The following is a 115,343-nucleotide window of genomic DNA, read 5'->3' as shown; positions in this document are numbered from 1 at the left end:
CCGGTCTTCAATGTAATCATTTTGCTTAATTTTTTCCGTAACTTGCCTAAGGAACTCGAGGATGCATCTTTTGTTGATGGTGCCGGACATTGGACCATACTGTGGAAAATTTTTGTGCCCTTGTCGAAACCGGCTTTGGCTACCCTGACCTTGTTTTGTATCGTTAATCACTGGAATGAATGGTTTCACGGACTGATTTTCATGAACTCTCCTAGAAATTATCCTCTGCAAAGTTATTTGCGAACTGTTGTAATCGAACCGAATTTTGAATTAATGGGCGAAGCCGATCTGTCCAAATTGCAAGAAATGTCCGATCGCACATACAAGGCCGCTCAAATCTTTTTAGGGGCTCTCCCCGTCTTGATGGTATATCCTTTTCTTCAACGTTATTTTGTAAAAGGAATCGTTTTGGGCAGCGTAAAAGAATGATTTAGAGGCCAAGGGAGTGAACCGATGATTAATTCGCAAAAGGACTGGTGGCTAAAGCCGCTGCGCATCATCCAAAGTCGCTTGTTTTCGAAAGGAAAAGTATATCATCTTGAATTTAATTAATGGCCTAGGCCGCCGACCATTAGCTGTAAACATGCCGATTCATGATATTAAGCTTGAATTGACACTTCAATCTAGTGAAGACGTTTGGAAGTTCGGCAACTTATTTCAGATCGAACATCACCTTTTGAACGGAAAGGGAATATCTTGTACATTTCGGTTAATAAACTCGAAGTATGGGAATCGCTGCTTATTAAACTTAGTTAACTATAATTCAAACGGAGGAATGTTCAAATGAATGAATCATGCCTACAGTACGTATTGACTGAAGAAGAACGCAGAACCTTTGACGAAACGGGATATTTGATCCTGGAGAACGTATTGTCTCCTGGGCAGGTCACAGCGTTGACCAAGGAAGTCGACCGCATCTTCGACGAAAAAGTTAGGCTTGGACACGAAATTAAGAAAGCATTGTTCCATCCTAATTTTATTCCCGATCACAATCTTTTCCTCGATCTGGTGGATTACGAGAAAGTACTGCCTAAAGTATGGGGGATATTGGGCTGGAACATTTACCTTTATCACGCTCATATGATTGTTACGCCTCCAACCGGGTTGCAAAAAGACGATAAGACACTCGGTTGGCATCAGGACAGCGGCCGAATGAATGTGGAGATGGAGTCGGATCCTCGTCCGAGAATGTCTCTTAAGGTTGCCTATTTCTTATCAGATCTTTCAGAGCAGGGACGTGGAAACTTCTGGATCGTTCCTAATAGTCATCTTCAGAATACGATCGAACGTCCCGAGGGCGGTTACGGCCAACCCGTAGGAGCGATTCCTGTCTGCGTTAAACCGGGAACGGCCGTGATTTTTGACCGGCGTTTATGGCATTCGGCCAGTCCGAATTGGTCGGACATTACCCGCAAGGTTCTCTTCTATGGTTACGGGTACCGGTGGATCAGGACGAAAGACGATATGACGGTCCAGGATTTATGGGATCAATCCGAGCCGGTCCGACGTCAATTGCTGGGTGCTGGGATCAACTGCAACGGATATTACTCTCCGACCGCCGAGGAAGTTCCGTTAAGGGGATGGCTGGAGGAGCACGCTCCTGTTCAGGTGAGAAAATAATGGTGATATGAAAGAGATAAGCTAATCGGATGAATTAAATGCTGGTACCTTAGTTGTTTCGAGTGGTAAAAGAATGAGCGCAGCACATAAAATCGTCAAGCAGTCCTGAACGAATCAGTAGATATCAAAACCGACGTTTATCAATCAAAACTTAAAGCAATAGCCTTTTGGATTCCCGAAATCTACGTTTCGAAAATTATGCTAAGGTATTTGAAATTATCCCTAAGGAGGTTGGAAGCATGAAGATTACCAACATGACCAGCTATCTTCTCCCTTGGGGAAGCATATTTATTAAATTGGACACCGACGAAGGTATTAGCGGATGGGGTGAATGTTCCCCTATGGGAGGGCATGTGCTTCAAGCAATGGCCATGCATTCACTAAAACCTTTGATTATCGGCGGTGATCCATTCGATGTTGAAGTTCTTTGGGAGAACATGTTTATTAAACGCCATAAACTCGGACCATCGGGCGCGCTTCTGGAAACCATGTCGGGAATCGATATTGCATTGTGGGATATTCTCGGAAAAGTTACAAATAAACCGATATGCCAGTTGATTGGCGGACGTTTCAGGGACCGGGTCAATATCTACTACAGTTTTGGTTGGGACGGAAAAGCAACAGTGGATGAAGTAGTTAAGATCATTGCATCCAATGTAGAAAAAGGCTATGGTGTCGCTAAGTTACGAATGAATTACGGACCGTTAAAAGGCGAAACACTTAATGACCCGGCAATTGCCATGATGAAAGCCATCCGTAAGGCTGTTGGCGATGAAGTAAAATTAGCTTTTGATGCAAACAACGGATATACTGCACATAAAGCGATACAGATAGGGCGTTATCTTGAAGAACACATTGGTCTTGCTTGGTTTGAGGAGCCGACCCCCCAATATGATTACTTGGCGATGGCGCAAGTGTCCGACGCATTAGATACCCCGATAAGCGCTGGCGAACATGAATATACGCTCTGGCAATTCAGAGACCTGCTGTTGCAAGGCAAACCTGATATTTTGCAGCCGGATTTGGTAAAGTGCGGCGGAATGACGGAAGCCAAGAAAATTGCCGCACTTGCAGAGGCATGGAGTAAGCCTATAGTTGTCCATAACACTCAACCCACAATCGGCACTGCAGCAAGTTTACATTTCTGTGCGTCTGTCTCCAATGCGATGTATCATCAAGAATTTACCGGTCATCGTGACGAACTGTTGGCGCTGTTTAAAAATCAATTGGAATTCAAAGACGGATATTTATTTGTTCCTCAAGGCCATGGGTTGGGATTAGAGGTGGATGAGAAGAAAGTACTGGAAACTGCCATTTCGGTTATGTAAGTCCTTAAGTACTAGATGATAAATGTAGGAACGTATGAAAGCATGCATGGAGGGGGGGACCGTCGTGATGTGATTCAGGCTGTAGTTTTAGCGACGGAATGTCGGCAGAAGTAGATAAGAACCAAGCTTTTCCGGTGGCTATAGAAAATCTAAAAAATAATAATAAACTGCCACATGAAACACAGATAAGACAGACGAAGTATCTCCATAACATCTTAAAACAGGATCATCGTTTCATCAAAAAACGAACGAACCCAATACTTGGTTTTAAATCATTTCTAACAGCAGAGCAAACGAATACAAGGAATTGAAGCGATGCATATGATCAAAAAGGGGCAAGTCGAATGTAATCATTCGTCGCCCCTTTTTGTCGTTCAACTCATCCATCAGCTTTCGGATTTCGGTCACTAGTGAGAAATTTTATATGTTGTAAACTACTTTACAGAATAATTAATAAATAATTTATAAAATGAGTGCATATCAAAATTAATTGTGATTGGTTCCTAAAGAAATCAAGCGCGTCTTGTCTTCAATTACGTACTTGCCGTTTTGTTTTGAAATGACGCCACTTCGTTCCAAGTTTTTTAAAGTGTTTGCCGTTGTCACTCTTGATGTGCTCACTAGATTGGCTAATTCTTGGTGTGTAAAGCTGATTCCAATGATTTCCTTTTCACCTTTTCTAAACCCATACGTATCAACTAACTGTAAGAGTGTATGACTAATTCGCTGGATGGCGGAATAAGAGCTTAGCTGCAATAATTGGGATGACATAATTCTCATTTTTAAGTTTACCAAAAGCAAAATTTGTCGCGTAAGCTCAAAATTGCTTTTCAAAGTTTCTTCGAGTTTTTTTCGATCAACTCTAATTAAAGTAGCCTTACTAGCAGTAATAGCGCTATGGTTGTACGATGTATCGTTATCAAAGATGCCATTTTCACCAATCATCCCGTTTTTTCCAATGATCGCGATTGTTTTCTCCACGCCATTAAGAGAGGTAATGTATAATCGAATACGTCCGTTCAGAACTAGATAGACAAAGTCATTAGGTTGATTTTCCAAGAAGATAAAATCATGCTTTTTTAAAACCAGTTTTTGTCCAAGTTGAGGGAGTGGATGCCAATGAAAAGGCAAGCTTTCCAGCCATGATGTTACCGAAGAATTGTTAGCGCTTTCTATCTTGGTCATTTTAGATCTCCTCAAAAAAAAATTGAAAGCGAGAGATGTTTGTGGAATATCCTTTTGTTAAGGAAAGAGAATATTTTCCAATTTTGAAAAACAAGATTCAGCTGTCTAGTTGTTCACAAAGCGCGATGAGCCTTCAAGTGGAAGCGGCCATAAAAGAGTATACCGACGGTTGGCTAGCTGAAGGCATGGACTGGATGGGCTGGATGAATCGTGTAGCGATGGCTAAACAATCCTTTGCCACATTAATAAATGCGTCACCTGATGAAATTGCGGTGCTTCCCTCTCTTTCTTTAGCGGCATCAGCAGTTGCATCTGCGTTGCAAATTACAACAAGTAGGAATAAAATCGTGACCACCGAAATGGATTTTCCTTCGATCGGGCATGTCTGGTTGGCTCAAAAATCTCGGGGAGCCCAAATCTCATTTGTTCCAAGTGAAAACAACGAGATTCCTATTGAATTTTATGATCAATATGTGGATGAACAAACTTTGATTGTCTCCATGTCACATGTTGCTTATTATAATGGACTTAAACAAGATTTAAAACAAATTTCCTCCATCGTGCACGATAAAGGGGCTCGGCTATTTGTTGATGCGTATCAGTCAGCAGGTTGTGTTGCTATAGATGTTAAGCAGATGGATGTTGATTTTCTTGCAGCAGGAGCTCAGAAGTTTTTGCTAGGGATACCGGGAATCGCATTCCTATATGTTAAGAAAGAACTTGCCAATGAATTGCAACCTTCCATTACCGGTTGGTTCGGCCGAATAAACCCTTTTTCGTTTGATGTTAAGTCACTGGATTATGCGGAAGGAACAAGGCGATTTGATACGGGGACTCCTCCAATGATCAACGCATATGCCGCAAATGCAGCAATGGAACTGATTAATCAGATGGGTATTAATCGAATTGAGTCTTATCTTAACGAATTATCAAGCTTTGCCATTTCTTATGGACAAGAAAAGGAACTAACCATCGCAAGTCCACTAGATCTCAATCGAAAAGCAGCTAACACGGCATTTCAATGCTCGAACGCGTCAATGATCGAAATGAAAATGAGGGAGAAAGGAGTTATTGTGTCAGCGCGCAATGATGTCATTCGGATTGCACCTCATTTTTACAATACAAAAGAAGAAGTCGCCATTGCAATTGATATGCTGGTTGAGCTGAAATCCAAATTTGAAGTCGTCTAAAATCTGAACAATGGAGGAGGTGATGCTAACTGAAAAAGATGGTATTTGAGATTCTGTTGATTGTTGCAGGAACAGCTTTAACGGCCTATGCCTACTATTTATTTATGAAACCGAATGACATCATTGCTCCCGGTCTTGGGGGAATCGTCATTATTATTGGACACTTTGTACCGATCTCTTTAGGATTCATATATTTATTGTTTAATATTCCTTTGTTTTTATTAGGATATCGGTATGTAGGGATAAAGTTTATCATCTATAGCACTATCGGAATGCTTTCGATGTCACTATTCTTAACATTATTCTCTTCTGTTGTAGGGTTTTCGCAGCCTTTGCTCGGTTGTATTTGCGGAGGAATCTTTAGCGGTATTCCCATAGCTTTCGTACTACTTGCAGGTGGCTCAACAGGTGGAACGGATATTGCCTGTGTGGTCATTAATAAAATTTGGCCTAGATGGACAATAGGAAAAATAATGTTCTTACTAAATGCTGTCATTGTCCTGTCTACCGGTTACCTTTATGGGTTTTTGAAATTACTGCTAACTATAGTGGCGATCTATCTTGCAGGTAAATCGGTAGATATTGGCTTAACTTTAGGAAAACGAATGAAAATAAACATCAGCGAAACTAGCTGATTAAAAACAAAGTTATTCATTTCAGAATTGTATACGCTTACTTATGTCGAAGCCACATCATTTAGGGGGAAAATGTATGAAGAAAGATGAGTTAATGGAACGTGAATCAGGACTTCACAGAAAATTGACAAAAGGGCAATTGACAATGATCGGGTTAGGTGGAGCAATAGGGACGGGCCTATTTATGGGAAGTGCTATTGCCATCAATTATGCGGGTCCAGCGGTAATTTTTAGCTATGTAATTGCAGCTATAATAGCCGTAATTATGATGTACAGTCTTTCAGAAATGGCAGTTGCTCATCCTACAGCAGGGTCATTTGGGGTCTATGCAGAAAAATATATTAGTCCGTGGGCAGGATTTACTACTCGCTGGACCTATTGGGCAGCACAAGTAATTGCCATAGGAGGAGAAGCGGTAGCTGTAGGTATTTATATGCAGTATTGGTTCCCTGGCATACCAGTGTGGGTTTGGACCTTAGGTTTCGGTGCCGTTCTCATCTTTGTAAATTCGCGGTCAGTTTCAAACTTCGGATCTATTGAGTACTGGTTTGCCATGATCAAAGTTGTTGCCATCGTAGCCTTTATTATTTTTGGGATAGCGGCCGTTCTTGGTATAGGAACTCCTGCAGTTGGATTTGCCAACTTTACAAATCATAACGGTTTTATGCCGCACGGGTTTAGCGGTGTTTGGATGGCGGTTTTGATGGCGATCTTTAGCTTTGTGGGAGTGGAGGTAGTTGCTGTTACTGCTGGGGAAGCACAAGACCCTAATAAGGCGGTTCCTCGTGCGATGAAAACAATGGTTTTCCGCTTAATCGCATTTTACTTTTTAGCCATCAGTATCATGTTGGCCGTTGTTCCGTGGATTAATGCAGGGGCGAAGGAAATTACTCAAAGTCCATTCGTTCAGGTTTTTGATCATTTTGGTTTTGCCTATGCAGCAGGAATTATGAATTTTGTCGTTTTGACTGCCGCACTTTCCAGCATGAATACAAATTTATATTTAACGACGCGGATGATATTTTCACTATCTCGAGGTAATTATGCGCCTGCATCTCTGGGCAAGCTCAACAAAAGCGGTACGCCAGTGAATGCCTTGTGGTTATCAAGTCTAGGTGTTATTATAGCCGGAATTATTGCGAAGTTCAGTCCATTGGCGTATAACTATTTATTCGGCATCGCTTTATTCGGAGCCCTTTATGTATGGCTGATCACATTAATTAGCCATCTCAATTTCAGGAAGCAATGGGCAAAGCATGGAGAGGAGCTGCCGGTAAAAGCTCCATTCTTCCCTTACTTACAAATTATCGGCATCATTTTAATTGCGGCGGTATTAATCACCATGGGATTAGACAAAGATTTTTGGGATATTTCGTGGATTGTTGGAGTACCTTGGCTTGGTTTTTTAACGATAATTTACTTTGCCAAGTATAAGAAAATGCAAATCATCCGCAGCAATGAAATAGGAGAGATCCATAAATAATTATCGGTGTAATAGAGCACCCTGTTGAAAGCTGGCGTTTGTAACATACAGACGTCAGCTTTTAGCTTTTTTGATGTTAAGCATAATATTGACGACATCACCTATTTTAAGTAAGATTAGCTGCCGAAATCAATAGATCGGCAGCCTTCTCAGCTAACGGGCTGTTAGACTTCGTACAGAAGGCGGTTCCTATTGGAGCTGTCTTTTTCTTTTTTTTGTGAGCGCACAATAGTTTTTGCAGTGAGAGCTGTTAGGTCTACTGCCGGTGAAGTCTTATGAACGCCCGAGACAAAGACACCGGAAGTGTATGAAGGGACTTGCGACGGGAACATTAGTGAGTGAGGAAACAGATTTTCGTAAGTAATATAATGGCATTTCAACTTTTCCCAGAAAGGAATGATCAGGATGATGCATTGCAGAATGAACTGGTGGAAGCTCGGTTTGGCGTTCTCCTTGATCTTCTCGCTGCCGCTTCCTGTTTCGTCCTTCGGCAAGACGGACGAATCGATTCAAACGTTCTATCAGAGCTCCAAATCAGGTAAGCTCATCAACTTCGTCGGCGATAGTACGACAGAAGCGGCGCAGGGACTATATCAACAGCTGGCAGAGATCTATGGGGCTCCCGGAGGCGTTCTGGAAGGGGCACGAATCCGCAACCGCGGCTCCAGCGGCAATACGCTGCATCATTTTGTTAACCAAATCGCTACCCACGGCAATACTCTCGACAATGTGATTCAAGACCAGGCAGACTTGTATGTCGTTTCTTATGGGATCAACGACATTCGGGAAAGCAGCCCTACGCAGATTAAAGCCGATCTGAAGCTCGTCGTGGACAGGCTCTTGAAGGAAACGCACGGTGGGGTGTTGCTACGCATACCGAATCCATTCTTGTCAGTAAATCGCTGGAGCTATATTCATCTAGATATTGAGAACGCGCAGCTTTACTCCGATCAACTTTGGGACGTGTATCATAGCTTCCGAGACTATGATCCACGTGTCGATATTCTCGATATCCCCAGCCTCGTATTTGGACGTGAGGTTCGGAAGGAGCATCCTTTCATGCAGGATACAATCCATCCGAATGAAGCAGGCTACCGGGCGATCGCCGATGCAATCGCTCAGAAAATATCCGGCCAGCTGGTCAAGCCTAATTCAGAGGCTATAAAACTAAATTGACCGTTTCGCTAACGGAAAACTGTAGTTGAACATTAGCGAAATAATTATAACTGGAGCAGGCGCTATGGCGACTGCTTCAGATCGTTGAAGGGCAGTTATCTTTAGTTCGCCAAATAGCAACCGGCTTGGTATATAATGGGTTTGTGGTTCCATTAGGGGAGGTATTACTATGTCTTTTCCCTTTGACTGTATTAGCGATTTTATGTTTTTCGAATCGGAGTTAGGTCATTCAGATGTTATTTTAATTCCAGGTGCAAGTCACCCGCAATTAATGGAAAGAGCGGCAATGTTATATCATCAAGACATCGCTCCGTTTATCCTACCCTCTGGCGGGGCCACCCCACATGTAGAAACAACTGAATGGGAATTTCTGTGAAATAACCTTCGTAATGAATGAGCTTGAAAAGGTAGGGAAATATTTTAGGCGCGCTATATATCAAATTGGTTCAAACAATAATTCGTAACACTAACGGCGACGATAGTACTTAGGCAAATGCGTCACAATTAATTGTCAAAAGGGTTTGATTCCTGCCAGATGACTTATGAAAGAAAAGAGAGTTGGGCAGAAGAAATAGCGGCTCATCTTAAAGAGCGGTTCGGACTGTATGTAAGGGATGCGGTGCTAGTCGATAAGGGATGGCTCAACGTAAAGTGGAAGATGGAAACGGATCAGGGGCTGATATTTGTAAAATATTATCACCCGGAACGATATAAGCTTCATACGCACCCTGATAGAAGAAGAGCGGTCGAGAAGACGCTCCAGTTGCAATATGGGCTGAACAAAGCCGGAATACCGTACCCAAGTCCTATTCATGATAATTTGAAGTTTATTCACGAGACTCGATCAGGGTTGCTTTTAACAGTCCAGAACTGGGTTGATGGGCTAGAGGATCGTGGAGTAGAGGTTGGTGAAATTGGAGGATTTACAGTCGAGGGATGTCAATCTTCCACTTTTATGATTTAGACGGTAATTATTTTTATGTAAGTTGTTTTGTATAAAACATCCTTTTCAACCATTCTGTGCCTACCCGAGATATTAAATCCATCGGGTTTATCGTCATCCAATTAATGGTAAATTACCCCGGGAAGAACGCGGATCGGAACGAATTTTCGCTGTATTCGTTAAAAAAACAAGCGATTCTGAAAAATAGAGTTAACAAATTCGGGGGATTGGTTTACAATTATTGTACAAACCAGATAAAGATGGAAAGGAGATAAATAACGCGAAACTGCAAATTATTCTGAAAACGATTTCATTATACATTTGTAACAAGGAGGATCCAGAACATGTTGAAACGTAAAATTTCAGCTACAATGGCCATTGCGCTTGTCTGTTCGACGATGGCGGGTTTAGTGCCCGTGGCGACCGCTGCCGCACCTTCTAAATCAGCACTTCATCCCTACTATGACGCTTCCCTCCCGGTTGAAACCCGCATAGCCGACCTGCTGTCCAGGATGACGCTGGAGGAAAAAGTCGGGCAAATGGTGCAGGCGGAGAGGGCATCAGTTACGCCGGAAGACGTACATACGTACAAGCTCGGCTCCGTTCTGAGCGGAGGCGGTTCTTTCCCGAACGGTAAACAGGCAGACAGCACAAGGGAAAAGTGGGCGGATTTGGTGGATTCCTATCAAGCCGCTGCACTATCCACGAATTTGGGGATCCCCATTCTGTACGGCGTCGACGCCGTTCATGGGAACAACAACCTGATCGGGGCGACCTTGTTCCCTCATAATATCGGGCTAGGCGCGACGAGGGATCCGGAGCTGGTCCGGCAAATCGGGGCAGCGTCAGCGAAGGAAGTCAAGGCAGCCGGCACGAACTGGGCTTTCGCCCCTACGATCGCGGACCCACAGGATGTCCGTTGGGGCCGTTCTTATGAAGGTTTCGGCGATAACCAGTCTCTGGCGGCACAAATGGGCAGCGCTTACATCCAAGGGCTTCAAGGCCAAACGCGCGAAGATCTGAAAAGCAGCGATAAGGTGGTCGCCACCGCGAAGCATTTTCTCGGGGAAGGTCTGACGGACAATGGGGCCAACCAGGGCAATGTATCGATGATGACGGAACAGGAGGTTCTGAACTTGGATCTTCCGATGTACAAAGCGGCGATCGACGCCGGCGCCAGAACCGTCATGGTCTCCTACAGCAGCATCCAAGGGCTCAAAATGCATGCCAACAAACGGATCCTGACGGACGCCCTTAAAGGAACCGGATCCGGGCAGCTGGGCTTTACCGGTTTTGTCATCACGGATTACAACGGGGTGCAACAGATTACGAAAGACTGGGATAGCAACCCCGTGAGCGGTCTGAAGGATCAAATTCGCGTTGCGGTCAACGCGGGCGTGGACATGCTGATGGAACCGAGTGACTGGAAAATCAGCATTACTTACCTGAAACAGCTGGCGGATGAAGGCAAGATCGCGTTGTCCCGTATCGATGACGCGGTGACGCGGATCCTCCGCGTCAAATTCGAATCGGGCGTGTTCGAGCATCCGATGACCGACGAGAATTTGGCGACCGCGTTCGGCTCGGATGCGAACCGTTCGTTGGCCCGCCGGGCGGTACGGGAATCGCTTGTTCTCTTGAAGAACGATAGAGTGAACGGCCAGCCGATCCTTTCTCAATTGAAGAACATGAACAAGATTCTGGTCGCCGGTAAAAGCGCCGACAATATCGGTCTTCAGTCGGGCGGCTGGTCGATCACTTGGCAGGGCAAGTCTGGCAGCATCACGCCGGGAACGACTATTTTGGAGGGCATCAAGAATGCGGTCGGCGGCACGAAAACCGTGACCTACAACAAGCACGGCCGCGGAGCCGCGGGTCACGACGCGGCCATCGTTGTGATCGGCGAGACGCCGTATGCGGAAGGGAACGGCGATAATCTGGGCGCGCTGAAGCTGGACGAGGAGGATCTGGCGACGCTGAAGAACGTCCGGGATGCCGGAGTTCCAGCGGTTGTCGTGCTCGTATCCGGGAGGCCGATGATCATCAATGATCAGCTTACGGATATGGCCGGACTTGTGGAAGCATGGCTTCCGGGCACGGAAGGCCAAGGCGTGGCCGACGTGCTGTTCGGCAGCTACGATTTTACGGGCAAACTGCCGGTCCGCTGGCCGATCTACACCGAAGCTTATACGGTGCCGAAGGCCGGGCAACGCAATTTGGATCCGAAATACATCCTGTTCGACTACGGTTACGGGTTGACCAAAATCAAGGAAACGCCAGCCCTTCCGGCCCTTCCGGAAAAGCCGGGCAAGCCGCCGTACGTGAAAGTGGAGGCGGAAAATTTCATTACCCAGCAAGGCATCCAAACCGAGACCACGACGGATGTCGGCGGCGGGAAAGACGTCGGATGGACGGATCCGGGCGACTGGATGGAGTATTTGATTAACGTCCCCGTCTCCGGCTCGTTCGATATCGATTTCCGCCATGCGGGTTTAGGTGACAATACCGGTTTCAATATCCTGAACGCTTCCGGAACTAAAATCGGAGAATTGACCGTTAACAACACCGGAGGATGGCAGAACTGGCAGACGACGACGGTGAAGAACGTCCCGCTAACGCAGGGCGTGCAAAAAATCAAGCTCGTGCTTAAAGCGGGAGGCATAAATGTAAACTGGTTCGGTTCCGTCAGCTTCTCCCCTGCGGCCTTGCCGATTAGCGGAGGCGAAGCCATTTCGTTACAGCCGGTCGTGTCCGCCGGCGCCGTGGAAAACTGGGTGACCGCAGAACGCGATTCGAAGAGCAAGAAATGGTACTACGCCCCCCGTTGGCAAGAAGGCGACAAGAGGCTGGAACAGCAGGCCAATCTGAATATCACGGCCGTAGGAAACGATCCCGGCGCCACGACGATTAACATTAATCCTCGCAAGCAATATCAGTCGGTGATGGGATTCGGAACGTCGATGGAAGAATCCACGGTTTACAACCTGGTCAAGATGTCGCCTGCCAAGCAGGAGGAATGGCTGAAGAAGCTGGCCAGCAAGACGGAAGGTATCGGTATGAGCATGATGCGCGTCACGATCGGAACGCCCGATTTTACGGCACAGAAGTTCTATACGTATGACGACATGCCCCCGGGCCAGACCGACCCGACGCTGGAGCATTTTTCGATTCAGAAGGACATCGATTATGGCATTGTCGGTGCGTTGAAGAAGATGAAGGCCATCAATCCGGACATGAAGATTTTCGCTTCTCCCTGGAGTCCTCCGGGTTGGATGAAGACGACGGACAGTATGATCCTCGGCCAGGTTAAGGACGAATATTTGCCGGTCTTGGCCGATTATTTCGTCAAATACATCCAGGCTTATAAAGCCCAAGGGATCGACATCGATGCGATGACGCTGCAGAACGAACCGCTGCTGGAAATCGATTATCCCAGTACGAGGATGCCGTGGCAGCAGGAAGGCGAACTGACCAAGCTGCTGAAGATGAAGCTGGCAGCTGAGGGTCTGAACGTGAAGCTGTGGATCTTCGACCATAATCCGGGAGATACGATGAGCTATCCTGCCCCGCTGCTCGCTGTGCCGGAGTACCGGGACGCGGTCGACGGAACGGCGTTCCACGACTATGGCGGAGACATTGCGATGATGTCCCAATTGCACGACCTGTACCCCGACAAGAACGTGTATATGACGGAACGCGCAGTATGGGGAACGGAAGGTACGGACCGGATCGCCCAATATTTCCGCAACTGGGCCAGAAGCTATAATTCATGGGTCGCAATGCTCGACAGCGACATTGCCACGCATCAGTGGGTCGGCACGCCGGACCCGACGTTGCTCATCCAGGATTCGTCCGACCGCAACAACTACTGGATGACGCCGGAATATTACTTCCTGGGCCACTTCACCAAATTTGTGGAGCCTGGGTATATCCGGATCAACAGCGATTACGGCTCAAAAGACAAGGTCACGAACATTTCCTTCCTGAGTCCGGACAAGAAAAGGATCGTCACGGTCGTGATCAATCAGACGAATGTCGAGCAGACGTTCAAGCTGGTGAGCGACGGCACGCAGATCGCGGCGAAGTTGCCGGCGAAATCGGTCGCTACGTATCGTTGGAATCGATTGGTCGATCCGTCCGTTCCGGACAAAACTCCGGTGCTGACGGCGGAACCGGAAACGCTGGATTACGGCGTGGACGGCAAAACCGTCCTGTTGAAGCTTGCGGGCGGAACCTTCGTTCCGGACCAGTTGGGCCGGATTACGATTATGGGGGAAGCGGCCGCCAAGGGCATCACCGTGACTGGCGTGACGTACGGTAACCCGACCGTGACCGACTTGACGTACGGGAATCCGAATCAGGTTGCCGTCAAGCTGGCTTGGAACGGGACGCCTTATTACGGAAACTTGAGGCTCACGCTTAACGTACCGCCTTCCTCTTATTCCGATTCGACCGGCGGTGAGACGCTGTCGGCGAGCGTGAATTTGCAAGGAACCGTCTACAAGACGAATCCTAAGTCGCTTCCGGGCACCATCACCTCCGACGATTATTACCAGCTGACAGGTGTAACCGCGGGAGCAGGCAGCATCGTCGGCTTCGGTCCGGGCGACTGGGCGGATTTCAAGATCAACGTTCCGGTAGAAGGCAAATATGCTTTCACGGTCAAGGCCAAGTCGCCGAACGGAAGCAGCTTCCGGATTTCCCCGGAAGGCGTGTCTCCCGTCACCGTCACCATCCCGTCCCTTTCCGGATCGAGTGCCTGGATCGGGGCTCGCACGACGGTTGATTTGAAAGCCGGAGTCCAGACGCTCCAGATCGCCGGCAGCGTCGGCGCATTCGACCTGCAGGAGATAGACGTTCAAGCGGTGCTACCGCAAATGGCGGGAATGGACGGTATCCTGAAGGTAGAGGCTGAGAGCTTTACCCAAGCTGGTCAGAATGTGATCCAGTATGGGGGAGAGGTCAACAACCTCGGATATACTGTAGCGGGAACCTACATGGATTACTTGATTACCGTGCCCGAAACCGGTTATTATGCGGTAAAATACCGCTATGCGACGGCACAAAGCGGAGTGTCCATGTCCCTCGCTTCCGGCGGACAAATGAAAGCGAAGACAGGACTGCCGGGCACCGGCGGCTGGGGGAACTATACGCAAGTCACGGATATCGTGCAGTTGAACGGCGGCACACAGACGATCCGACTCACGATTCTCGGGGACGGCACCAACTTGGACTGGTTCCAGTTGGAAAAAACAAATGCGGTTCCGATTACAGGCAAAGTCGCCGCTCCCGTCATCGACGGAGATAGCGGACATCAGGGCAAGCCGCATGCGATCAAGCTGTCGACGACTATCGCCGGAGCCGTCATTCATTACACGACGGATGGCTCACTGCCGACCAAGGACAGCGAGATCTATGCAAGGCCCATTAACGTGAAACAAGGCGACGTCGTTCGTGCGATCGCCGTCAAAGAAGGAATGGCGGACAGCTACGCGGTCATCTATTCCAACAATGAAATCCTCTACTCGGCCGATATCCCGGGACGGACATCCGAACGTTAAATCCAAAGAAAAAAAGTTAAAGGAATTAGTTATCGAATGGTGTGAAGCGAAGATCTTGTAATAGATGAATGAAGCAAAACTGGTGTTATTGAAAAACAAGAGCAGTGGTACGAGATGAATATTGCAAAAGGCTGACTGAGTGAACAGTCAGCTTTTTTTCTTGGCTATTCTGCTGAAGGGCAGGTTTGCGTGATGGAGCATGTGTCCAGAACATCTTCGGTGATATAGATCTAGAACTTGAAACAATCACATGTGATGATTTAGGTTATAAAAGACTAAATTTTATAACGTCGGGAATCTTTCATCTATATGGTTTCTTAAAGGTTGATAATGAGCAACTAGCATAAGAAATTGAAAAAAACTTGAGTTCCCTCGATCACTTACCACGTGTGCTGGCACATCAAGATTTGAGTCAAATGAATATTCTACTAGACAAGAATTATTTACAGAACGGTCGAATAAGAAGCGTCTGGGAAGTACCCCAGTTTTTTTCGCAAACACCTCAATTAGAATGTTACCCAATAAACTCAAATTTCAAGATAGAATTTCTCGGCTAGAACGAATAATCAATATTCATATGGAAATGGCTTTTGAAGCTGATGCATTAAAGGTACTTGTAACATAATCCTCAAAAATAGATGATTCAACTCCCTCGGTATGATTTGATATTCTCACGCAAGCTAGTAAGACTTATGATTGAACCCGAGAGTGTGTTTGGAGATTTGAAGAACAACCGAGGATTTCGACGATTCCTGCTCAGGGGCTTGCACAAAGTAAGTCTGAGGTCGGGTTTAAAGAAAAAGAGGGCTGTCCTTAAGTAGATTTATCTACTTTTTTGGGACAGCCTCTTAATTAATGATTTTTCCGTTAAAGAATGGGAGAGTAATAGCCCCCAGTTTATTGAATGGACACCTCATTGATCATCATAATCCCTGAAGGATGCATCCAAAATCCTTTAACATTTTTGCCAGAGGCTACTAAATACTGATTATTTCTGAGTAGTATCATCGAAGCATCTTCCATTTCAATTTCTTGGGCTTTCGCATAGATTTCTTTACGTTTCGCTGGATCCGATTCTCTCCGACCAGCATCGATCAGCTTATCTATTTCAGGATTGCTATAAAAGTGACGGTTGCCAACGTTTCCAAACGCTTTGGTATGGAAAAGGAAATATTGGTTGTAGTCTGCATCTCCTGTCAAATTCGACCAACCCAAAACATACATATCATGTTCACCTTTTGCAGTTGCTTCCAGATAAGCGCCCCACTCAAGCACCTTGATTTCCGCATTGATACCAATTCCTTTGAGCTGGGATTGGATTACTTCAGCCACTTTTACTCGAGTTTTATTATCGTTAGTCCAGATGGTGGTTTTGAATCCATTTGAATACCCTGCTTCTTTTAGAAGTTCTTTAGCCTTATTGACATCGTACGGGTAACCTTTAAGGTTCGGATTAAACCCCCATACTTTCGGTCCCATAGGGGATGTAGCCTTGCTGCCTACATTATTATAAACGCCACTTAGAATCGCTTCTGTGTCTACTGCAAGGTTGATCGCTTTACGGACTCGAACATCGTCAAATGGCTTTTTCTTTAAATTAAAGCCAACGTAATCAACACCTAACGCATCACTGCGAACCAAAGTCATAGAAGAAGATTTGCTGACCCGTTCCACATCGGTAACCGGTACAGGTTCGGCCAACTGGGCTTCACCTGTTTCCACTAACGCAATACGGGTGGAGTCTTCCGGAATAACTCGAAACGTAACTTTTTCAACCTTAGCTTTTTCTCCCCAATACTCATTATTTTTAGATAGTTTAATTTCTTGTCCGGGTGTCCAGGATTCAAATTTGAAAGGTCCCGTTCCGGATGGATTCTGTCCTAATTTATCGCCTTGCTCATCGATTGCCTTTGGACTAATAATCCCCCCTGCGTAATGTGCAAGATTAGCAAGCAGTGGTGCAAATGGGTAGGAAGTGATCAGTTGTATAGTATAATCGTCAATAATTTTGACTTCGGTGATCATTTCAAACAGATCTTTTCGTGAAGAAGCTGTCTTTTTATCAAGAACGCGGTCTATTGTTTTTTTCACAGCTGCTGCATTAAACGGAGTTCCATCATGGAACTTAACCCCCTGGCGAAGTTTAAATTCCCATGTAGTTTCGTTTACTTTTTTCCACTCTGTAGCCAAAGAGGGCTGAATCTCCATGTTTTTATCCTGTTTGACGAGCCCTTCGTAGATTTTGCCGTGATAAACATTAGCAGATGGGATATCAGTACCTTTGTGAGGATCAAGCTTAGTAGCATCGGACAATTCTGCGATTACAAGAGTGCCTCCTGTTTTAGGAGCACCACTTGATCCTTCGTTTCCTGAAGAAGTGGGAGTGCTGCATCCGGTTAATGCGACACCGGCAAATAGGAAACCAGCAAGAAGTGAAGTAACAAGTTTCATTTTTCTCACTTATCTAAACCTCCAAATTGATCGATTTTATATAGGAATAATTTGCAATTCTTTTGTCGATTGTGTTAAATTGACAAATCCTTCTTCTGTTATTACAACCAAGTCTTCAATTCGAACCCCGCCGAAGCCAGGTATATAAATTCCCGGTTCGACAGTGATTACCATACCTGGTTGAAGAATAGTATGATCGGTTGATCGCATACCTGGTTTTTCGTGAACCGACAGCCCGATCGAATGTCCCAAACTGTGGCCAAAGCAATCTCCGTAACCTGCATTTCGAATGATCGAGCGGGCTGCTTCGTCGACCTCAGAACAAATTTTTCCAGGACCAATAACTGATAATGCGGTATATTGAGCCTCTTTTACAATATTGTAAATCTCTCGTTGTTTGTCTGACGGTTCCCCAAGTACAACGGTTCTAGTGAAATCGGAATAATATCCATTTACCCTTGCACCAATATCCATCTTTAAGAAATCACCTTTTTCCACAATTCGTTCGGTAGCTTGTCCGTGAGGTAAAGAGGAACGTTGCCCGGAAGCGATTACATGATTGCTTTTAATTCCCTCAGCTCCGGCCTTTCGCATGAAGAATTCAAGTTCAAGCCCGATTTCCTTCTCAGAAATACCAGGTCGAAGGTATCCGAGAATGTGATTGAATGCCTCGTCGCACAAAGAGATTCCCTGCCTGATAAACTCGATTTCATCTTGATCCTTAAACATGCGAATTTCCGATACGATTGGCTCGATGTTCGAAAGCATCAAAGAGGGAAGGCAGCTTTTTATTTCGTTATACTGGGTCAAAGACATGGTTCCCATCTCTATTCCCACTTGTGAAATAGAAAGATTCTTCAAATAGTCGCAAATCATTTCAATCATGCTTTGTCCATGTTGAACTGTTTCAAAAAGCGGTGAGTCGACTTCAGCTTGTTTCGAGTATCTAAAATCTGTGAACAAGTAACATCTGTCCATTGTAATGAGTAGGGCGCCGCTAGAACCACGGAAGTTCGAAAAGTAATATCTGTTTTCAGGAGAAAGGATCAATGAGGCTTCAATCTTTTGTGAGAACATGTTGCTTCTTAACTTTTCAATTCTTTGTCTACGCATAAATACCCCCCATAATTTAATATCTCAGCGATGTTATTTAAATAGGTGTATTTTAATTATAAAAAAATTCAAAATATTTTATTTTCAATTTAATGACTAAAATTTTCAATATTTTTACTAACTTTTTATAAAATATTTACTATTTAGTTATTTCTGATAATTTAGTAGTACAAGTTACAAGGAGGGCTGACTATGAATTCAGAGGTTGTTCAGGCTAAAAAGATAGGTACTATTACAACCATTTCACCAAGATTAAAAAGATGGAAATCGTTTTATAAAAAATTACGTAAAAACAAATTGGCTATGGTTGGTGGGGGAATCATTCTATTTTATCTATTGATTGCTTTATTTGCGCCTTTGCTCACCCCGTACGATCCAACGGCGATTAATCTGAAGGAAAAGTTACTGACGCCTTCCATGTCTCATTGGATGGGGACTGACGATAAAGGCAGAGACATCTTAAGTCGTTTGATATCTGGTTCACAATTATCACTCACTGTTGGGATTGTATCGGTCAGTATAGGTGCAATTTTCGGAATCCCCTTAGGACTTGTTTCAGGTTACTACGGGAAGTGGATTGAAACAGTCATCATGCGAATAATTGATGTATTGCTTGCCTTCCCCGGCATGCTGCTGGCTTTGGCAATTGTAAGCGCATTAGGTCCAAGCTTGTTTAATGTCATGATTGCGGTAGGCATCTTCTCAATACCTACTTTTGCTCGCATTGTCAGGGGATCAACATTAAGCGTCAAAAAGTTGGAATATATCGATGCGATTCGTTCACTAGGGGCAAGTGACTTCCAAATTTTGTTCGTACACATCCTACCAAATATTCTTTCGCCAGTTATCGTCCAAGGAACATTGCGTTTGGCTACAGCCATTTTAACGGCGGCCGGTCTCTCTTTTCTGGGTATGGGGGCACAACCCCCGTCCCCTGAGTGGGGAGCAATGCTGAGTAATGGACGTGACTTCCTTTGGACAGCGCCTCATATTGCAACATTCCCAGGGCTGGCAATTGCAACCTTGGTACTTGGCTTTAATCTGTTTGGCGACGGACTGCGTGATGCACTGGATCCAAGAATGAAACAATAGGGGGAGAACTATGTTTGTGTTCATCATAAGACGTATTTTACAAATGATTCCGGTTCTGTTGGGAGTTACATTTGTTGTATTCCTGATCATACAGTTAGTTCCGGGAGATCCAGCCGTTTTGTTGGCGGGGGAAAATGCTTCGGCAGAGCAAGTAGCGCAGCTTCGCCACCAATTAGGCTTAGATCAACCCATTATCATTCAATACCTTTCTTATGTGGCAGATGTTTTTAGAGGGGACTTAGGTGAATCCATTCGGACAAGCCGTCCTGTCCTGAATGAAATCTTAATAAGGATGCCAACTACAATCGAGCTGGCCTTTGCCAGTATTGTGGTTACGATTGTATTAGGTTTACTCGCAGGCATCATTTCGGCAACGAAACAATATTCTCTTTCAGATATTACCATTATGATCGTAGCTTTATTAGGAGTATCCATGCCTAGTTTCTGGTTGGCGTTAATGTTAATCCTTTATTTTTCCGTTAAAATTCATATTTTTCCTGTTGCTGGTTGGGGTACCTTTATGCACGTAGTTCTTCCGGCCCTTACATTGGGAACTGGCGGAGCTGCCATTGTTGCTCGAATGACCCGTTCAAGTATGCTCGAAGTGATTCGCCAAGACTATATCCGTACGGCAAGAGCTAAAGGGGTCAAAGAAAGGATCATTATTTATAAGCATGCTTTGAAAAATGCCCTAATTCCGGTCATTACTGTAGTGGGGTTGCAGTTCGGAGCGCTGCTTGGCGGAACTGTAATCACTGAATCTGTGTTCGCCATTAACGGAATGGGACGTTTAATTATTGACGCGATTCGGATGAGGGATTTTCCCGTAGTACAGGGAACGGTGCTTGTAGTTTCCGTAATTTTTGTGATGGTAAACATGCTAGTTGATATCTTATATCGCTATCTCAATAAGCGGATTGATCTGAATTAGGAGGTGTGAAGAGCATGTATAACAGCCGAGGAACAGCTCTGGAAGTAAGTAATTTGCAAACATACTTTTATATGGAAGATGGAATAGTCAAAGCTGTAGACGGAGTGGATTTCACAATCGAACGAGGTGAAACACTAGGGATTGTCGGAGAATCCGGATGTGGAAAAAGCATCACCTCACTCTCCCTTATGCGTTTGATATCAAGCCCTGGCAAGATAATAGATGGGAAGATTCGGTTTAATGGTGAAGATCTTTTAGAAAAGACAGAAGAAGAAATGCAGAGAATTCGGGGTAACCAGATTTCTATGATCTTTCAGGAACCGATGACTTCCTTAAATCCTGTTTACTCAGTTGGTGAACAGATTGCGGAAGTACTGCGTATTCACCGAAAAATGGGGAAAAGAGAAGCATGGGAAAAAGCGGTAGAAATGTTAAAGATGGTGGGAATCCCATCACCTGAAAAAAGAGCCAAACAAGAACCGCATGAACTAAGCGGAGGCATGCGGCAAAGGGTAATGATTGCAATCGCATTGGCCTGCAATCCGGAGCTGCTGATTGCTGACGAACCAACTACAGCTCTAGATGTAACGATCCAAGCCCAAATACTGGATTTATTAAAACAGCTTCAAAAGAAGTTGGGAACCGCTGTTATCATGATAACTCACGATTTGGGAGTTGTAGCGGAAACATGTGACAAAGTGGTTGTGATGTATGCTGGGAAAGTCGTTGAGTACACGGATGTTGATTCTCTATTTGAAAATCCCAAGCATCCTTATACTGTAGGACTCCTGAAGTCTTTGCCCCGACCGGATGGCGTTCAAGAAACTTTGGAGGCAATTAAGGGAAGCGTACCCAGTCCCTTTCACATGCCAAAAGGCTGCAGTTTTGAACCTCGCTGTCTACATGCCAGGAAAATATGTACTGAATCATTACCGAACTTGACGGATATCACTGATTCCTGCCAGGTGAGGTGTTGGATGTATACAAAAGAGTGGGATGATTCAGTGAAGGTGGAGGTGGCGGGTGATGGATTACGCTTCTGATAGTAAAAATCCATTGTTGGAAGTAAAGAATTTGAAACAATACTTTCCAATTAAAGGCGGCATTTTAGGTAGAACCATAAATTATGTGAAGGCAGTCGATGAAATCAGTTTCTGGATACATGAAGGAGAGACGGTTAGTATTGTTGGAGAGTCAGGGTGTGGAAAATCTACGACAGGTCGTGCGATTCTCCGCTTAAATGAACCTACTTCAGGCGAAGTAAGATTCAACAACGCTGATCTGCTGCGACTAAATCGCAAAGACATGAGAAAAATGCGCAAGGATCTTCAAATAATATTTCAAGATCCGTATGCCTCTCTCAATCCAAGGCAAACAGTAGGAAAAATTCTGGAAGAGGCAATGGCCACATTGAATGTTGTTCCTAAATCACAACGACGCATACGTGCGATTGAACTTTTGGAAAATGTCGGGCTGCGTTCAGAACATTTGGATCGTTTTCCGCATGAGTTTAGTGGCGGACAGCGCCAGCGTATAGGGATCGCAAGGGCCCTAGCCGTTGAGCCGAAATTGATTATTTGCGACGAAGCAGTCTCAGCCCTTGACGTATCGGTTCAGGCACAAGTGTTAAACTTATTGCAGGAGCTGCAACGAAAGTATAAATTGACTTATTTATTTATTTCTCACGATCTAGGAGTTGTCCGATACATTTCTGACCGAGTCATCGTTATGTACTTAGGCAAGGTTGTAGAAATTGCAGATAAGAATGATCTCTTTCAAAATCCTAAGCATCCCTATACAAAAGCATTACTCTCCGCAATACCTGTACCAGATCGAAAGCAAAGAAAAGAGCGAGTGATTCTGAAAGGAGACGTACCCTCCCCCATTGATCCTCCAACTGGCTGCCGATTTCATACTCGCTGTCCTTACGCGATAGAGAAATGCAAGACTAGGAATCCGGAGCTAAGGATGGTTGAATCTGGCCATTTCGTAGCTTGTGACGTTGTATAATAACAGAGAAATTTTTGATAGAATATAAAAATAGACTATAGAAAAATTGAAAGAAAAGGGATAGTATGATAAGTTACGAGTGGTTTACCATACTGGTTATTATTTTCATTTTAGCTCCTGTAATAGGAGCTATTACTTTATTATGGCTACTTGTTTTTGAACGGGAATTCGCCCTGCTGAAAAGTCAAAACACAAAGTTGGCAATGGAAAAAGAATTACATCAAATGGAATACATGCAGCTGAATCAGCAAATACAGCCACATTTTTTATTTAATACTTTGAACCTATTATTGAGTTTGGCACGTTTAAAAAAAATTGATGAATTAGTTAAGTCTTTGGAGCACCTTTCATTATTCTTCCGGTTTAAATATCAGATCAAAGAGCAGCTCATCCCAATTTCCAAAGAGGTTGAATATACCAGACATTATCTAGAAATACAAAATTTGCGGTTTGGTCAAAGGTTGAAAACCACGGTAGATTGCGATGAGGAATTGAAGAATGCTCTGGTACTTCCCTATATGCTCCAGACTTTGGTGGAAAACTCATTTAAGCATGGACTTGAGAAAAAAATCGGGGAAGCGTTATTGGATATTAAGATTATTTCGATAAACGAGAAGGTGATTCTCGAGGTAAGAGATAATGGGCCCGGGGAATCGAATAAAGACTTTACGCAAACAACACACAGCGGGCAAGGATTAAAAAATATATCAAGGCGTTTAAATTTGCTCTTTAAAGATAAAGCAACCTTAAGTTTGACGCATTTGCAAGGTAATGGAATGCAGGTTATTGTAAGTTGGCCTCTTATTTATCAAGATGATGTGGATGTGAAATCATGAATGTTTTGTTGGTGGATGATGAGCCTTTGGAGCTGGAACAACTAGAATTTTTGATAAAGCCTCTGTGTCCTCATTGGAATTTATACATGGCTATTGACGGCAGTCAAGCAATCGCATTGAGCAAACAAGTGAATTTTGAATTGGCTTTTCTAGATATTAATCTTCCCGGAAGATCAGGACTTGAAGTTGGGGAAGAGATGAAGAAACAAAATGAGAAAGTAAATCTTGTAATAGTCACAGCCTTTCAGGATTTTCAGTATGCCAAGCAGTCGATTAAACTTGGTGTTGTCGATTATTTAACCAAACCTATTATCGAGAGCGAATTAAAAGAAATTGTCGGTAAATTTGGTCGTCATGAAAGATATCCAGCCTATTCACAAATAGTGCTTGAGACGTTGAAGGTTGTAAATGAAAAATATAGTGAAAAATTAAATTTAACAGACATCGCCAGTGAGATTCATGTAAACCCCTCTTATTTAAGCAGACGTTTCAGTGAGGAAGTTGGATACTCGTTCTCGGAGTATCTTATAAATTATCGAGTAGAAATTGCAAAGAAGCTACTAATTACTCAATTTGATTTAAGTATATCTCAAGTAGCGGAAATTACCGGTTTTAACAGTCAGCACTATTTCAGTACTCTTTTTCGAAAAATGGTGGGAATTACACCAAGAGACTACCGCGAAGTGGGGAAATAAGTTGTCAGATAGATCCTTGTTCCAAAAAGTTTTTAATTCAGCTGAGATCGGATTTAGCTTGCGAGCCATTTCAATCATTGACAGAGGGATAACAGGGAGTGCAATTCTTCTCGGACTGGAAGCGATTATCACCTTTGGGATATTTGGGGGAGTTGGATATGCTTTAGCGGGGACATTAGCCATGATAATCCTTGCCCCGTTGGCGAAAAAAATAAAGAGTGATTTACCTAATGGACAGACCATTAGTGATTATTTCCAATTAAAACTGCCCGATTTAGGATACTGGGTTATGATTTTTTATTTGATCATGACAACCGTAAGCATTTTATGCATGCAAATTGTGGCAGGAGGAATGATGGTATATGCAATCTTTGACATACCCTCTTCAATTGGAATGTTTCTTACTTATATATTCTGCATTTTGCTTTCCTGCCTTCGTAGAAGTGAATTACTTACAAAACTTACATTAGCACGTGTTTTTTTCATTTTTACGGTAGCATTCATACTTCCGCTCTATTTCTTTCTTCGAGAAGGGGCAGAGCATATCTATAAGGGAATCAGATTATATCATCCTTACCTTCTTGTAACAGATAATAAAGATGTTTTATATTTTTTTGTTTTGTCTTTTTTAATAGTCCTCGGGAAAGCGATTATGGACAGTAAACTCTGGCAGTATATTTTAGTTCTGGATAAGAGGGAGTCCTCTCACACATTTGTATTATCCGGAGTAATTTGGGGAACGCTGCCTTTATCCTTTTCCTCTTTGGTATTGATCGTTATTTTTACAGGTGGATTTCAAAACATAAATACAATCTATTATGACTTGCTTCATGGATTCGATTCTACTTTTTTATTAAGCTTGTTTGTGATCGGGGCATTTAGTGCCATTAGTTCTACGTTCGTAATCGAATTCGACACGCTAACTAAATTATGGAAAATGAATCTAGTACCCCGGCTATCAGGATATGCTGAACAGAAGATGAGTAAAGCCGGGAATTATATTGCTGTTTTCATCAGCGGGATTGCCTTATGTCTTTCCATTTATTTGAATCTTTCATTGCTTAATGCCTTTTTTTACTTTGGGATTTTATTCGTGTCCGTTTTGCTGCCGATGATCGTGATCATCTGTAGTAAAGAAAAGGTAAGCAATTTGATTACGTTGAGTGTTTTGGTCTGTACAACGCTAGGTTTTATCCTTCTACAAAATTTCGGTTATATGAAGGGCCTCTTTATTTGCGCTCTGACTTCGACATTGTTGAACTTCTCGATTTTAGTTTCTACATCCCTTCTAAAAAATCGGAAAGAAAAATACAAATGAGTTTTTCTTAGATTTAAGTACAAGGCTGGGTTCGATACATAATGGAAGTCCAGGTTTTCCAGTTTAAATAGCAATCCAGTTGATACTAACATTACATACATATAATTAATAATATTAATGTTAGTAACTCAACTTTCGCAGCTTAAATCTATGAACAAACCCTTGATGTAGCTGGGTAAACCGAAGATCCACTCGCGGAGTTGACAAAATACATTGGACTTCTCCTGTTTTGTCTTGGCTCCGGCTATCTGCAGGAACAACGTCATCAGTTGCTGCAATGCAGTTTGGTAATCCAAGTCTCTTACCTCATCAGCAAAAAGGAAAAATAGACCCCCCAGCGACTTGGCATCGTTCTCTTGCCGACGCTCAAACTCCATGACTAGATAACGGCTGAATACCACAGTCGTATGGCTAATGAGCATGTCAAAAGAGCGGCCCTGAAACTCAGTGCCCAGCTTAAGATAGCTTTTGGTGAATTTGAAAAAGGTCTCGATGCTCCAGCGCATTCCGTAGACTCGAACGACCTCGTCTGCACTTACCGTCAGGTCGGTACTGAGAATCGCCAGCCATTCCCGGCGTTTGTTACGGTTTTGAACGAAAACCAACTTAACGGGTAACCCACTGGATGTTTCGGCGATGACAGAACCTAAGATTTCGTTACTCTTGTTCTTAGGAAGAGTGGCGTACAGTTCTTTCAAGGTCATCAACTTGCCATTCAAGCGGTAGCGCTCTTTCATCTCTTTGATCAGTGGAGTATGCGTGCAGAAGTATAGCATTTGGAGAAATGTTCCACACGTTTCTTCTGTTCCCGCATATCCAAAAATGGAACGACGGTGTCTAACAAGCTTACTTTCTGGAGTACAGCTATTATACAAGGCGACGAAATCCTGCGAATGAGTGAGTAAATGTGAGATAAACCCTTAAAACCGAGGGACGGGCAGTATAGCGTGGTTGCACACCTTATTTCCAAAAGAAGGAAAATGGAGTTTTTCAAGGAACATATACATTTGAAATGAAATTTTCCTTAAAGGAAGTGTGAAAGTGGAATCAAATATCTCAAACAATGATTGGAATGATTTTAATAATGATACTTCTTGGTTCATTAAGCCAAGTGATAAAGTTACCTTGTCTGAGACCTTCCAAGGCAAGGACTTCTTTAATTTTTCTGACTCATTCACAAACCTTTACCCAGTTTTGAGTAATTTATTAGTTAAGGCACGTGTTACTAACGTTCAGGTTAACAATGAATCCTACCAATTATTAGGATGGTCTGATGATGAAGGAAATTCTTTCGGTTGGTTAGTTAAACCTCCTGCAGTTGATATTAATAAGCCATTATGCGACGAACATAAGATACTTTTACAATATTTTGGAGGAATTAAAGAAAGATGGAACGAAACTGAAATAAGTTGGCTTTTAAATTTGGATTCAGCATTGACTCTTGAAGATGCAGAGTTAGGCATTCATCAAGGGTGGGAAAATTATCTCGCAGATGTGAATAAGGATGAGAAGTTCGTAAGTTATATTAATCCCAGCGATTACATAGCATTCGCCTTTGAGGCTAACGGTAATATTACCCTATACCATAAGCATAACTCATCTATAATTATGCTTGCTCATGACCATTGTTTTGAGCATATAACACCTCTTGATGGTTATCCGGAATTTACGTTTTACAGAATAAATGAATGTCCAAACTTTGTTTCTTGGGTTGAAGAAGTAGCCAATCAAGAAATAAGGAGAATAATAGGATAACTCAAAAATTTGAGCTAACGAAGAACCATAGTTGAGGGGCATGCTATGCGGCAGCTCCTCTTTTGTTTATTAAACTAAATGGCAGTTATGCTCCAATAAACATTTACATAATCTACACTCAGATGACCCTGAGCTTATTTTAGATAATAAATGTATTCTATGGGATCAAATTTGTATTTCATTTTGAAACATTCATTTTATCCATAGCTTGACGGAGTCTTGTCTTGTTGCTAAGTTGATTGCATCGCCATTGTAAATCCACACCCCCCACCGATTCCAACCATTGCAGCAACAAGAGCAACCCATAACCTTATTCCTTGCAGAGGCAATTTGAAGCACTCCTTTACTTTCAACTTGAGACAATTATTTTACCCCTAATGTTTCCAACTCTTATGGAGGTGTTATTTTGGATACGCATCATCACCATTTTCACAAGGAACGGAAGCAGGTTATCAACCGATTAGCAAGGATCGAAGGTCATGTACGAGCAATAAAAGACATGGCTCAGAGTGAAAGGGATTGTCCTGAGTTACTGCTACAAATCGCTGCGGTGAGAAAGGCACTGGATGGAGTTGCCAAAGTTATTTTGAAAGATCACATAGAGGAGTGTGTCGTGTCTTCTTTTGGTCATGATAACCAGGAACAGGTCTTGAAGGACTTACACAACGCATTAGACCACTTCATTCGTTGATAGGGGGCATATAAACTTGAAACAACGTGTATTGGCTGGCTATGGGGCGGCGTTAGGTTCAGCAGCCTTAGTCGGACTTTTTACTGTCCTGAACAAGTGGCTACTTAAAGAAGCTGTTCCCGCATTAACAGCAGGTGCTTGGACTTACTTTGCGGCAGGACTTGCGTTGTTACCTTGGGCTTTGCGCGCGAAAGGATTCGTATTCAAGAAACCGCTCGTTACCATTGGGTGGCTTTTAGCAGGTTCTGTGTTTGGTCCGAGTTTGTACTTTATCGGTTTACGGTTGACATCTGGAGTAGAAGGCGTATTACTGATAAACACGGAAGCCGTCTTTACCGCTCTCTTAGCGTTTATGTTCTTCAAAGAGAAATTGACGGCCAGAACACTTTGGGCGAGTATTGCTATCGTAGCAGGTGCGATCTGGTTGTCTTGGTCAGGAAATGGTCTATTTTCAACGAACGCTATGGGAAATTTGTTAATCGCACTCGGTTACGTAGGGTGGGCTACTGAAAATAATCTCGGACGTGTACTTGGTGAAGATATTCCCGCTGTCACATTGGTCTCTGTGAAGGCACTTGTGGCTGGTGTTGTGATGGGTGTACTTGCACTCGTCTTTGATGAACCAATAACCGTTTCATGGCACGTCGTCCCTGGAATTGTGGCAAGTGGTGCGATCTCACTTGGACTGTCCTTGGCATTGTTTTACATTGCCATGCAACACATTGGAGCTGGTCGGACAGGTCTAATTTCGTCCACCTCAACACTTTGGGGTGTTGTTGGTGCTCTGCTTTTACTGAACGAATCTTTAACGGTTCAAGTCATCGGCGGAGGACTTCTTATGTTGATTGGCGTTTCTGGTATGACATTTGAGCAAAAGTGATCATTTATTGAATAAACAACACAGTCAGGCTACGTAAATCGAATGACAGAATTTTGCTCAACTAACGGGACACGTTAGTTAAATACCGAGGGCTGAACGGATAATTCAACAGGCGATGGTGTCGGTGTGCAACCTCTTTGGAATCGAAGTTTAGGGAGATTAAAGGAATCACTATTCTGATACTGATGTTCAACGTAAGTTGGCAGAAGGCGTTGGGCGCTTGTTCAGTAACGTCGGCGAAGCGTTGAAGCTGCTCGAACAAAGAAAGGAATATTCATAAAAACAAGGGTATTTCTCTGTCCATTAACACCGAATAAAGTGACTTGATAAAGGGTATCTTAATGGAAATCATTAACAGGGGGGTGTACCCTTGTATCATTTGTATACTCATAATGATCTAGATGGAGTAGGTTGCGGTATAATAGCTCGATTAGCATTTGGTGAAAAGGTAGAAATCCGTTATAACTCTGTAGGAGGTTTGAATCTACAAGTAAAACGCTTTTTAGAAAAATCAAGAAAAAAGAGCTATTTGTTTATCACCGACTTATCCGTGGATGAAACGAATGAACATGGACTTAACGAGTTTGTGAAATCGGGTGGAAAAGTAAAACTTATTGATCATCATAAAACCTCGCTTCATTTAAACAAATATCCATGGGGAATGGTTCAGATCGCGTATGAAAATGGAAAACTTGCAGCTGCAACTTCTCTATTTTATGAGTATCTGATCCAGAACGGATTGATGAAGCCAATGAAGGGATTAGATGAATTCGTCGAATTGGTCCGTCAGTATGATACATGGGAATGGGAAAAGAATGAATACCTCGTGGCCAAACGATTAAACGATCTCTTTTATCTAATTTCCATCGAAGAATTCGAGGAAAAAATGGTGGCTCGCATTAAGCAAAGCGAGCACTTTGCGTTCGATCCCTTTGAAGAAAAAATTTTGGATATGGAAGAAGAAAAAATCGAACGCTACGTGCTCAGAAAAAAGAGAGAAATCATCCACTCCCGTATTGATGATCATCATGTTGGCATCGTTCATGCGGAATCCTATCATTCTGAACTTGGAAACGAATTGGGCAAAGAAAATCCTCATTTGGATTACATCGCAATTATGAATATGGGCAGTAAAAAGATAAGTTTTAGAACGATTCACGAGCACATCGACGTCTCGGAAATTGCGGGTCTTTATGGAGGAGGAGGCCATGCTAAAGCTTCCGGTTGCTCTATGACAGACGAAGCCTATCAATGGTATGTAGCGAAGCCATTTCCAATGGAACCCATTCGCGCGGATGCGAATAAAAATACATTTAACACGAAAAATTCTGTTTATGGATCACTTTATGAGAATAGAAATGAACAACAAGTGTTCATTTTTCCTTCGGGAGGCAGATGGGTAGTCGACGTGGACGAGGTCGAATCCAACCAACACTTTTCTACTTTCGAAGAGGCAGAGCGTTACGTCAAAAGGGAATATGCAGCATGGTTAGTTCGAGACGAAACGTATGTTACATTTCTAATGGAGCATATGGCCGCGCGAAAAGCAAAAACCCTAGAGAATGTGTAAGTAAGATAAGCAAAGTTAAGGTAGTTTCAGTTGCATTGGCTTTGCTTTTTTTTGTTACAACAGGATATAGTGTGTCTGATGAAACAAACATATGAGTAATCAGAACCCCGTAAATGAGAATTTTTATTTTTAAGTTCAAGGGACTAAGCTACGAAGAGGGGTCGAGAAAGACGTTCTTCAGGAAGACGGTACTCACATTTCGGTGGAGGATACGGCGGACTTTATGTATGAGGAAATGCCATTGCCGAGTTCCATCGTGTGTTAAACAGAGCAAAGTTTGATATAATAACGAAAATTCTTGTTCGACGACCAACCTTGTTCCGCATTAGTTTAATGAGGAGTATGAATCATGCAGTTTGATGAGCGGGTTCAAAAATTTGAATATAAGCTGAATGATACTGACGATCAAATCATTGAATACCTGTTAAAGAATAAAAAAGATTCGATCAATATGTCGATTCAAGCACTTGCGGCCCACTTGTACACGGTTCCGAATACAATTACTCGATTGTCCAAAAAGCTGGGGTATGATGGATTTTCTCAACTGAAAAACAGTCTCAAAGATGAACTAATGCGTAATGAAGAGCCTGAGGTGGTAACGAAGGGTACTCCTAAAGACAATCTATATTACAATATCCGACAAACACTTAATTTATTGGATCCGGAAAAGATGGAAATAGCGTCCAAAATGCTGCAGCAGGCGGAGCGTGTACTATTTTTTGGCGTAGGTAACAGTATCCCTTTTTGCGAGATGATGGTGAAGAATTTAAAGATAACTGGAACAATAGCCGAATTTTTCATTCATCGCCATGAGATGATTCACGAAATCAATCATCTAAAAGAACAGGCACTTGTTTTTTTTATCAGCTTATCCGGAGAAACTCCACAGGTTTTAGAGATTGCCGAATTATGCAAGAGTAAAGGCATCCAAATGATTTCTCTTACCCATTTCAACCGTAACTCGCTTCAGCGGCTCGCCGATGTCAATCTCTATTGTCATTCTCCTAAGAAGATGCTGAATGAATATAATATTACCGACAAAACCCCATTGATGATTGTCATCAGGGTGTTTTCCGAGTATTACTGGAATATGAACGAGCATGATAAATAATGTGTATAAATACACATAAAGTCAAAACATAATAAATGTAATGTGTAAAAGTAAGAAGAACGATTCTTCTTATTTTTTTTTATGCTACGATTGGCACTAATGAAACATAAGTGCATCAAGGGAGGCCAATTAAAATGAATCTGCAACAAGCTACAACACCTGCGCTGATTAGCGTGCGCCAATCATACAAATCGAAAGACGAAGCTATTCGTGCCCTTGTTAATAAGCTCGGGGAAGCCGGAAAACTCATCTCCGAGGAACAATTTTATGAAGCCGTAATCGCCCGAGAAGGATTGTCTCCTACCGGCCTGGGGGGCGGGCTCGCTATTCCTCACGGCAAATCGGAAGCTGTAAAAGAAGCGGCATTCGCCGTGGCAACTGTTACGAATCCGATCAAAGATTGGGAAAGTGTCACACCGAACAATCAAGTTGAACTCATCGTACTCTTGGCAATTCCCCAGGAGCAAGCAGGCAAAGGTCACCTTTCCCTTCTATCTGAACTGATGAAAAGACTTTCAAAGCCTGAGTACAAAAATCGTCTGCTCCAATCCGCTTCGAGTGAGGAATTGTTCGCCAATCTAGATTTACCACTAGAAACGGTATCGACAGCCACTACGCCGAAGGCTACCAATAAAACCGTTATAGCAGTTACCGCATGCGCGGCCGGAATCGCTCATACTTACATGGCCGCCGAAGCTTTGTTAAAGGCTGGAAAAGAGCTCGGAATCGACGTATTTGTCGAAAAGCAAGGAGCCAACGGCATTGAAGACCGCCACACGGGCGAGCTTCTTCGTAAAGCAGATGTGGCTATTTTGGCAGTCGATGTTGCCGTTAAAGACGAAAACCGGTTTGATCACCTGCCCAAAGTAAAGACGTCAGTGGCAGCACCCCTGAGGGATGCAAAAGCGATTCTATCCCAAGCTTTGGCAAAGGCGGAAAACACTCCGAAAAAAGAATATTCGGGTGATTCGGCACCTAACGGTTCTTCCAAGGAACAAGATACCAATAACAAGCCGTTTAGGTCCGAAGTGAAGGACTCGCTTCTCACCGGTATTTCTTATATTATTCCGGTTATTGTAGCTGGCGGTATGACTTTGGCCGCTGCAGTTCTTATTTCGCAGATTTTCGGTCTGCAGCAACTTTATAATGCCAATAACTCTTGGCTTTGGCTGATTCGCCAGCTTGGCGGAAACCTGCTGGGTACCTTGATGATACCGATCTTGTCAGCTTATATGGCTTATTCGATCGCAGACAAACCGGCTCTCGGGCCGGGCTTTGCGGCTGGTGTTGCGGCTAATTTGATCGGCAGCGGTTTTTTGGGCGGTATGCTGGGAGGGCTTCTCGCCGGGTACGTATTGAAATACATGAAAAGAGCCATTAAACCAAAGGGCACCTTCGCTGGATTTGTAAGTTTTTGGCTGTATCCGGTACTCGGCACTTTTATCGTGGGCGGTATTATGCTATTCATTGTAGGAAAACCGCTAGCCGCAGCCAACCAAGGATTAATCGCCTGGCTGCAAAGTCTTTCCGGTACTAACGCGTTGATATTAGGCGCCATAATCGGAGCAATGGTATCGTTTGACCTGGGCGGACCTGTCAACAAAGCCGCCTATACATTTTGTATCGGTGCAATGGCCAGCGGTAACTTTATTCCCTACGCAGCCTTCGCTTCCGTTAAAATGGTCTCTGCTTTCTCCATAACCGGTGCCACTTTGCTTGGTAAAAAGTACTTTTCCCTACAGGAACGCGAGGTCGGCAAGCAAACCTGGCTTCTTGGATTGGCTGGTATTACGGAAGGCGCCATCCCATTCATGATCAATGATCCGTTACGCGTTATTCCATCCTTAATTGGCGGTTCCATCGTTACAGGAGCGATTGTCGCTTACTATAACATCGGACTCAATGTGCCTGGAGCCGGTATTTTCTCTCTTGCCCTGCTCAAAGGTCAAGGAGCATTCGTTGCAGCTTTCATATGGCTTGGTGCAGCCATTCTTGGCGCCTTAATTTCGATGGTCCTACTCATTTTGACCAGAAGGTTCAAGTTGGCAGGAGCCCAAAAATAAAATGGTTTAATCAGCTAACCGTATAAAATGAAACAAGAGATCACCGGGATAGGAGTGGAAGCTTTATGAAGAAAGTTCACATTGTTCCACATATGCATTGGGACCGGGAATGGTATTTTTCCACAGAAGAGTCCCGCATTTTGCTTGTAAATAACATGGAAGAAATCATGCAAGTGCTCGAGAATAATTCGGACTACCCCTATTATATTCTTGACGGCCAAACGGCCGTATTGGAAGATTATTTTGCCGCAAAACCGGAGAATAAAGAGCGAGTCAAGAAGCTTGTGCAAGCGGGAAAATTAATTATCGGGCCTTGGTATACGCAAACCGATGAGATGGTGGTCGGCGGGGAATCGATTGTACGGAACTTGTTGTACGGTCTTAAAGACAGCAAAGAGTTTGGAGAGCCGATGATGATTGGCTATCTGCCCGACTCGTTTGGACAATCTTCGCAAATGCCGCAAATTTTTAGCGGCTTCGACATTAAATATACGATCTTTTGGAGAGGAACCTCCGAGCGGCACGGTACCGATAAAACGGAATTTTATTGGGAAGCCGACGACGGCTCTAAGGTATTGGTCCAATTATTGCCGCTAGGATATGCCATCGGAAAATATTTGCCGGAAGATGAAGAAAAGCTGAAGAATCGGATCGATAAATATTTTGCTATATTGGACAAGGGAGCGACAACGGAGCATATCTTGCTTCCGAACGGTCATGACCAAATGCCGATTCAGAAGAACATTTTTACGATTATGGAGAAACTGCGCAAATTATATCCGGATCGGGAATTTTTCTTGAGCAGGTATGAGCATATTTTTAACGAATTAGAGAAAAATTATGGATTGCCTACCCTGCGCGGAGAATTCCTCGACGGCAAGTATATGCGCGTTCACCGAAGCATTTATTCAACCCGTATGGATATTAAAGCGGCGAATGCACGGATTGAAAATAAACTTACCAATATACTGGAGCCGCTCGCTTCTTTGGCCTTTAGTCTTGGTTTCGAGTATCATCACGGGCTCATTGAGCTGATTTGGAAAGAAATGATGAAGAATCATGCCCATGACAGCATCGGATGTTGCTGCTCGGATAAAGTCCATCAAGAAATCTTTAACCGCTTTTTCTTGGCGGAGGAAAAAACCGATCAGCTCATCCGTTTCTATAAACGTAAAATCGTCGATTCCGTCAGCGCCGATAACACCTTTGACCGTCTCACCGCATTCAATTTAGTGCCTTATGAGCGTGAGGAAGTCCTCACCACAACTTTGATTACAAAGATGCCAGCTTTCAAGCTAATGGATGAGCACCATATGGAAATCGAATTTGAAGTTCTCGACAGTGAAATTATCGATCCGGGACTTATTGACAGGCAAATCGTCCATTATGGCGATTATGATCCGTTTATCAAATATACCGTGCAGTTTAAGGACCGTCTGCCGGCTATGGGCTATAAAACGTACTTTGTTACAGAGAGCGCCGAACCGTCAGTGAACTCCATTGAAAGTAAAGATCAAATTGAGACCGATTTTTATCGCATCGAGGTAAATCCGAACGGTACGTTGAAGATATTCGATAAACGACTGAACCGCATGTTTGACCAAGTATTGTTGCTTGAAAATGGAGGTGACGACGGCGACGAATACGATTTCTCTCCATTAGCTGATGAAAAGCTGATTTACAGTGATCATGTGAAGGCTGAAATCGATATTCGCCAAAACCATTACGCCGCGGCTATAGATATTCGTTACACGCTCCCTGTGCCGTCCAATCTCCAAAAGCGTAAAGTTCAAGTGACGGACAGTGGAGTTGAAGTCCATATTAGATTGCATATTCCGAATCATAAACCGATAATTGAAACGGTGATCGATTTAGACAACAGAGCGGAAGACCACCGGGTTCGGATGCTCATTCCTACCGGGATCGCCTCTTCTTTCTCCGTCTCGGATAATCAGTTCGGCTATATCAAGAGGGGGGTAGTCGATAATGCCTTGGAAGTATGGGAGAAAGAAAATTGGGATGAACGGCCGGATTCTATCTACCCTATGCTTAGTTTTGTCGGTTTGTCCAACGAAGATTACGGTGTATCCCTGCTAACAGGAAGCTCACGCGAATTTGAAATTGTTGGAGACGATTTCGATACGATTGCAATTACGCTATTCCGCAGCGTTGGATTCTTGGGGAAAGAAAATATGCTGCGCCGGCCAGGACGCCCCTCGGGCATCAAGCTTCCGACACCGGATTCGCAAATGCTGGGAAAGCTCTCATTGCAATTTGCTTTAGTGTTTCATCCTGGTTCGATTATGGATGCGAACGTGGCGAGAATGGCGAAGGAATACTTGACGCCGATCGAGTTCTATAACAAAATTCCATACGATGCGATGAAGCTTAATCCGTCCGGTGTTCAAACGCCGGCCAGCTACAGCTTCCTGAGGGAATATCAACCTGGCGTGGTGCTCAGCACGCTCAAAAAAGCGGAAACCAGCGATTATTTCATTTTGCGATTCTATAACCCGAGCGATACCGAAAAAGCCGCTTCTTTCTCATTGTCATCGTTAATCACAGAGGCCTATACAGCTAACTTGAATGAGCAATTTACAGGAGCGCTTGCTTTAGAAAATAGCCGTTTAGATTTATCGATTAGCAAGAACCAAGTTCGCTCGATCCTTTTTAAGTAAATGGAATTCGATAACATCTAGACTAGGAGGAATCAACTATGTATTCGAAAACTGTTACTGTCTTAAATGAACAAGGCATGCATATGCGTCCGGCCCAACTGCTGGCGGACAAAGCGGGCCAATTTACTTCAAACATTACGCTGAGATCCGGAGAAGACGAGGAAATCGATGTCAAGAGCATTCTTGGTTTACTGGCGCTTGGCCTCGAAAAAGGGACGTCCGTTACGCTCACTGCAGAAGGCGAGGATGAACAGCAGGCCGTTGAGACGTTAGCCCAATTGTTTGAGCAAGGGTTTGGTGAGTAATCATGTCCAATTTGCCTGTTCGTGAGAAGCGGATTGCCGGCATCGGCGTATCGCAAGGAATCCGTTTCGGCAGAGCTTTTCTATATGCTTTGCCTGAGGCAAAGGTTAGCTTTCCGGAGCGAATCGAGTCTCATTTCGTAGAAACGGAATTGAAAAGGCTGGCTTCTGCCAAAGATCAGACCTTGTCCGACTTAGAGAGAATTATTGAAATCTCCAAGCAAACACTCGGTGAAGAAAAAAGCGTCATCATTCAAGGTCAGCGAAGTATGTTGAATGATCCGGCTTTTTACGGTGAAATCGTGAAGCACGTCGAAAAGAAAATGTTCTCTCCGGAAAAAGCTGTGCAATCCGTCGTCGATCAGCTCACTGCTTTGTTTGAAAAAATGAATAACGCCTACGTCAAGGAACGGATTCATGACGTAAAGGATGCAGCGAATCGTCTAATGTCCCATCTGCAAAAAAATTCTTATCCCGATTTGACCCAATTGATGGAACCGGCGATATTAATTGCAGATGATCTGACGCCTTCTGTAACGGTACAGCTTGACCGTCGCTTTGTTCTCGGTTTTGTCACTCGCTTAGGCGGCGAAACGACTCATACGGCGATTCTTTCCCGCTCCCTGGGTATACCTGCAGTTGTAGGCGTAGGTGAGGCTTTGGCTGAAATTGAGCATGGAAACGAGCTCATCATTGACGGTACTTTGGGGGTTTGCATTGTTAACCCTGAACCGGCCACAACGCAAGAGTACCTGACCAAGCTGCAGCAAGAAGAAGCGTTCGAAGAGCGCTTGTCCGCCTTCAAACAGCAACCTGCCCTGACGGCGGACGGCAGGCAGGTTGAGATGGCCGTAAATATCGGAATGCCGGAAGAATTCCGCGAAGGAATCGTTGACGAGGTACATGGCGTAGGATTATTCCGTACTGAGTTTTTATTTATGAACTCGGATCATTTCCCCACGGAAGAAGAGCAATTCGCCGCTTACAAAAAAGTACTGGAACAATGGAAAGACAAACCTGTCGTCATCCGCACCCTAGATATAGGGGGGGATAAAAACCTTTCGTACTGGCAGCTGCCGAAAGAAAGTAATCCGTTTCTCGGTTTGCGTGCCATCCGGCTTTGCCTTCAAGAGCGGGAGCTGTTCAAAACCCAGCTCCGGGCCATCTTACGGGCAAGTGTATTCGGTCGCGCCAAAATCATGTTCCCCATGATTACGACGATCCAAGAGTTGAGGCAGGCCAAAGCTATAACGGAAGAGGTTAAAGCTGCACTGCGTTCTGATCATATTGCTTTCGACGAATCGTGCGAGATCGGCATAATGGCGGAGGTGCCGTCGGTCATTCAACTGGCCGACCGGTTCGCCAAGGAAGTGGATTTCTTCAGTATCGGAACGAACGATTTGGTCCAATATACACTCGCAGTAGACCGTATGAATGAGAAGGTTGCGCATTTATACGATTACTTCCATCCTGCTGTTATTCGCTCTATTCATTCCCTAATTCAAGCAGCCCATAAGGAAGGAAAATGGGTCGGGATGTGCGGCAAGATGGCCGGTGACCCGCTCGCTGCTCCTCTGCTGTTAGCTATGGGACTCGACGAGTGGAGTATGGACGGCGCATCAGTTGCCAAACAGAAGTTTACCTTATCGTCCTTAACTATGCCGGTATCCCAAGCGCTTCTTGTAAGGGTCTTGAATATGGATACCGCTGAAGAAGTACGATCCGCTGCCAAAGCCTTAATTGAGTAAAATTTATGTAGGCTTTCCCTCAAGATGTTTCGGGGGAGAGCCTCTGTTTTGGTAAGTTGCATTGAAAGGGGCGTAAATGCATGAAGGTAGTCGTCGCGATAGACTCGTTTAAAGGCAGCATTTCATCATTGGAAGGGAGCAAGGCTATTGCTTCTGGGATTAACAAGGTTTACCCGGACGCGGAAATTGTTTGTGTTCCGCTTGCTGACGGTGGAGAGGGGACAACCGAAGCGCTTATTTCCGCGACTAACGGGGAGCTTAGGAACGTGGAAGTTACAGGTCCGCTTGGTACTCCTGTCAAGTCTATCTACGGCATCTTAGGAAATCGAAAAACGGCGGTCATTGAAGTTGCGGCCGCCTGCGGCCTACCGCTCGTTCCTGTCGAGTACCGGAATCCGCTCAAAACAACAACGTTTGGTGTAGGAGAGATGATCCTTGACGCCTTACGCCAAGGATGCCGCGAATTTGTAATTGGGCTCGGCGGAACGGCTACCAATGATGCAGGTATCGGGATGCTTCAAGCTTTAGGCTTCAGTTTCAAGGATGCTGAGGGACATGAAGTAAGTCAAGGCGGGGGTTCTTTATCTCTCATTCGCAGCATAGATACGAACCGGGCTTGTCAAGAGTTGGACCAATGCGTATTCAGAGTCGCATGCGATGTCCATAATCCTTTATTCGGACCTGATGGGGCCGCTTATGTATTTGCTCCACAAAAGGGGGCCGACCCTGTGATGGTAAAAGAGCTTGATGAAGGATTGGCTTCTTTTGCAGAAGTTGTGCATAATGAGCTGAATGTAGATGTTGGACAAATTCCCGGCGCAGGAGCAGCCGGCGGACTCGGAGCCGCTTTCGCCTTTTTTTTGTCAGGAACGCTTCAACCCGGGATCGAGTTGGTCTTAGATATCATCGGCATGGAACAAAAGCTTGCAGATGCCGACTTTGTCATTACCGGGGAAGGCAGGTTGGATGGACAAACATCTATGGGAAAGGCGCCTTTAGGTATAGCCCGACTTTCACAAAAATACGGCATACCCGTTCTTGCATATGCCGGAGGCATAACGAAAGAAGCATCCGTATTAAACGGAAATGGAATAACCTCTTATTTTCCCATAGTTAGCGGCCCAATGTCATTGGAGCTAGCCATGGACCCGAAGGAAACCAAGCAAAATTTACGTCGTACAGCCGAACAGGTATTTAGAATTATACGCGCAGTAAAGGGTATGTCTTGATGCTGAATTGTGATGTGTGAACAAATGACTGTTCTCATGCGTCAAGCCGGGTTAAGGGTTCCTGGAGTTTATGGACCTGCAAGAGAAGAATGGAGTAAAATGGGAATGGAGGCTCCCATGATTTAATAAATTAGAGTGTCTGTTTTCTGAGCAGAGTACCAAACGAGCCTTAGAAGCTATAAACTGGTACCCATAGTCTGGACACTTAAAAAAAAGGTGTTCAGGCTGTGGGTACCTTTTTGTATACTAGATAAGCAACGGAGGGGATTATCGTGTCTAAGAAGATCTTTCCATTTGGGGCTTCTGCACTCAGTGACCGGTCTCTGCGCGATCGACATGCTTCACATGGTTCCGATTGAGCAAGATAAACAGTATCGATACGATCACGAATCCTGCTCCTACAATGAACGGAACATGTGGGTTGAACCACTCTGCCAGTTTGCCCGCCATAAATGGGGCTACCGCTGCGCCGAGGAAACGCAGGAAGCTGTAAGCAGCGGATGCAGTGGAGCGTTCGACGGGAGCAGCATTCATCACAGCCGTTGTAATAAGCGTGTTGTTGTTTCCGAGCAAAGCTCCGGCAATAATGACGGCGGTAATAATGACTCCTTGCCTTGAAGTCCAAATACCCATCACCAGCAGGTCCAAACCGAATAAGAGGAGCATGATGCAAATAGATGTAACGGTTCCGAGCCTCATCTGCAGCTTCGGGGCCATGAATACGGAAGTGATGGCCAGCAAGATCCCCCAGCCCAGGAACACATATCCAAGACCGTGCTCATCGAGTCCCATGACGAATGGCGCGTAAGCCAATAAAGTGAAAAATCCAAAATTGTATAGAGCGGCAGCCACTCCGAACACGACCAAGGAACGGTGCTTCATGGCGCGGAAAGGGTCAAGCAAGGAGGTCTTTGACTTCACTGCATGTTGTTGATTCGATTTGGGCATCCAGGCAAATAGAGCGATAAAAGCGATGATCATCAGGGCGGCGACTCCCAGGAAAGGCCCCCTCCACGAGATGGAACCGAGCTCCCCGCCGATAAGCGGTCCTATCGAGATGCCGAGACCGATCGCAGCTTCATATAAAATAACGGCCCGAGCGGTGCCGGACGACGATAAAGAGACGATTGCGGATAACGCGGTAGCGACGAACAGCGCATTGCCGAGACCCCAGCCGCCGCGAAGTCCGACAAGCTGCCAAATGCCATTGGATACTCCACCACCCAGCGCCGAGAAAACGGCAATGATGACGATGCCGGCCAGCAGCGTCCGCTTGATCCCGATTCGTGACGAAATTGCCCCGGTGATCAGCATGGCCACCGCCATAACGGCATTATAGCTAGTGAACAACAAGGTGACTTCGCTTTGCGAAGCGTGCAGGTTCTTGGCGATCGCCGGCAAAATTGGATCCACAAGACCGAGCCCCATAAACGCAATAACACATGCGAAGAAAACGGCCCATACGGCTCTGGATTGTCCCTTTTCCCGAACGGTTTCGGCCGCCGATGCGGTCGATGTTATTTGTTTGCTATATGTCATGGTTCCCACTCCTTTTCAGATACAAACTTATTACTATAAGGCCTTAAACGAATGCCTGATAACGTCACCGCGACTGATGATACCCGCAAGCACACCATTCCGCTCAACAGGCAGCTTTTTAATTTGCTTCTTTCCCAGAATCGCCGCGATCACTTCGATATCTTCATCCCACGAGACGGTAATCACTTTTCTTTTGGCAATTTCTAAGACCGACAAGTTTAATAGTTTTTGCATTCGTTCTTCAAATTCGTCGTTATCGCCCTTCAACACAATGGAGTAATAGAGCGAATCGATAACCAAGTCTTCATGCTTGCCGATATACCGCATAATATCCCCGTCACTCACATAAGCGACGATTTCATTCCGGTCGTTGACCACCGGCATGCCGCCGATTCGATGATCTATGAGTTTCTGGACAACTGATTTTACGGTGTCCGATTCCCTCACTTTGTATATTTGTTTGATCATGATGTCCTGGGCTTGCATGTTGCATTCCCCCCTTATTTCAAATAAAAGTTGTATTATGAAACTTTATAATTGTATTATACAACTATAAGTTACTGTGTCAACCATATAGAATGGTTCGAGGGAAGTTTTTCTTTCCCTATGCCCGTATGTTACGATGAAGCTTAGAAAATTTCACGAACCGAGAAGGAAGGTGATGCAATGAATGAACAGGCACTGGAAACCATAGAACTCGAACTAGCGATCCTTTTCCGACGGGTCACCTCGATAGCCCTAATCGGGAGTCTGGACAGATCCGCTTATTTGCTGCTGCGCCAAATCTCAGAGAACGGAGCCGCAGGGGTAAAGGCATTGGCAGACGAATTTCATCTGGATATATCAACAGTTAGCAGACAAACGGCTGCTCTAGAGCAGAAAGGATACGTCTACCGAATCCCCGATCCTACTGACGGACGAGCATACTCTTTGCAGATTACGGAGAAAGGCGCCAAAGAACTGAACGAAACCAAACTGGCCCGCTTGGAACGAATCGCGAAACGGCTAAACGACGATTGGAGCGAAGACGAACGGCAACAATTCGGATACCTGTTGACCAAATTCAATAGGTCGTTCGTCGAATAAGAAGCCTTTGTGCGTAAACATGAAACCATCTTGTGGCGGTATATTCGATTGGTGTAATCGAAAAGGGTTACGAGAGAGTTCGTAATCGTTCAATATAAACAACAATGGAGCTGGCAGGCGACAGCTCCTTTCACATTTTTCGCCGTTATGACTGTTAAGGTGAAGCGTATCATATAGAAAAGCAAGATCATTGCGCTCCCTCGATACGATTTAGTTTTCTCACGAATGCTCGCTTATTCGCAGGATTTCATCCCTATGGATAGGAGTATAGGAGAAGAAGGGGACGACCGCGGTAGACTTCGGCAACATGAAGGCGTGCGGGAATAAAGGAGAGTGAATGGTCTCCAAGTATTTCCATACATACTGCACGCATTCTCCACGCCGCCCCTGGAGGTTTTCACTCCCATGTCTCAACGGGTCTGAGCCCTCTATTTCCTTCGTTACGCCTATCTAAGGGGTGGATCCGGTTTTGCTAACGGAACGCGGCAGCTCCTCTTTTGTTTATTAATGTAACGGGCAGGATACTTACAATATGTGGTATTATAAAAAAGAATTGAAACTGAAATTGACGATTACTCAGAGAGTTGAAATGGAGAGGATATTAGTGGGTTTTGTTACTTTTGGATTTGGCATTCTTGCTATAATATCAAATTCCGAGAGTCAAATACTTCTGTTAAAGCGAACATATGGAAATAAGGGGTGGAGTTTACCTGGTGGTGGTGTAGATGCTGGTGAAACGATTCATGAAGCGTTATTTCGAGAATGTCGCGAAGAACTTGGGATAGAAGTTAAGGATGCTGCATTAACGGGATTTTATTATCATAGTAGTATTAACGCACAAGTTGGAATATTTCGCTGTTCCTTACCAAAGGATGCGGAGATAAAACTTAGTTATGAACATTCAGAATATAAATGGGCGGATATATCTGAATTAAGCGAGGTTGGTGCCACACCACATGTAGAAACAACTGAATGGGAGTTTTTGCGAAATGTCGGGGTATCGTTAGGCGTCCCTCCAGAAGCAATACTTCAAGAAGATAAAGCAACTAATACTTTTGAAAATGCACGATTCTCTTTGAAAGTATTACATCAACACACCTAAAAAATTAGTGTTTTTAGTGTTGGTTTGTAAAAACTATCACGCACGGCGAGCACTTTAACATATCAAATTATTTTTCCAAGAGAGACAATTTTTTATGTAAGTCCGGTGATTGACAAGACAGGTACTGCCAAGGATAACTGGTTTCTAGATGAAGATAGAATAAGATACGTAATGAATGAGCTTGAGAAGGTAGGGAAATATTTCAGGCCCGCTATACTCCAAATCGGATCATATGGCTAGCTACGCTAACGAGAAACAATAGCCCAAATCAATAAACCCCAGTTTAACTTTGGAAGGACAAACACATATGGATAATCAGAAACTAATCTCTCAGTTCCGAAATCTTACACGCAACACGAAATGGGAGCAAAAAGATAGAATTGATCTACAATTTAACAATTACCACTCACAAGGAATGGTTCGAATCGGGGACCTCTTTTATTTGTCCTCGGTTGAACTTATTGAAAAGCCTGTTAAATATGACCAGCACCAGCACGGTTATGACCGCACTCCTGGAAAGGGAATCGGTCACTTATTTGTCTTTGATAAACAGGGGAAGCTTGTGAATGATATGCCTTTGGGTGAAGGGAACATCTATCACCCAGGCGGCATTGATTTTGACGGCAATAATATTTGGGTACCTGTCGCCGAATACCGACCCAATAGCGAATCTATTGTTTACAAAGTAGATCCTAAGACTATGAAAGCAGAAGAATCGTTTCGAGTTCATGATCATATCGGAGGATTGGTCCGTGACGGTCAAAATGGAAAGCTAGTAGGTAACAGCTGGGGCTCACGTAAGTTCTATGAATGGAACCAAAATGGGACGCAGCTACTTGTGAAAGAAAACTCGAGTCATTTTGTAGATTATCAAGATGGTCATTATGTAGGCGAAGGGAAAATGATTTTGAGCGGTATCTCTGAGCTGACCAATCCTGCAAATCGCACCGAGCCGTACGAGCTAGGTGGATTAGCCCTGATAGACATGAATACGTTGGATACGATTCATGAAACACCCATCACTGAGTTTTCTCCGCAAGGACACGTGATTACCCGTAATCCGGTGTTCATGGAGAACGCCGGTCAAGAGCTGCGGCTTTATGCTGTACCGGATGACGATCACGGGTCTATGTTGATATATGAAACAAACAATTTGAAAAATAAACTATAATCTTACAGTTCCGTGGTGCCCCGTAGGGGCATGGATGGATAACGAAAAACTATAGTGGAGGAGCTGTATTGAGGCAGCTCCTTTTATGATTTCATTGAAGTAACGGGCAGGTTAATGGAGTATTATTAGATTATGAATTAATAAAGGGGAAGGGTGCGAGTTGGAATATAAAGACTTAAAGGAACTAAAGGATGTATTTTTCTTTGGTCATACAGAGCCTGAAGTAAATTCATTAAGACTGTACTTCAGCAAAAGTAAAACGGGAGAAGCTGAACCACTTATTATTGGTGAAAAAAACTTTGGTGACTCATATCCAATAAACGTTGACAAAAACTCTCCAGTAATACAAATTGACTTTGAGACTTATGTTGCATACTCAATCCGAAATGAATCATTTACGACATGGGATGATTATGAGGAGTTTGAAGGAAAAATATTTAGAATCTATAAGAAATCAAGGTATCTTGATTTTATTACTGTTGGAACTTTCGCTTCAGAAGATTTTCCAGGACCATTTAAGCATTACGGGATTTCTTGTTTTGACCACATTGTTGATGTAGTCTCAGTCTCTGAACCTGTAATAAATGAAATAAAAAGACGTTAATAGTCGTGAAGTGTGATGAGTTATGCCCATGATTTACTAACCTAACGCAGAAAGATAGCTCAATTGTGACAACAAAACAGTGGCAGTCTAGGACTATTTTCTTGTCCTAGTCCGCTGCTGTTTTCTTTTATCGGTTAGTCTTAATTTTTCGATGGCTGCCAATTTTCAAATCAAAAACTGCGTGGGATTAACAACTCCAGACTAAAGACTAAAACTTTATTTTCTACGAATAGACGGCCGTCGAGAACATTCGGTCCATCGAGGTTTCGGGCGAAGCCGCCGATTAGCCTTTCTTCATGGCCACCGGCATCATCATCCCGTTGTCCATGCCCATCATAGTTACGCTATCCGCCGACTCTTCACCCTCTACGGCCAAGAACACTTCCGTGCCGAATACCGGTTCCGCATATGGCAAATGAGTCTGGCCTCGGGCCAGGATTTGGCGGTAGTTGCCCGAATCGCCCTCATAGCCGTCGTGATCCCATGGCACCCAAGAACGGGCGTTGCAATAGTGGAGAACATAGGAACGGCGGTGACGGTCCGTTGTCCGGTTTGGATAGGAGCGGTGGAACAAATGGGAGTGGAAAAAAAGCACGTCCCCCGGACTTAGCGGTACTGGGATCGGAGGCGGGTAATTCGCGACGACTTTGGACAAGGTATTCACGCCGTCGTCGAGATGGCTGACGTTATGGACGACAGTCAGGTCGCGGAACGCGTCCACGGCGTGGACGTTGCCGCCCCCGATTTCCTGTGGCGGGTAGATCGGCTCATGGTTCGATCCCGGCACGACCCATAGGCAGCCGTTCTCTTCGTCCGCTTCCTCAAGCGCGATCCAGGCGCCGATCAACGTGTCCGGATGAGTCTTGATATAACACGCATCCTGATGCCATCCTTGTCCGCCGCGCCCGGGCGGATTAAGGAATAGCATGGACTGCAATGCATACACGTCGGGTCCGATCAACGCCTCGATAACGTCGAGCACCCGAGGATGCAGCAGTCCCCTTTCGGCTGCAGCGTTCAATCGGGAAATCATGTGAACGCGGGTGGCTTGGGCGAACTCCTCCTTCAAAGGGTCCTTGTTATTCGGGTCGGCGATATTGGCAGCCCTCTCCTTGTTTTTATTCCTCGTTTCCTCCGCCAGCCCGTAAAGCTCGGCGATGTCTTCTTTTGACAATAACCCTTTCACGATCAAATACCCGTCCCGATGATATTGAGCGTACTCCTTCACATTGACCAAAAAGCGATCGTGCCGCTCCCGCGACTTGGGCGTATAAAATTTCCCCATCGGTTGAACCCTCCATCGATTGTCTCTCCTCCATTTTACGGCACGGCGGCGGTACCCATCAATGGAGGGAAGCCGTAAAACGATGTGTTTAATTGATATCCTTATGAACCGGAATATGACGGTTAACGGGATAAGGGGTTTCCGGACCGATGACGGCGGCCGTATGGCGAAACAGCGGGTCCTTGCAACGTTCGATTTAGTCGGAAGCCGTGATCCCCCGGATTCGCTTGTACATTTTGGAAAAGTGCTGTTCGTCCCGAAAGCCGACCCCGTAGGAGATTTGTTTGATCGTCCACTTGCCGTTCATCATCAGCTGCTCAGCGCGAAGCAGCCTGCGTTCCAACAGCGCCCGCTTCGGAGACATGCAGACGGAAGCGACGAACATCCTCGTAAAATGCTCGTACGACCAGCCGGTTTCCCGCGCGATCGCTTCGATCGTCAAAGGCTCTGCAAGATTCTCCTCCATATACGCGATAGCTTCGGCTATCTGGATCGGCAGCGGATGCTCCCTTTCCCTCGAGGCGGAATCCGCCGATGCGCAAAGCTCCTCCAAAACGGCGGCCAGCAAGGCGGTGATCCGCTTTTTCCAATAGGGCGGCTGATTGTTGGCGATCCGGAGAATAATTTGCTTCATCAGCCCGGGTACGAGGCTGTTGTTGCCTACGGGGAGCACGTTCATGTCTAGTAACGGCATGATCGCTAGTTCAATCATGTAGGAAGTATTAATTAAAATTCCTCCTACTCTTCCGCCTCCGCCTGCAGTTTTTCAATAATGGCGAGACTGGTGTGACATGAAAAGACCTTTATGAGAGATACAGTTCAACTTACGCAGAACGATAGTGAAGGAGCTTGCCTCGTGGCAGCTCCTTTTTTTGTTAATTAAAGTAACGAGCAGGTTAGTGAAGTGCAGGTTTTCTTCTTTTGTAATTAGTGAGATAATTATCTGAGGATATGCAAATGATTGATTGATTCCTCTACATAAGGAGATGATTTTAAATGGATTGCTGTGCACCATTTAATAATACAAGAGCTGTAAAAATGGATTGCCCCTCCTGCGGTGAAAAGGGCAAGAATGTGCAACTCATAACGCTCAAGTCCCTGCTTAAAGCGTCGGTATTAGAAACCATTGCACCTGAGAACTCTTACCTATTCTGTTCAAACTCTGCTTGCTCTATTGTTTACTTCAGCGGTAAACATTCGCAAACATTCATCGAGAGTGACATGAAGGTACCAGTGTACCAAAAGAACTTCAGCATGGATGTACCAGTGTGTTATTGCTTTGATTGGACGAGAGAGCGCCTTCTTCAAACGGCAGGCACCAACCAACAACCTGCCGACCAAATCAAAGCACATGTTCAGGCGGGACGCTGCGGATGCGAAGTAAACAACCCGCAAGGGGCATGTTGCTTAGGAAACGTGAGCTCATTTGTGCGGGGTCTCAAAGAGGTATAATCACGCTCTTTCTAATGAAGGAAATATGAAGGAGAATGAAAGCAGTCAAAAGCGCAACAACTCATCACCGATTGTCTCAGGAGCTGAATCATTTATTGCTGGTACGGCAAGTTGCCGTATAGAGGTTGAACAAACTAGACCCGTACAACTATGAAGGTGATATGAGATACAAAATAGATCGCTGGACAAATAAAGTCTGGGTTGGCGAGCGTATGGCTTGAGAGAATGGAATTAACTTACTTGTATTATGGGATCAACTCATTTTTAATATTTAATATACTTCTATTATTGGCAATGATGCTTAGAAAAAGAAAGAGTCTCACGAGGAAAAGTCTGATGAACTAACGATTCACGCAAGTCGTGCCTTTTTACTCTCTCGATTCAATCGACTTCAATCATCTAGACTTTGCTTGCCATCTGTCATACCAATAAAGGACCTGGTAAGGAATTAAATATCTAATAATGGTAAGGGGATGGTTCCAATGGTTGTAGATTAACCACCCTTGACCATAGGAGTAGAAAACAAATAAAAGAGTTAAACAAGCAAGTAGTGCAAACGATACTATTTTAAATGGGGTAGCTATTCTGGATATGACCATTCCTATAATTACAGCAAAAATGAAGCAGGAACCTAAATCAGCGATTCTATCATCTGAAGCAGGACTTTGTAGAAGTCCAGGGCACCATTTGTAAAGATTTAACAATACATCGGGAATTGCGCCAGGCAGCACCAATGCTGTATAGGCAAAGCAAGTCAATCTAATGAAATAAGGCACTTCTGAGGGTCTATGGATATACATATCGCCTAGCCGTGAGAAGACAGCAAACCCCACTAAATAAAACAAAGAGGAATAAACAATAGACCAATAGTTGTATGTCAGAAATCCTAGTTCCAAATAAATCCATTCCAAGAAAGTCATGACGAATGTATAAGTGAAAGTTATTTTCCAAGGATGATTCTTAACATGATAACAAAATAATACAGCTGTTAACGGTAATATGATGGAATCCGTAAATAAAATGCCTAAAAAGTTGTCACGAACGGGGTCAGACAAAAGGTGCGTTGGAAATTTATATAGGTCCAGTAATAAATTAAGAATGATCTCGGTAAAATCTACGACAAGCAAAGCGAGTACATATATATTTACAAAAGAACTCCAGGATAATCTCTTTGATTTCAATAACCAACCGACCCAGACTAGCATTAAACCAATTTGAAGGATATAAAGCATGATTATTTTCTCTCCAAAACCATATTTTTCATATTGTGTCCATAAAATAAATGAATATGAGGGTCAGGGGATATTGTGCAACGCAGAACCGATAGTGAAATACTGAATAAGGAGATTAACAAGGTGGAGAGCAAGTTTAATTCTAAACAAAAAAAACAGCAAGAACGTGAACTTCTTGATGAGTATCACAAATTGGTAACTGAACAAGCCTTGGAGCCTTTGTATCAATCGTTTTTGGAATGGAAACAAGGGGCATTGCCATATTTCGAACTTACTGAGCAAATCCACCTATTCCATAAAAAGAATCAGGAGATCTACAAGGACTTTGAGTACACAGGTCGTAAAGAACTCGTTCTCCTTGCTAAAATGAAATTGGGTCGATTAACTGAAGAAGATATTTTAGCAAATAAATGGCTTTTGGAACGATGGGGTTTTGAGTACATAACATAATGAACGAGAAGGAATAAAACTAACATTATGGTTCAATTAACGAGGAACGAGAGTTGAATAAATAGGAGCAGTTTGCCGCGGCGGTAGGTGCTCCTTTTTTTATTGAGCTAAAGTGTTGGTGTTTCATTACATATTTCACTATTAGGAGGACAACACGGGGAATGAATCGTATTTATGCCCGAATCCAAGGTGCGGTTGATCGGTTTCCGTCCGTTCACATAGAAGTCTAATCGGAAGTTACTGAAATAGCAGTGACATGCCATGCATACAACGAGGCCCAATAGGAAAATATAGGGGGAAATTGGAGGAGGGAGTATAAAAAATTGACCTTGAACAGCGATAATTCCACTAGTACGTTACCGCAAATTCCTAAGTCTTATTGGCTCCATTCTATTGATCAAATGCCTCAATTCCCTAGCTTAACCGAAGATTTAAAAGCTGATGTCGTCGTCGTTGGAGCAGGTATTACAGGTATCACCACCGCTTATTTGTTGGCTAAACGCGGGTTAAAGGTTGTGGTTTTGAACGCAGGCCGCATCCTTGAAGGAACGACAGGATCGACGACAGCCAAAGTTACCGTTCAGCACGACCTCATCTACAGTGAATTCCTTTCCCATTTAGGGGAGGAGAAAACACGTTTATATTATGATGCTAATCAGGAAGCGCTGCAGTTTGTGAAAAACATAGTCAATGAGTTAAGCATTGATTGTCAGTTAAGTGAAGAAGACGCCTATGTGTATACAAGCAATAACGCTTATATACGTAAAATTCAAGATGAATATAAGGCTTATACCAAATTAAACATACCAGGCGCTTACGTGGAAACAACATCACTGCCCTTCGAGACGAAAGCAGCTGTCAGGATGAGCGGGCAAGCCCAGTTCAATCCGGTTCCGTTCTTGATTAGATTTTTGCAGGAAATTATTAAAATGGGCGGGCTCATTTTCGAGCATACAACGGTCGTCGGTGCATCACAAGAAAGGCCTTCTATCGTGAAGACGAAGCAGGGATCACAGGTGGTGTGCGACTATGTTGTGGTTTCTTCTCACTTTCCGTTCAATGATCGTAAAGGCTTATACTTTTCTCGTCTCCATGCTGAAAAGTCTTATGTGCTGGCTGTCCGAACCGAGAAAGCATATCCAGGCGGGATGTATATTAGTGCGGAAGAACCCAAGCGTTCTCTCCGTTCCCTGCTCATTCATGGCGAGCCCGCGATCCTGATCGGAGGAGAGGGACATAAGACAGGCCAAGGTATTTGCACATTTGATCATTATGAAAATTTGCAAAAATTCGGAGAGGAGTCCTTCGGAATCAAGGAGATCCTTTATCGGTGGTCGGCGCAGGACATCTTCACGTTGGATAAAATACCCTATATCGGGCAGCAGGTATCGGATGTTCCAAATCATCTGATAGCCACAGGCTTTCGGAAATGGGGAATGACCACAAGTATGGTAGCTGCGATGCTGAATACGAACCTGATTATGGGGGAGGGTAGCCCCTATGAAGAAGTTTTCACGCCGAGACGTTTTCATGCTGACCCTAGCATCAAGACATTTGTGATGCAGAATGCCAACGTAGCTATGCATCTGATCGCCGGCAAGTTGGACTTGGTGACGAAACAGCCAGAGGAGCTTGCGTTTGATGAGGGTTCTGTCGTACGCGTTCACGGCAAGCGAGCTGGCGCTTATCGCGAATCGGACGGGAAACTGCACGTGGTAGATACGACGTGTACGCACTTAGGGTGTGAAGTTGAATGGAACGAGGCAGAACGAACTTGGGACTGTCCTTGCCATGGATCGAGGTATTCATTCCAAGGGGATGTGATCGAGGGACCCGCGAAGAAGGCGCTCACCAAGATACAATTGCCTTGAAATTTTTCCGTCAATAAATGGGAAGGACTACTCTGCGAATCTAATAGGAAAACCTAAATGAAAAGATGGGTTTAATTGAAATGAACGTTCAAATAAAATCTATTATTAGCGTTACAGGATCTGTATGGAAAACAGCATTAGCAGCGTCACTCTCATGGGAATTAGCTAGATGTGCTGGATCGAATCATCCATACCTAGCCCCGCTTACAGTGAAATTATGCATTCAGATAACGGTTAGCCAATCCATTCAATTTGCTTGGCAGCGCGTCCTAGGTACGATTGTCGGCGTTGCTTTCACAATTTCATATTATGTGAAAGAATGGAATTCGCTTCTCGAGAGAAACATCAGTACACTCTTGCATTATATATGAACGCCAACCAAATCATCCAAGATTTCCAAAAGCTCAGCAACTATAGTAACGCACTCTAAAAGCCCGGATTCCTTACACGAAGGAATCTGGCTTATTTATTATTTATTTTTTTACGACTGGAATAATATGGACAAATAGATCTGTAATATATATGGACTATAGGTGGGGGGAATTATGTAATATTCGCTAATGGAGGAGGGAACTATGAACGGACGATCAATTGGAACAAGCACTATGAGGAAGGAATCTTGGGAGAAGGTAACAGGGACAGCCAAATACATCGATGATTTCTCGAAAATTGGAATATTACACGCCAAATTGGCGGTCAGTCCTCATGCCCATGCTAAAATCATCTCAATTGATTCGTCGGAGGCCAGAAAAGTTCCCGGTGTGAAGGCGGTCATTATAGGTAAAGATCATCCAATTCTTACAGGATCACCATTAGAAGACCGACCACCAATAGCAATTGATAAAGTGAGATATTTTGGTGAGCCTGTTGCACTTATCGTTGCTGAACAAGAACACCTTGCTGAGAAGGCAGCACTGCTTATCAAAGTGGAGTACGAGATATTACCTGTCCTAAAGTCACCAACAGAAGCCTATCAACAAGGTGCTCCTCTCCTTCATGAGGATCTTGTCACATACAAACGCCATGAAGAGGTATACCCGGAGCCAGGAACAAATATTGCCAATCGGACTAAAATACGTAAAGGGAATATGAAGGAAGGCTGGAAAAAAAGTGATCATATCGTTGATGTTCACGTTACCTTACCGCAGTCAGACCATGCAGCGATGGAAACACGGTGCTGTACAGCGGAAATTTCACGTGACGGAAAAGTGATTATTTCTTCAGCATCGCAATCCCCCTATGTCATCCGAAGGGCAATCAGCCAATCTTTTCACATTCCTCTTCAAAAAGTTATCGTACATACACCTTTAGTCGGAGGATCATTCGGTGGAAAGGCCGCCATTCAGTTAGAATTTCTCGCCTATTTAGCTTCCAGTGCCGTTGGAGGAAAACCTGTTAAACTCGTTAATTCCAGAGAAGAGGATATGATTTCTTCACCAGTTCATATTGGATTGGATGCCAAGGTTAAACTTGGTTATACGAGCGAAGGGAAACTCATGGCGGCGGAAATTCTATATTTGTATGACAGTGGAGCCTATTCGGATCGGGGAGCAGTGATGAGTAGAGCGGGAGCAGCTGATTGTACGGGGCCTTATCGAATTGATAATGTTCACTGCGATTCTTTATGCATGTATACAAACCATCCATATGCTACGTCATTTCGAGGATTCGGTCATCCGGAATTAACATTTGCGATAGAAAGATGCATGGATTTATTGGCGGAACGATTGAATTTGGATCCTTTGGAGCTTCGTTTTATGAACGCTATTGGAATAGGGGACACGACACCTACACAAATCATCCTGGATAGAAGTAACTTAGGTAATTTGCCCATGTGTATTGCAAAATTGAAAACATTAATCCATTGGGATGATTTTCCACAAATAAAGATTGAGGATCACCTCATTAAGGCGAAAGGAGTAAGTTGTTTTTGGAAGAATTCTAATACGCCGACAGATGCTGGGGCAGGCGCTGTTGTTATGTTTAACCCAGACGGAAGTATCAATCTGTTATGTGGTGCCGTGGAAATTGGTCAAGGTACGAGGACAGCGCTAACTCAAATATTGGCTGAGCGGTTACAGATGGATGACCAGATGATACATATTTCCATGGAAGTGGATACCGAAGTTGATCCCCTACATTGGAAAACTGTAGCGAGCAGAAGTACATTCTTGGTTGGCAATGCTGTTCTGGCAGCAGCTGAGGACGCCATTGTACAACTAAAAGACATAGCTGCTATTGTTCTAGAATGCTCTCCGAACGAGTTAGAAGTCGGAAAGGGAATTGTATTCTTCAAAAATCATTCCGAAATCGGGATCGAAGTTGAGAAAATCGCAAACGGATATAAATTCCCTAATGGCCATACGATTGGTGGACAGGTAATCGGACGTGGGAGTTACGCAATGCGAAATTTAACATTACTAGATCCCGAAACTGGTAAAGGAAACCCCGGTCCCGAGTGGACGGTAGGTGCACAGGCGGTTGAAGTGGAATTGGATACGAGAGATTACACCTATAAAATTATTAATGCAACAACTGTCATCGACGCCGGAAAGGTAATCAATCCAGAATTCGCCCGGAATCAAATAACCGGCGGTATGAGTATAGGCTTGAGTTTAGCCAGTCGGGAAGCTTTTCTGTTCAGTATTAAAGAGGCCATATTAAACCCGCAACTACGAACATACAAGCTCATTCGCTATGGAGAGCAGCCGAGGTACTTCGTTGATTTTGTCGAGACTCCTCATTTGGAAGCGCCTTACGGATTGCGTGGAATAGGCGAACATGGTGTGATTGGAATGCCTGCCGCATTGGCGAACAGCTTGTCAATTGCCACAGGTGTAGGACTTAATCAATTACCTCTAACGCCCGAAGCGATCTGGAGGACGATCCATGATTCCGTTTGACTTCGAATATTACAAACCTCTTACTGTTCAAAAGGCTGTGGAATTATTTAAGTATCTGCAAACGCATGGAAAAAATCCTCTGTTTTTTTCCGGTGGAACAGAAATTATTACATTTGCCCGTAGAAATTCCATTCAACCAAGAGCCATCATTGATTTGAAGTCCATTCCGGAGAGTAACGTTACTGAATTACAAAAAGATAATCTGGTTATCGGTTCTTGCGTTTCGTTATCTAACTTATCTGCATCGAATCTGTTTCCGCTTCTCAGTGCAACGGCACAAGGAGTCGCGGACCAAACAGCCCGGAATAAAATTACGCTTGGGGGGAACATTTGTGGTGAAATTTATTACAGGGAGGCCGTACTCCCGTTGCTGTTGGCAGATAGCCAAATGGTCATAGCAGGACCTCAAGGGGTAAAAGATATTAATATTCATGATGTTTTCTTACAACGGATGAGATTGGAGAAGAGTGAATTTCTCTTACAAACCATCACAAACCGTGTATATTTATCATTGCCTTTTGTTCATTTCAAAAAAAGGCAAATCGGTAACGTTGGTTATCCTCTAGTAACAGTTGCTGCATTAAAAAAAGAAAACCAGATTCGTACTGCATTTAGCGGTGTTTGCTCATTCCCTTTTCGGTCTATTGAAGTCGAGCAAATTTTAAACAACTCAAAGTTGTCCTTAATGGAAAAAATTGATCAAGTGATCCTGAACCTCCCGGCTCCGGTTATAAATAATACGGAAGGTTCTGCAGATTATCGGACATTTGTACTCAAAAATACGTTGTTCGAAATTGTAAAAGCGTTTGAAGGGAGATAAAGTATGTCAATACAAGAAGCCAGTATTTATTCGGTGAAATTACAAGTTAACGGAGAAAATCAGACTATACGGACAAGAGCTGCGGATACTCTGCTATATGTTCTTCGGGAAGGTCTTGGTTTAACGGGGAGTAAGTCCTGCTGCGATAATGGGGATTGTGGAGCTTGTACAATATTAGTTAATAGTCTTCCTATGAAAGCTTGCCTCACACTCGCAATAGAAGCGGAAGGACAGCATATTACAACGATCGAAGGTTTGAATAACACTCGTGTTCAACAGGCATTTGTTCAAAAGCAGGCGTTCCAATGCGGATATTGCACTCCCGGGTTTATTATGAATTGTCAAGGTTTGGCGGACTTACATCCAAATGCTAGCGAAGAAACGGTTAGGTTGTGGCTTGAGTCCAACATTTGCAGGTGCACGTCATATGAAGAAATTCATGAAGTTGTGAAGACTATCTTTGCATTTTGAAATTTGAAAGATATAAATTATTCATCGTCGCTTGTGCTGTTACCTATGTCAAATCCCTTTAGACAGTCATAACGTGTATTAAACTGGATAAAGGAGATATTCAATGAACAAGATACCAGTAACAGGTTTTGTGTTTCACTCAAACGACTCATTATCAGAACATTCGCATGGAATGCATCCACATACTCATCATTACAAAGGAAGCACAGGAAATGAAGTTGGTTAAGCCACAAAGGTGACAAACAAAGATGTGTCTTCCTTGTGTTTAAGAGAACTTTCCTATATGCCTATTCAGACATTAGGGATAGTTCTCTTTTTGTTTATTTTTTGAATTAATCACAAATAAATGGGACAAAGAAAGCGGGTTTTTTGTGTAAAAACCATGCTTCTTTGGTGAAGCAATTTTTGCGGTTTCTTTATCGGGGGCGGATCTATATATGCTTAACGGGAAAGAAGTGGCTGCTGAAGCAACCGCCAACCGTTACCGCCAGGGTGGCCTTCGCATCAGAGCACAGTATCTTAACAATCTTTTAAATGAAGAAGCAAATGCAATTGATGTGTATGTGTAAGAAGAAACGGCGATCTTTAGGGATCGCCTTTTTCCTTAAAAAAGACACCTTTATGATATAGTAGAAGAAAAGGATTTTGAAGATAGCCAGTGAGCTGAACTATGTTCCGAATGCCACAATTAAGAAACGTTTACCGCTTATCATAATACTGGCACTTATGGTTAGCTAGCAATTGCTTAATAAGAGAGGAGTACATGAATGGAACTTTTGTTATTATCGAAAGACTTAACACAGCATTACTGCCGGAAAATTTTGATGCCTGAAGGAGCAACCGAAATATTGGTGGACATCACCAATAAAATAAACAATGATCAAAAACTTTTTGACATTTATATGGAATTTTATATGAATCATATAGAAAGCGGATATTGGACAACAGTTTGGGAACCATTGACTATTCATTCTTACGTGGAAGAAATCTTCGGAAATGAGGCTTCGCTATTTTATCTGCATGCAGCACTGCAAAGACTGCCTCTTACTGAGCAGAAGTATTCCGAAAGGGGACTGAGTGAAGAGTTATTTGTAGAAACCTTAAGGGATATCGGTGTATGGGTACAAAATGCCTATAATTTAGTGGGATATTATGCCATTAGAAATTTCAGTTGGATCTGGAGGCATCTTGAAGCCAGAATGTTTCGGCTGGGTGGCATGCAATTTATGGCAACGAAATTTTCCGGAGTCGTAAAAGGCTTTTACAATGCCAAGGAAGATATCTTTTTGCTCTTATGCAGTGAAGGGATGGAGTTAAGAGCAAATGGTGATATGCAAGGAGTATGTAAAAAAGAGAAGACAACCGATGGCTTTGTGACGGAATATGAGGAAACGGAAGATTATTTCATTGGAAATCCAATTACTCCCATTGGTAAAGGTTTAAACAAACAAGTAAAGCTTAAAAGGGATGAATGGAAAAAAGTACTGGACAAGGATGATACTTTGCTTGAGATCCACATTCCAAGAGATACAGCTTTTGATATGGAAACTATAAAAGATACATATATACAAGCTAAGGAATTTTATGCAACCTATTTTCCGGAGGTCAAATATAAAGGTATGGTATGCCATACGTGGCTCTTTACTCCCCAACTTCGGGAGATGTTACCGCCTTCCAGCAATATCGTAAAGTTCCAACAGCAGTTCTACCTCTATCCGACAGCGGGTTCAGTGCGTTTTTTATGGAATTTTGTATTTAATGAATTGACCGAGGTAAAGGATGCAAAACCCGACACATCTTTAAGGAAACAAGTCCTTAATTATTTAGAAGAAGATAAAGAGATATTTGATATGAATGGGATATTTCTTGATTTATTCGGTGATTTTGGAACAGTATCCTACAAAAAAACCAATACCAATTAACAAAGGTGAGAAAGAATATGACTATAGTTCTTATAGGCATGTCTGGATGATAATCATATTTAATGTCATTAACTATGTCGTCTCGGATTGTATTTACTGTTGCGAGTTAATTATTGATTCTGAAGTCATCCTTCATAAATTTTATCTCGATTTAAGCTTGCTCTCAGAAAGTTTTAATGTTTAAGGATAATATTGAAATGTAAGCATAATCAGCGAAAGGAAGGTGAAAACCATTTTGAAAAAGTTACTGGTGGTAGGGCTCTCTGCTTGTTTGTTGTTTAGTTTCACGGGTTCTGCTTTTGCAGCTTCACAGACCAATAGTCATGTTAAGAAAAATGTGGTTCACACAGCACATAATGCAAAGAAAACCTTAACGAATGCTAAGGCTAAAAAGAATAATTCAGGCATCAAAAGCAGCAAAGCCGGGTCGGTACATAAGAAAGTTGTAAAGAAGGCAAAAAAATTAAATCCAGTAAATCCAAAAACCACATGATAAATCGAAGTTTATTGAGCGGCGGGGGAAACCAGCAGGACACTAAAGCAACAGGAGTAAACAGGATGAATAAAGTGGAACTGCTTTAGCGGACTCAAAAAGAACGCCTACCATCAGCCCTCTTGGCCCGATGGTAGGCGATCTTTTTTTTGTGACCGATGGCGCTCAGGAAGGATATCCAACACGCTTCCCATTAATACTATTGATACTTCATTGCGTTAGTTAAGGGCTATCCAATCACCGACAACTTCTTTATACCCCTATAATTATACGGTCCCAAGAACAACCAAACTATCGCGTAAAAAAGTGCCTAATTTATTGGCTCTACCTTAAAAAGTAGAGCTTTTTTTATTTTTTACAGTAGCCATCGAAGCTAACTTGACTTAATAATAGAGTGGGAACGTATGTAAACACTAAAAATGTTTCAGATGTATAAATACTTTATCAATGAGACATTTTTTTATATTGTATAATGAATTGCTCCTTGTTGATATAGAGCTTCCTAGAAGAGGGTGGACCTAGATGAATATTATTCGTTTGTACAAATCAAGAAAATATTTGCTTAAGCTGCTGCTTTCTATCACGATTCTCATGGTTGTGTTTTTATCCGTCAGCACGACGCTTTTGTATTACAATTCCGATAAAACGATGCTTCAAATGCAGCAGCAAGCGGATTTAAAGGTGCTGTCGCAAATTAAATATAATATCGACTATATGCACGAAACAGTAAAAAATATTGCGGTCTCCACGTATTTCGACCCTGATGTCGTCTATTTATCGAATATCGATGTGATGGACAAGGGCGAGCTTGCGCAAAAATTAAACAGGCTGGAGAAAACGGTAACAAACTCTTCCTTTTTGCAAAATATTACGATCTACAACGCTAAAACAGGCTGCTATTATTCAACCTTGAGCAGTTTGAATTGCCAGGATGACGGTATGAATGGTGTCATAGACCAGTATATCCATTCACAGAAACATATACCCATTCTCACCTTTGTTCCTCTGTCTTATGATAAAACGACATTTCCAGCACTATCTATGTTTATTTATGACAGCATGTCCGGGAGTAAACTGATTGTCACGATCAAGCCGTCCTGGCTGTTTGATAACTTAACGAATATGAATAAGACGTCAGATGAATTGCACGGCTCTATTTTTGTTACAGATCAATCAGGCATCCCGCTCATGGCACAGCAGCAGGGCAAGGTTATTGCTACTGATGCGATAGCATCCATTATCCGTCAAAAAGTGAGCTCCGGTGTATCACAGGACTATCTCGTGTATGGATCAGGCGGGAATAAGTCGATTCTGAGCTTTATGTCATCCAGCAAAAGCGACTGGGTCATTGCAAGCGTTCAGCCCTATGAGGTTGTGTGGGGCAAGTTAAGCAAAATGCGGGCGATTTCCTTAGTGATCATCATTGGATTTTTAATCCTTTCCATTGCGGGCTCGCTGCTGATTGCCTATCGCCTGTATCGTCCGATTGAACATTTGTTAAATCAAGTGACGGGAATCCGCCGTAAAGGGTCGGACGACAGGTCCGATTTGGATGAATTGAAATTCATTTCCACCGCTTACCAAGATGCTATGCATCAATTAGTCAAGCATGAATCGGAAGAGCATACGAACAGGAGTGCACATAAGACTTTCGCTTTGAGGAGACTTATATCCGATGCGAGCCTGCCTACCCCAGAAGAAATTGAACAAGTCGATTGGGATATTGATTTTAACCAAGGTGTACGTGTATGTGTGCTGTTGATCGATGATTTTGTTGAATTTGAATCGAAAACGAGCGATGCCGAGAAGAGACTGTACAAGTTTGCGATCGCCAATATCACCAAGGAGCTTGTGTCTAAAAACGTTAGCTGTGAAGTTGTCTCTATGCGCAATGATCACTTTGTCTTACTCGTTGGTGAGTCGCTAGAGCCTCATGGCGATCATGTAAACTCATTGACACATGCTTTCCAAGAGCTGCAGCAAACCCTTCTTCAGTACTACCGTTTCTCGATGACCGTTTCGATTGGAGAAAAGGTTGACCGATACCAACAAGTTTCGCAGCAATACGGCCTTGCTATGGAGAATGCGTCCTATCGGATTATTTTTGGTAAAGGGAGCATCATCACACTGGATCTCGTGAGGAATAATAATGAAAATATTACGTTCCAGTTTCCGGCTGATGCGGAGAAGAAAATAACGGAAGCCATTAAGTCGGGGCAAGAGAAGGATTTTCAGGATCACTTGGTTCAATTGTTTGGGCAAATGAAAGTGATGCATTACAACAATATCACGTATTCCATACTTCATTTGCTTGCGCTCGTGGAAAATATCGTGCGTGAAATGAATAGCCGAACCGTTAGACAAGTCAGCTTGGACTTTAAGCGGCAGGTTCAGCACATGATGAAGCAAGAAACGTTAGAACCTATTTATGACATGTTCTTGGACATTTTCCAAGACATTCAGAAGCAGCGAACGCAAGATGTGAAAGAACAGTCGAATCAGATCTTAACGGATACCGTTAAAGAAATGATAGAAGAGCGGTATAAGGATTTAAATCTGAGCCTGCAAAGCATAGCGGCAGCAATGAAACTATCTTCGGCCCATGTAAGCAAGCAATTTAGACTGAATGAATCGATGTCCATTAGCGAGTACATTAATGATTTTCGCTTGCGAAAAGCACTGGAGTTGCTTGAAACAAAAGATTACAGCATTAATCGGATCATGGAAATGGTCGGTTATAACAATGAAAGCTACTTTTTTAAGCTATTCAAAAAGAAATTCGGGATCACGCCGAAAGAATATCGCTTTAAAACAGTCGTTCAAGAGTAAGCTTTCCCGGGTACGAAAGTGCCGGAAAGCTTTTCTTTTTTTCAGTAGATAAGAAAGTATAAGTTTTATACTTTTGCTTCGCATCTACCTTAACAAACGCGCTCGTCCCAGAGGGACGACGGAGTCGTTTATCCTTGGTAGATAAGAAAGTATAAGTTTTATACTTTTGCTTCGCATCTACCTTAACAAACGCGCTCGTCCCAGAGGGACGACGGAGTCGTTTATCCTTGGTAGATAAGAAAGTATAAGTTTTATACTTTTGCTTCGCATCTACCTTGACAAACGCGCTCGTCCCAGTGGGACGACGGAGTCGTTTATCCTTGGTTGAGTTGAAAATACAGTGTTTTCGGGAATGTACGGGTGAAAAGTAGAGTGTTTTTCATTTATTACAGTAGTTATTTGTACCGTTTTCCCTCAATAATAAAGACATACAACGATGGTTAAAGACCGCAGGGAGGGAAGCAAATGCTGCAACGGGAGTGGAAGCACTTCAAGCGTAATCGGGAATTGTTCGTTATGTCATTGCCTGCAATCCTGTATAAATTGATTTTCAATTATTTGCCCATGCTTGGACTTGTCATTGCATTTAAAAATTATCGCTACGATCTGGGGATTTGGGGAAGTGAATGGATCGGGTTTAAAAACTTTGAATTCTTTTTTAAATCAGATAGCGCTCTCACGGTAACACGCAACACGATTCTTTATAACATGAGTTTTATTTTACTAACTCTATTGTTTGCGCTAACATTTGCGATTTTGTTGAATGAAATCCCTAGAAAATGGATTAAGCTGCACCAGACGACCTTGTTTTTACCGTATTTCTTATCTTGGGTGGTTGTCGGGTATATCGTCTTCGGGTTTCTGGATCACAAAAACGGATTTATGAACGTCATGCTGCAATCACTTGGCGATCAACCGATCAGATGGTATGAACAAGCAAAGTACTGGCCGTTTATTATTATTTTGACACAAATATGGAAAGGCGTAGGCTTTTCAACGCTTATCTACTATGCCGGTATTCTTTCCATTGACTCAAGTTATTATGAAGCTGCCAAAATTGACGGCGCTTCCAAGTGGCAAATGATTCGCAAGATTACAATACCGCTCTTGACACCGCTTATCGTGATTTTGCTAATCGTAGCTATCGGCAATATATTCCGTGCTGACTTCGGATTGTTCTACTTTATTCCTAACGACACAAGTTTTTTATATAGTTCAACCGACGTTATCGATACGTATGTTTATCGTTCGCTGCGAGTTGTCGGAGATGTCGGAATGTCTACCGCAATCGGGCTCTACCAGTCTGTTGTTGGTTTCATTCTTGTACTGTTGTCCAACTGGATTATCAAAAAAATGAACTCAGACAATGCGCTTTGGTAAGGAGGTAAGCATGCATGCAAACGGAAAGCAATAAAGTGAACTGGGCAGGCAATTTCATTAATGTGTTATTCTGCATATTGTCTTTGGCGCTTATAGTGCCCCTTGTTCTGGTCATATCCATTTCGTTTACGGATGAAAAATCGCTGCTAACACACGGCTATCATTTATTTCCGAAGATTTTCAGCACGAAAGCTTATGAAATTATCCTTAATGCTCCTGATACACTGATTCGTGCATATGGGGTTACCGTTTTCGTAACAATCGCAGGGACAATTGTTGGTTTGCTCTTCACAACTTTGACAGCTTATACGATGTCGCGACGCGATTATCGCTACCGCAAAATCATGACGCTTTATGTTTTCTTTACAACGTTATTCGGTGGCGGACTAGTTCCGTTCTACATTCTGATATCACAGTATTTGCACTTGAAGGATACCATTTGGGCGCTGATCGTTCCGTACTTGCTGAGCCCGTTCTTTGTTCTCGTCATGAAAGGTTTCTTGGATAAGCTTCCACTTGAAATATTCGAGTCTGCGAAAATCGACGGTGCAAATGAGTGGCGCATTTTTTTCACAATGGTGCTTCCATTATCCATACCAGCACTTGTCACGATTGGCCTGTTCATTTCATTCCAATATTGGAACGATTGGTGGCTAGGTTTATTGTTTATCGATAATCAAAAGCTGATACCGCTTCAATTGCTGCTTTACCGCGTGATGAGCACCATTGAATTTCTATCGAATAACATCTCGACAGTTAATGTCGACTTTAATATCGCTGACTTCCCTGCTTTATCGGCAAGAATGGCCATGGCTGTTCTGGCAGCAGGTCCGATGATGTTTATTTTCCCGATGTTCCAAAGGTTTTTCATAAGCGGGCTCACAGTGGGCTCCATCAAAGGATAGTCATTCGTTATCAAACTGCAGCGCCTCAAAAAGCTGCTGCAGTTGATATATAAGCAACATACAAAATCAAATTATCGCAGGGGGTAATTGTATGAAAAAGGAAATGTTTAAGATATTAACTGGCGCAGTGAGTATTGCTGTTCTATTGTCAGCATGCGGTAGCAAAGGATCCGAGAACGCTTCTACTGCAAGTCCAGCAGCTAGTGCGGCTGCAACTACCAAGGTAGAGCAACTAGCGCCAGTAGAATTGATTTGGAATTATCCATTAAGCGCGATTCCGCAAGATATGGCAACTGTACAAGAAGCTATTAATAAAATTACGAAGGCTAAAATCAATGCAACAGTTAAATTGCAACCGCAAACATTCGCTGACTACGTTCAAAAGATGAACACGACGGTTGCTTCCGGCGAAAACTTTGATATCGCATGGGTATCTAACTGGAACTGGGACTATGTGACAAACCAATCTAAAGGTGCTTTTATTCCATTAGATGATTTGATGGCAAAATATGCACCAACATTGGGTAAATCCATGCCGCAATTCGTATGGGATGCTACCAAAATCGGCGGCAAAGTTTACGGTATTCCAAACTATCAAACCGTTACGAACAAACAAGGTTTCTTAATCCAAAAGAAATTTGCTGACAAATACAATCTGGACGTTAACTCTATCAAAAAGATTGAAGATCTTGAGCCGTTCTTGGCAAAAGTAAAAGCAGGCGAGTCTAAAGACGTAACTCCGTTCTTGATGGATCGTGCAGGTAGATTCGGTAATATGTTATACGGTTATGGTTTGGAAGGAATTAGTAGCATTGCTGGTATTGATCTATCCAAACCAGACAAAGTTGTCAATATGTATGAAACGCCTCAGTACACTAAATATTTGGATTTGGTGAAGAGCTGGCACGATAAAGGCTTAATCAACGATAACGCAGCTACATTGAAAAATAAAGCGGACATTGAGAAAACAGGCAACGCAGTTGTTCAAGTCCACAACGTATTGAAGCCAGGCGTTGAAGCACAGTTTAAGACAGCAAACGGCGGTAACGATGTGATCGCGATTCCGACAACGGATGTTTGGGCAGGAACTGGTTCCATCATTACGACTATGCAAGCAATCAGCAAAACGTCCAAAAACCCTGAGCGCGCAATGATGTTCATTAACTTGTTAAACACAGACAAAGAGCTGTATAACACAATCAGCTTTGGCGTTGAAGGTAAGCACTATACGAAAAATGCAGACAACACAATCAAAATAAACAAAGAAGCTGGTTACGTTCCTAATGCAAGCTGGGTATTCGGTAACACGTTCAATGGTTTGCTAGTAGAAGGTACTGATCCAAACGTTGTTGCTAATACGAAAAAAGAAAACGAAACTGCGAAACCATCCCCGCTTATGGGCTTCAAGTTCCAACCGGCGGCAGTTTCCGCAGAGATTGCTAACATTGCAACAGTTTTGGATCAATACGGCCCTGGTCTAAATACGGGTACAGTTGCTGCAAGCGAGAAACTGAAAGAATTCCAAGAAAAGCTGAAAGCAGCAGGCGCTGACAAAGTTATCGCGGAAGTTCAAAAGCAACTTGATGAGTGGAAGAAAACGAAGTAATCCAAGTAATGTAAGCTCTTCTCATATCTAAATAACATGCTTACGGCGATAGAATTAAAAATATATTGCCGTAAGCATGATTTATTTGAAAAGGTTAATAAAGGTGGGAAATTATGCTGTCAACATTAACACTACGACAATTGAAGTCGGTTTTGGAACAAACGAAAGATGGCAACCATACGCTTTTTCCTGAAGCAGCTTCGTCGGAGCGATGGACGCAAATTTGGAACGTAGACAAATATGCGGACTTTTGGGAGAAGCTTGGAGAACAAGCTGTCAAATTGTCTGATCAACCTTTATCTCCGCCACCGTTCTCCGACTTTCTTCTGTTCGGTGAAACTGGTGACCGAATGACGTATCAAACGAAACGCAACGAGCTTTTTTCGGGTCTGCATGTATTCGGTCTGTTGATGATGGCAGATGAACGTCCGGAATGGAAGAAAGGACTCGAAAATGCGATCTGGTCCATTTGCAATGAATATACGTGGGTACTGCCGGCACATGTCGGACTGTACGTGAATGAATATCCGAACGGCATTTGGGATCAACCACGAGCTCCTCGTGAAACAGTTGATTTGGATGCTGCTGTAGCTGGGTTTGCCCTGGCCGAAATCTTACACAAGGTTGGATCGCGATTACACCCTTGGGTTGTTAAACGCGCGAAAGCAGAAATTGAGCGTCGTATTTTTCAGGTGTACTTCAATGATCCGACTCCGCAGAACTGGGAGTTGAAGACGAATAACTGGCCTGCCGTTTGCGTATCCTGCATCGGTGCAATAGCGATTTATTTGATTGAGGACAGCGAAAAACTCGCAGGCATGCTTTGGCGTGTCATCAATGTGCTCCGCCAATATTTATCCGGCTTTGACGAACAGGGAGCTACGCCTGAAGGACCAGTTTACTGGTCATTCGGATTCTCATACCTTGTTTATTTTGCTGAATTGCTAAAAGAGCGCACAGGTGGACAGATCACGCTGCTTGATGAGCACAAAATCGGGAAGATTGCCCAGTTCCCGCAATTCTGTCTGCTAACAAAAGGAAAGGTTGTTAACTTCTCGGATGCACCGGATGAAGCCCGTTTTCATACTGGGTTGATGCAGCGACTGTGTGAATATAACCCTTCATTGAACTTGCCGCCAGACGAATATCGGATGAACGTCATTCCGGTTTCATGGCTGGAAGCGACGCGCTTGATGTTCTGGTCATCGGATCAGCAGGATGCTGAAACGGAGCATTCTTCGGAAGGGCAAGAACGCGTTCTGGAGCGGATTTTCACAGGAAATCAATGGGTCATTTCGAAGGTGCTTCAGCCAGATGGGCGTATCGCTGCTTTTGCAGCAAAAGGCGGTTACAACGAAGAACCGCATAATCATAATGATTTGGGTCATTTTATCCTGCATATTGACGGAGTAAACGTGCTTGCGGATGTGGGAATCGGCGTGTACACGAAGCAGTATTTTCAGCCGGAGCATCGCTACGAAACGATTCATGCAGGCTCGCATGGACATTCTGTGCCCATTGTTGACGGCTATCGACAAGGTTTCGGCAGGCAGTACAGGTCACAATTACTGCAGCATGAGGTGACGGATGACGAGGTGCGATTTGAACTCGACTTAACCGAAGCCTACACGTGTCCAACCTTGCAGTCGCTTACGCGCGAGTATCTGTGGTATCGCCCGAGCCATGAGGCCTCACAGCTGGTCATAACGGATAAAGCGGCGTTCCGTGAAACGCCATCGGCTTTTCAGGAAGTGTTTATTTGCGGTGTTGAGCCGCAGCAGATCGAGATGGGTAGGATCGCGATCGGAACGGTGGAGATGCATTTTAGCCCGAGCGACTGGTTAGCTGAGGTTGAAGCGGTAACGGCGGTTTCTCATTATGGGGTAGAAAATAAGTTCTATCGTCTGCTGTGTAATCGCAAAAGCGTCAGCGCAAGCATGGAATGTCAATTCCGGTTTGAGATCAAGACTCAAGGGGTATAGTTACTCCGGCGGTTCAGGTTTGCCCGTGAGGCTGCAGATGCAGCCTGCGGGCAGCCTATCGCATACAACATCTAGAAAATACATAAGTTTTGGTGCAAGAATCATGTCAGTAAACTCTGATTCTATTTTTCAAGCTAATGATAACGCTTACGAAATTAATAGGAGGTAATGAGAATGCTTAAGACAAGTTCAACTAAGACTTACAAATGGATGGCCCTGGTATTAGCAATGCTAGTGATTTGCACACCAGTTCTATCGATCCCATTCAAAACTTTTGCAGCGACTGCAACAAGTTACTACGTTGATGGTACGAATGGGAATGATGCCAACGACGGTTTGACAATTGGAGCCGCTTTAAAGACCATCCAGGCTGCTGCAACTGTTGCTCAATCAGGAGATACTGTATATGTACGTGCAGGTGTGTACAGAGAAAAGGTTACTCCAGCTAATTCCGGTGTTACGATTAAAAACTACAATAGTGAAAGCGTAACTGTTTCAGGTGCTGACTTGATTACAGGTTGGACATTGGATACTACATTGGCTACCGGAAAAAATATCTATGTAGCAGATATGAACTGGGATATTTACAACGGCGACGGAAATATTGTTTTCGCTGATGGTGTCCTAATGAAGGAAGCAACATTTCCGAATATTGCAGTTGCAGATCTTTTAGACAAAACTAAATATAATACTGTGAAAACATTCACTTATGGGCCACCGAGTTCTATAGTTGACGCATCAGGATTAGGCACTAATTTTCCTGCTAATACATTAAATAGCGGTATGCTTTGGGTTCGAACTGGGAATGGTTATGGCAGCTACACAGCAGCCATTACAGGAAATCCTACTACCTCAACCATCAATATTAATTGGCCGCTCCCATCTACAGGTTACAATCCTGACAATACTTCATATTATTATATTACAAGAAATAAGGCCGTATTGGATGTTGAAACAGAATGGTACAAGGATGTAGCGAATGGAAAATTATATTTCATTGCTCCTGGTAACGTAAATCCAAGTACGATTATGGTTGAAGCTAAAAAGAGAGACTATGCATTTGATTTAACAGGAAAGACCAATATAACCATTGATGGAATTAAGCTAAGAGCTGCAAACCTTAACTTTGTTAATTCCAGCTATAATATGGTGAAAAATACTTTGGTTGATGCTCCAGACTATAACTTACCTGCTGGAATGGCTAACCTTAATGGTTTAACATTAGGTTTGAATTTGAATGGCGATCACAATACGATACGGGACAGCGAAATTAGAAATATGTACGGTCCCGGTATTCTAGTTGATGGACATGATAATAGTATCATTAACAATTACATTCATAATGTCGATTTCCTACATAGTTATGCAGATGCTGTAAAACTAAATGGATATAACCATCTTGTCAGCCATAATACCCTTACGATGTCAGGGCGTGGGCTTGTAGGCGGCTCTTTTTCCAGATCAGTTATTGAGTATAACGATATAAGCCAAGGTATGAAGCTATCTAAAGATGGAGGCGCATTCTATGTTGTGAATGTGGATATGGAAAACACGGAAATACACCATAACGTAGTTCATGATATCATAGGTGCCGGAGGGTCCCACGGTATTTATCCGGATAACTCGGTGCATAACGTTATTTTTTATGACAACATTACTTATAATACAAGTGCTAATGGAATGCTGATAAATGTTCCTAATGAATACCAATTATTTTATAATAATTCAATCCAAGGTCCTATAGGCCAGTTCTGCAATAACTTTGATGTCTGTGATTCAATAGGTTCGAAATTTACAAACAACATAGTAAGTGGTGCATTTGGAGGCGGAGCAAATAATAATGATATGACTAAAGACAAAAATATCATTAGTGCTGGTACTACACATTGGACGGCTCCTTATAGTGTAACTAATCCAACTCCAACAATTCCTTCAGCGTATACCTTGAAGAGCACTTCTACAGGCTTAGATCAAGGTGCAGTAATTCCAGGAATAACTGATGGTTATGTTGGAAATAAACCTGAAATAGGTGCAGTAGAAACTGGAGGAGCTCCATGGAAAGTGGGGCATGACTTTGCTAACCCTCCAAATCCTACTTTCCATCTGAATCCAAATATTCCATATGAAAACCAGATGAAAAACGCGGGCTTTGAAAGAGGAAGCTTTGAAGAATGGACAATTACTGCAGGAACTCCATCACTTTTTAAGCAGGCCGCCTGGGATTATAAAGCGTCAAGCATGGTTAGATTTCAGAATTATGCTGTTCGGCTTAAAGCTGGAGACACCATACAACAGACGGTAAACGGTCTTAAACCTAATACGACCTATACATTAAATGCTTGGGGAATCATACAGGGAACGGTATTTCAAGCAGAAGACTATAATGCCAGCTCAGGAACATTCAGCCAAACCCCTTTCAGAGGAGAAAACTGTCTATGTGGTAACACTGCAGGCGCATGGGTTAAATATAACAGTATCGACTTTGGGACAGGTTTATACAACAGCATCAACTTCGGTGCAGTAAGCAGAGTGACCGGCGGTAAGATCGATGTTAAACTTGACATTCCTACAAATCCGTCGATTGCCACTTATACTATAAATTCAACTAATGACGTAATCAACAATGGCGCTTGGAATTACAATAAAACAGATACACCTATAACAACATCAGTTACAGGGGTACACGATGTTTACTTGGTATTCTCAAATGCAAACGAAATCTACCTGGATAACTTCAGATTGTCCAATACTACTGCTAATGTGGATCAAGCGATATTAGGAGTTAAAGATTTTGGAGGTACTGAGACTACTACAACGATAACGGATAAGACGTTCAACAGCACAACAAAGGCGAAGAGCGTTGAGTTTACTACAGGCCCTAATAATACAAGCGCTACAATATATGCAAGCAAGCCAAACGGTAATTACTATGCCTTTGTAGATGGTTTCGGGGTTGCTGAAAAAGTTCCGGTTCCGGCTCCATTCTCTGGTTCATATAATGGAACAGTTGCTAATTTCACTTGGCCAGCTGTTTCGAATGCCGTAAGCTACGATGTGTACCGTTCAAACATTAAAGATGGTCCTTATACGACGACTGTGTGCAGCGAGGTAACGACACTTTCTTGCAGTGATTCAACAGGTGTTGAGCTTGGAAAATCCTATTATTATATCATGAAGTCCCGTTCAGCTACTGGTGCATTGAGCATAAATTCTGTAGAAGTCACAATATATGTACCTTATAAGCTATCGACAGACCCTTACCAATCTATGCAGCCGTTTGATAGTTTTGAGAATGGATTGAGCAATTGGGTGTCAATGCCAGGTAAAGGTACGCCTTCGCTCAGCTCAGCCCAAGTTCATTCCGGTAGCAGCAGTTACATGATTAATGAAGACATGGATACCATTTATCAAATCTTTAACACCTCATATAACAAGGTAGTCTCCATGTGGTTCTATGACACCGCTTCAGCAACTAACATGCAGAACGTAGCTTTTGTCGACGATAGTGTTACCGCACGGGGGATCGGGGTCAACACGCCGACTTCAGCCACGAAATACGTATACCGTACCGGCGGTACTCATGTGGCTACAGGCGTGGCTAGAACAACCGGATGGCATGAATTCAAGTGGGACTATACATCTGGTACCAAAGTGGATATGTACATCGACAATGTCAAGATTGCTTCTCTAACAGGGGCTGCGAACTTTAATCGTATAGTAATGGGCGATCAGTGGTCAGGTAATACGGTTACGGCCTATTACGATGATATTTCCATTATGGATCTTCCAGCAGCACCGACTCAGAGTAATATCGAAGCTGGAAACGGAAAGCTAACCTTGAATTGGAGCAGCACTTCCGGAGCGACCGGTTATAAAGTCAAATATGGAACAGCGAGCGGCGTATACACGTCAACGGTTGATGTAGGCAATGTTTCCAGCACTACTATAGAGGGACTTCAAAATGGAACCACCTATTATTTCGCAATCAGCGCCTACAACTCAGCGGGACAAAGTCGTAATTCCAATGAAGTAATTGGAACGCCAGATGGCACTGCACCGTCAACTCAAGCTGTTTTGGATGGATCGAAAGGCTCTGGCAATTGGTTTACATCCGATGTGACTGTAACGCTTCAATCTCAAGACGATAATGCCGGCGTAGCGTCTTCGGAATATTCATTGACCGTATTGCAAAGCGTTTACGGCTTGCAATCAACTAATGGATTCGTGCCGTATACCTCTCCGCTCTTGCTTAGCGATGGAATCTATGAGCTGCAATATCGCTCGACAGATCGCGCTGGAAATGTTGAAGCGTCCAAGACGATTACAGTGAATGTAGATAAAACAGCACCAACAACGGTACTTACTGTGAATGGCAGCCCTTTAGTGGATGGAGCAGCTTTCTTAGACAGCCAATTGTTAAACCTGCTCGTTCAATCGGAAGATCAGTTGTCTGGATTAGCTACGCAAACTATTCTCATAGATGGAGTATTGGCAACATCGGCACAGAATAGTTTGAACTGGGCAGGTCAACTAGGAATCCATTTTATTCAAGTCGTTGCGACGGATCTGGCTGGAAATGTGACGATATCCGAGATTAACGTAAAAGTTGCGACCAACGAAAGTTCGATGCAGGAACTGATGAAAAGATATGTGGCTACAGGGGAAGTAAACGGTTCGTTGGAAGCACAAATCACAAACAAATTCAGTCAGTCTCTTGACCACTATAGTAAAGGACATATGGATCAAGCGATTAAGCATATGCAAGATGTTCTCAAGGATCTTGAGAAAGCAAAGCAAGGCGATATTTCTGCTTATGTAAAGCAAGTCTTGACTGCAGATGCGAATGCCATTATCGCAGTCTGGTCAAGATAACGCTTTCGCAAACGCGGTCAGGGGCTAAGCTCCTGACCGCGTTTTTCCATTACGATGGCGATCCGGGTTTGTCGACCAGCTCATCTGATCGAACGGTCCTCGCATATAACTTGGTGCAACATCTTGGAATCAAGATCAGCCTCAAACAGCAAAGATTAGGAGACATTTAACATGACAACAATTAAAAGATTACACGTCATTTTTAAAACACACTTGGATATCGGCTTTACCGACTTGGCTGAGCGGGTTTTGGAACGCTACATGACACAGTTCATTCCACAGGCTTTGGACTTGTCTGAACAACTGGCACTCGAAGAAGGAAATGTGAAATTCGTATGGACGACCGGGTCATGGTTGATTAACGAATTTCTGACGACAGCTCAGCCTGAGATGCGTGATCGCATGGAAAAAGCCATACGGGAAAATCGGATTGTCTGGCATGGGCTTCCTTTTACGACTCATAGAGAGTTGATGGATGCTAAACTGTTTGAATTCGGTATTTCGCTATCGCGAAAGCTCGATGAGCGATATGGCAAAAAAACGATTGCCGCCAAAATGACCGATGTGACTGGACATACGATTGGCATGGTGCCTATTCTGGAACGCAACAATATTCAATTTTTACACTTGGGAGCCAACCCCGTTTGCAAACATCCCCAAGTACCGCCTGTATTCGTGTGGCGCGCCGCTGATGGCTCCGAATTGGTCGTCAACTACACCAATGATTACGGTACACAGCTCCAGATTGAAGGTCTTGAGGATGCACTTTATTTCGCCTATACGGGAGATAACCATGGGCCGCCTAGCATTGAGGATGTTCGGAAGTTGTACGCCCTATTGCAGGAGAAATATCCAGAAGCGACGATTATGGCATCTACGTTGGATGCTTTTGCCGAAAAAATCCTTGAGTTGAAGCATCAGCTCCCCGTTATTACTGAAGAAATCGGCGATTCGTGGATCCATGGGGCAGCCTCAGACCCTTGGAAGATTGCGAGATACCGTGAGCTGTTGCGATTAAGAGACCAATGGATTGATGCTGGGAAGTTGGATCCACAGAGCGAATCGTATGCAGTGTTTTGCAATCGATTAATGCTAGTTCCTGAGCATACGTGGGGGATGAATGAGCATGTCTACTTGCTAGACTATGATCATTACTCAGCAGCCAATTTCGCCGCCGCAAGAGCGAGAGATAAAGTGAGCGAGCCTAGGACGGACAAATATGCGTATCTGAGCTGGCCGGCGAAAGCAGAACGCTCTTACAGTATGTTCGAAAGCTCCTGGAAGGAACAGCGCGACTATTTGGATCAAGCGTTAGCAGCTTTGGATGATGCTTTAGCAGCAGAAGCAGGTGAGGCTTTTGAACGGATGAAGCCAGGCATCGAGCACTTCTCTGAAAATGAAAGAGTCACTCTGGAAGTGAACGAATGTTATGATTTGGGGCAGTTTCGTGTTAGCTTTGGATCAGATGGGTCGATCAATGAATTGGTGGATTCAAATGGCAAACTATGGGCGGACGATGAGCATCGACTTGGTATATACAGCTACGAAACGTTTGCCAAAGAAAATTATGACCGTTTCTTCAAAGAGTATGTTACCAATTTAAAGGTGCATCATCGCTGGGCGGATAACGACTTGGGGAAACCTGGTCTTGAGTATGCAGAGCCGCGGCCGGAACACAAACGTTACTTCCCGGTTGTAAAATCTCTCTATCTGATTCAGAAGTCGGATCGATCGATCGTGTTGGCGGAGCTTAAACTTCCTTCCTTTCTTTATGAACAATATGGCACCCCGCGTAAGATGACGATAGCTTACACGTTCTTGCATACCGATTCGCAGATCGAAGTTGAGCTTCATGCGATGGAAAAACCGGCTTGCCGATTGCCGGAATCCGCATGGCTGTCTTTCGTGCCATTAACGGATAGTCCGCATCATTGGAAGATGGAGAAGCTGGGAGCACGCCTCTCTCCGTTATTCGTAGTAAAGGATGGGAACCGGAATATGCATAGCGTGGAAAACGGCATATATTATGAAGGTCCTGAAGGCAGCATCGCTTTGGAGACGCTGGATGCCCCTGTAGTTTGCCCAGGGGAACCGCGGCTGCTGCAGTTCGATAATTCTTTTGCCCCGTTAGATGGCGGGTTCCATTTCAATTTGCACAATAACGTGTGGGGGACCAATTTCGCCATGTGGTTTGAAGATGAAATGAAATATCGATTCCGATTAACGCTGCTTGCGAATCGAATGCTGTAACTGTATAAAAGGAAAAGAGGGATGGCAAATTGTCGAAGATAAAAGAAATTCTTGTCTATCATCACAGTCATTTGGATGTAGGTTATACGCACACGCAGCCCGTACTTTGGGAGTTACAAAATGAATATATCAACCAGGCGTTGGAACTTTGTGAGAAGACGCAGCATGAACCGGAAGAAAATCGTTTTTATTGGACTTGCGAGGTAACTGCTCCGGTTATGAATTGGCTAGAAATTGCGGATGAAAGCAAGATTGAACGATTTCAATTTTTTCTTAAAAATGGACAAATTTGTATATCATTTTTGAGTATGCACACTTCTCCGTTATGTAATGCTGAACAATTAGCACGACTCTTATATTCGGTGAAAGAGCTTCGTGATCGATTCCATGCACCGATTCGTACGGCCATTAATCATGACATTACCGGTCAACCATGGACAATGGCACAGGTCCTCATCGATGCCGGAATTTAGCTGTATACGACAGGAATTAATATTCACTTGGGCGGGCTTCCGCTTCCAAGGCCAATAGCATTTCGGTGGGTTGCGCCTGATGGCAGAGAACTGCTGACGTTTAATGGCGAGCACTATTCGTTATTTACACAATTCTGCCGTTTGGAAGAAAAAAGTACAAAGCTGATGAAAGAAGGGCTGGATCGATACATTTCACGCATCGAAAGTGAAGGGTATCCGTACGATTTCATTTATCTGTCGACAACGAATATTCCAATGTTTTTAGAAAGACTTAGGGAACAACCGATCGAAACAATTCCTGCCTACAGCGGGGATTGGAATGATTTTTGGAATTTTGGAGCTGCAAGCTCCGCAGAAGAAACCAGGCTAAACCGAAGATCAAAAATAAGTTTGAAGTCAGCAGAGTTTCTATCTGCATTTCAGTCTACTCGAACAGAAAAAGGCAGTGATCTCTACAAGAAGGCATGGGATCAGGTGCAATTATACGATGAACATACGTGGGGGGCCAATGTTTCCGTATGGGAGCCGGATTCGCTGTTCACGAAATCACAGTGGATGCATAAGGCACACTTTGCTTATCAGGGCAATGCGCTAGCTGCCTATGCCGTAAACCAGCAATTAGAACAGTTGGAAGGCAATCCGCTCCAATCCGGTAGGCCGGAAGGCGTTGTACTTGTGAATCCGACGTCTGTTGAGCAAACCTGTGACGTCCGTTTACCAAAGGATTTTGCAGGAGAGGCTAGACATACTTCAGGCGGAAGATTCACTTATAATCAAAACATAGAAGATGTGAATTGGGCGATAGATTCCTATGGACTTGTCAAACTGCCACCATTCAGCTATAAAATGATCCGAACCACAGAACCGCTCATAGATCGCACTTCTGACGCTGTAAGAATTATGGATAATGGCATCGAAACGCCATTTTATCACTTGTCCTTTGACCGTGTAACGGGACGAATCAAAGAGCTGGTGGACAAGCAAACAGGCTGGCATGCAGGCTGCAACAGTAGGCATTGAGGCTTCTCATCCTGTGCAAATTTTTCCTTTGGTCTATTGTCCAGACGTGAAGGAGGAAGTGTTTATTAAAGTAGATGGTCATCCGTGTATTGTAACACAATATATCAAGTCTGCTGATGATAAGAATGGGCTTATTATACGGTTGAATAATTTGGAAAACGAGTCGTCCCAGTTATCGATTCAAACTCCGGGGATACCAATAACTCATGCATATGTTACGAATATTTTGGAAGAAAATCTAAGTGAGATCGTAATCACAGATGGGAAGCTTCGATTAACGATGGATAGCAGGCAATTGATGACGATTCGAATTGTGTTTGATACGAAATAAATGGATTTTGTATCATGCGAATTTATAATGAAAATATTTGCTGCAATTGCTGCTTTCTACAACGGTTCTTATGGTTCTGTTTTTAATTTGTCAGCACGATACTTCTGAATTACAACGCCGACAAAACGATGCTTCAAATTTCAAATGCAGCAGCATGCAATCCGGATAGGAGTCGGTTGACTCTTATCCGGTTTTTACATTTCGACAAAAATCACAGTGTTTTTCGCATTGTATGTTTAAAAAGTAGAGTTTTTTTCATTTTTTACAGTAGTAGCTGAGCTTCATAAAGCTGATAATGAGAGCATCTTATTATCATAGTGTTTGGAGGAGGGGAGATCGTATGGAGCCAAGACAGCTTCGTGTCTTTTGCATCGGCTTGCAAAATCACTGGCTTTCACATTGGGGATCTCGGCCGGATGTTGAGGTGGTTGGCGTAAGCAACAGATATCAGGAAGCGAATGAGCACTATGCCCATCTTCCTCAGTTCGAGGATATTCAGGGCGCGCTCCAAAAGTTGAACCCTGATCTGGTCACGATGGTAACTCCGCCTTATGCCAAAACTTGTATGGAGACGATCCGAACAGTTGTGGAAAGCGGATTCGATATATATCTTGAGAAATTCAGGCCACAGTCTTGGGAAGATGGGGCGACGATGGTTTCGCTCTCGCGTTCGAGAGGCAGACAGATCGCGATTGGAGAATCGTACAGATTTGACAAGTTTGTGGAGCAAGCCAAGCGCGTCATTCTCAGCGGCAAACTCGGCGAGCTGGGGCAGATCGTATGGCGATGTCAACGGCCGAATATCCGTGCAGCTTGGATGAACGAATACGAGCATGTCATGCTTGAAGATTTAACCTACCATCATCTCGGTGTAATTCATTACATGATCGGTGCCGAGCGCTTCAATCAGGTGTTTGCTACCTCTGTGCTTCCTTCGTGGTCAATTGAGAAATCGCCTTCGGTTGTATCTCTCCTGGCACAGAGTAACGAAGGATTGCACTTGAATTATTACGCTTCCTGGGCTGCGCACAGTGCGGAAACATCTTGGCTGGGAGAATTTCAATTAGATGGCTCTGAAGGGAGTTTGCAGCTGCGCGGCGACCGCCTTGTTTTCATTCATCATGATGGAGCAGAGGAAACGATTGTACCTGATGAGTCCAATGGATTTGAATTACGTGCTGGGATCGTAAATGAATTTATGGCTGCTTGCATGCAAGGACGAAAGTCTGACTTAGATATTTCATCGTTTCAACCCGTGATTCGCATGATACAAGCATCGTTGGAATCTGTGCGGACAGGGAATAAGGTCGACATTTAGCACTGTACTTTTTATGAAGGGACGAAGCTATCAGTGGAATATACGATTCTAGGAAAAACAGGATTTCGAGTTTCAAAAATTGGCTTGGGCGGCGCTCCGCTTGGCGGTGATTTTGGCGAGACAACGGATGAAATTGTGACAAGTGTCATTGACGCTGCCTTGGATTTCGGAATTAATTTTATCGATTCAGCGCCGTTATACGGTAGAGGTGAAAGCGAACGCAGAATTGGACAGGCGCTTAAAGGAAAGCGAGATCAAGTCATTTTGGCTACGAAGGCAGTGATGAGAGGTACACCATATTCGTATGAGAACACAATTCAATCCGTAGAAGAAAGCTTACAAAGACTGCAGACGGATTATATCGATCTCATTCAGCTGCATGAATTGGAGCAAACGACCTATGAACAGGCTGTGAATGAGACAATCCCAGCGTTTCTGAAGCTGAAGGAGCAAGGAAAGGTCAGAGCCATCGGTGTGAACGCTGGGAAGCTTGAACTTCTGATGCCTTTCCTCAAGGAGGATTTGGTAGATACGATTCAGACCTACGCGAAATATACGTTGGTTGATTATACAGCCAAAGACGAACTGCTACCGCTCGCCAAGGAAAAAAATATCGGCGTCATTCACGGCAGTCCGCTGGCCATGGGCATCTTGGCGGATCAGCCGGCGCCTTTTTTACAACAAAATCATGCCTTGCTTGAAGAATCGAACAGAAAGATGGAACAGCTGCAATTTTTGCGTAAAACCGAGCCGAAAGGTCTTGTAGAGCCAGCGATGCGCTTTAGCTTAACTTGTCCGGATATTGCGATTACATTAACGGGAACGACATCGATCCGTTCTTTGCAGGCGAATGTGAACTATTGTGACGGTGTAGGATTATCGGATCTGGAACTTGAGAAAGTATTTGCGTTGTTCCCTGGACAGCAATTGTTATAGCAGAATGTGTGGGAGGAAATGAACATGACAACAAGCGTCGTTAATGAAGCATGGGTTGAAGATGTGTGGGGAAAGATCGTTGCGAAAGTTGAACGAACATGCAAAAGGATCGGAGATTCATTTCCATATGCATCCGTGAATGGCACCTATAACTCGGAATCGAATGATTGGTGGACCAATGGATTTTGGCCAGGTTTGCTATGGCTGATATACAAAGAAAACGAGAATGCAGATTTTCGTGAAATCGCGGTATCAGTTGAGAATCAGATGGACGAAACGCTTTTAGGGTACGAGAAACTCCATCATGACGTTGGCTTTATGTGGAGTTTAACGTCTGTAGCGCAATATAAGCTGTTGGGCACGGATTCTTCTAAAATCCGCGGGCTGATGGCAGCCAGCCATCTGGCAGGCCGTTTCAATCTTAAAGGCCAATTCATTCGCGCATGGAACGGCGACAATCAGCAGGGCTGGGCGATTATCGATTGTCTCCTGAATTTGCCGCTGCTTTACTGGGCGAGTGAAACAACGAATGATCCGCGTTTTCGTCATATCGCAGTGGCGCATGCAGATACCGTGCTGCGTGAATTTATCCGCCCAGACGGCTCCTCGCATCATATCGTCTGCTTTGATCCGGAGACAGGTGAGCGCATCGAAGCAAGAGGCGGACAAGGAATCTCGCCGGATTCGGCATGGGCTCGAGGGACGTCTTGGGCATTGTACGGCATGGCGCTAAGCCACAAATATACGGGGCATCAAAGATATTTGGATGCAGCCAAAAGTGTAGCGCATTTCTTTATCGCCAATATGCCAGCAGACGCTGCGCCTTATTGGGATTTTCGCGCGCCGGTTGAGCCGAAGACGGCCTTTGATACATCAGCTGCAGCCTGTGCAGCTACTGGATTGTTGGAAATCAGCCGCGCTGTTCCTGAGTCGGAGGCACATATTTACAGTGATGCAGCGAAGCGTATTTTGTTGGTACTCACAGAGCAATACGTCTCGTGGGGTGAAGACGAAGAGGGCATTTTGACAATGGCAACTGCGAATTTTCCGAAGAGAGCTTATGTCAACGTCCCGATTATATACGGCGACTATTACTATGCCGAAGCGATTGCCAAACTGCGGGGACGTACGGAGCTGTTTTGGTAGGGAGGAAGCGCAACATGAAATCGAACATTAACGCACTCAGCAATTGGTTAATGTCCTGGGTACAAGAGGACGGAGCCATTCACGGCTTTCATAATCATTCTGTTTGGGGTTCCAATCCATACCGATGGTCAGACTTTACAAGCGGGCACAGCACATGGGCAAGCCCGTTGATGGCGGCTTTGAGCCGAATTGTCGCAGAGCAGCGCGATTCCTCGCTTGAAGATCAGGTATTACAAATGATCAAGTTTCAAACGACACGTTTCCAGGAGGATGGGCAGTACAAGCACATCGGATTTCAGGTCGGCGAGATGCTCAATCGTGGGTTAATTCACAACATGATGCCGAACGTTGCTTTGGGACTAACGGCACTTCACGGTCGCTCTTGGCTGCCTGCGGAAGCGTTGGAAAGTATTCAGCAAGCGATGCTTCGCAATTTGCAGGCATGTGAAGAGATCTATCCGTTCAAAAAAACGAGAAATATCAGCAATCAAGAATATTGCCGTCTCTGGGGCAAGCTGCTGTATCAGCAGCTGTTCCCGGATTCTCCATGGAGCGCGGGCATTCAAGACGATTTGAACTTCATGATTGAGAATTATCATGTAAGAGGCATTCCAGATGCGGATTGTGAAGCCAGCAACCGCTATTTGGGCGACGCAACGATGGTCGAGCCCGCTGAATATTACGGCTTAATGATTGCGCCGCTGGTGCAGGCCTATGAAATGTTCGGCGAGCCTCACTATTTGCAGCACGCAGGCGGTCTATGTCGTCACTTGGTCCGATCCGCCTGGATCGATGCGAAGGGACAGACGCGTTTTAATCGCAAATGGTTGCTTCGCGCAGGAGAATGGATTCGACTGAAAGAGCCTATGCTTATTGCGGGAATGGGTATGTCTCTACACGGCATTGCCCGTTACCTGGAGCATCAAGCTGACGAAGAGTTGGCGCTGTTCCTGAAAAAATGCGACGAAACCTATGCTTACTATCAAGCGCCGCGAGGTTATATGGCTTCGGCGACTGGCTGGCAAAACGAAGCTGATATTGCGCCATGCTCGGCATGGCATACTCATGATTTTTATTACTTGCTGCACCGTCATGGACTTGGAGAGAAGATGGTCTCTAAGCTCAAAGAGCCTTATCCGCGTATATCCGTCCTGCTTGGTCACCAATGTATGTGGGTGGAAGAAGGCAAGCATTGGGCGATCAACGATTTTTACTTTCAGGACGTGTATAAGCTGATTGGCCGCAAAGACGAAGCCGTGTTTGGTCGAGATCTGGGTTGGGTTGGTGGAGAACGTGCGCTTCCGGAACATTTCTTATTCCCGAATCAGCCAATCTTTATAAAAACCGATGAGGGGATCTATTTGAAAGCAGATGAGCAGACGGCTCAAAACATAGATGTCAGCAGCATTGCAGAATTGCCCTACTTGGGATTGTGGGAATAAGAACGAGTCAAGCATGTATAGAACATATTGGGGAGGATTATTGCAATGAAACTGCTTACTTTTGTTCAAAACGGCGAATACCGCCTTGGAATTAAATTGGAGCAAGGCGTTTTGGATGTCCAAGCTGCTTTACAGGCAGTACCATTCAATAAAACACTGCCTGCAACCGTACACGAGGTTATTGAAGGCGGCAGCGAAGCTGTGGAACTACTCCGCGCGTATTCGGAATCTGTCATTAGTTTAGCTGATAACAAGGAAGCGTATGTATTAGATGAAGCTGTGCTGACATTAGGGCCTTGCGTGACGAAGCCTAACAAAATAATTTGCATCGGCTTAAATTATCGTAAGCATGCGGAAGAAACGAATGCTCCGATTCCGGAATTTCCGATTCTTTTTAATAAATTCAGTAATACGTTAGCGGTGCATGGTGGTCAAATTCCACTTCCAGCGGTATCGCAAAAGGTGGATTACGAAGCGGAATTAGTGATCGTTATCGGCAAAACGGCAAAATACGTAAGCCGAGAAGACGCGCTGTCCCATGTGTTTGGCTATTGCAACGTGAACGACTTATCTGCACGCGATTTGCAGTTGCGTACGCATCAATGGATGCTTGGCAAAATCTGCGATAAGTTCTCTCCACTAGGACCATACCTAGTCACTGCGGACGAAGTCGGGGATCCAAACAACCTCGATATTCAATGTATCGTGAATGGCGAAGTTCGTCAGAGCTCGAATACGTCCGATATGATTTTCTATTGCGATGAGATTGTCAGCTACATTTCCCAGCACATGACGCTTGAGCCTGGCGATATCATTTTCACAGGGACTCCAGAGGGTGTTGTTTTGGGTTACCCGCTTGAGAAGCAAGTATACCTGAAAGACGGAGATCAAGTTACGATCCAAATCGAGAAGTTGGGCTCCTTGACGAATACCATGGTTGCTGATAAGGGAACACCTTCTGCACAAGTTTTAAGATCTGGGAGTGATAACCTTGTCAACGCCTAATTCCAAACAAGCGATTCCGCGGATTTCCGCTGCGCGTCACGTGGTCCCGCCGCAATGGGCGTTAACGGAGCGGTTGCTTATCGATCAATTAAATAAAGCGGCTTTCGAATTCGTGGAGCGTTATACCCGTCCGGACGGAACCTTAATCTGGCGACAAGATTGGCCGGGTATGGATGGCTCGGACGATCCGTATGAAGGATTTATGAATCTGGCTCTTCTATATATGCTGGGCGGAAGCAGCGAGCTGCACGGACTGGCTCGTAAAATCTGGGAAGGTATTACATGGCAGTGGACGGAATACGGGCAAATTCATCGCGAGTTTGATGCGTATTATGATTGGATGCATCACGGAGAGGGATATTTGTTCACGTATTTCCTTGGTCTTGCCGGCCCTGTTACGTTAAAGGATCGCCAACGAGCTGTGCGTTTCGCCGGGATGTATACCGGAGAGGACAAAGAGGCGCTCAATTACGATGCGGAGCGCAAGCTGATCCGTTCGGCGATTTCAGGGAGCATGGGGCCGCGGTTCGAGCTGACCGAAGAGGATTGGAGTACGCACCGCGGCATTTTGGACGATTATTTGGCGCCGTACGAAGATATTCCCGCTGTAGATTTTGCAAGCGGCAAATGTCCGTGGTCGAACGATGAGGTGTACGCATACATTATCCGCTTGATGAATGAACGCATGACGCGCGGCGATGTGCCGTTGAATCTCAACGCCACAGGGCTAGTAACGAACGCGTTCCTCCATACCGGCGAAGAGAAATATCGCACCTGGGTGCTGGATTATTTAGCTGTTTGGCAGGAAAGAACGCAACAAAACGGCGGTATCATTCCAGATAATGTCGGTTTGTCCGGCGAGATCGGCGAGTATAATGACGGCAAATGGTGGGGCGGCTATTACGGCTGGCGCTGGCCGCATGGGTTCATGACGATCATCGAGCCGTTAACGAACGCCTGCATGAACGCTGCACTGCTCACGGGCGATATGAAGATGCTTGATCTGGCGCGTCAACAATTGGATGCGAACTGGGAACTGCGAAAAGAGCAAGATGGCGAGCTGCGTGTTCCGTATAAGCATTTTGACGCTGGATGGACGGATTATCGCAAAGCTGCACCTCAGTACCCTGTCTATTTATGGACGATGTCGATGGCGGACGAAGATTTGGAGCGCATTGACCGTATTCCGAAAGACCATGACTGGAATCAGGTCATCATTCCGAAGCTGTCCGGCACAGACAAAAAAACCAAAAGAAATACGAAGCATTACATCGGCAATACGCAGCCATGGTTTCAATATATCCGCGGGCTCAATCCAAATTATCCGCAGCAGATTCTCGATGCGAACTGTGAATTGGTCGCGCAGCAGTTGACCAAAATGCGTTCCGAGGCGGGCAATCCGTATAACTGGGCGAATCAATACAGTGAAGATGATTTCTCAAGTATTCACGTATGGCAAGAAATGTGCCCGATCTACATGGAGAGTCTGGTTCAGCTGACTTTAGGCGGTCCTATGCATATTTCTCATGGAGGCTTACAGCATGCCCGTGTCCGGTATTATGATGCGGAAGCGAAACGTCCGGGACTTCCAGAATCCGTGGCTGCGCTGGTGAAGGAGCTAACCGCACAGTCTGTCACGCTTGAATTCGTGAACACAAGCCAGTTCGATAACCGGTCTGTCATCATTCAGGCAGGTACATTCGGCGAGCACGAATTTAAAGATGTCAGTTTCTTAGACGAAGTAGAAGGCAGTATGGATAAGACGACCGTTAATCATAAATGGCTGCAAGTCGATCTGCCTGCAGGAACGGGAGTCACCTTGCAATTGAGTATGGATCGGTATGTACATGCGCCATCCTATGACATGCCATGGCTGGATTGTGAAAAGAATGTTCATCTTGAAGGCAGAAAGCTGTATTAGAAGAAGACCCGGTCGGGAAGGAGGATGCCTATGAATAGACAACTTTACTATTCCCAGCTGAAAGTTGGAACGGCGGAAGCCTTTTGCGCTGCAATCCGTCAGGATGATGGGGACCTGAGAAGCCATTTGCAAACGGAGCAGGTTCTCACCGGCTCCTTGTTCATAAGCGACCGTTATTTGTGCCTGTATATGGAGACTGTGCATGATAGCTTCGACTGGGACTGGCCGGCTGCCTATGCAGAATGGCTGGAAGCTTGGCCGGGAGAGCATGGGAGCCGTTTGTCAGTCCAAATGCTGGACATTTTTCACGACGGCGTGCCGACAGACCCGGATTCCTGGCGAGAAAGTCGCCAAGTCGACGGCCGAATCGGATGTATCGCAAGGCTAAAGCCAGAAATGGCGGCAAGTTATATTTATTATCACTATCGCGGGCGATTCGGGACGATTTCGCCACGGTGCATCGCAATCTGTCGCTTGCCTATTTCAATAAACGCGGGGATGCGGCAAGCGCGTTTATTTCGATGGAGAAGGCTTTTGCTTGCAATCCTGACGATGCACGCGTTCTCTACGAGCTGGATCAACTGTACAAAAAGCTTGGTTACGAGCCGGAGCTCCGCTGCGGCAAGCTGGAGGAGCACCAAGCTCTGGTGAACAAACGCGATGATCTCTATGTGGAATACATCACACTGTTGAATACGCGAGGTCTTCATGAGCGGGCTGTTCAAGCGCTGAATTCGCGGAAGTTCCACCCATGGGAGGGCGGCGAAGGTAAAGTGATCGGCCAGCATGTGTTTGCCCATGTTGAATTGGCAAAGCAAGCATTGGCGGAAAAACGTTTTGAACAGGCTGTAAGCTTCTTGCAGCAAGCGCTCGTTTACCCGGATCATCTTGGCGAAGGCAAGCTGGCGGGAGCGCAAGAAAACAATATTTATTATTATCTTGGACTTGCCCATGAAGGCTTAAATGAGGCGCAGCGTGCGAAGGAATGCTGGACGATCGCTTCTCAAGGATTGGAGGAACCGGCCAGCGCGATGTATTACAACGACCAGCCGCCGGATATGATTTTCTACCAAGGCATGGCTTGGCTTGCACTGGGCAATGACAAGGAGGCTAAGCGCCGCTTTAACAAGCTGATTGATTACGCGGAGAAGCACCTGTTTGACGACGTGAAATTTGATTACTTTGCAGTTTCGCTGCCAGACTTCCTAGTGTTTGAAGACGATTTGAAAGTGCGAAACGAAGTTCACTGCCGATACATGATGGGACTCGGTCATCTCGGTCTCGGAAGTCTGAAGCTTGCGGATGAGCAATTTGAGCAAGCGCTTCGTCTGGAAGCCAATCATACCGGCGCGCATATTCATCGGGCCATGTGCTAGTGAGGCAAGTGAACATGGTGCAAGTAACAACTGGCGACTATGAGGGATTATTTTCGATAACGCTTGAAAGTGCACGCATCCGCTTGGATATGGTGCCGGAGCTAGGCGGGAAACTGGTTTCAATCGTTTATAAACCAACGGGAAAGGAATGGATGCTGGACTCGGGGTCTCGTGTTTTGCGGCAACCGGTTTACGGCTCGACCTTCACGGATTGGGACATGAGCGGTTGGGATGAGTGCTTCCCAACGATAAATGCGTGTCAGGCTCGCGGGAAAGAAAACATGGTGCTGCCTGATCATGGCGAACTTTGGGCTCTGCCATGGGAATATGAGATCGAGAAGAACGCGGTGGTTTGCTCAGTCCGAAGTCCTATGCTGCCGTACAGATTCAAAAGACGAATCTCATTTCCATCTCCCGATCGCGTACGGCTGGATTACTGTGTAGAGAATGACAGCGAGGAAGAGATGCCGTTTTTGTGGGTGCCTCATCCGCAATTCTCTATCACAGAGCCAACCCGGATCCTTCTTCCTCCAGCGATTGAGGAAATGTTGTGCGTATACGAAGGCCATACGCTTCACGCAGGTGAATCTTATGCATGGAATACCGTATCTCAACTTTCCGCATTCGTTACAGGAGATGCAAGGAAGTTTTACTTTAGAGGGCGGGTGCCGGATGGCTGGTCAGGGCTGTATGGCGAGGAAAGCGGCAACTTCTTGTTCCTTTCTGTCCCGTCAGACAAGGTGCCTTACATCGGCGTTTGGATGGACGAAGGCATGTTTAATGATCGGGTGACCTGTGCTTTGGAGCCGAGTATCGGCTATTACGATTCTTTGGAAACGGCGATAGGCAACGGGACGGCGCAAGTGATACCGGCCAATCGATCCTTCGAGTGGTATTTGGAGATATCCATTGGTGCAGGGAATTGGCGCGAAGCCGTACAGATACTTTAACGAAAAAGCGGGGGCATAAGGCCCCGCTTTTTCATTTTCTGAGAAGGTCAGAGGTAATCACTCGCTGTTTATTCCGATACTCGGATGGCGTGATACCCGTAATTTTCTTAAACACTTTCGAAAAATGGTTCTGATAATCAAAGCCGACTGCGATGGCAATTTCATGGATCGACTTTTGTGAGTCCGTCAGCATTCGCTTGCTCTCGGCTATGCGAATTTCATTTAAATTGCCGCTAAAAGACAGTCCTGTTTCCATATTGATCTTATTCGATATATAGGAAGGATGCTTACTGAATTTATCCGCCACGTCGTTCAATGTGATTTTTTCGAAAAAATGTAAATTCATATAGTGAATGATATCTCTCACTAATGCTGAGTATTGTGGATTTGCAAATTGTTTGATGGCAGCCGTAAATTGTAAAATCATCTCTTTCACGAGCAGTACAATTTCTGCTCTTGTACCAAGGCTCTCCGCCCGTTCGATAAATTTGTAGGCAAGCGTTCTTGCATATTCATTCTCTACGCCGCTTTCCACCGCAATTTGGCAAACGATCGCGCATGTGGAAATGAAATGATTTTTCGCGGAACGAAGGATGTCGCCGCTCGCAAGTTCAAATCGGTTGACGCCCTCTTGGAAGCTGGACATGGAGTCCAAGTGGCTTTGAACGAAGGAGACGTCGCCGGTCTGCATTTTTTCTTTTAACCGCTTGTATTCCTCAAGTGTAATGTGCAAAGCTTCTTGCTCGTAGTAGAGCTTGACAAGAGAAACCTCAGGGATTACGAGGGGAGAGGGGGTATGCGTAATGCTGTACATTCTCGGGAGCGGAATGCAATGTTCTTCATCTTTGACGAACAACCAATAGAATAATCGCCCCAGATATTCGAGCTCTTTTCTGTTTTTGGAGGGGATCAGCTTATCGTATTTGCTCTCAGGGGATGCCAATCCAATTGGCCCTATAATGAGGATGAGCTTTTCGTTTTCAGTCAGAACCGATAGGGCATGAAACAAACACGAATCAGGTGTGCAAAACGTGAAGTATGGATGATCAACACCCGACATTTCTTCAATCATTTCTTTCACGAGTAGCAGTGTATTGGAAAGCAACTTTTGCCTTTCCGGGTGAATACATGCAAACAGAAGCTGCCCATCTTTATCAGCTCCAATGACATCAATCTCGTGCAGATAATGAAAGCATCTAGCTTTCTCCTCAGCGGCCCTCATGCGATACCTCCAAAACCTTAACTATATATCTACAATGTTAACATTCGATCAATTTGAAATCTAATCCTTTTTACAAAGAGGGTGAAATCCTGGGAATGAACGATTAATATTTTGCAGGATATTATTTCCGAAAGTATTACTCTTTCATTATCGGGGAGTTTGGGGAAGTAAAGGTGAGTATTCAGTTGTAACAATCCGAATATGGCACATAATTCACTGTAATGAATAATTTTTCCAGTACAGTGGGAAATTAGGTGTACATAGCGATAAAACAAAAGGGATGATCTTCCTCATGCAGGCATTTGAACTAGATACATTAATTCATGGTATGGTTCGAGCCGATGACCTTGAAATCAGAAAGCTCAATTTAAGTGACGAAACAGTTGACCTCGTTTATTTCTCAACCATGTGTGATAAGAAATATATACATACCGCGATCATTAAGACTATTTTAGATAGAAGCAGCTTATCGGAGATTGAATTAGCCTTAAAAATGCTGCCGGGATTTGAGATTATTCAGAGCGAAGATCAAATGATCGAGAAGCTAATTGGCGGCTATACATTGTTGTTTTTCCCTCAGATGACCTGTGCAATTGAAGCAAAAAAAGACCCGACGTCTCAGCCTCAAGAAACATCAATTGAAAACATTCTTCAGGGGCCCCAATTTGCTTTCTCCGAGGATCTCGCAACGAATATACAAATCTTACGAACACGATACCCCTCGCAGGATTTACATATTGAATTTATGAAAATTGGCACACAAAGTCAAACTGAATTAGCGATCATTTACGATAAGACGAGAGTGGATGAGGACGTTCTTTTGCAGCTTGAGAATAAGCTTATGTCAATCGATGCGGAAGTCATCCAAGCTGCCAATCAGCTCCAAATGCTGCTCACGAAACGTTATCAATTTTTACCAACTTTAATGATCACAGAAAGGCCCGATAGAACCGTATTAAATCTAAGCAAAGGAAAAATTGCTTTACTCCTCAATGGAACTCCATTCTCGGTCAATTTGCCAGCGGTATTTTTTGACTTCATGGCATCGATGGATGATGTCTATGAATTACCATGGATCGTTAGACCGCTGCAGATATTGAGATTTATAGGCATGTTTATTACGACTTCACTGCCTGCTCTATACGTAGCAACCGTTTCTTATAATCCTGAATTTTTTCGGTCGCAAATAGCGATTGAAATTGCAGGTAGTCGTGCGGCGGTACCTTACCCATCTTTTTACGAAGTTTTTCTCATGCTTTTCTTAATTGAAGCGCTAACCGAAGCAAGTATTCGTCTTCCTAAGTTTATTGGCTCTACAGCGACAACCGTAGGTGGTCTAATCTTAGGACAAGCGGCTCAACAGGCAGGGCTAGTCAGCAGTATTATGATTATTATCGCTTCGGCAGTAGCCATCTCGAATTTTGTGATTCCAATGAATACGTTGGGTTTTTCGCTGAGGGTCATCAAATTTCCACTTGTTCTATTAGCTATATTCTTTGGGTTGGTAGGTGTGCTAGCAGGGTTATTTTGTTTCCTTGTATACACGGTGAGTTTGAGAAGCTTTGGTCGACCATATTTGAAGCTTTTTATAGGAGAGGACAAAAAAACTAGGTGAAATCATTGTCACGGTATTTTTTTTACGCTCTGATATTAACCATGATGATTAACTCCATTCTGTACGTTCCACGAATTCTCATTAACGAGCGGTATGAGGGTGCAATCATGTCGCTAATTCTTGGAACCTTGATTGGCAGCATACTTTTGTACATCTTTACCGGCTCTCTCTTAAAGTTTCCAGGGAAGGGTCTACCCGAAATCTATAAGCTTTCACTGCACAAAAGCATCTATATTCCTTTATTGCTTTTCTTTGGTGCATTATATTTCACCGCGGGCGGGCTTGTATTAATCAATTTCACTTTCATCATATCCAGATATCTGAATCCGGAAACGCCATCGTATATTTTGCTTTTGCTTTTTGTAACTGTTGTATGTTTTGGCGCTATGCAATCCTCAAAAACAGTGTTATATTGTGCGGAAATTGTACTGATTCTCAGTGTGCCTTTACTCTTGTTCTTGATAATAAAAGCGCTAACAAATAAACACATGAGCTATGATGCAGTAAAAGTCATACTTGACTACACATGGATGTTTCCGAGTTGGAAGAGTTTATCTGTCTCTACTTATGCATTCGTGGGTTATCTGAGTTTGTCTATTTTTAATCGTACATTTACTCACTCAAAATCCATTAAATACAGATGGCTGATTCCTATTTTCGGTTTCGGCATGCTGTCGTCGACATTTATTATTCCAATTGGAACTTTAGGCATAGATGGTGTTAATGACTATATTTTCACTTGGGTTTCTACGGCAGAGGCGATACAGATGAAATATGCATTTATTGATCATGTTGTTTATATTTTTTTGCTCGTCTTTTTAAGTATTACGTTTCTATACACTATGGTGACATGGCATGTCGCTTCTGAAGCCATTAGCAGTTGTTTTCCTCGAAGTAAACCGAATACATCTTCTGTAACCACTGTACTTCCGAATGCGATAAGCTGTGGATTGATGGGTATTGCTACAATTGTAGCTGGAAGTCTTTTAGGTGAAGATGATTTGTTCCGAGTGTCCTCCTTTTGGATGATGATACGTTTACCCATGGACGTCTTCATTGTCTTAACTGTTTATTTCTTGAGTAAGCGGAGGCCAAGCTTATGAAAACGATGTTGTTACTCCTGTTAGTAGTTCCTTTGTTATCCAGCTGCGGTTTCAAAGATATGGACAAACGATTTATTGTTAAGGCTATTGGTATAGATAAGTCAAATGATAAAGATCTGCCCCTGCATGTTTCTTTAAAACTCGCCATTCCATCTTTGCAAATCAAACCAGGCCAGACGAATACGTTCCAAATCGTAAGTGATGATGCCAAAACGATCACGGAAGCTGTTCAACATCTCAAATCAAAAGTGGATAAAGAACTGGATTTTTCACAATCCAAAATTATCATTTTCGGAAAGGACTTGGCTGAAGAACGTCTGAATCGGGAAACGATCGACTGGTTTTTGCGGCGGCGAGAAATCCAGGGGACGACATTCATGGCTTTAGGGGATCCATCGGCAGAGCAAGTGCTGAAAGTAAGACCCAAGTCCGAACGGTTGCCCGGAGACAGTTTGTTTTTAAGTTTTGATCAAGAAGGTACGGAATCGGCATTTATTGTGACCGAGTATTTGTTTGATTTTCATAGGAGATTAAGCGAAAAAGGTTTAGATCCCTATTTACCTGTCATAAGACCACTCAACGAAACGTACTTAATCGATCAAGTAGCCGTCTTTGATAAAGAGAAAGTGAAAGAAGTATTAAATCCAGATGAGACTCGTGTTTTCAATGAATTATCAAAAAAAATTAGTAAGTTCGAAATAGAAACCCGAACAGATACCGCTCAATTTGCTTTGAGTGTGACAAATTTCGGATATACATACACCTTAAATGAAGCAAACGACTCTACACCTGAGCTTACGATGAATATTAAAATAAGAGGGCAAGCAGCAGAGTCTAGTCAGTCGCTTGATTATTCGAAATGGAAGCAATATGAGCATGAAGCCGAAAAAGAGGCGGCTAAGCGTTACGAAAATGTACTAAAGAAATTTCAGTCTATCGGGGTCGATCCTATCGGTTTGGGCTTAAGATACCGTGCAACTCACCATCACCGTGAAAAAGAATGGGAACAATGGACAGCCGTTTATCCTCAACTAGTCTTTCATGTTAATGTAAAAATTAACCTTTTAGGATCTGGGGGAATTAAATAGCACTTAAAAAGATGAAGCTGCTAGGAGCTTCGTCTTTTAACTCTGAACCATATATTTAATGGCAGTCAATTAGATAGTGTTAAATTTGGTCAATGTCCAGGTTCTCTTTTAATACGTTTTGAGCACTACACAAATCATTCTAATATCCGGTGTAACTGATCAGGCAGATTCGACGGTGACACTCGTTCCTACTGAATATACGTCGCTGCAAGCCACAAATAGCGGAATAACGCCGAATTACTATGTTAGACTCAAACAAATCTGACTTAGGAGTTTAGCTATGGAAAGTGAAATTGAATTGGCTGTGGAGAAAATTGAGCAACTGAATTCGAGAAGTCAAAAAGCAATGATGGAGTTAATCCGAAAAAGCTTGAAAATGAACGATGACGAGTTCAATAAAGAACTGCTGTTAGCCTATGCTCATCAAAATCCGGTTCATATTTTGGAAATCACTATCGCTCTAAAATATGAAGAGATTATCAAGGCTTTACCGGAGCAGTACGTTTAGATTAAAAGCTTAGACCCTCAGTAATGCGGAGTAATTGATTTTACACTTGGTTTGAACCGCACCGCGCAAAAGTAGAAGCGAATTTGATTCCCGTTCAAGCGAGGTCGTTGGAGGTTAATAAATCATAAAACGACCGAAATGATTAATGAAATTACACGAGAAAAAGGGGCGAGCAGAAATAACTACTTGCCCCTTTTGGCGTGGGCGCCCTCCTTGCCTTCGTGGCCGCCGAATAATTGAGCGTGGACGTACCGAAAGTACCATTTATTCCTAATAAGACGGACAGACTGATCCGATATATCTAGAGAAGACATCTTAAGGAGGGGTATTTAATGAAAAAAATTGGTATTGCTCTGGCAGCATGCCTTGTGGCAGCAAGTTTATTGTCTGCTTCGGCGTTGGCAAAACGGCCTGATAGTGTGGGAGACGGTGGGAAGGAAGGGAAAATGTCGGCAAGCAGTCAAGTGAGAGGCGACGATCACGACAAACAAAGCGACGATGAGTCAGCTACAGTAACTTCCGATACATACCAAACACACGGACACAATGGCTACAAAGGGCTTTTGAATGCGATTGAGCATGTCAAAGACAAGCCAGCCGGCGCCGTAATCGCAAATTTACTTTTGACGAAATACGCAGCTCACTTGACGGCAGACCAGCAGGCGGAACTTAGCAAGATTCAAGCCGAAGACATCGCTTTATCAGCGCTGGCAGATCTGCTTGATCAGAAAGACAACGTAACGGACGCGGTCTATGCGGAGCAAGCAGCGGTAAAGGCCAATATTAAAAATATCGACTCTTACAAGAAGCTTAGCAAGCTTTATGAGAAAACCGGTAAAACCGGAGTCAAGCTGTATGTAAACGGCGACGAACCGGTCACAGAAGTTGCGCCGTTCATTCGCGAAGGCAGCACGTTAGTACCGTTCCGGGCTATTTCCGAGGCTCTGAAGGCCACTGTTACTTGGAATGGGGAGGATCGTTCCGTAACTGTAACGAGCGGCACAACTACGATCAAACTGCTAATCGACAGCAAGACTGCTTATGTAAACGGAAATCCGGTCACGCTTGATGTTCCTGCAACTATCAAAGATAGCAGTACGGTAGTGCCGGTCCGCTTCGTGAGCGAAGCACTCAAGGCCACAGTTAAATGGGAGCCGGACACCACATCTGTTGTTATTTATCAAGATCAATAAAAAGAACAGACGCAAGGGCCATCGTAATAATGATGGCCCTTTTTGAGTGTTGTACTGTGAAAATAAAGTTGTAGACTGAAAAATAAAGTAAAAGACCGGAGAGGGCATTGAACTAACGGTCAGGATTGTTTAGTAAGGGTCACATAAATAAACTTTTTCATTTGAAGGATAAATTAGTTTTTCTAGAGTATTTTATTAGAAACATTTTTTTGATCATTCAAGAACTAAACCAATGGGGGTGGTTTGTTTGATAAAACTTATTAAGTATGATGATCTTACATTATTTAAGAAAGATGTGATCTCTTTCTTAGAACAATATGAAGCTGAAAACAATTTAGTATTAGGTGTCTTGCAATCTTTAAATGAAAAAAATGAAAGTCCTCTTTTTATGGCTGCGATACTAAAAGACAACGACTTAGGGTTAGTCTTACTACAAACACATCCTAGTCAAATTATTTTATCAAAATCTATTTCTTTTTCATCAAAGGAAATACACGTTATAGGAGAAGAGTTGAAAAACACCATTCAAGAAATACCTTGTGCTATACGTCCAACCCAAAATAATATTACAATCAGCTATGTTTACACCCCGATTAGTGAAAGAAAAAAGGGATATGCCTCTGATTGTGTTTCAGTTTTCACTCAATTCTTATTAGATCGTGGTTATAAAACAATAAGCTTATACACTGATCTCAGTAATCCTACTTCCAATAAAATTTATATTCAAATTGGATATGAAGCGATCATGGATTCAGTCGTTATCCTTATTAAATGAAAGTATTGAAAAATTGCAGCATAGTTTAATTGCCAATATTCATGTGTGACTGCAATATTTGTTAATGTGATTTGTAGGGGGTAGAAGAATGAGAATTCAAACCAACCCAATCCCTCCATTTTGCAGAAATCGGAACTTTAATATCTGTGGTCGTTGAATAGATTATTGTTAAGGGATTTCTTACGATTTCCGTTCCACTCCGATGCGACAATACCGACCATTACGAGAGCCGCGCCGACATAACCTTTGAGCGGCAAAATTTCACGGGCAAACCAGAATCCGAACAAAGCGGCAAACACCGGTTCGAGAGCAAAAATCAGTCCTGTTCGGGCTGGGGTTGTGTACTTTTGTGCGACAGGCTGGAGAATAAATCCGAAAGCACTGCACACTATGCTTAGTGCGAATACCGATATCCATCCATCAGAAGATCTAGGGAATACGGGCGTTTCGAAAATGATGGAGAAGAGCAATCCGTAAGCACCTGTGAATCCCAACTGCAAAATACCCAGATTTAATGTATCCGTTACTTTAGCCGCCGAACTGGTAACGAGAATATGAATTGCGTACAATAATGCCGCCAAAATACATAAGAAATCTCCCGGTTGTATGCTTAACTCACCGTTAAGCGTAAGGAGTCCTATACCTGTAATGGCAAGGCAAACGCCTGTGAGTAGTCTAATCTCGAGTCTCTTCTTAAACACAATGACATAAATTAAGGGAACAAATATAACCGTCAGGCTTACTAAAAAGCCGGCATTGGACGTTGTGGTCGTTTTCAAACCAAACATTATTGATGCAAATACACCGAACAGTATGAATCCAAGTAAAGCGCTGTATTTTACAGTCTTCAGATTGGCACGGCGTAAGCGCTTATAGAAGAGGGCAGCTGATACGATAAATGCAAGTCCGAAGCGCAGAGCAATCAGATTAAATTCTTCAATGGAGTCCAGTCCGAGTTTCATGAAAATATAAGACGAACCCCAACACATTGTGATCATAAGAATAAGTAAATCGGCTTTCAGTGGTTTCAATCTATACCATTCCTTTTCATATAAAAGCATTCATTACAGATCCTGCGCAACAACGTAACCTTCTGAGTACTAGTCCACGATCAGCCTGAATTTTCCCGTCAGCTTATATCGGCGAATTCTCCGTCCGCCCGACATATAGGATTGAGTATTTCGTTTCGACAAAATTCCAGTCAAATTTAGTAGCCAATAGTATAAATGAACTGGAAAAAGACGGAACCGTTAGGAACCGCCTTTCCCATTTGCTAATTTAGATCAATTGGTGTCGATGTTAACGTCCGATGCTTTCACAAAGGCAAAACGATGGTTGAATTGAATGCGGTAGTATTCTTCGTTACCTATTACTTCTTTAGAGTCATGATAAGGATCATAGGTAAAAACTTTTGCGTTGTAATAATCGCCTTTCACTTTCTCAAATGCTACATACTCCTGTCCTTGTTGAATCTTATATTGAAGGGGACTAAGAATGTAAGGCCCTATACCGCTTGGATATGCGCTGACCTCCGGATAAGCGCCGCCATAAACCGGAATCGTTGCTTTTCCTTCTTTCGGCTTAATGATCAGCCCAGTGGACTTCACCGTATTCCGTGCATTAGGATCGTAGAACCATGCCTTTTGTCCGCCGTACCAAATCGCGTCCCAATCTCCTTGCCGATCGGCCAGATAAAACGTTTGCCCTGTTACCGCTTTATCACCCCAATTTAAGGTATTCATTTTATTTTCGCCTAGGGTCGCAGCGTCATCCAAGAGTGGAGCTTCAAAGCTTGGCGACGAATATAAATAAACAAAGTCGGAAGGCTGAGAAGGAGCGTCACTTAATAAAGGCTGGTTTGTCTGGAAATGCGGTTTGATCGTCACAAGTTTTTGAGAGCCCCCGCTAGGATGGATGGGCGCACCCATCAATTCCATATAATGTTCCCAATCCCAAAACGGTCCGGGATCGCGATGCATGCTTTTTTGCCTGGATGGGGACAACCCGGGAACTTCTTCATGCCCGAAAATATGGGCGCGGTCGATCGGAACGTTATACTTATTGGCTAAATATTTAACAAGGCTCGCCGAGGAACGATATAGTTGTTCGCTATACCAGGAAGCCCCTTCCATGGCGAAGCCTTCATGTTCGACCCCGATCGAATGCATGTTGAAATACCAATTCCCCGCATGCCAACCGACATCTTTATTGTTCACCATTTGCGTCACATCCCCATCAGAGGAGCGAACGACATAATGCGCGGCAACGTAGGAAAACGGATTTTGAAAAATATTGATAGTTCCGTCGTAACTTACCTCCGTATCATGGATAAGAATATAGCGGATTTCCGGTCCGAAATTGGGGCGGTCGGCCAGGTCATAATTAGAATAGTCGCCTGGAGCGGCGCTATGCTGCTGATAGGCAGCCGGAACGAAATGGCAGGAAATACTATTCGGACAATCCGCATCGCTTTGTTTACGCGTTTGCAGCTGCAGAGAATTGGCCGTAGAGTCGTTATGTTTTAGCGGTTGGGCGGACAGACGCACAGCTTGTCCGTTGGTCGTTTGCCGCTCAGCCCCTTGATTGATCGTATCGTATACCAGATTGGCAAAATCCAGCGCAGTAGACGCTTCCGTTGAACCGCTGTATTTGACTACGGCCCCGTACCAGTCCTCCGGATTGCTCGGAACCGTTCCGGTCGTTTCCTTGGCGTATTGGGCTAGCAAAGCTGCAGCACCGCGAATATTTTGCGTCGGATCGCTCTTTAGCACATCCGGATTTAGCTGAAGCAGCTGCGCAGCAGCTAAGAGAGTATGGAGACCGGGATCTTGCGTAACTCCTGTCAGACTATTGAGCGGTTCCGCTGTTCCTTTGGATTCTTCTAAGTCTCCTTGTTCATAATCGGTAAGATGCATGATTCCGTATCCGCCAGATGTGCTCGGCTCCCCATTGTGGTGCTCCCAACGGGTAAGATTGTAAGAAACCGACAACAGGATGCTTTCAGAGACACCAAATTCTTTCGCGGCTGCAGTAAATGCTTCTTGAAGCGAGTCGCTCTGAATGGCTGCGGCATTTACAGACATCGTCTGATTCGCCCACAGTGACGAAACGGGGGAGAAAGAAACGGTTCCAAACAGTAAGCCGGTTAACGCGAGTGGAACGATGAATCTCTTAATTCGAAAATGACGGTGCATGATCGATCCTCCTACTAGATTAATTTACTAACAATAACATTATAGGTGGAATAATTCCCCACATCAACAATAATAAAATGAAATAAAATTTCAAAATTGACCTGGATCTAGTCAAATCCTACTAAATGACCAAAAAATCAATGGGATTATCCGATGATTCGACAGCATACCCTGTCTTTCTTGGAAGATCTAGCCGACTGCCACTTATTCACTCCAAAAAATGAATGAAAAGCACTATGCTTCTTGTCCTATCCTGCACTCCCCGATACTGATTATGGACAACTAGTTAAGGTAACGGGCAGGATACTTCAATGATTTAGCGAATACACAAAGATACAAAGCATGGGAAAATTATGAAATTATTGTTATTAAGCTCATATCATATACTGCCATTTTTTTGAGTGCAATAGGAGTGATTTTTGATGAGAATGGATAACTCTACAATCAACGCCATGTACAAAGAAGCTTTGCAGGCATTTGTGGAGAGGACTCGGAACGATGATCAGATCATCGCAGCCATTTTGCTTGGCAGTCTATCTTACGACCAGGTGTGGGAGAAATCTGATATTGATATGAAACTGATCGTACATGAGCAAAAGCTGATCAAGCACAGCATGTGTTTTGTTGAAAACGGTATCACCATTAACGCAAGCATCCAAACCCGCGATGAATTCAAACGGTGGGTGGAGAAATCGATGTCCACCTCTTTCAATCATTCCTATCTGCTGCGGGGGACGCTGCTGTTCACGAAGGATAAGTCGCTGGAAGAATACTTTGCGAATATCCGCTATGTCGGCGAGCGTGACCGGCAGCTCCAGCTTTTGCAGCTTGGCTGTTTTGTGCTCGGTGCCCTCGCTAAAGCAGAGAAATGGCTTTACATCAAGGAAGACGAGCTGTACAGCGCATTTTGGATGATCAAAATGATAGATACGCTGGCGCAAATCGAAGTGATTCGAAACGGCGAGGTTCCGATGCGTGAATCCGTGCAGCAGGCGATGACGTTCAATCCAGATTTTTTTCGGGACGTATACGTCGGTCTGATTGGCGGTTCTGTGGATAAGGTGAAGGTCAAAGCAACACTCGAACGAATTGTTCAGTTTATGCAAGAGCGGGAGTTGGAGATGTACCGTCCGATCCTTGATTACTTGAAGCAGGAGCAGGATGTCCGCTCGATCTCCGAAATGGCGGAAAAGCTGGGGACGGTCGTCCGGCTTGAAACGGGAACACTGGAGATGGCCTGTAGCTGGCTCGTTAACCGCGGGCATTTGGTGCTGCTCCCCACCGAAGCGAAGGCTACACCGAAAAGCAGAGTTTATTTGGAAGAACCGGCATATATGCTCGAGGAAGAAGACGATATGACATAAATAAAAGGAGTGGCACCAAGCAATGAAAACGAGTATCGAGGTAAGAGGCGCCAGGCAAAACAATCTGAAAAATATCGACGTCAACATCCCTCGGGATAAATTGACAGTCATTACGGGCGTGAGCGGCTCCGGTAAATCCTCACTTGCGTTCGAGGTGATTTATGGCGAAGGGCAGCGCCGCTTTCTTGAATCGCTGTCTACGTTCGCCAAAAGCCGGATGAACCAGCTGAAAAAGCCGGACGTCGATTTTGTGTTCGGCCTGTCTCCGGTCATTGCGATCGAGCAGAAGAAGGGTAATACCAACCCACGCTCCACGGTCGGGACGATGACGGACTTGTACGATTTTCTCCGTCTTTTGTTTGCGTCTTCCGGTGAAGCGTGTTGTCCGTTTTGTCAGCATCCGATCGCGACGAAGTCGGTCAATCAAATGATCGATCATGTGCAGACATTACCTGTGGGAACAGAGCTTGAGGTGCTCGCTCCCATTTTCAAGCTGTACGACGAAGATTACCAGACGCTGTTTGATGAGATCCGGAGCAAAGGCTTTCGCTCCGTCAAAATCGACGGGACGATCCATAACTTGAGTGATACGCTTGAGCTGGACGATGAAGCGGAGTATCAGATGGAGGTCATCGTCGATAAAGTGGTCGTAACGCCGGCACTTTTCAAAGCGCTTACCAAAACGATTGAGAACAGCCTTGAGCTGGTCGGAGAAGGCTTTATCCGATTCGAAGTCACGCATTCAGGCGGCGGCTCAGCGATCGATATGGACACGTTTTACCGAAATTTCGGCTGCCCGAAGCATCATCTCGTTATCGGTGAGCTGCATCCGTCTTATTTTTCCTTCAACGATCCGGGCAGTGCGTGCCGGACGTGCGGCGGAATCGGGACATACATGCGGACAGAGAAGCGGTTTTTGATCAAGAGCCCGGAGAAAAGCGTCAGCAAAGGCGCACTCGACCATAATATATACGGCCCCAGCACGAAGAAATCGTATAGAGGAATGCTTTTTCACAGCATATTCGCGCACTACGGGTACAGCTTGGACACCCCGTTTAACGAATTGTCGGAAGACTTTGTCGACCGATTATTTCATGGAACCCGGGGCGAGCAGTTTCCGATTTTGGTTACGGAAGATCATCCTCGTCATGCTAAAAGCCAGACCGGCATGCTGAGAAAATACGGCGGACTCGTGAATGAGGTGAACCGGTGGTACAAATGGCATGTGAAAAAGAGTGGCGGAAACGGCGGCGGGGACAACGACTTTTTCAAAAGGGTGATGGTGGAGCACACGTGCCCTGATTGCGATGGCAAGAAGCTCAAGCCCCAACGGTTTTGCGTGCGCATCGGCGGAAGGGATATTCATGATCTTTGCAGCGTGCCGCTGAAGGAATTGAAAACGTTTTTAGATAGCGTTATGTTCTCGGAAGAGAAGAAGCAGGTGGCCGGGCAAATCGCTGCTGAAATCCAGTCGAGGCTTATCCTACTCATCGATATTGGGCTCGAGTATTTGAATTTGGGTCGAAGATCGGACACCATTTCGGGTGGAGAGGCACAGCGCATCCGTTTGTCCACGCAGATCAGCTCCGGACTGATGGGCATGCTCTATGTGCTTGACGAGCCGAGCATCGGGCTGCACGCCAGGGACAGTGTGAGGATCGTGCAGACACTGAAAAAGCTGCGCGATATCGGCAACACGATTATCATCGTCGAGCACGATATCGATACGATCCTCAGCGCGGATTATATCATCGAAATCGGCCCAGGGCCCGGCGAGCGGGGAGGCCAAATCGTTGCGCAGGGCACAGCCGTACAGCTGCGGAAAGCGAAGGACTCGCTGACCGGCGCCTTCCTGTCCGGCGCAAGGAGGATCGACGTTCCTTCCAAGCGGAGGGCTCCTTCGGGCTTATATCTGCGCATCAAGGGTGCGAGAGCGAACAATCTGCGTAACGTAGGCGTCGACATTCCCCTTGGCGTCATGACCTGCGTCTCCGGCGTTTCCGGCTCCGGCAAGAGTACGCTAATTAATGAAGTGATGTTTAAGCAGCTATACTCCCACTTTCATGATCAGCGAATTGTGCCGGGTGAGCATGATTCGATCGAAGGAGTCGAACACTTGACGGGCATCATCAACATCGACCAATCGCCGATCGGTCGAAGCACGCGCTCCAATCCGGCTACGTACGTCGGATTTTTTGACCGGATCCGTGAGCTGTTCGCGGAAACAGAGGAGGCTAGCGTACGCGGACTCGGTAAGAACGAATTCAGCTTCAATCAGAAAAACGGCCGTTGCGAGCATTGCCAGGGCGAAGGCATCGTAACGACGCAGCTTCAGTTTATGCCCGACGTCGAATCGGTTTGTCCGTCCTGTAAAGGAGCCCGGTTCAACAACGATGTGCTGGAAGTGATGCTGAATGGGAAGAATATCGCACAGGTGCTCGATATGAGCATCGAGGAGGCGGTTTCGTTTTTCAGCGATCAGCTGTATGTTGTGCACAAATTGAACGTGTTGAATCAACTGGGGTTAGGGTATCTCAAGCTCGGCCAATCATCCACTACCCTCTCCGGAGGCGAGGCGCAGCGAATTAAACTGGCGACCGAGATCAGTAAGCTGAAGCGCGGCTCGCATAATCTTTATATTCTCGACGAACCAACGACAGGACTGCATCTGCACGATATTCAGAAGCTGATCGACTGTATGAATCAGCTGGTTGACAACGGACACTCCGTGCTCGTCATCGAGCATCATCTGGATGTGATTAAAGTTTCCGATTACTTGATCGATATGGGGCCGGATGGCGGTAAAGACGGAGGAACCGTCGTCGCGCAGGGTACGCCGGAGCAGGTAGCCGCAGTTGATGCGTCGCATACCGGGAGGTTTTTGAAATCCGTTTTATCCACGGCTAATCGGTATTGGCATGAGCCGGTGCTGTAAACGAACGCTTAAATTGAACGGGAGTCCCGGTTTACCGGGCTCCTTTTAAGGAGAGGCGATCAACGCTCCCCATTCATCGGGGCTAACGTCAGCACCAAGGTGCATAAGCACGCCATGGAGTTGTCAAGAAAATCCGAAGAGCGTTACACATTCTTGAAAAAAATTGGTAATATTAAGGTGGCACAATTCAGGTGGGCTTTTAAAGAAAGTTTATATTGGGAACAATTTACAATAATCTAAAATTATCAATGGGGGATGGAATTCATATGTTATATGTAGTGGAGGATATTACGGATAATACAGCATGGTATCCTAATTACCTAAGTGGATTAAAGAGAGGTCTTGATAATAATAAAGTGGATTATGTGTTCACGTCAGTCGTGCCTCAGGGAGTTAACGATCCCGTTCTATTAACCAGATATACGCTTTTTGAATTAGTAATGAACAGTGCCAACCCGCCAAAGAATATTTTTATCCAAGAGCATGATGTTTGGAATCCTTTTACTGTGGATATGAATCCCGAATCACTGTCGTTTTATCATCATCCCGATTTAAAAGGTATATTATTTACACACCCATCGATGATTGAGTGGGGGCAACGTTGTTTAAAACCAAACTCAGGAGTGACTATCACTGCTGGGGGGTTTCCATATAACCATGACTTTATTAATGAAAGGATAAAAAATATAAAGCCAGCAAATGAAAGGGAAAAACTTATAGTGTTTCCAGGAAGGTTAAACGAGTTCTATCAACCGTACCTTTCTGTGAGACTTGGAATTGAATTAGTAGAACGTGGTTACCGAGTTGTGATAGCTTCACCAATAAACCCTATGGATTATTACCCAGTAGATATATGGCGAGAAATTGGGTTTGAAGTTGGCCGTTATTCCCAACCTGATTTTTATACATTGTTATCTGAGGCTACTGCTGCAATTTCAATGACAATTGGAGGAAGTTTAACTTTGTCTCTATATGAGGCACATTTGTTGGGAGCAAAAGCCATTTTACCTAAAGGGAAAGTCGGTTATGCACCATTTACTGAAATGTTTACCCCTAGATTTGATCTATTAAATCCACGGGAAGCCCTCGAAATACTAGATAATGATGTTAAAATTGATATCGATACAAAATGGTTTTCAGAGCAGTATTACACCGAAACATTGCTTAATCTTATTGAAATAAAGAACAGAACTTAATAAATAGATAACAATCACTTATCACTTTTTATTTGGTTGTTAATAAGTTTAAAAATGATTTTAAAATCCTACAATGGTGTTAAGATATAATTTAAATATGATCCCTAAACAGGATGGTGAGAAGTGATGAATCAGATCGAATTAATCTTCTCCGATTCTGGCGAAGTCCGTTCCGGAATTTTTCACGATCGTGAAATCATATATATTGGTCGAAATGGGAATGCAGTAGAACGAATACGGGTTAATATTGATAATATAGTTAGCAGCTTTATCTATAAGCCACTCACTAATTATCAAAGTATCGGTAAAGAGGTTTGGGTTCAAGAGAATATAGGTAACAGAATTCATGAAGTACGCATTCCGAAAATACTCTATTTTTCTAAAGATGAAAACCCTGAAAAGTATTGGATGATTTTAGAGGACATGGGCTTGTTAGAACATAACTTCAGTTTGGAAGTCATGAAAGAAGCTGCTGCTGTAATTCCACGATGGCATATACTAACTAAAGACCTTGTACCCGATGAATTCTTCGGACACTCTCCTCGTGTAAATAATATTCAGGTGTTTTTAATATCAAAAGCAGCTCAAATGAGAAATTTTTTAATAAGTAACAGTTTTACTGAAGGTGATATCGATTATGTCTATCGCGAAATTCTTCTGTCGCATCACATTGAAGGCGAAACGGTAATATCACATGGTGACTTGTACCCGTTGAACATAGCTTGTTTAAATAATGAGCTAGTAATTATTGATTGGGAATATATTAATAAAAACAGTGTATATTGGGATATATACAACCTGATGGACATAACCAGTCCAATGTATAGAAGACCCGTTTTGAACCAGTCATCTCGTCTTGAGATCCTTGCGGAATACACATCTAAACGCCAAAAGCTTCAATCTCCAACAACACAAACTTTTATTTATGACTATCACAAATATAGTGCACTGCACTCAATCTGGATTTTAATGTTAATTGAAGGCGATCTCACTCAAGATAAATTCGAAAAATCATCTTTGTTGCAGCAACGTATTGAGACTTTAGAGATTTTAAAAATGGTTTTAAACTATCTGAAGATATCTGTAACAAAGGAGACTTGAGGATGATTGAATGTCCAATATGCAGAAAAGAGAGCTTGAATAGGGATGATTATTATAGTGTTTTTAGGTGCAGAATCTGTGGCTTACTAATTCAGTACCGTCGCATTGAAGAAGTAAAGAGAGTGCTAAAAGAAAATGGTTTATTCCAAATGGCTAACCCAGTTTTAGCTGAAACTGTTTACTACCCGCTTCTAAAGGAAGTCTTTGAAAGCCTGAAATTGATTAACTGGGGCGCACAACAATTTTTTATAATTAACGATCGTGGAAAACGAACATTAAACCAGTTGCTGATTGAGAGCAAAGAAGAGCTGCACAAACGTATTGAAGAACTGAATAATGTAATTGTAATTTTGTAAGCGACTGGGATTTGCAAATTTTTCATGGCAAATAAGGCCGTACGAAAGTAGCCAAAAGCCCATTCCGTGCATAGTCTGTGTCCTGAGAATCATTACGTTCATACGATTCAATCGGGCGATACGTTATATCATCTTGCACAGGTTTATCACGTCAGAAGCAGCCATCGGTGGAAAGCGAATCTTAACGGTTAAAGACAATTTTGGAGTGTGGCATTCGTTCGGATTTCAGGAACCTACAACTTTATGATGAATCAATGCTATGAAAACACCAACTATCCGAGTCTTGGAGAAGTTGGTGTTTTTAAGTTTTGAGCCGTCTGGCATAACGACATGCTCGATTATATAATCGAAAACATAAAACAGTGGAAATTTCGTTTGTGAAGAAAAATAATGAACAAGACCATATCCAATTTGTCCTCAAATTCTTACAATAGTAGAGGTGAAAGGATGGGAAATTTTTCAACAAAAGCGAGGTTTTAGCTATGGGAATTGTTATTTATCCACCTACGATTGATTGGTCGTACATGAGGCAAAGACCTCAACATTTGATGAGTATGTTCGCGAATCACGGATTTCCTGTTTTATATTTTAATAAAAAGAATCATAAAGGACCAGTTGTTGAAAGGATTGTTGACCGTTTATATGTGATCAATAACGCCGAATTCTTCATGAAACATTTGTTTCCTCAAATTAAGGGCGAAAAAAAGCTATATTGGACTTCATGGAGCAAAATGTTAAGTAAAGCAGATCTTTTTCAAGCTGATGCCGTTGTTTACGATTGTGTGGATGATTTTCCGGATTGGGAGCAAGACGAGCAGAGATGGATAAACCGGGCTGATATGATTGTATGCACAGCCGAAACATTGAAGGAAAAGATGGAGAAACTGGTTCCACATAAGCCCATCCATATCATTAGAAATGGCTGTGATTGGAATCATTTCTCGAGAGCTCTTTCTATGAAAATGGTTTATCCCTCACCTGTCCTTCAAACTCCTGGGAGTAAAATCGGTTATGTAGGAGCTTGGGCCCCATGGGTAGACGAAAATTTATTGCAGACCGTTGCTGCTTCTTTTCCCCAATCCCAGATCATTGTTGTAGGTCCGCAGCTTAGAGCGGATGCGCCGAATCTGGCTCCCAACGTACATTATCTCGGATATCGTGATTACGGGGAATTGCCTGCAATATTGTCTTACATGGATGTCTGTATCATTCCTTTTCGTCTAAACCGAATAACGGAGAGCACCAATCCTGTCAAGGTGTATGAGTACTTGGCAGCGGGTAAACCGGTGATATCAACGAATTTGCCCGAAGTCAGGAAGCTTCAGCCTTATGTAAATATAGCTGAGAGTGATCAGGAATTTGTTGAACTAATTCGAACTTCGTTGCAGACCACTACAATGGAAAAGAGACACGAGTATTCGGCATATGCCAAAGAACATAGCTGGAAACAGAGATTTTCTCAAATCACTGCCATGTTGAACACTCATTACCCAGAGTTTATAAGCCCTTCCGTTTCGACTAGAACATTAGATGTTATGACAAAGAGCTTTCGGGCTTATTCCGTCGCGCTCAACCATTGCACGGTAAATTCTTATTACGCTGACTCCAATTTTGCTAAGGATCCTGCCCTAATCGGTCAGGTGTACGAGTGCTTTTTCAAGTCGGAGACAGGCGTATCGCGTCGCTCAATTGAGAGAGTCTTCTTGGAATTTGAAGTCGCGGGGAACCATCCGAATTGGATGGAAGCAGAAATTCAAATCGGTCTATTCAACCAATCTTGGGATAGGCACCTGTTAACCTTTCATAATCGACCTCAAAGCACGATTATAGCCCTATGCAGACAAACTGACAGCGTCAATGAGACTGTAACTGTAGATATAACGTCTTTTGTCACATCCAGCATTCTACCCTCGATTCATCTAAGTACATCATACTTCCAGATTATAGGTATTCATGATGCCCGTCTAACGTTTATTGGGAAATAAAGAAGGGGGATTAGTCTTAATGAACATAGGTGTTAGTGGATACTACGGCTTCGGCAATTTTGGTGATGAACTATTCCTGAGAACTTTAAAACAGACATTTGCGGAAGATTGTATCTTCCCTTTCTCTTCCTTTTTAGATATAAGTAAGGTGGATGCAGTAATCATAGGGGGAGGGGATCTGATTACTCCGTATCATTACAACAATTTTTACTTCCCTCAAGCGTTGTCTTCTTATCCTACTTGGGTCTATGGGGTAGGTATCGTTGATTTCTATCCGGAGGAGACTTGGCCGGAAGAAGAAGTTAATCAATATAGGGATCGTCTGCAAATCACTCAGGGGCTGTTCGTCAGAGATGAATGGTCAGCCGAAATCGCCCTCAAGAAACAGTTTCATACTACGGTCAAAGTTGTACCTGATATCGCGTTTGGTTATAAAGAACCGAATTACCCGATCCGATTTTCAAATAAACCTGTTATTGGGGTTTGCACCTTTTCTTATGAGGATTTTCCATTTGAAAATGTTGTGAAGATCTTGACGGAACTGTCCACTCGAAATTATCACATTGTTCTCATCCCGGTTATCCTTAATTCCAAAAATCCTTATTCGGATAGCGGTATATGCTTGAGGTTAATGGAGCAAATTAAAGCGGCGAATCCAGGAGTGGCCATCACGATAGCCGATTGTAACCACGATTTGGATATGACATACAGCTACATTCAATCTGTTGATTATTTAATTACATTTAAGCTGCACCCCGCAATTGTAGCACTGCGAAAGGGGATACCGGTTCTCTGCCTGAGTAAATTGGGTAAGGTAAAAAGCATGCTTGGTTCTTTCAATCTTCAACAATATATGGTTGATTACGAAGAACCCCTTCAGAGGTTGATGTCGAAAGTTGAGTTGCTTTTATCTGCAGGGAAGAAGGACGTATCTACGATATTACCTTTGATCCGATTGAAGGAAAAAATCGGTGATGCTGAATTAAATAGCTTTAAAAAGATGATTCGGCACCAAATATTACGTTAGTTTCTGCAAGAATGTCTCAATTTGCTTAGCACGATGTTCCCAAGTATGGTTTAACGCATATTGAATGCGTGAATTAGCATCCCCTGGATGTTGTAATCGGAGATTTACAAGATCTGTAAATATTCGGTTTGAGGTTGAAATATCCACATAAGGCTGCATGCGTCTGCATTCCGGTAAATTAGTCGTAATCACTGGTTTCCCTGCTGCCAAATACTCGTAAGCTTTGACGGGGTTTGTAGATAATGTGAGAGGATTCAGACGAAAAGGGATGATACAGACAGATAAATTGATCAAATAAGCGGGGAGCTGATCATGGCTTTTCAATCCCAAGAATTGAACTCCAGTAGTATTCTTAACATACTTCCTACCGAATTCCGGTCCGATTATGACGACCTTCGTCCCGTTTAGATGTTTCGGAAGGCTTAGTACTAGGGACTGGTCTACCCAAGGGGCCCAAGCACCGATGTACCCTACCAATTGTCCATCAGGCAGATCATCTGGCTTCTTACACGGAGTGGATGCTACATGATGTAAGCCCATATCGGGGTCATAACCGTTGGGAACCAGCACAAGAGGTTTGGTTGGGTATTTTCGGGACAACTGAATCTTCAACCTCTCAGCTGTGCACACGATTGCGTCTGCAGTCATGACCATGTCATGTTCATAAGGTGCCCATACAGCGAATTCATCCACACAATCGTAGATGATCGTATCCGGGTGATATTGACGCAAAGTTGAAGACAATTTAGGAAATGAGCACCACACAATAACTGGTGCTTGATTTGTCATTTTTATTTGAGGCCATTCATGAGTTAACCAGCGTTCATGATGATGGACGAGATGAAGGTTCGGCTCGATCTGTTCTGTGGGCAAATCCTTCACTGTTTTGTTGCAGTAGTAAACGATGTGACCTAATCTAGAAAATTGCTTCATCAACTGCTGAGGACGTTGCTTCATCCAAGACCAGTCGATTGTCGGAGGATATATAAATAGAGCCATCCTGTTCCATCCTTCCCAAAAATAAAAATAGTCTAACGCTACATTATGTGCAATCTTTCTCGTTTGGTTCTGAGAACCAACCATGGAACGGATACATATATATAGTCTGAAGATCTTAACATTAGGTGATTCGGGAGATACCAGAGATGATCTTATTTATTATCGGTGGTCAACAAGAGAGTCTTATCCGGCAGACTGCGGAAAGTGCAGCAAGGGTATGTTCCTATGCTCAAATATACAGCTTAAGCATTAATTACGCTTCGACAATGAACATGAGAATGGCTCAAACCAATTCTCCATATTTTATGACAGTGAATGCAGGGGTGAGATTTGATTCGCCATTTCAAAGGGATATTGTTCATGCTTTACAGCTATTTCAAGACGATCAAGTAGGTTGGGTCTCGTTTCTTTCCATTGGAAACAAGCCTCAAATAAATGGAAATGAAATGCCTACTCTATGGAACAAACATTGCCTTCAAAAAGGTTTGACTAAAGGCTTTGCTAACCGAGCTTTTTTGCCTTTTGATTCTTTGGTACTGTTAGATCGGCAATATCAAGCTATGGAACATGGGTGGAGAGGTGCTTGCGTAGAATCGGCCAACTGGGAGAGTAGACCTAGCAGAACTTCTGGGTGGCGAAAGCTTGATAAGGAACTCGAGCTGAACGCTCCCATACTGAGAAGAGAGCCGTTCACTCTTAATCATTCTTTTGATCCGAAAGTCAGTATCGTACTATGTACCTTTAATGATGGTTCCTATCTACCGTGGGCAATTCGAAGTGTATTAGCTCAAACCCATACTGCATGGGAGTTGATCGTAGTGGATGACGGTTCAACGGATGACACACAGGAGATCCTTGATACTTTCATAACAGAGCCTCGCATGCGCTGCATACGCAATGAAAGAAACGAAGGAAAATCCAAAAGTTTGAACCTGGCCTTACAAATTGCAAGGGGATCATGGATTCTTGAAATCGATGCGGATGACTGGCTTGCATCGGACTGTATAGAAAGTATGCTGGAGGCAGCGTCATCTTCAGGACAAGATACAGCTCTTTTGCACGGCAACTACCATCAGTGGAGCGAAAAGGCTGACGGAGAGTTAATCTATAGAAAGCTGAATGTATCCATGGTTAAGGTCGACAAGGATAAGCTGTTAGATAATGCTATTCCTTTAGCACCCAGATTTTACAGGAAAGATGCTTTAAAACAAGTGGGCGGCTGGTGCACAGTTGATCCTACTCAAGGCAGGCTCTATGAAGATATCGAGTTAATATCGAGATTGTCTAACTCGTTCCGTATATCCCATGTCGCAAAGCCACTTTATCATCAGAGACTTCGATTGAATAGCATTACTCACCGTAACCAGCACCGTTATAGTGAGTGGAGAAACTGGATGCGGCACAGGGGGAATTTATAATTCGTTCCCGATGATAAAGTGGGGGTTGGCACCCCCACTTTATGGAAAGATCAAAAGCACTCGAAGATATTCAACGGATTGAATTAATATAGTTAACTGCGTCGATGAATAGCTATCAACGAAATTAATTGTGAAAGTGCCGTTGTTTACCGAGAGCAATTGACCGGAGAAAAACTCATTGGCTAGAAACACTTCAATCGTGCGACCGATATGAGTCGAGAGCAATTGTTCGAAGCTCATAGAAACTCCTCCTTACTCATTTTTAAATAACACCATTAATTTGACTAATCAATATCAGTACTATATTGCCGGAATCTTCGTTAATTTGGATGACATCCGTACCAATCAAGGTCAAGATTCCACTGACTTCACCAGCATCGGTTAGAATAGTAACTCGCGTATTGAGACGACTTTGTAAAAGCTCAATTAGGGGATTCGGGGTCTCTGTACCGAGAGTGAAGATTAAAGTTATGCCTTTACTGTCCGACTGTTTGTAGTCCAACGTGAAGTTTGCACCCTGAAGGATTACCATTGCTCTCGCTACACTTTTTCCATGCAATTCCTTTTTATAACGACTAATGGAGCTGCTGACGTACTTAACATCAATTCTATGGCCATCAAATGAAGCTCTCAGAACCACAACTTCTGCCATTTGTTCTACCTCCTAGTTCATAAGGATTATTTTTTAACAAACACTTTTCTACCTATTTATTTGTTACATCTTCAACACCTCCTATAATTGTGTTTTCTCATCAAGAGAAAATTTCACTCCAGGCCGCGTCGGATCCACGCCAATCTGTCCCTTTGGGAATGGTAAGAGCTTGTATTTGATACAACGACCAATTATTACGCACGACATCGGTTCGATTTTCATCCGTATGATAATTGACAATAAGTAGAAGATAGTTCGAAGTTTTCACCCATGGATGTAAAGCATTCCGTAAGTGCACAGCTTCCTCTTTGGTAGTTTGAGTCCGTACTAAAAGAAGGGATGTACTACGAGTCAAAGTGTCCAGGAAACGTTGAACCCGACGATCAACTTGAATTTTGTACCGGCTATACTCCTGATTCCACAAGCTGCCGGGATTTGTAATCGGGAAGTCATGATAGGAAATAACTTGATAGAAATTATCTCTGACTACATAATGCTGATGAGCTTGACCCAATACTTGGAGATGCTCCATCTCCATGAAATTTTGAAACTCATTCTGAACAAGTTTAATCAGACCGTCCGTGTTACTGGTAATGAACCAGTCCAACGGACCGGAAGATTTTCTAAGCTGCAGCCTCTTTAACTGATAGGCTGTTTGGCATGAAGATCCAAGACTCACGATGTCACTGAATAGGTTAAAGTAAGTTGGAATCAAACGGCATCACCCTTTTAACTTAAAAATTCTGTTTCAGGTTTAGTCCTTTCAATACGTTTATGATTCGTTCGGAAGCATTTCCGTCGCCGTACGGATTTAATGCTTGAGCCATAATTTCATATTCTCTTCGATCGTATAGTAGCTTCGTTGTTTCCTCTATGATGTCTTCTACGTTCAGTCCTACTAGCCGAAGAGTTCCTGCGGTTATGCCTTCTTGCCTTTCGGTTTGTTCCCTGATTACCAAAACGGGAATATTCAAAGCCGGAGCTTCCTCCTGAATGCCACCCGAATCTGTCAAAATTACATAAGCACGTTTCATGACATGGACAAAACACTCATAATCGAGCGGCTCTACGACGTGGATTCGGTCATGTTGGATTAAGTGTATAGAAGCCTGTTTGCGAAGCAGCGGGTTTTTATGGATCGGTAATAAGACACGCAACTGCTTATTTTCTTCTACAAGACGACTGATAGCCCGGTATACTTTCCACATTTGCTCAAAACTTTCTCTGCGGTGGGTTGTTACGAGCAATAATTGCTCATCACTTTCTATAATCTTGTGGAGCTCTTGCGGAAACTCGTACGAAGTTGAAGAGACCTGAAGAAGGGCATCAATGACAGTATTTCCTACTGTCCATACCCGTTCAGACGGGACCCTTTCTTCAATGAGATTTTTCTTGTTAGCATCCGTAGCGGTAAAATGATAGCTAGCTAGGCGAGTAATTAATTGGCGATTCATCTCTTCCGGAAAAGGAGAATTGCAGTTGTAAGTACGAAGGCCGGCCTCGATATGGGCGACGGGAATCTTTAGAAGGAAGGCAGCATACGCCCCAGCAAATGCAGTTGTCGTATCACCTTGAACGATGAGAAGATCTGGAGCTTCGGTTTTTAATATGGGTGTAAGTGTTGTTAAGATATCGGCGGTTAGTTGTTCTAGAGTTTGTGTATTTCGCATTAATTTAAGTTGGTAATCCGCTTTAATGAAAAAGGTGGTTAAGACCTGATCCAACATTTCTAAATGTTGCCCTGTGTTGATTACGACAGGCTTAAATAGGGGTTCTTGGTTCATTCTATGAATAATCGGTGCTAGTTTAATTCCCTCCGGTCTAGTTCCCACTATGACAGCAATTCTCAATGAGAATTCTCCTTTCCTCTATTAGGTTTTCTATAATTCATTCATATATTATGTAAAAAATAAACTTGTTGTGTGTGAAGTTACTATAATATGGAAAAAACAAGCTATAGCCTGATAATGCACGTTTCTAGACTTGGAGCAGTTCTTTTCAGTATCGAGGATGGTCCCTTGAGGCGCGGCTAGATAAGAGATGCTGGGACTCAACGCGGCTATTGAGGCTGCCCGAGCGGCCGAACACGGACGAGTTCGCGATCGTCGCGAACGAAATCCGCAAAATGGATGAAAGCAAGGTCGCCGCGAAAAACAGTAGAGAGCAGTTGGACGTTATCCTAAACTCGTTTGAGCAAATGATACTCGTCGTGAATTCTGAAACAACAAAAACGAAGCCACGCGGGTTTGCGGGCTCCGAAACATAGTTTGGCATAAATAATAAAGCCCGCCATAGCAAAAACCTTGTGCTATGGCAGGCTTTTGTTAGTCTTTTTCAAGCGGAGCTGCTCACATATGTATACTAGCAGCATACTTTTGTTTAATGCTCTTTTCCTCCAAACATCTCACTGGCGTAAATGACACCAAGTCCATAAGCGCCGCCGTGATCTTTTGCTATCGTGAGAACATCATTGTAAGTTTTTTGATTAGCCCAATCACGCTGCATCTCAAGCAAATATTGCAACCACGTAATAGGTACGGCACCAGCCTGGATCATTCTTTGAACAGCCATTTCATGCGCCTCTTGACTTACACCTCCACAAGCATCCGAGATAAAGTATACTTTGTATCCCGCGTCAATTGCTGAAAGAACTGGATCGACAACGCAAACTTCAGTCCAGAGGCCCGCTATTACAAGTTTCTTTTTACCGAAGCTTTTTACTTTATCTACGACGCGTTGGTCTTCCCACGCATTCATGGTTGTACGGTCAATCGGCGCTTGATCTGGAAAAACAGCTTTAATTTCCGGAAAGATTGGACCGCTAAAAGTTTTCGAAGCGACCGTAGTAAGTACCGTAGGCACACCGAACAACTTCGCGGATTTTGCAACTCCTGCTACATTATTTCGGATTGTTTCCAAACTATGCGATTTCGTTGCGAAAGCCATTTGTGGTTGATGGTCAATTAGCATGAGGGAATGATCGGTTGGAGTTAACAAACGAGGTGAAGCATTCGTTGCGTTCGCCTTAATCTCAGCCCCTTCCGAAACCTTAGTAGCAAGCGCGTTGAAATCTGATTGCGAAGACCCGGTTGCATAAGGGCGAACATTATCTCTTGCAGTTTGAGCAACATAATCGCGAGGGACTTGCCCATCACTAATTGTATTAACTTGCAAACCCTTTGTTTGAACATTTGTTTCATTCGGACCCTTAGCGGTACAACCTGTCAAAGCAGAGACTAACATTACACCAGCCATTGAGTAAAGAAATTTTTTCATTTAGAAACACCTCCATCATTAAGATGATTCAAGAGAGGTGGCTTTATCCAAGAAATTTATCCCATTACAGTTAGCCAGCAATTAACTACTAAAAATATATTGACTAATTTAATGTAAGTATATATTATGATAACTATAAACTAGATTCCTTATAATATATCAATTAAAACAGTCGAGAGGTGAGGGTTATAGTGAACAAAGTAAGTTGCGTTTAATTGCACTAAATGTTTTTAGAGATTACTTTTGTTTATTTATGACTAATATCTCTAAATAAAGATACTTTATATTAAGATTATTTTACAAAAAACAAAAGGGAGCTAACAACCATGAAAAAATTTCTTACAGGACGCACAGTAACAACGCTAGCGCTTCTAACTGCCGTTGTATCCACAACTGCATATGGTTCTATGATCGTAGAAAAAGCGAATGCACCTGCTGCCGCGACTAACCAAGGTACAACTTCCATTCATGCAAAGGCAGTTCCATCTCCAAGATTGTTAACACCAACGAACCACACGCTGCTCATGATCGATCACCAGCCGCAAATGGCTTTTGGTACTTCGTCTATTGACATCGCGACATTGCGCAATAACGTGACTGGACTTGCTAAAGCAGCGAAAGCTTTCAATGTACCAACCGTTCTGACGACGGTGGCTTCGAAGTCGTTCAGCGGACCGATTTTCCCGGAAATCCAAGCTGTTTTTCCTGATCAGCAGCCAATTGACCGTACGACAATGAATGCTTGGGAAGATCAAAGAGTCGTAGATAAAGTTAACAGCTACGGTAAAAAGAAACTAGTCGTTTCTGGTCTATGGACAGAGGTGTGCGACTTGTCAGCCGTTCTTTCCGCGATCGATCAAGGATATGAAGTGTATATCGTAACCGATACTTCAGGCGGCGTATCGAAAGAAGCGCACGATATGGCGGTAGAGCGCATGATTCAAGCCGGCGCAACGCCAATCACATGGGAGCAGTACTTGTTAGAGCTGCAACGTGACTGGGCTCGTTCTAAAACTTACAAAGCCACAACGGATATTGCCAAAGAACACGGCGGCGCATACGGATTAGGCATTATTTACTCGCAAGCCATGTTTGGCGGTAAGGAAGGACATTAATCAAAGAGAATCAAAATTTTAAAAGAGAGGGACTATCAGATTATGTTTAAAAAGACGCCAGTTCTTCTGTTAGCGCTTTTCATTTCCGTTTCGTTAGCCGCATGTGAAAAAACCGATGAGAAGAAAGGTATGGCATCTAGCAGACCCGTTGCAAGCACCACAAGCTTACCGGAAAATGTTGGACATTCGAATCAGGAAAATCCCGATCCGGGTAAAAGCGTCTCTGCAACTCCTACCACAGCTGCACTTGAGGCTGCAACCATCTTCAAGCAAAATTGTATAGCCTGTCATGGTGCAGAGTTGGAAGGGAGAATGATTGGTCCCAATTTGCAAAAAGTAGGTGCGCGTTTAAGCAAAGAAAAAATCATTAACCAAATCACTAATGGGAACACAATGCCACCTTTCAAAGATAAACTGAACAAGGAAGAAATTGAAACGTTGGCCAGCTGGCTAGCAGCCAAAAACTAGACACCTCTACAGGTGCATGTACGAGAAACGTATGTTCATGTATTGCAGAAATGATTACCATTGATATCATTTTAAAAAAGAATTATCTTTAATTTAAGATAGTTAAATTTAAGATATTGTGAAGGAGGTGAACTCTATGTTATTCCAACTAGAAGATGATCAAGCTATTTCGCTTAAGACCTTTGTTAATCTTTCAAAAGCCTACAAAACGCTTATGGACAGAGCGGTTAAAGATATGAAGCAAAACGGTCTGTCACCTTCGGAGTTTACGATTTTGGAATTGTTATATACAAAGGGAAGAATTCCACTGCAGCAAATTGGTGAAAAGATTTTAATTACCAGTGGAAGTATCACCTATAATATCGATAAACTGGAGAAAAAAGGTCTATTAAAACGTGTGCATTGTGAAGAAGATCGAAGAGTTATTTATGCTGAAATTACACCGGCGGGGTATGAATTATTCGACCAAGCTTTTCCCGGTCATGCAGAAACGATTCATTCCATCACTCAAGGTCTTTCTCTAGATGAAAAACAAGAAATTACAAAACTTCTTAAGAAGCTAGGAAAAGGAGCATAATAAATAAATACAGATCTTCAGTGTTTGGGCGGCGGTATGAACTGAGATAGCCCCAAAAAAGGCAAGAGCAAAAAGGAAATCTAGATGTGAAACACGGAAAATAATTTACTCATGAAAAAGTATTGACTTATTAATCGTAAGTGTATATTATAATAAATGTAATTGAAATTCCTTACACTGTTTCAAATATTCAAAGTAAAATAAAGGGGGCATAGTTGGACAGAGTAAGTTATCCTTGCTTTTATGCACTGCAATGTGAATTTAGAAATACATTCGGTGATTATCTTAATGTCATATATCTTAATTTTAAGAATAACAAATTAAAGGTAATCATTTATAAAAAAGGAGCAAACAACCATGAAAAAATATCTTACAGGCCGCACAGTAACAACACTCGCACTTTTAACTGCTGTCGTATCGACAAGCGCATTCGGATCTA

Annotated in this window: 95 protein-coding genes and 3 pseudogenes (1 of these 98 running past the window's edge); 80 read left to right on the top strand and 18 right to left on the bottom strand. The window is 43.7% G+C overall.

Translation table 11 applies throughout. From position 1 onward, the window contains the following. The 4 genes and pseudogenes from BLT91_RS17950 to BLT91_RS17930 form a co-directional block, all read left to right on the top strand. Positions 1-429 carry the end of a carbohydrate ABC transporter permease gene (locus tag BLT91_RS17950; protein ID WP_090823364.1) on the top strand. Its footprint begins 456 nt before the window's first position, so the window shows 429 of its 885 coding nt (coding positions 457-885); the start codon falls outside the window, past its left edge; its stop codon occupies positions 427-429. Between the two features lie 354 nt (positions 430-783). Then, on the top strand, positions 784-1,620 hold the full coding sequence (locus BLT91_RS17940; protein WP_090823360.1) for a phytanoyl-CoA dioxygenase family protein: 837 nt from the start codon (positions 784-786) through the stop codon (positions 1,618-1,620). Between the two features lie 239 nt (positions 1,621-1,859). Next, complete coding sequence (locus BLT91_RS17935) at positions 1,860-2,948, top strand: mandelate racemase/muconate lactonizing enzyme family protein (protein WP_090823358.1); 1,089 nt, start codon at positions 1,860-1,862, stop codon at positions 2,946-2,948. A 110-nt stretch (positions 2,949-3,058) separates the two neighbouring features. After that, positions 3,059-3,359, top strand: a pseudogene (locus BLT91_RS17930) (DDE-type integrase/transposase/recombinase); the annotation flags it as partial. Positions 3,360-3,434: 75 nt separating this feature from the next. Here the strand turns inward: BLT91_RS17930 and BLT91_RS17925 are convergent. Further along, a complete protein-coding gene (locus BLT91_RS17925; RefSeq protein WP_090823354.1) occupies positions 3,435-4,133 on the bottom strand; it encodes a Crp/Fnr family transcriptional regulator in 699 nt (232 codons plus the stop codon). A 41-nt stretch (positions 4,134-4,174) separates the two neighbouring features. Here BLT91_RS17925 and BLT91_RS17920 point away from each other — a divergent pair, with 41 nt between their 5' ends. From BLT91_RS17920 to BLT91_RS33570, 8 genes are all read left to right on the top strand, one after another. Next, on the top strand, positions 4,175-5,323 hold the full coding sequence (locus BLT91_RS17920) for an aminotransferase class V-fold PLP-dependent enzyme (protein WP_090823452.1): 1,149 nt from the start codon (positions 4,175-4,177) through the stop codon (positions 5,321-5,323). 38 nt (positions 5,324-5,361) lie between these two features. Then, the gene (locus tag BLT91_RS17915; RefSeq protein WP_090823352.1) at positions 5,362-5,958 is read left to right on the top strand and encodes a YitT family protein; all 597 of its coding nucleotides are present in this window, start codon (positions 5,362-5,364) and stop codon (positions 5,956-5,958) included. Between the two features lie 76 nt (positions 5,959-6,034). Further along, positions 6,035-7,441 carry an amino acid permease gene (locus BLT91_RS17910; RefSeq protein ID WP_090823350.1) on the top strand — a complete coding sequence of 469 codons (1,407 nt, stop codon included), beginning with the start codon at positions 6,035-6,037 and terminating at the stop codon, positions 7,439-7,441. A 405-nt stretch (positions 7,442-7,846) separates the two neighbouring features. Continuing rightward, positions 7,847-8,617, top strand: a complete 771-nt coding sequence (locus BLT91_RS17905) for an SGNH/GDSL hydrolase family protein (protein WP_217635239.1) — start codon at positions 7,847-7,849, stop codon at positions 8,615-8,617. 169 nt (positions 8,618-8,786) lie between these two features. Further along, positions 8,787-8,993, top strand: coding sequence for a YdcF family protein (locus tag BLT91_RS17900; RefSeq protein WP_175532374.1), 207 nt, complete (start codon positions 8,787-8,789; stop codon positions 8,991-8,993). Between the two features lie 132 nt (positions 8,994-9,125). After that, on the top strand, positions 9,126-9,581 hold the full coding sequence (locus BLT91_RS17895; RefSeq protein WP_217635238.1) for a hypothetical protein: 456 nt from the start codon (positions 9,126-9,128) through the stop codon (positions 9,579-9,581). Between the two features lie 323 nt (positions 9,582-9,904). Then, entirely contained in the window at positions 9,905-15,121 is a 5,217-nt protein-coding gene (locus tag BLT91_RS32955; protein WP_254777002.1) for a glycoside hydrolase family 3 N-terminal domain-containing protein, read from the top strand. A 638-nt stretch (positions 15,122-15,759) separates the two neighbouring features. After that, positions 15,760-15,942, top strand: coding sequence for a transposase (locus tag BLT91_RS33570; RefSeq protein ID WP_090823344.1), 183 nt, complete (start codon positions 15,760-15,762; stop codon positions 15,940-15,942). A 76-nt stretch (positions 15,943-16,018) separates the two neighbouring features. Here BLT91_RS33570 and BLT91_RS17865 read toward each other — a convergent pair whose 3' ends face one another. Both BLT91_RS17865 and BLT91_RS17860 read right to left on the bottom strand, forming a co-directional pair. After that, on the bottom strand, positions 16,019-17,572 hold the full coding sequence (locus tag BLT91_RS17865; protein ID WP_090823448.1) for a glutathione ABC transporter substrate-binding protein: 1,554 nt from the start codon (positions 17,570-17,572) through the stop codon (positions 16,019-16,021). Between the two features lie 36 nt (positions 17,573-17,608). Further along, positions 17,609-18,685 (bottom strand): M24 family metallopeptidase, encoded by a 1,077-nt coding sequence (locus tag BLT91_RS17860; RefSeq protein WP_090823342.1) that lies wholly within the window; start codon positions 18,683-18,685, stop codon positions 17,609-17,611. 192 nt (positions 18,686-18,877) lie between these two features. On the opposite strand from BLT91_RS17860, the gene nikC reads away from it, so the two are divergent. The 7 genes from nikC to BLT91_RS17825 all read left to right on the top strand — a co-directional run bounded on the left by nikC (position 18,878) and on the right by BLT91_RS17825 (position 25,567). Beyond that, a complete protein-coding gene (gene nikC, locus BLT91_RS17855) occupies positions 18,878-19,777 on the top strand; it encodes a nickel transporter permease (RefSeq protein ID WP_090823341.1) in 900 nt (299 codons plus the stop codon). Between the two features lie 10 nt (positions 19,778-19,787). After that, positions 19,788-20,708, top strand: coding sequence for a nickel ABC transporter permease (nikB, locus tag BLT91_RS17850; protein WP_090823339.1), 921 nt, complete (start codon positions 19,788-19,790; stop codon positions 20,706-20,708). Between the two features lie 14 nt (positions 20,709-20,722). Next, positions 20,723-21,751, top strand: a complete 1,029-nt coding sequence (locus BLT91_RS17845; protein WP_090823338.1) for an ABC transporter ATP-binding protein — start codon at positions 20,723-20,725, stop codon at positions 21,749-21,751. After that, positions 21,735-22,718, top strand: a complete 984-nt coding sequence (locus tag BLT91_RS17840; protein WP_090823336.1) for an ABC transporter ATP-binding protein — start codon at positions 21,735-21,737, stop codon at positions 22,716-22,718. Before BLT91_RS17845 ends, BLT91_RS17840 begins: the two co-directional genes overlap by 17 nt. A 65-nt stretch (positions 22,719-22,783) precedes the next feature. Then, the gene (locus BLT91_RS17835; RefSeq protein ID WP_090823334.1) at positions 22,784-23,554 is read left to right on the top strand and encodes a sensor histidine kinase; all 771 of its coding nucleotides are present in this window, start codon (positions 22,784-22,786) and stop codon (positions 23,552-23,554) included. Beyond that, entirely contained in the window at positions 23,551-24,249 is a 699-nt protein-coding gene (locus BLT91_RS17830; protein WP_090823332.1) for a response regulator transcription factor, read from the top strand. The genes BLT91_RS17835 and BLT91_RS17830 overlap by 4 nt, the downstream gene beginning before the upstream one ends. 1 nt (position 24,250) lies before the next feature. Continuing rightward, positions 24,251-25,567, top strand: a complete 1,317-nt coding sequence (locus BLT91_RS17825) for an SLC5/6 family protein (RefSeq protein WP_090823330.1) — start codon at positions 24,251-24,253, stop codon at positions 25,565-25,567. Between the two features lie 128 nt (positions 25,568-25,695). Here BLT91_RS17825 and BLT91_RS17820 read toward each other — a convergent pair. Further along, positions 25,696-26,313: pseudogene (locus tag BLT91_RS17820) on the bottom strand (IS4 family transposase); the annotation flags it as partial. Positions 26,314-26,608: 295 nt separating this feature from the next. On the opposite strand from BLT91_RS17820, the gene BLT91_RS17815 reads away from it, so the two are divergent. From BLT91_RS17815 to BLT91_RS32950, 11 genes and pseudogenes are all read left to right on the top strand, one after another. Then, complete coding sequence (locus tag BLT91_RS17815; protein WP_090823328.1) at positions 26,609-27,322, top strand: hypothetical protein; 714 nt, start codon at positions 26,609-26,611, stop codon at positions 27,320-27,322. A gap of 406 nt (positions 27,323-27,728) precedes the next feature. Further along, entirely contained in the window at positions 27,729-28,013 is a 285-nt protein-coding gene (locus BLT91_RS17810; RefSeq protein WP_254777001.1) for a metal-sensing transcriptional repressor, read from the top strand. 16 nt (positions 28,014-28,029) lie between these two features. Next, a complete protein-coding gene (locus tag BLT91_RS17805) occupies positions 28,030-28,893 on the top strand; it encodes a DMT family transporter (protein WP_090823324.1) in 864 nt (287 codons plus the stop codon). Positions 28,894-29,263: 370 nt separating this feature from the next. Then, positions 29,264-30,463, top strand: coding sequence for a DHH family phosphoesterase (locus tag BLT91_RS17800; protein ID WP_090823322.1), 1,200 nt, complete (start codon positions 29,264-29,266; stop codon positions 30,461-30,463). A 349-nt stretch (positions 30,464-30,812) separates the two neighbouring features. Then, positions 30,813-31,574: a MurR/RpiR family transcriptional regulator gene (locus BLT91_RS17795; protein ID WP_090823320.1), complete on the top strand. Its 762-nt coding sequence runs from the start codon at positions 30,813-30,815 to the stop codon at positions 31,572-31,574. Between the two features lie 134 nt (positions 31,575-31,708). Then, complete coding sequence (gene mngA, locus BLT91_RS17790) at positions 31,709-33,637, top strand: PTS 2-O-a-mannosyl-D-glycerate transporter subunit IIABC (RefSeq protein ID WP_090823319.1); 1,929 nt, start codon at positions 31,709-31,711, stop codon at positions 33,635-33,637. 65 nt (positions 33,638-33,702) lie between these two features. Continuing rightward, on the top strand, positions 33,703-36,315 hold the full coding sequence (mngB, locus tag BLT91_RS17785; protein ID WP_090823318.1) for a mannosylglycerate hydrolase: 2,613 nt from the start codon (positions 33,703-33,705) through the stop codon (positions 36,313-36,315). A 38-nt stretch (positions 36,316-36,353) separates the two neighbouring features. Continuing rightward, positions 36,354-36,620, top strand: coding sequence for an HPr family phosphocarrier protein (locus BLT91_RS17780; RefSeq protein WP_090823317.1), 267 nt, complete (start codon positions 36,354-36,356; stop codon positions 36,618-36,620). 2 nt (positions 36,621-36,622) lie between these two features. Further along, on the top strand, positions 36,623-38,365 hold the full coding sequence (gene ptsP / locus BLT91_RS17775) for a phosphoenolpyruvate--protein phosphotransferase (RefSeq protein ID WP_090823315.1): 1,743 nt from the start codon (positions 36,623-36,625) through the stop codon (positions 38,363-38,365). An 80-nt stretch (positions 38,366-38,445) separates the two neighbouring features. After that, positions 38,446-39,594 carry a glycerate kinase family protein gene (locus BLT91_RS17770; RefSeq protein WP_090823313.1) on the top strand — a complete coding sequence of 383 codons (1,149 nt, stop codon included), beginning with the start codon at positions 38,446-38,448 and terminating at the stop codon, positions 39,592-39,594. A gap of 21 nt (positions 39,595-39,615) precedes the next feature. Beyond that, a pseudogene (locus tag BLT91_RS32950) lies at positions 39,616-39,720 on the top strand (hypothetical protein); the annotation flags it as partial. A gap of 183 nt (positions 39,721-39,903) precedes the next feature. On the opposite strand, the gene BLT91_RS17760 reads toward BLT91_RS32950, so the two are convergent. Then, complete coding sequence (locus BLT91_RS17760; protein ID WP_090823311.1) at positions 39,904-41,133, bottom strand: MFS transporter; 1,230 nt, start codon at positions 41,131-41,133, stop codon at positions 39,904-39,906. A gap of 33 nt (positions 41,134-41,166) precedes the next feature. Beyond that, the gene (locus tag BLT91_RS17755; protein ID WP_090823309.1) at positions 41,167-41,619 is read right to left on the bottom strand and encodes a CBS domain-containing protein; all 453 of its coding nucleotides are present in this window, start codon (positions 41,617-41,619) and stop codon (positions 41,167-41,169) included. Between the two features lie 180 nt (positions 41,620-41,799). On the opposite strand from BLT91_RS17755, the gene BLT91_RS17750 reads away from it, so the two are divergent. From BLT91_RS17750 to BLT91_RS17735, 4 genes are all read left to right on the top strand, one after another. Continuing rightward, the gene (locus tag BLT91_RS17750; protein WP_090823307.1) at positions 41,800-42,219 is read left to right on the top strand and encodes a MarR family winged helix-turn-helix transcriptional regulator; all 420 of its coding nucleotides are present in this window, start codon (positions 41,800-41,802) and stop codon (positions 42,217-42,219) included. A 532-nt stretch (positions 42,220-42,751) separates the two neighbouring features. Beyond that, positions 42,752-43,321, top strand: a complete 570-nt coding sequence (locus BLT91_RS33565) for an NUDIX domain-containing protein (RefSeq protein WP_302847509.1) — start codon at positions 42,752-42,754, stop codon at positions 43,319-43,321. 307 nt (positions 43,322-43,628) lie between these two features. Further along, positions 43,629-44,492 (top strand): DUF6454 family protein, encoded by an 864-nt coding sequence (locus BLT91_RS17740; RefSeq protein WP_254777000.1) that lies wholly within the window; start codon positions 43,629-43,631, stop codon positions 44,490-44,492. A 160-nt stretch (positions 44,493-44,652) separates the two neighbouring features. Further along, entirely contained in the window at positions 44,653-45,096 is a 444-nt protein-coding gene (locus BLT91_RS17735; RefSeq protein WP_090823305.1) for a hypothetical protein, read from the top strand. Positions 45,097-45,379: 283 nt separating this feature from the next. Here the strand turns inward: BLT91_RS17735 and BLT91_RS17730 are convergent, their stop codons facing one another. Together BLT91_RS17730 and BLT91_RS33920 are read right to left on the bottom strand one after the other, a co-directional pair. Beyond that, positions 45,380-46,381, bottom strand: a complete 1,002-nt coding sequence (locus tag BLT91_RS17730; RefSeq protein WP_090823303.1) for a phytanoyl-CoA dioxygenase family protein — start codon at positions 46,379-46,381, stop codon at positions 45,380-45,382. 196 nt (positions 46,382-46,577) lie between these two features. Next, a complete protein-coding gene (locus BLT91_RS33920; protein ID WP_368086823.1) occupies positions 46,578-46,766 on the bottom strand; it encodes a helix-turn-helix domain-containing protein in 189 nt (62 codons plus the stop codon). A 611-nt stretch (positions 46,767-47,377) separates the two neighbouring features. On the opposite strand from BLT91_RS33920, the gene BLT91_RS17720 reads away from it, so the two are divergent. Continuing rightward, on the top strand, positions 47,378-47,833 hold the full coding sequence (locus tag BLT91_RS17720; protein WP_090823299.1) for a putative iron-sulfur cluster-binding metallochaperone: 456 nt from the start codon (positions 47,378-47,380) through the stop codon (positions 47,831-47,833). A 395-nt stretch (positions 47,834-48,228) separates the two neighbouring features. Here BLT91_RS17720 and BLT91_RS17715 read toward each other — a convergent pair whose 3' ends face one another. After that, positions 48,229-49,065, bottom strand: a complete 837-nt coding sequence (locus tag BLT91_RS17715; RefSeq protein WP_090823297.1) for a hypothetical protein — start codon at positions 49,063-49,065, stop codon at positions 48,229-48,231. A gap of 123 nt (positions 49,066-49,188) precedes the next feature. Here BLT91_RS17715 and BLT91_RS17710 point away from each other — a divergent pair, with 123 nt between their 5' ends. The 27 genes from BLT91_RS17710 (at position 49,189) to BLT91_RS17580 (ending at position 85,737) form a co-directional block, all read left to right on the top strand. Then, the gene (locus BLT91_RS17710) at positions 49,189-49,515 is read left to right on the top strand and encodes a hypothetical protein (protein WP_090823295.1); all 327 of its coding nucleotides are present in this window, start codon (positions 49,189-49,191) and stop codon (positions 49,513-49,515) included. 401 nt (positions 49,516-49,916) lie between these two features. Continuing rightward, entirely contained in the window at positions 49,917-51,386 is a 1,470-nt protein-coding gene (locus tag BLT91_RS17705; RefSeq protein WP_090823444.1) for an FAD-dependent oxidoreductase, read from the top strand. 80 nt (positions 51,387-51,466) lie between these two features. After that, the gene (locus BLT91_RS17700) at positions 51,467-51,757 is read left to right on the top strand and encodes an aromatic acid exporter family protein (RefSeq protein WP_090823442.1); all 291 of its coding nucleotides are present in this window, start codon (positions 51,467-51,469) and stop codon (positions 51,755-51,757) included. Positions 51,758-51,961: 204 nt separating this feature from the next. Beyond that, positions 51,962-54,289, top strand: a complete 2,328-nt coding sequence (locus BLT91_RS17695) for a xanthine dehydrogenase family protein molybdopterin-binding subunit (RefSeq protein WP_090823293.1) — start codon at positions 51,962-51,964, stop codon at positions 54,287-54,289. Further along, positions 54,276-55,109 carry an FAD binding domain-containing protein gene (locus BLT91_RS17690; RefSeq protein ID WP_090823290.1) on the top strand — a complete coding sequence of 278 codons (834 nt, stop codon included), beginning with the start codon at positions 54,276-54,278 and terminating at the stop codon, positions 55,107-55,109. Before BLT91_RS17695 ends, BLT91_RS17690 begins: the two co-directional genes overlap by 14 nt. A gap of 3 nt (positions 55,110-55,112) precedes the next feature. Beyond that, positions 55,113-55,580, top strand: a complete 468-nt coding sequence (locus BLT91_RS17685; RefSeq protein WP_090823288.1) for a (2Fe-2S)-binding protein — start codon at positions 55,113-55,115, stop codon at positions 55,578-55,580. A gap of 437 nt (positions 55,581-56,017) precedes the next feature. Continuing rightward, the gene (locus BLT91_RS33560; protein WP_302847508.1) at positions 56,018-56,149 is read left to right on the top strand and encodes a hypothetical protein; all 132 of its coding nucleotides are present in this window, start codon (positions 56,018-56,020) and stop codon (positions 56,147-56,149) included. A gap of 198 nt (positions 56,150-56,347) precedes the next feature. Beyond that, positions 56,348-57,502 (top strand): acyltransferase domain-containing protein, encoded by a 1,155-nt coding sequence (locus BLT91_RS17680; protein WP_090823285.1) that lies wholly within the window; start codon positions 56,348-56,350, stop codon positions 57,500-57,502. A 235-nt stretch (positions 57,503-57,737) separates the two neighbouring features. Next, positions 57,738-57,995, top strand: a complete 258-nt coding sequence (locus BLT91_RS17675) for a hypothetical protein (RefSeq protein WP_090823283.1) — start codon at positions 57,738-57,740, stop codon at positions 57,993-57,995. A 522-nt stretch (positions 57,996-58,517) separates the two neighbouring features. Next, positions 58,518-60,824, top strand: coding sequence for a helix-turn-helix domain-containing protein (locus tag BLT91_RS17670; protein ID WP_090823281.1), 2,307 nt, complete (start codon positions 58,518-58,520; stop codon positions 60,822-60,824). A 465-nt stretch (positions 60,825-61,289) separates the two neighbouring features. Next, positions 61,290-62,204 carry an ABC transporter permease gene (locus tag BLT91_RS17665; protein WP_090823279.1) on the top strand — a complete coding sequence of 305 codons (915 nt, stop codon included), beginning with the start codon at positions 61,290-61,292 and terminating at the stop codon, positions 62,202-62,204. Positions 62,205-62,218: 14 nt separating this feature from the next. Next, positions 62,219-63,109, top strand: a complete 891-nt coding sequence (locus tag BLT91_RS17660) for a carbohydrate ABC transporter permease (RefSeq protein ID WP_090823277.1) — start codon at positions 62,219-62,221, stop codon at positions 63,107-63,109. A 91-nt stretch (positions 63,110-63,200) separates the two neighbouring features. Beyond that, positions 63,201-64,715, top strand: a complete 1,515-nt coding sequence (locus tag BLT91_RS17655; protein ID WP_090823275.1) for an ABC transporter substrate-binding protein — start codon at positions 63,201-63,203, stop codon at positions 64,713-64,715. Positions 64,716-64,828: 113 nt separating this feature from the next. After that, positions 64,829-66,697 carry a heparinase II/III domain-containing protein gene (locus BLT91_RS17650; protein WP_090823273.1) on the top strand — a complete coding sequence of 623 codons (1,869 nt, stop codon included), beginning with the start codon at positions 64,829-64,831 and terminating at the stop codon, positions 66,695-66,697. A 174-nt stretch (positions 66,698-66,871) separates the two neighbouring features. Further along, complete coding sequence (locus BLT91_RS17645) at positions 66,872-71,569, top strand: FIMAH domain-containing protein (protein ID WP_175532372.1); 4,698 nt, start codon at positions 66,872-66,874, stop codon at positions 71,567-71,569. 171 nt (positions 71,570-71,740) lie between these two features. After that, positions 71,741-73,819 carry a DUF5054 domain-containing protein gene (locus BLT91_RS17640; protein WP_090823270.1) on the top strand — a complete coding sequence of 693 codons (2,079 nt, stop codon included), beginning with the start codon at positions 71,741-71,743 and terminating at the stop codon, positions 73,817-73,819. A 29-nt stretch (positions 73,820-73,848) separates the two neighbouring features. Then, on the top strand, positions 73,849-74,292 hold the full coding sequence (locus BLT91_RS17635; protein WP_090823268.1) for a glycoside hydrolase family 38 N-terminal domain-containing protein: 444 nt from the start codon (positions 73,849-73,851) through the stop codon (positions 74,290-74,292). Positions 74,293-74,319: 27 nt separating this feature from the next. Further along, positions 74,320-75,312 (top strand): polysaccharide deacetylase family protein, encoded by a 993-nt coding sequence (locus BLT91_RS17630; protein WP_090823266.1) that lies wholly within the window; start codon positions 74,320-74,322, stop codon positions 75,310-75,312. Further along, positions 75,287-75,643, top strand: a complete 357-nt coding sequence (locus BLT91_RS17625; RefSeq protein ID WP_090823264.1) for a glycosyl hydrolase-related protein — start codon at positions 75,287-75,289, stop codon at positions 75,641-75,643. The genes BLT91_RS17630 and BLT91_RS17625 overlap by 26 nt, the downstream gene beginning before the upstream one ends. Positions 75,644-75,983: 340 nt before the next feature. Continuing rightward, entirely contained in the window at positions 75,984-76,961 is a 978-nt protein-coding gene (locus BLT91_RS17620; protein ID WP_090823262.1) for a Gfo/Idh/MocA family protein, read from the top strand. Between the two features lie 33 nt (positions 76,962-76,994). Continuing rightward, positions 76,995-77,897, top strand: a complete 903-nt coding sequence (locus BLT91_RS17615) for an aldo/keto reductase (protein WP_090823260.1) — start codon at positions 76,995-76,997, stop codon at positions 77,895-77,897. Positions 77,898-77,921: 24 nt separating this feature from the next. Beyond that, entirely contained in the window at positions 77,922-79,043 is a 1,122-nt protein-coding gene (locus tag BLT91_RS17610) for a glycoside hydrolase family 88 protein (protein WP_090823258.1), read from the top strand. Positions 79,044-79,057: 14 nt separating this feature from the next. Continuing rightward, positions 79,058-80,485 (top strand): hypothetical protein, encoded by a 1,428-nt coding sequence (locus tag BLT91_RS17605; protein ID WP_090823256.1) that lies wholly within the window; start codon positions 79,058-79,060, stop codon positions 80,483-80,485. Positions 80,486-80,530: 45 nt separating this feature from the next. Further along, entirely contained in the window at positions 80,531-81,490 is a 960-nt protein-coding gene (locus BLT91_RS17600) for a fumarylacetoacetate hydrolase family protein (protein WP_090823254.1), read from the top strand. Beyond that, positions 81,477-83,411 (top strand): DUF8034 domain-containing protein, encoded by a 1,935-nt coding sequence (locus BLT91_RS17595; protein WP_090823252.1) that lies wholly within the window; start codon positions 81,477-81,479, stop codon positions 83,409-83,411. Before BLT91_RS17600 ends, BLT91_RS17595 begins: the two co-directional genes overlap by 14 nt. 521 nt (positions 83,412-83,932) lie before the next feature. Then, entirely contained in the window at positions 83,933-84,787 is an 855-nt protein-coding gene (locus tag BLT91_RS17585; protein ID WP_175532371.1) for a tetratricopeptide repeat protein, read from the top strand. 14 nt (positions 84,788-84,801) lie between these two features. After that, the gene (locus BLT91_RS17580; protein ID WP_090823249.1) at positions 84,802-85,737 is read left to right on the top strand and encodes an aldose epimerase family protein; all 936 of its coding nucleotides are present in this window, start codon (positions 84,802-84,804) and stop codon (positions 85,735-85,737) included. A 31-nt stretch (positions 85,738-85,768) separates the two neighbouring features. Here BLT91_RS17580 and BLT91_RS17575 read toward each other — a convergent pair whose 3' ends face one another. Then, complete coding sequence (locus BLT91_RS17575; RefSeq protein WP_090823247.1) at positions 85,769-86,959, bottom strand: AraC family transcriptional regulator; 1,191 nt, start codon at positions 86,957-86,959, stop codon at positions 85,769-85,771. A gap of 292 nt (positions 86,960-87,251) precedes the next feature. Between BLT91_RS17575 and BLT91_RS17570 the strand changes: the two genes are divergently transcribed. The 6 genes from BLT91_RS17570 to BLT91_RS17545 all read left to right on the top strand — a co-directional run bounded on the left by BLT91_RS17570 (position 87,252) and on the right by BLT91_RS17545 (position 93,241). Next, a complete protein-coding gene (locus tag BLT91_RS17570) occupies positions 87,252-88,574 on the top strand; it encodes a spore germination protein (RefSeq protein WP_175532370.1) in 1,323 nt (440 codons plus the stop codon). Then, on the top strand, positions 88,571-89,677 hold the full coding sequence (locus tag BLT91_RS17565; RefSeq protein ID WP_090823242.1) for a GerAB/ArcD/ProY family transporter: 1,107 nt from the start codon (positions 88,571-88,573) through the stop codon (positions 89,675-89,677). Before BLT91_RS17570 ends, BLT91_RS17565 begins: the two co-directional genes overlap by 4 nt. After that, a complete protein-coding gene (locus tag BLT91_RS17560; protein WP_090823240.1) occupies positions 89,674-90,765 on the top strand; it encodes a Ger(x)C family spore germination protein in 1,092 nt (363 codons plus the stop codon). Before BLT91_RS17565 ends, BLT91_RS17560 begins: the two co-directional genes overlap by 4 nt. Positions 90,766-91,045: 280 nt before the next feature. Then, positions 91,046-91,273: a hypothetical protein gene (locus BLT91_RS17555; protein ID WP_090823238.1), complete on the top strand. Its 228-nt coding sequence runs from the start codon at positions 91,046-91,048 to the stop codon at positions 91,271-91,273. Between the two features lie 332 nt (positions 91,274-91,605). Beyond that, positions 91,606-92,466, top strand: coding sequence for a copper amine oxidase N-terminal domain-containing protein (locus BLT91_RS17550; protein WP_090823236.1), 861 nt, complete (start codon positions 91,606-91,608; stop codon positions 92,464-92,466). A 247-nt stretch (positions 92,467-92,713) separates the two neighbouring features. Further along, positions 92,714-93,241, top strand: a complete 528-nt coding sequence (locus tag BLT91_RS17545; RefSeq protein WP_090823234.1) for a GNAT family N-acetyltransferase — start codon at positions 92,714-92,716, stop codon at positions 93,239-93,241. 137 nt (positions 93,242-93,378) lie between these two features. Here the strand turns inward: BLT91_RS17545 and BLT91_RS17540 are convergent, their stop codons facing one another. Together BLT91_RS17540 and BLT91_RS17535 are read right to left on the bottom strand one after the other, a co-directional pair. After that, positions 93,379-94,302 (bottom strand): DMT family transporter, encoded by a 924-nt coding sequence (locus BLT91_RS17540; protein ID WP_368086818.1) that lies wholly within the window; start codon positions 94,300-94,302, stop codon positions 93,379-93,381. A 222-nt stretch (positions 94,303-94,524) separates the two neighbouring features. Further along, positions 94,525-96,435, bottom strand: coding sequence for an N-acetylmuramoyl-L-alanine amidase (locus BLT91_RS17535; protein WP_090823231.1), 1,911 nt, complete (start codon positions 96,433-96,435; stop codon positions 94,525-94,527). 422 nt (positions 96,436-96,857) lie between these two features. Between BLT91_RS17535 and BLT91_RS17530 the strand changes: the two genes are divergently transcribed. From BLT91_RS17530 to BLT91_RS17500, 7 genes are all read left to right on the top strand, one after another. Then, entirely contained in the window at positions 96,858-97,799 is a 942-nt protein-coding gene (locus tag BLT91_RS17530; protein ID WP_090823229.1) for a hypothetical protein, read from the top strand. A 22-nt stretch (positions 97,800-97,821) separates the two neighbouring features. After that, positions 97,822-100,734, top strand: a complete 2,913-nt coding sequence (gene uvrA, locus BLT91_RS17525) for an excinuclease ABC subunit UvrA (protein ID WP_090823227.1) — start codon at positions 97,822-97,824, stop codon at positions 100,732-100,734. Between the two features lie 278 nt (positions 100,735-101,012). Beyond that, positions 101,013-101,930: a hypothetical protein gene (locus BLT91_RS17520; protein ID WP_254776998.1), complete on the top strand. Its 918-nt coding sequence runs from the start codon at positions 101,013-101,015 to the stop codon at positions 101,928-101,930. A 126-nt stretch (positions 101,931-102,056) separates the two neighbouring features. Beyond that, a complete protein-coding gene (locus tag BLT91_RS17515) occupies positions 102,057-103,031 on the top strand; it encodes a protein kinase family protein (RefSeq protein ID WP_090823222.1) in 975 nt (324 codons plus the stop codon). A 2-nt stretch (positions 103,032-103,033) separates the two neighbouring features. Continuing rightward, positions 103,034-103,387 carry a hypothetical protein gene (locus tag BLT91_RS17510; RefSeq protein ID WP_090823220.1) on the top strand — a complete coding sequence of 118 codons (354 nt, stop codon included), beginning with the start codon at positions 103,034-103,036 and terminating at the stop codon, positions 103,385-103,387. Positions 103,388-103,869: 482 nt separating this feature from the next. Then, positions 103,870-105,372, top strand: coding sequence for a glycosyltransferase (locus BLT91_RS17505; protein WP_090823219.1), 1,503 nt, complete (start codon positions 103,870-103,872; stop codon positions 105,370-105,372). Between the two features lie 19 nt (positions 105,373-105,391). Then, positions 105,392-106,399, top strand: a complete 1,008-nt coding sequence (locus BLT91_RS17500; RefSeq protein WP_090823217.1) for a polysaccharide pyruvyl transferase family protein — start codon at positions 105,392-105,394, stop codon at positions 106,397-106,399. Here BLT91_RS17500 and BLT91_RS17495 read toward each other — a convergent pair. Beyond that, entirely contained in the window at positions 106,391-107,398 is a 1,008-nt protein-coding gene (locus BLT91_RS17495; protein WP_090823215.1) for a glycosyltransferase, read from the bottom strand. The two genes, BLT91_RS17500 and BLT91_RS17495, sit on opposite strands and share 9 nt — an antisense overlap. 146 nt (positions 107,399-107,544) lie before the next feature. On the opposite strand from BLT91_RS17495, the gene BLT91_RS17490 reads away from it, so the two are divergent. Beyond that, on the top strand, positions 107,545-108,816 hold the full coding sequence (locus BLT91_RS17490; protein ID WP_090823213.1) for a glycosyltransferase family 2 protein: 1,272 nt from the start codon (positions 107,545-107,547) through the stop codon (positions 108,814-108,816). A 39-nt stretch (positions 108,817-108,855) separates the two neighbouring features. On the opposite strand, the gene BLT91_RS17485 is transcribed toward BLT91_RS17490, so the two are convergent. The 4 genes from BLT91_RS17485 to wecB all read right to left on the bottom strand — a co-directional run bounded on the left by BLT91_RS17485 (position 108,856) and on the right by wecB (position 111,318). After that, the gene (locus BLT91_RS17485; protein WP_090823211.1) at positions 108,856-109,056 is read right to left on the bottom strand and encodes a hypothetical protein; all 201 of its coding nucleotides are present in this window, start codon (positions 109,054-109,056) and stop codon (positions 108,856-108,858) included. A 22-nt stretch (positions 109,057-109,078) separates the two neighbouring features. Beyond that, positions 109,079-109,468, bottom strand: a complete 390-nt coding sequence (locus tag BLT91_RS17480; RefSeq protein WP_090823209.1) for a DUF2642 domain-containing protein — start codon at positions 109,466-109,468, stop codon at positions 109,079-109,081. A 100-nt stretch (positions 109,469-109,568) separates the two neighbouring features. Then, positions 109,569-110,183: a DUF1796 family putative cysteine peptidase gene (locus tag BLT91_RS17475; RefSeq protein ID WP_090823207.1), complete on the bottom strand. Its 615-nt coding sequence runs from the start codon at positions 110,181-110,183 to the stop codon at positions 109,569-109,571. Between the two features lie 19 nt (positions 110,184-110,202). After that, complete coding sequence (gene wecB / locus BLT91_RS17470; RefSeq protein ID WP_090823205.1) at positions 110,203-111,318, bottom strand: non-hydrolyzing UDP-N-acetylglucosamine 2-epimerase; 1,116 nt, start codon at positions 111,316-111,318, stop codon at positions 110,203-110,205. Positions 111,319-111,530: 212 nt separating this feature from the next. On the opposite strand from wecB, the gene BLT91_RS33915 reads away from it, so the two are divergent. Then, positions 111,531-111,734: a hypothetical protein gene (locus BLT91_RS33915; RefSeq protein ID WP_090823202.1), complete on the top strand. Its 204-nt coding sequence runs from the start codon at positions 111,531-111,533 to the stop codon at positions 111,732-111,734. 113 nt (positions 111,735-111,847) lie between these two features. Here BLT91_RS33915 and BLT91_RS17460 read toward each other — a convergent pair whose 3' ends face one another. Continuing rightward, positions 111,848-112,438: a hydrolase gene (locus BLT91_RS17460; protein WP_090823438.1), complete on the bottom strand. Its 591-nt coding sequence runs from the start codon at positions 112,436-112,438 to the stop codon at positions 111,848-111,850. Positions 112,439-113,268: 830 nt separating this feature from the next. Between BLT91_RS17460 and BLT91_RS17455 the strand changes: the two genes are divergently transcribed. The 3 genes from BLT91_RS17455 to BLT91_RS17445 all read left to right on the top strand — a co-directional run bounded on the left by BLT91_RS17455 (position 113,269) and on the right by BLT91_RS17445 (position 114,904). After that, on the top strand, positions 113,269-113,859 hold the full coding sequence (locus BLT91_RS17455; RefSeq protein ID WP_254777004.1) for a hydrolase: 591 nt from the start codon (positions 113,269-113,271) through the stop codon (positions 113,857-113,859). 42 nt (positions 113,860-113,901) lie between these two features. Continuing rightward, entirely contained in the window at positions 113,902-114,327 is a 426-nt protein-coding gene (locus BLT91_RS17450; protein ID WP_302847505.1) for a c-type cytochrome, read from the top strand. Positions 114,328-114,463: 136 nt separating this feature from the next. Next, the gene (locus tag BLT91_RS17445; RefSeq protein WP_090823200.1) at positions 114,464-114,904 is read left to right on the top strand and encodes a MarR family winged helix-turn-helix transcriptional regulator; all 441 of its coding nucleotides are present in this window, start codon (positions 114,464-114,466) and stop codon (positions 114,902-114,904) included. Positions 114,905-115,343: the final 439 nt, after the last annotated feature.

Origin of the sequence: Paenibacillus sp. yr247 (assembly GCF_900103825.1) — a bacterium.
GTDB lineage: Bacteria > Bacillota > Bacilli > Paenibacillales > NBRC-103111 > Paenibacillus_E.
This window is presented reverse-complemented; position numbering and strand designations above follow the sequence as displayed.

What these genes read in the sequence shown, in the direction of transcription:
- nikC (WP_090823341.1), top strand. Translation starts at nt 18,878, where the DNA reads ATGAATTCAGAGGTTGTTCAGGCTAAAAAGATAGGTACTATTACAACC.
- BLT91_RS17530 (WP_090823229.1), top strand. Translation starts at nt 96,858, where the DNA reads ATGAGAATGGATAACTCTACAATCAACGCCATGTACAAAGAAGCTTTG.
- BLT91_RS17760 (WP_090823311.1), bottom strand. Translation starts at nt 41,133, where the DNA reads ATGACATATAGCAAACAAATAACATCGACCGCATCGGCGGCCGAAACC.
- BLT91_RS17750 (WP_090823307.1), top strand. Translation starts at nt 41,800, where the DNA reads ATGAATGAACAGGCACTGGAAACCATAGAACTCGAACTAGCGATCCTT.
- BLT91_RS17645 (WP_175532372.1), top strand. Translation starts at nt 66,872, where the DNA reads ATGCTTAAGACAAGTTCAACTAAGACTTACAAATGGATGGCCCTGGTA.
- BLT91_RS17490 (WP_090823213.1), top strand. Translation starts at nt 107,545, where the DNA reads ATGATCTTATTTATTATCGGTGGTCAACAAGAGAGTCTTATCCGGCAG.
- BLT91_RS17495 (WP_090823215.1), bottom strand. Translation starts at nt 107,398, where the DNA reads ATGGCTCTATTTATATATCCTCCGACAATCGACTGGTCTTGGATGAAG.
- BLT91_RS17515 (WP_090823222.1), top strand. Translation starts at nt 102,057, where the DNA reads ATGAATCAGATCGAATTAATCTTCTCCGATTCTGGCGAAGTCCGTTCC.
- BLT91_RS17575 (WP_090823247.1), bottom strand. Translation starts at nt 86,959, where the DNA reads ATGAGGGCCGCTGAGGAGAAAGCTAGATGCTTTCATTATCTGCACGAG.
- BLT91_RS17500 (WP_090823217.1), top strand. Translation starts at nt 105,392, where the DNA reads ATGAACATAGGTGTTAGTGGATACTACGGCTTCGGCAATTTTGGTGAT.
- BLT91_RS17455 (WP_254777004.1), top strand. Translation starts at nt 113,269, where the DNA reads ATGATCGATCACCAGCCGCAAATGGCTTTTGGTACTTCGTCTATTGAC.
- ptsP (WP_090823315.1), top strand. Translation starts at nt 36,623, where the DNA reads ATGTCCAATTTGCCTGTTCGTGAGAAGCGGATTGCCGGCATCGGCGTA.
- BLT91_RS17550 (WP_090823236.1), top strand. Translation starts at nt 91,606, where the DNA reads ATGAAAAAAATTGGTATTGCTCTGGCAGCATGCCTTGTGGCAGCAAGT.
- BLT91_RS17940 (WP_090823360.1), top strand. Translation starts at nt 784, where the DNA reads ATGAATGAATCATGCCTACAGTACGTATTGACTGAAGAAGAACGCAGA.
- BLT91_RS17460 (WP_090823438.1), bottom strand. Translation starts at nt 112,438, where the DNA reads ATGCTAATTGACCATCAACCACAAATGGCTTTCGCAACGAAATCGCAT.
- BLT91_RS17865 (WP_090823448.1), bottom strand. Translation starts at nt 17,572, where the DNA reads ATGAAACTTGTTACTTCACTTCTTGCTGGTTTCCTATTTGCCGGTGTC.
- BLT91_RS17740 (WP_254777000.1), top strand. Translation starts at nt 43,629, where the DNA reads ATGGATAATCAGAAACTAATCTCTCAGTTCCGAAATCTTACACGCAAC.
- BLT91_RS17670 (WP_090823281.1), top strand. Translation starts at nt 58,518, where the DNA reads ATGAATATTATTCGTTTGTACAAATCAAGAAAATATTTGCTTAAGCTG.
- BLT91_RS17450 (WP_302847505.1), top strand. Translation starts at nt 113,902, where the DNA reads ATGTTTAAAAAGACGCCAGTTCTTCTGTTAGCGCTTTTCATTTCCGTT.
- BLT91_RS17560 (WP_090823240.1), top strand. Translation starts at nt 89,674, where the DNA reads ATGAAAACGATGTTGTTACTCCTGTTAGTAGTTCCTTTGTTATCCAGC.
- BLT91_RS17715 (WP_090823297.1), bottom strand. Translation starts at nt 49,065, where the DNA reads ATGCTTTATATCCTTCAAATTGGTTTAATGCTAGTCTGGGTCGGTTGG.
- mngA (WP_090823319.1), top strand. Translation starts at nt 31,709, where the DNA reads ATGAATCTGCAACAAGCTACAACACCTGCGCTGATTAGCGTGCGCCAA.
- BLT91_RS17780 (WP_090823317.1), top strand. Translation starts at nt 36,354, where the DNA reads ATGTATTCGAAAACTGTTACTGTCTTAAATGAACAAGGCATGCATATG.
- mngB (WP_090823318.1), top strand. Translation starts at nt 33,703, where the DNA reads ATGAAGAAAGTTCACATTGTTCCACATATGCATTGGGACCGGGAATGG.
- BLT91_RS33570 (WP_090823344.1), top strand. Translation starts at nt 15,760, where the DNA reads ATGATTCAACTCCCTCGGTATGATTTGATATTCTCACGCAAGCTAGTA.
- BLT91_RS17835 (WP_090823334.1), top strand. Translation starts at nt 22,784, where the DNA reads ATGATAAGTTACGAGTGGTTTACCATACTGGTTATTATTTTCATTTTA.
- BLT91_RS17935 (WP_090823358.1), top strand. Translation starts at nt 1,860, where the DNA reads ATGAAGATTACCAACATGACCAGCTATCTTCTCCCTTGGGGAAGCATA.
- BLT91_RS17910 (WP_090823350.1), top strand. Translation starts at nt 6,035, where the DNA reads ATGAAGAAAGATGAGTTAATGGAACGTGAATCAGGACTTCACAGAAAA.
- nikB (WP_090823339.1), top strand. Translation starts at nt 19,788, where the DNA reads ATGTTTGTGTTCATCATAAGACGTATTTTACAAATGATTCCGGTTCTG.
- BLT91_RS17585 (WP_175532371.1), top strand. Translation starts at nt 83,933, where the DNA reads ATGGAGAAGGCTTTTGCTTGCAATCCTGACGATGCACGCGTTCTCTAC.
- BLT91_RS17605 (WP_090823256.1), top strand. Translation starts at nt 79,058, where the DNA reads ATGAAATCGAACATTAACGCACTCAGCAATTGGTTAATGTCCTGGGTA.
- BLT91_RS17915 (WP_090823352.1), top strand. Translation starts at nt 5,362, where the DNA reads ATGGTATTTGAGATTCTGTTGATTGTTGCAGGAACAGCTTTAACGGCC.
- BLT91_RS17625 (WP_090823264.1), top strand. Translation starts at nt 75,287, where the DNA reads ATGCAGGCTGCAACAGTAGGCATTGAGGCTTCTCATCCTGTGCAAATT.
- BLT91_RS17540 (WP_368086818.1), bottom strand. Translation starts at nt 94,302, where the DNA reads ATGCTTTTATATGAAAAGGAATGGTATAGATTGAAACCACTGAAAGCC.
- BLT91_RS32955 (WP_254777002.1), top strand. Translation starts at nt 9,905, where the DNA reads ATGTTGAAACGTAAAATTTCAGCTACAATGGCCATTGCGCTTGTCTGT.
- BLT91_RS33565 (WP_302847509.1), top strand. Translation starts at nt 42,752, where the DNA reads ATGTGGTATTATAAAAAAGAATTGAAACTGAAATTGACGATTACTCAG.
- BLT91_RS33920 (WP_368086823.1), bottom strand. Translation starts at nt 46,766, where the DNA reads ATGTTCGTCGCTTCCGTCTGCATGTCTCCGAAGCGGGCGCTGTTGGAA.
- BLT91_RS17655 (WP_090823275.1), top strand. Translation starts at nt 63,201, where the DNA reads ATGAAAAAGGAAATGTTTAAGATATTAACTGGCGCAGTGAGTATTGCT.
- BLT91_RS17700 (WP_090823442.1), top strand. Translation starts at nt 51,467, where the DNA reads ATGAACGTTCAAATAAAATCTATTATTAGCGTTACAGGATCTGTATGG.
- BLT91_RS17580 (WP_090823249.1), top strand. Translation starts at nt 84,802, where the DNA reads ATGGTGCAAGTAACAACTGGCGACTATGAGGGATTATTTTCGATAACG.
- BLT91_RS17665 (WP_090823279.1), top strand. Translation starts at nt 61,290, where the DNA reads ATGCTGCAACGGGAGTGGAAGCACTTCAAGCGTAATCGGGAATTGTTC.
- BLT91_RS17610 (WP_090823258.1), top strand. Translation starts at nt 77,922, where the DNA reads ATGACAACAAGCGTCGTTAATGAAGCATGGGTTGAAGATGTGTGGGGA.
- BLT91_RS17600 (WP_090823254.1), top strand. Translation starts at nt 80,531, where the DNA reads ATGAAACTGCTTACTTTTGTTCAAAACGGCGAATACCGCCTTGGAATT.
- BLT91_RS17570 (WP_175532370.1), top strand. Translation starts at nt 87,252, where the DNA reads ATGCAGGCATTTGAACTAGATACATTAATTCATGGTATGGTTCGAGCC.
- BLT91_RS17925 (WP_090823354.1), bottom strand. Translation starts at nt 4,133, where the DNA reads ATGACCAAGATAGAAAGCGCTAACAATTCTTCGGTAACATCATGGCTG.
- BLT91_RS17510 (WP_090823220.1), top strand. Translation starts at nt 103,034, where the DNA reads ATGATTGAATGTCCAATATGCAGAAAAGAGAGCTTGAATAGGGATGAT.
- BLT91_RS17535 (WP_090823231.1), bottom strand. Translation starts at nt 96,435, where the DNA reads ATGCACCGTCATTTTCGAATTAAGAGATTCATCGTTCCACTCGCGTTA.
- BLT91_RS17690 (WP_090823290.1), top strand. Translation starts at nt 54,276, where the DNA reads ATGATTCCGTTTGACTTCGAATATTACAAACCTCTTACTGTTCAAAAG.
- BLT91_RS17555 (WP_090823238.1), top strand. Translation starts at nt 91,046, where the DNA reads ATGGAAAGTGAAATTGAATTGGCTGTGGAGAAAATTGAGCAACTGAAT.
- BLT91_RS17705 (WP_090823444.1), top strand. Translation starts at nt 49,917, where the DNA reads ATGCCTCAATTCCCTAGCTTAACCGAAGATTTAAAAGCTGATGTCGTC.
- BLT91_RS17640 (WP_090823270.1), top strand. Translation starts at nt 71,741, where the DNA reads ATGACAACAATTAAAAGATTACACGTCATTTTTAAAACACACTTGGAT.
- BLT91_RS17505 (WP_090823219.1), top strand. Translation starts at nt 103,870, where the DNA reads ATGGGAATTGTTATTTATCCACCTACGATTGATTGGTCGTACATGAGG.
- BLT91_RS17660 (WP_090823277.1), top strand. Translation starts at nt 62,219, where the DNA reads ATGCAAACGGAAAGCAATAAAGTGAACTGGGCAGGCAATTTCATTAAT.
- BLT91_RS17795 (WP_090823320.1), top strand. Translation starts at nt 30,813, where the DNA reads ATGCAGTTTGATGAGCGGGTTCAAAAATTTGAATATAAGCTGAATGAT.
- BLT91_RS17685 (WP_090823288.1), top strand. Translation starts at nt 55,113, where the DNA reads ATGTCAATACAAGAAGCCAGTATTTATTCGGTGAAATTACAAGTTAAC.
- BLT91_RS17485 (WP_090823211.1), bottom strand. Translation starts at nt 109,056, where the DNA reads ATGAGCTTCGAACAATTGCTCTCGACTCATATCGGTCGCACGATTGAA.
- BLT91_RS17900 (WP_175532374.1), top strand. Translation starts at nt 8,787, where the DNA reads ATGTCTTTTCCCTTTGACTGTATTAGCGATTTTATGTTTTTCGAATCG.
- BLT91_RS17695 (WP_090823293.1), top strand. Translation starts at nt 51,962, where the DNA reads ATGAACGGACGATCAATTGGAACAAGCACTATGAGGAAGGAATCTTGG.
- BLT91_RS17840 (WP_090823336.1), top strand. Translation starts at nt 21,735, where the DNA reads ATGGATTACGCTTCTGATAGTAAAAATCCATTGTTGGAAGTAAAGAAT.
- BLT91_RS17480 (WP_090823209.1), bottom strand. Translation starts at nt 109,468, where the DNA reads ATGGCAGAAGTTGTGGTTCTGAGAGCTTCATTTGATGGCCATAGAATT.
- BLT91_RS17770 (WP_090823313.1), top strand. Translation starts at nt 38,446, where the DNA reads ATGAAGGTAGTCGTCGCGATAGACTCGTTTAAAGGCAGCATTTCATCA.
- BLT91_RS33560 (WP_302847508.1), top strand. Translation starts at nt 56,018, where the DNA reads ATGCTTAACGGGAAAGAAGTGGCTGCTGAAGCAACCGCCAACCGTTAC.
- BLT91_RS17730 (WP_090823303.1), bottom strand. Translation starts at nt 46,381, where the DNA reads ATGGGGAAATTTTATACGCCCAAGTCGCGGGAGCGGCACGATCGCTTT.
- BLT91_RS17720 (WP_090823299.1), top strand. Translation starts at nt 47,378, where the DNA reads ATGGATTGCTGTGCACCATTTAATAATACAAGAGCTGTAAAAATGGAT.
- uvrA (WP_090823227.1), top strand. Translation starts at nt 97,822, where the DNA reads ATGAAAACGAGTATCGAGGTAAGAGGCGCCAGGCAAAACAATCTGAAA.
- BLT91_RS17860 (WP_090823342.1), bottom strand. Translation starts at nt 18,685, where the DNA reads ATGCGTAGACAAAGAATTGAAAAGTTAAGAAGCAACATGTTCTCACAA.
- BLT91_RS17445 (WP_090823200.1), top strand. Translation starts at nt 114,464, where the DNA reads ATGTTATTCCAACTAGAAGATGATCAAGCTATTTCGCTTAAGACCTTT.
- BLT91_RS17845 (WP_090823338.1), top strand. Translation starts at nt 20,723, where the DNA reads ATGTATAACAGCCGAGGAACAGCTCTGGAAGTAAGTAATTTGCAAACA.
- BLT91_RS17755 (WP_090823309.1), bottom strand. Translation starts at nt 41,619, where the DNA reads ATGCAAGCCCAGGACATCATGATCAAACAAATATACAAAGTGAGGGAA.
- BLT91_RS17905 (WP_217635239.1), top strand. Translation starts at nt 7,847, where the DNA reads ATGATGCATTGCAGAATGAACTGGTGGAAGCTCGGTTTGGCGTTCTCC.
- BLT91_RS17830 (WP_090823332.1), top strand. Translation starts at nt 23,551, where the DNA reads ATGAATGTTTTGTTGGTGGATGATGAGCCTTTGGAGCTGGAACAACTA.
- BLT91_RS17680 (WP_090823285.1), top strand. Translation starts at nt 56,348, where the DNA reads ATGGAACTTTTGTTATTATCGAAAGACTTAACACAGCATTACTGCCGG.
- BLT91_RS17620 (WP_090823262.1), top strand. Translation starts at nt 75,984, where the DNA reads ATGGAGCCAAGACAGCTTCGTGTCTTTTGCATCGGCTTGCAAAATCAC.
- BLT91_RS17650 (WP_090823273.1), top strand. Translation starts at nt 64,829, where the DNA reads ATGCTGTCAACATTAACACTACGACAATTGAAGTCGGTTTTGGAACAA.